Raw genomic sequence first — 115,343 nt, forward strand, 5'->3', positions numbered from 1 at the left:
GCGATGCCACGGATCGCTTTTACGATGACATCAGCGCTGAGTCACCAAATGGTGTATGGCGACTCGATGCCAAATCTCCTGACAATCTTATCGACGGATACCACCCATGGCAGGACGACTTCGTCTACACAATGCACCAGCGTGGACAGCAAGTCTGGACACGCAAACAAACCGAACAAGAGCCCGAGGAGTATTCACCGGCTAAGATCGTTGTTGCCGATGATGGTTGGGCTGCCATTCATACCGGTTGGGATCAACTAGTTTTCGTTGACGCCAGTGGACGCAACTGTGGTCGCATTGATGATCTTAAGGAGATTCTGTCAAAGAAGGACCGAAGCGAATTTACCACTTGGTCTACCGCAGGCGTAATTTGGACGCCGTATTCGCTATGGCATTTCGCAAATGTTGACGGGAAACGTATCTTTGTGATTCGGCTTTGGTGGGGGCACCAAATGATATTTGATCCCGCAAACGGTCAACGCCTAAAACCGAATCCGACCTTCGTAAAGGCGATTCGCGATTGGCAAGTTGAACACTGCCGCAACGTATTGGCCGGGGCCGTGGCTGATGGCATCAACGACGATTCGGCCGACAAACTGTTGACGCCTGCTCTGTTAGCTGGACAACTAGATATTCGCGATGCGATACCGCACCTGCGAGAATTAGAGAAATCAAATTTTGTAGGCCTTTACGGCGGTTCAATGGCTTCAGACGTTTCGCCGGGGGCCATCAGCCCATTTTTTATTCAGCAATTCACTCTTCGACAGGTCTCGCAGCTGTCGCTTCGCCGCCTTGGTGAATCGCCCGAACCGTTACCTGTTTTCGAGTTTCCAAAACATCGAGTGGATGGCAATTTGCGCCCCGAGCCTCGGGACGACCGCGAGAAACTCGTTGCGTCAATCAAGCGGGGGATGTCTGCACCGGAGGTGCTTAGAATACTCGGTTCGCCTGACTTCATCAGCTATCCCGAATGGTCGTACGACCTCGACTGTGGCGATCCGAAAACTGCTAAGATATTGTGGGACTCGCACCACGTGAAGGATGTGACCCTTACTAAACCATTGTGGAAGGATGGTCTAGTCCGCGACAAGCTGGTCGTCGCATACTGAAGAACGGGGAACCAGCGATTGCAGCGGTACTCGCATCGCGGTGTCACACGAAAATGGAACGTGTGCGAGCGCGAGTCCGCTGAATCGGGCCGTTCCCCGACTAAGTCATGCTCGAGATTGGCGACCTTTTTGTCGTGCTTATCATCGCATTCTGTGCGTGTGCGGGAATCCCTGTCGCTCGCATGAATCGCCGAGATCAACCACGCGGCGCCACCATCATGCTCATGGCTGCCATTGCACTTGCGTTCGGCTTTGCAATTACGAACTTCGGTTTTGGGGCCTATGTAATCATCGGTGCGTTTGCCGTATCATTCCTGATGACACTCGGCTACTTCAATGCGAGACGACGACTTTTGGACCAACCGGGCGACAGTGGCGACAAATAGTCTCTCGACGAATCCGCCCGTAGACGCGGACGCATCTTCGAATTCATGACCGTAGCGGAATACACAGCGGTATGTGCCCGATGCCAACGCCGCCTTGGGTGGCGGATGGCGGGTGCGATCGCCGTGATGTTCGTTGCGCTGGGCATCGCCAATCTTGTTCGCTTGGCCAATCCCAACTTGGCTGGCATTCTTGCTCCTGTCGTAATGTTCTTTGTTGGATTTCCTCTGATGCTCCTTGGCTTCTATCACGCAGATCGAACCTATCTCAAATACCCGCAGTTGATCTGCCCATACTGCCAAGGCAATCTTTCCCGTTCGAGATCTGTTATCATTGCGACTGGGAACTGCCCGTCGTGTGGACGTCGCGTGTTGGCTGACGATGCGATTGGAAACTGATTGCTCATTCAACCGCACTACGAAGATGCGGGGAACCAAACGATGCAACCGAGCGGCGAAATCGGGCGTTTTGAAGTGGTTGATCTTCCGTCGCCGCCGGCTGATCAGCACCGTTACCCGACTGACTGCACTCTCTTTCGTCGACGATGAATTCCGATTCAACAACGCAACCTCGCTCTCGCATCCGCCGTTACTCAGTTCTCGCCTGCGTTGCGATCGTGGTTCTTTGCATCACTTTCGGCCCCGCGGTCTATCGGCAGTTCACCCTAACACATGGCTTATCGCCAAACTTGATTTCTTCTATCACGCTCAAGCCAAACGGCGACCAACCTCCCGTAACGCTGGATGATCCGGATGACATTGCGGCCTTCGTTACTTGGCTCGCATCAACGCGCGACGCTAGCCGGTTACGGTCTGCTCCACCACCAACCATTTTCGATGGCTCGATTGTGTTCTCAGACGGAAACACGGAGCCCATCAACTCTTCGGCAATACTGCCTCTGCTCGAAGACTATGCCACTCTTGATGGTTCCGAACGCTGGGACCGTATGCTGCTCACTCCACGGTCTGATGTTCGGGTGTACTTCCGTGGTATCATGCGTTCCGGCGACCGACAGTCGCTTGCCCGCCTGATCTCGTCACGCCCAAATAACGGCGGGTAACAATCGCGTGCACCCGAGTACGCGAGTCGGGCGGTTTTGAAGTTGAGAATCATTCGCGCGTACCGGGTGACGCGTAACGTTCGTCGTGAATGTTTGATTCTGTTTGGCACGCATTCGTTCTCGGCGTCCAACTGATCGGCAACAAGTTCCCTACCGTCACTGACCCTAGCCACGAACGACATGGTGTGCGATGACCAATCCTTACGCCCCCTCGCGTGCGTCTACGGATGTTGAACGTGACGACCGCGTGCGTCAAATGCGCATACAAGGTTTGGTCTTGCTGTTGATTGGATCAATCGCGGGATTTGTGGCACTCTGGTTTATTTTCTCCGCGTTTGATCTTCGCCGCGCTTTTCCGGACCTTACGGACCGCGGCCCGTACGCTGACCCGGATTGGCCAAAAACTCAAATGCAATGGTTCGTGATTTGGATCGGCGGCGCGTCGGTTCTCGCAATCCTACTGTTGATTGCAGGCTATCGTCGGTTTGCCTATGCTAGAACCAAATACAGAGCGTTGACCAACACCTAGCCCAATATCGCGTCGAACCATGCGTTGCACCGAAGCGGCGGTGGTGCGGTTTAGTGAAATGGAAGAATCTCTCCCGCCGCTCGGTGAACGCGGCCGTTACCCGACTGAAAGTTCCGCACTACCTTGATGCTTGCCGACGACAAATCGCTACCCAACGAACTGCGATGGTTGATTGCGTTGCGTGTCTACAACCTCCAACCGTGGTTCATCTCTCGGCAGCGCAACGAATACGAATTCGCGTCCACAGCATTTGGCTACGAAGACATCAACAATCGGGCGGTGTTCACTTTTGCACGGCGGCAGGACTGCGACGACTTTGCCGGGCTCGAAATCGTCGACGGTGTTGTTCGTCCGAACGTTATTTACTTCCATCCCGTATTCGGCTCGGGGCCAACACCTGCTCCCCGCACGTGGGATATTGTGTGTGGCGAATACGCGGACGTTTTTGCATTCCTGGCTGATGTGATCGCTCCGGCTATGCGAGACTGGGCGTTGACCGAAGATGCGGCCGATATAGACTACGACTACCGTGAAGCGAAGCCACAGGACGGCGGGTAACCAAGCCATGCAACGGAGCACGGCTTGCGCGGTTGTTGGCAATGGACAGTTCAACTTCCGTGCCCGCTGATGGCCGCCGTTATCCGAATGAAATGACGAATGCGACGATAGACCATTCCGAACGTCTTGCGATTCGTCATCTTTTTTGGATCACGCTTGGCGTTGCTCTCGCATTTTGCGTGAGCCGTGGTCTTGTGTTGCTTCGCTTTCCCGTTGATGCGCACTACCGCAATTTGTCTTCGGTCGAACCGATTGACCCAGTTGGCATTCTCATTGCCGGAGCTTATGGCTGTGCAATATCGTTGTTTTCGATTGCTGCTCGAAGCAAACAGTTCTGGGCTAGCCCAGGAAAAACGCTCTCGCTGATCATCGCTTGCATGTGCCTGATCGACTGGATTCTCACACTAGTCGCAACGCTCGTAGTCCGGGCGCGGCTCTCTGTTGAGCTCGCGCCTGGAGTTTCGGATCTGCGCGGCGAATTGTTTGGGATCTGGTACGACGTCTTGGTTGAAGAGGTCGGCTTTGTTCTCTGTCTTCCAATTTTGACTTTCGTGATCTACAAAACACGACGGCAAAGAATCGCGTGGCGCGTCGCATACAATGGATTCCTGGTGTTTGCGATATGTGCTGCGACGTGGAATCACTTTGACCTTTCGCCATATATTCCCCGGTTCGTGCTCTATCATTGGTATCCGATTTGCATGGCAATTCCAGCATTCGCAATTCTGATCGCGATATGTGTCGATTGCGTGAATCAACATTCTGTAGACTGGTGGACCCTCTACGGAGCTGCAAGTGTCTTTTCCGTTTGGATAGCTCTGGTAGCACTATCGTTCTAATTGTTCTTGCGGATAACCATCGCATCCACCGAAGTCGGGCTTGCGAGTTATTACAAATGGACAATCAACTTTCCCGACTCGGTGATGCGGGTCGTTCGTCGACAAATCATCCACGCTTGGACAACGCTTCATGGCTGACCCCAAAGACCAAACGTCTCTCACGGACCATCTCGCGCCGCTGAAATGGCATGGGCCCATGGAGGCATCTGGGATGACGACGTGGTTCGCTAGCACGCAGTTCGGGCAATACATGGTCAAGCAACTCAAAGGACGCACGAATTGGTCCTATTCATATCAGAATGGTGGACGAGCGACTGAATGTGACTCAATTGAAGCTGGCAAGGCAGCTGCGTGGGAACACTGGTGCGAGAATATTCAGCGATGCTTTACTCCTCATCCAATGGATCACACGCTGATTGAATGGCCAGACGACAAGACCGATACCACCGGCTGATGTCCGGATAGTATATGTTCAATGGACGACTGAGAATGCCCTCGCGGTTCTTAGGTCCTGCGAAGGGCGGCGAACCAATAAGGATTTGACATCGCGAGCTTGCGAGCCGATGTTCAAGTCGTTTGTTCAAGAAGCCCGGAGGTTAGCGCCGGTGGTTACTTGGGTTTTGCTTCCGGTTGCGTCTGCGCGTCGAGTGCCCAGGTCGGCACTTGCGAGATTGCTGTGCCAGTTTCTGGTTCGTCGCCCACTGCTGTTGACGTTACTGACCGCAGCTCAGTGCTCCTGAGCGTCGTTGATGCTGGATTTTCTCGATCGTTGTTGACGTTGCCGCGCACCTTCAGCCCCCGCCCTCCCGGTGACGCTTCGAATGATTCATGACGCTGCTTTGAAGTTCTCATTTATCCACTGTCGAAATATGTCAGCGAATGTTCGGGGATGATCCGGGCCGATTGCAGCGACTCGTAGGTCACCTCCACCACCCGCAACTGGCCGCCACAGACGGCACACCGAAGCGGCGCCGTCAGTGGTTTCTCTTGCGGTGCGTGGCCGCTGCCCAGCCAGAAAGTCCAGCCCAAGAACAGCCACACCAACCACTTCACCTCCTCGATGGCCAGTTTGCTGTTCGAGCTCATCCAGCCGTAGTGCCGGATCTTGTGGAAGCCCGGTGGCAGAACGTGCTGTAAGAAGCTCGCGACGAACGTTTCGCCGGCGACACGCTTGGTTTCCATTCGCTTCGGCTTGCTGCGGCGAATCGTATAAATCACTTCCGCTTCATCGACCGACACGATGCGACTGTTGTTGATCGCCACGCGGTGCACGTACGGTGCCAAGTACTTCAGCGTCGGCACGCCGTGTCCGACCGGTTGGATGTCGACGACGAAGTTTTTGTCCCAAGCTTGCTTGGGAACACAGTCATAGAGGCCCGCCGTCCGGAGTTCGTCGGCGAGCTTGGCCTTGTAGACTCGTATCAACGTCGCATGATGGAACAGGAAGTTCTTCGGTGTGCTCTGCCACGAGACCGCATTGCCGCTCTCATCCAACTTCACTCCGCCGCCGGGAACGACATAGTGAATGTGCGGATGATAGACGGCAGGGTCACGCCCCCAAGTATGCAGCACACCGAAGAACCCCAGCACGCAACCGCGCAGGGCCTTGGTCGCCGCGCCGACGTCGCGGATGCTCTGGCTACTGGCATCGAATAGACAGCGGTATCCGTCTTGCTGATGAGCGCGCAGCACCAAGCCCAGTTCACGAGGGACCGTGAAAGTGACGAGGAAGTGATGCACTGGCATTAACTTGACGGACTGCGTTTCAATCCACAGCTGCGTTTTCTCGTGACCACAGTTCGGGCAGTGCCGATTGCCACACGAACGCCCGACCCAGTGTTCTCGCCCGCATCCGTCGCATTGATAGTGAACGCCACCAAGCGCGCCGGTACGGCAACGCGTGATCACGCCAAGAACTTTCTGCTGGATGACTGAGACGGAGCCGGGATTCTGTTTCAAGTAAGCCGGTGCGAACTGCCGTAAGGCATCGCTGACGCTGGGCATCTTGCTGATGCAGAGGCTACTTCAACTTAGCTTTCGCACCGGCATCGTTGCCGTCGTCTTCTCCGGGCGATTTGCCGAACATCATGTTAATGACCTCGCGCGAGTTGGCCTCGGCGGTGTCGGTCAAGTGCAGGTAGATCATGGTGGACTGTAGCGAAGAGTGCCCCATCAGTTTCTGGAGGGCCTTCAATCCGACGCCCGCTTCGAGTAGGTGCGTCGCGTAACAATGCCGGAGCGTGTGCAGCGTGACTTTCTTGCCCAGGTTCATCGTTCCGGTGATCTTGGCGATGGCTTCCTGAACGGTCTTTTCAGACATCGGGTTCTTGGCCGTGCTGATCCCGTGCTTGGCCAGTGAGTGCCCGCGTCGATTGCCGGGGAACAGCAACGACGGATGCTGGTGCGTGCACCAATAGCTTCGCAACAACTTCAGCGTTGAAGGTGGCAGCGGCAGTAAGCGATCTTTGGCTCCTTTCCCGCGATGGATGTGAGCGAACCCGCGAGCGGCATCGATGTCACCAACCTGCAAGCTCAAGGCTTCGTTGAGCCGCAGTCCCATGGTGTAAACGGTCCAAAAGAAGACAAGCAGGCGTTGAGTCTTGGTGATCTGCATGATGCGGTGGACCTGCTCGATGGTCAGTACGACTGGCAGCGTTTTGGCGTTCTGCAGCTTGAGCATCGCGAAGATCTCCCAGTCGCGTTTGCAGGTGAAGGTGAAGAAGAACTTCACGCCCGAGAGTGCGACCCGAAGCGACCCATTGGCGAACTCGCGATCATTCTTGAGGTGTAGAAAGAACTGGCGGAGTTGCGTTTCGGTGACCTTGTCGGGACTGCACTTCGCAAAGTCGGACAGTTGCCGGACGGCACGGATGTAGCCATCGTGAGTGCGTTTCGCCTTTCCGGTAAGATGCAGGTCCTCGGAAAGACGCTGGCGAAGTTCGGCAGGAAAGTAACGACCGCGTGGATTTGCAGGAGTCTGGGGGTTAGACTTGGGCATGGATGTGTTCCTGTAGCAGGAGGAGTTGATGGGCTGTTCACAGCGAACAGCTCCTCCTGCCAGGATGCTTCAGCGAAACCTCAACTCCCTCATCAATTCCACCTCACCAAAATCCCGCCGCGATAGCGGCTTACTTGAACCAAGCGATGAACGCGGAGTGGCCGACATCGCGTTTTCAAGTGGGAAATCAACCGCGGCCACCCGGTTATCGCGAACGTTATCCGACTGAATTAAACCCATGACTCGGTACTCAGCTGCTCTAACGCTGCTTGCGGTTACCATGTTGCTCGTGACGATTGGATGCGTCTACGCACAACTGCTTTCCGGCTACAGCGGAATAGGCGTTGACGGCGTCACTGTGCGCAATGATCCATCCCTGCGTTCAATGCTCAGCCTGGTTGCCATTGTCACGTGGGTGACATCGGTTCTGTCTTCGCTATTGGCGATTCGGATATCGACCGGCTTCGGTCGTGCTCTGCCGGCTGGACCGCTGCTCATCTCGCTCGGGCTGCTCACGTTCGCTATACTTGGCGCGATCTTTTGATACCCTCGAATGCCAATCGCCGTCCCAAACTTGCAAGTCTCCAACGGATGCACCGGAGCTTTCGACAACGCGTTTTGGCAATAGTTGATGCACACGCGACGGCCGGAAATTCTGGACGTTACCCGACTGAAATCACTTGTTGAACGACACACATCCTAACGAATCGTGAGCTCGAAGGAACCAGTGAAAATGCGATGCACATTGACCGTTGTCTGTCTCCTACTCCTTTCATCTTGCTGCCTTGGGCAAGGTGCGAACAACACACCGACCAACGAGACTCCTGATATTGCCGAATTGCAAACTCGGCTCGAGAAGCTTGAGCAGCGCGTAAAAGAACTTGAATCTGATGGAAACGTCGGTCCGCAATCCGAAGGTCAGGAAAACCTACAGAAGAATTCCGATGTTCATCCCGACTGGACGCATCCAGCCACGAGCCCTGTCGGAAGGCCTACACGTATGCGTTCGATTTACTGGTTTCCGCCCCAGGTATTATGGTCATCTGCTTCTCCCGGTCAAAAACCGCTCCCAGAACCACCGCCTCGTGGCGAAGTACCGGACAACTGGCAAGAAATCAACTATTTTGGTCAGTGGTATTACCTTGTTCCGATGAACAAACCGACAAGCTCTCCTGCCGCCGGAGAACAAGAATAGCGGATAACGATCGCATGCAACGGAGCCGGCGGTCGGGTCGGTTTTGAAATCAACGCGTATTGCGCCGGCCCGCTGATGCGTAGCGTTCCCTCTCAAAGCATGAATCCTTACGAACCCGCTACCCAAACTACCGCAGCACCGCAAGCGACTGGCAGGGATCGTAGCGGTATAGCCGTAGCCTTTATTGGAACCCTACTTTGTATCGTCGCTGGACTGTACTTCACGACAACTCCAGCGCCTGCCACTGGAACGCCACGTCGGTATGCGCGATATGTGGCAGAACCCGAGTTCCCATGGTCTTTACTGACACATGAGCGACTAGGTTGGATCGCAGCGTCTTTGAGTGTGGCGATGGCGATGATTTCCGTGTATCGCTGGATACGATTGCCTAGCAGACATTCTGGAGAATCGACAAACCAGAACGAGAAATAGGTTTGAACTGACATTGGGCTCGCTTGATCGAATTAGAGGGAACCCAGACATGCACCGGAGCCGCCGAGTCGGTCTAGCTTACTAACACATCAACCCCGGCGGCCGCGGTGATGTCAACTGTTCTGCAACACACGATGACTGATGACATTACGCTATGTTGGCACGCGGACCGGACAGCCGAAAGCTTTCCCGCTACGGGTGTCGTCATCGATCGTCTGCTTGAGATAGGCTTGGGCACAACACCTGATAACGGCCTTGCAGTCGTGATCGCTAAACCTAACGGACAGGAGATGGTTGTCGTCATCGCTGGCGACCGTTGGTGTCTCGATTGGCTTCCCGCAGACTATCATGAACAGGGATGTGTCGGCTCCTTCCACACCGTTGCTGCCAATCAAGATGCCTCTGACTACATCGTGACCTACTACCTCCAAGGTCACCATAGTGAATGCATTGCGAGTCAAACGATCGCAAAGGAAGATGCAATTCGAGCAATATGCCTGTTCCTCGCGTCGGTACAGCAGTTCCCGGCGGTTGGCTAAATCCCGTAAAATACGGTGTGGTGATTTGCTAGCGTGTCGCGATTGGATGAAGCCTTGATTGGAGCCGGGGGTTGACGCTCCAATGGACGGCTTTCGCTCTCGTCCAAGGCGATCGATCATGACCCGTCCGGCGCCCCCGTTCCCCAAGTTGCGGCGATTCCTTTGCGCTGATGCACTCATCGATACGTTACGCCGGAGATTTCAATCGGTCCCCGACGCGCGGGAACAATCCGGGACGGTTTATCCAATGGTGGATACTCTCTTGGCTGCGTTTGCGATGTTCTCACTCAAAGACCCATCACTGTTAGCTTTTGAAGAACGGTCCGGCGAACCTGCCATCAAACGACTCTTCGGGATCGACGCTATTCCCAGCGATACGTCCATGCGAGAGATCCTTGATGGTATCGATACAAGTCATCTCAACGAAGCCTTTGCAGACATCTTCCACGAACTTCAACGCGGGAACGTCCTGCGAGAGTTCGCGTTCCACAACAATCATTACCTGCTAGCGATCGATGGCACTGGATACTTCTGTTCCTCAAAGATCCATTGCCCCGAGTGCTTGGAACGTAAAACCAGTGGTGGCAAGATTCAGTATGTGCATCAAGCGGTTGCCGCGGTGCTCGTTCATCCCGACCAGAAAGTCGTCATCCCACTGGCAATCGAACCCATCGTCAAACAAGACGGAGAAACCAAAAACGATTGCGAACGCAATGCGACACGACGCCTATTGAGGCGAATTCGCTTGCTCTATCCGAAGATCAAGCTGATCGTGGTCGAAGACGGACTGGCCAGCAACGCTCCGCACATCGCCGACCTGAAAGATCTGAAGATGAGTTACTTGCTCGGTGCAAAACCGGGTGACCACGCTCACTTGTTCGATCAAGTGATTGCTGCGGGCGACGAAGACCGAATCGAAACACTCACACGGGTTGACCCGATCGGTAACCGCGTCATCCAAAGCGAGACCCAGTACGTCAGTGACCTGGCGCTCAATGCGTCGAATCAATCTCTGCGAGTGAATTTTCTGCAGCACTTTGAATACGACAACGATAGCGGCGAAGTGAGCAAGCGATTCAGTTGGGTGACGAACGTCACGTTAGATCGTTCGCTGCTATCGAAATTCACCGCGGGAGGTCGTAGTCGCTGGCGGATTGAGAATGAGACGTTTAATACGCTCAAGAATCAAGGCTATCACTTTGAACACAACTACGGTCATGGAAAGCAAAACCTATCAACGGTACTGATGCTGCTGATGTTTTTAGCGTTCATGGTTGACCAAGTACAGCAAGCATGCTGTCCGCTGTTTGCCTCGGTGCAGGAGAAGTTCAAGAGTCGCCGAGCGTTGTGGGAAAAGCTTCGCAGCCATGTGAATCACTTCGTGTTTGAATCGTTTGCCGAACTTTGGCAAGCGATGCTCAGTGGATCGGCGATGGGTGTTCCGCCGCCTCGTGGATAAGATCGGCCAGAAGTAGCGTAACCTCAGCGGTCTAAAACGTCGATTTTGGCCTCAGCACTGGTGACGCACGCGCCCAGCCGAGCACTCTCACTCCGATTTGTCGTTAGGGACGCCCCACGAGCGTGGGACGTCAGTTCCGAAGGCACGAAATCACCATCGCAGCAGGCCACGACAACTCGACCAGCCTTCAAATGCACCTCCACTCCACGCTCACCACCCAATAGCGAAGGGCGACCGGGAACTGCTGGCGTCGGTACAGAGGCCAGATTGTGTTCAATGGGAAATGGACTGAGTTGCAGAACAAAGCGTTGGACGCGGAGCCGCCGATCGCGTTTTTTGTGAAGTCAATGTCGATTGGCGGCGGCCCGGTCAACGCAATCGTTATTCGATTTGAGAAACGATGAAGACTGATCGCCACATCGACGACGGCAGCACCGTTTGGTCGTTCACGGACCACTTTCTTGTTGAATGCCCTCGTTGTGGTAAATGCGCCTCCACATCACCAGTGCAGGAAGATGCAAGCACAACCGCTCGCATGGTGTGTCCGTGGTGCGGCTACACAAAGAGCCGAGGGAAACTCTATGGCTCACGAAAATTGCAGGGCGGCGATTGGTATTTCGACTTTCCACTTTGGCTTCAAATTCCGTGCTGCGGTGATACTCTGTGGGCCCACAATCTGCAACACCTTGCTTACCTCGAGTCCTATGTTTCGGCATCACATCGAGATCGCAAGCCAGACTACGCACACGGCTGCCGAAATGGGACAATGGCCAGTCGGCTTCCACGGTGGATGACAAGTGCCAAAAATCGGACTTCCGTATTGCGGTGCATCGAACGACTGCGTGACAAAATCCGCGAATAACAATCCCGTGAACCGGAGTCGCGTGTCAAGCGTTTTGGCGATGGTAAACTTTTCGACGCGACCCGGTTACGGGTAGCGTTCATCGGATCAGATGATGATTCCAACGTCCAGCAAATGAACGTGCTGCCATTCGTGTGCTTCGCGTTTTTCGTGGTCAACCTCTTTCTCACTGCTGGCGAGCATGGACTGAAACGCGGCCCAACTGGTGGAGTGCGACATGGGTCGCCTGTGGTTCGCATTTGAAGTCATCGTTCTCTACTTGGCTGCTCGGACCGACTGTGATAGGGGATTCAACGCCCGTTGACATCAATGCTGACAACCAACACTTGGGGGTGGACTCCGCGCAACACAATGCTCGCAACCAACGCCTTGGTGCCGGCCGCCAAGGTAGGGATTTGCGATGGCTGGTTTGAATCGGATACACTGGCAGCGGGCGTTGGATGTGCTCACCGTCGCCCACCGTAAACGATGAACTATCGGATGCACGTGAGTCGCCGTGTTGAGCTGTTTGAAGTGGTACGTCACTCGCGGCGACCACGTGATCCGTAACGTTGAACTTAATCGAGTGGGCTCCGGTGCAGTGGGGAGTCGCGGCGTGTTTGTTGTTGGTGGTTGACGTGGTGGCACGCATCCATGCGTGAAGGTGAGTTGGCATCCATGCCAACTTGATTCAGCTGGGTGATCGTCGCGTTTTCTTGGCGCACGTGTGTCGTGCCTGCTGCCATCTGGTCTCGGTGGCGTCCTGCGGACGCTGTCGGTCGGCGACCGTTCCGGAAGGTTGCCTGCTGAGTCTCTTGTTGGTCGCGGGCGGTGTTTCTGGTCCGTCCGGAAGCCTTCGGGCACGGGTTCGGTTGTGGCGAACGTTACGGTTAAATGGGGCTTGCGCTTTTGGGATCTGCAAGCATTGTGGAACACTTCCGCACTCCGATTTCTCGGCGTGCAACGTTCCAATCCTGCTTTCACGCATACACCATGACTCCCCACCAAAAGCATCCCTGCGAACTCATCCGGCGAATGGCCGAGGACATGATCATTCGCAACTTGGCCCAGTCTACGATCGACGCCTACACCTATCACGCTCGACGCTTCGCTGCCTTCATCGCCAAGCCGCTGGGCCGAGCAACCGTCGAAGACGTTAGAACCTTCCAGCTTTACCTGATCCAACAAAAGAAGGTCGCCTACAGCACCTTCAACCAAGCGGTCTGCGCGCTACGGTTTCTCTACCAGGATCGTTGCCGCGAGCAACTGGAGGCAGTGGAGGGATGGCGACTTGGAGAACCATCAGCTGACTCGTCCAAGGAAGCGTTCGCCCAGTCGCCAGACCAAGTGTGCGAGCACTGCGGCAGCGACCGGATAGAACTGGTCCAAGATACGCCGAAGCCTTCATGGGCAGAGATCTTTTGGCGAGAGGACGATCGCTGCCCGGGGTGGTACGCCGACCGGCAGCGGGAGTCGCATCGTCGTCTCTGGACAGAAAGCAATGGTACCGATTTTTACGATTGGTACCTGGAAACCCAGGTAGAAAGTGCAGAGGGAATCGAGCGGAAGCCAATCGCCATGGTTCAGTTGCCGCTGGCAGGATTTACGGGCGATTTCGGCTACCCCCAGTCGTATCTGGTAGACTCAATTTGACAGGCCGGTCGTCTTGGCCTGCGTCCGCTGTGCTGCCCCCAGTGCGGCGACAAAGTTCAGCGCACGATCTATCCGTCAGCCATGCGGCAACCCCAACATGCAACACTGGGGTCTTTCACGCCTGGCCGAAGGATAGATCGCAATTCGTTATCCCACTAAGCTTTGCGTAGGGCAATGAAACGCATAGTACTGTTCCTGCTTGTAGCGGTTTTTGTTCTTGGATTCGCGTTTCCCATTGCCACCTCGGCGCGTCGTGGGTACCACCGTTTTAGGCTGCGGTCGGCGCAAGAAGAAATTCTAAATGGTAATCTCGATGGAACTTTGCTAAACTTGTTCGGCAATGGGCTCGAAGCTCAATCGCATCACCTCGCGAGGCTTGCCGCAATTGGCGACATAAGCCATGCAACCTATGTCTTGCCGCAGGTCCCTAACGATTCTGGCGAACGGCGAAAGCTCTGCTGCGAATTGGCTCGCAACAATTGCCCTGCATCACTATACTTCTCATCTGAAGAAACTTTCGATTCGCAACCCATGACGCTTGATGTGTGGTGTGAACTTGAGGATTTGAACGCTTGGCTCGTTTTCCTGAAAACTTGCGATGACCGGGTCCTTGAAAGCGGATCTCCAGGAACACCACCTGCTCACCCCGCATCAGACGGGTGATTGTTTGCGGGTTTTGAGCGCAGCCTCTTTGCTTGAGACGCATTTCGGAGACTCCGGTGCAGTGTCAAGCCGCGTTTCGAATCGATTTATAAGATCTGGCGCGTACCGGTAGCGCAGTGATCTGTGTTGGCTTGCCCTGAGGACTCTCTAAGCCGCCAGGTTCGGCTGCAGGTCGTAGCCTAATTCAATGGCTCGGCGACGCAGGCTTGCCACCAGCTTGTCCTGAAATCGACTGTTGTAAGCCTCTGCTCCGACGTCTTTGTACGGCCTGCCTGTCTGGATCATCGTGTAGACAATGATTGCCAATTTGCGAGCGATGGCCGTGATTGCACTGGCCGCACCGTCGCGCCCGCGCAGTCGCCGGCCGAAGGCGCCTAACGCGCACTTCGATTGAATCAAGGTCTGTGCACAAACGCGAAATGTTTGCGCGACTCGATTGCTACTGCGATGGGTCGGGCTTTTGCCTTTCTTCTGCTTCTTGCCACCTGACTTGTTGGCTTCTGGGCAAAGACTCAGCCAACTGACGAAATGCTTCTCCGTCGGGAACGCATTCACATCAGTCCCAATCTCCGAAACGATCTGAAGAGCCGAATGAGCGCCAATGCCATCGATGCTGGTCAGGTCGACACCCAGCATTTGGTAAAGGATCGTGCGAGTGTCAAACTTCGGTTCGTTCGTTGTCTTGCTACGCTGTTTGGCGCGAGGCGGTTTGGCCAATGGTTGCCCGTCCGAATGGTCATCGAATTGTCGCATGTACGCTTCGATTTCAAGATCGACTTCGACGATCTTCTTGTGATAGTAACGATACAAGTCCACGGCTTGGCGTAATGAGAAGAGGTGCTCGTCTCGCCAGTTGCCCTGCAGCGCTAAGGCAATCGTCGCTTCGTCGTTCTTGCACTTTTCGTTTCGCAGTTTGGCAAGCTGATGCGGATCACGCTCGCCTGCTAGAATGGCATCGATGATCGCTGTTCCCGTCGCACCGAGAATGTCGCTTATCACTTCGGTGAGCTTTAAGTTCATCTGTTCCATTGCTTTCTGCATATGCTGGATGTGCTGAGCGGAACTCTTGACGAGCATCTCACGTTGCCGCATGTAGCTGCGCAGGACGATGATACGATCTGCGGGCCGAAACGATCCAGTGAGCAGTCCGAACGTGTGCAACGTTTGAATCCATTGGCTATCCAGAACGTCGGTCTTACGTCGAAACTTCTTGACTTGACTCGGCTCGACCAAGATCACTTCAAAGCCGCGCCGCTCGAGGACTTCGAACAGCGGGATCCAGTAGACGCCGGTGGACTCCATCGCAACCGTTTCGATTCGGCACTCCGTAAGCCAATCGGCAATCGCATCGAGATCTGCGGTGAAAGCTCCAAAGCTTCGGACCTGATTCTCCGCGTCACGATCTTTGGGGACGGCAACGAAATGGACATTCGCTGCGATATCGATCCCCGCGGCATTCACGTTGACTTGCTTGAGCGATTCGATCGGCGGTGGCGCGTTGTCGACAGGCAGGCCAACACGTTGACTGGTTTGTGGCCTTGCTGTCGCTCTGCGAAGCTGGAGAGGCTTCTTGTTGCCGCTGACACCTTGCTTGTTTTTGCTTTTCTTGCGTGACATAATGGAATCTCCTGAGCGCCAAACGTAAAGGAACTTGGGAAAAGGCACGGACCGGGCGTACTCGACATATTGCTGTTTAGGTTCTCCAACGAGGTCGTGTTGAGATGCGCAAGCAAATCAAACTGCCATCAATGCCAACGTCAAGAGTCGAGCAGGGCCAAGATAACCAGCGGGCTAAACGCACCAATCCGCAGACGGCCTCCACGACCCGGTCCGTGCACTTTGATTTTCGCGAAACGAAACATCACTTGCAACTAAAACCCAAAGCATTGTTCCTCCAGAGCCACCCCGAAGCGCAGCGTTGTAAGTCTGATACCCATGACGTCCACCGGAGGACGGCATGTGGCGTTTGCAAATGGACAATCAAACCGCCGTCCCCGGTGACGTCGGGCGTTCCCCCACAGAAATCCTCAGATGAGACTTGCAGCAATCGCACTCCTTCTGACGTCAACGTGCACCGGATTTGGACAGGAGCCAAAGTCCACTGAAATTCCAAAGAGGTACTCGAAGTTCCAAGGCGATTGGGTGGTCGCTACGACGCAAACGCACACGGAGAGCACGGAGAAGCCAGCAGAGATCTTCGCTAACGTTAACGGCGAGAGGTTTACGCTGAGCGGTGCTGCCGTCGCTAAAGACCTCCGCCGACCGTTTGAGTTTAGAGTCCCCAAAGACGAAAAAGAAAATCCGTACCGTGAACTTCAAAGACGCGGTGCACAGAATCTTGACGACATTCTTGACGTCGACAATCAGATTATGGTCTTCTGGTTTGTCGGAATTTACAAATGGACCGACGAGGAGCTTCATCTTGCCCTGAAATACTGTGGGCAAGGCGTCGAGGGACAACATTTCCGCGACTTCCGCCCGCCTTCATCATTCGACGACAATCCAACCGACGGTGAGGTGCGGCTGGTTTTGAAGCGTAGGAAGAAGCAGGCGAACCATCCGATGCACCCGAACGGCGAAATCGGGCGTTTTCAAGTGGATGATCAATCGTCGCCGCCGGTTGATCGGTAACGTTATCGCACCGACACTTCTCAACTCAAACCACAAGCCTTAGTGATCCTTGGGGCTTCATGAGCGTTTAACGACAAATGAAATGCACGGAATGCGGGAGGGTAACCCTCCGTCAAGACGCGATGAATTGCAGGGACTGCGGGCACCCCTTCGTTAACGCACCTCGCGACGATCTTCTTACTGGCATTTCTAGTGCCCACCGCGCGCAACAGATCTCTTTTCGGGATGCGTCAAATACGGGTTCGCTTCGGCCACGAAAATTCATTGCTGCCTTAACCATGCTTCAGGGTATCATTGGCGTCTTCGGAGCAATTGCCGTCGCTGTACTTGCTTTCGCTTCGCCCCCGAGCCTGGTGACGATTTCTCTTTTAACGACAACGATTGTTTTTCGAGGTTTCCGTGGACTTGCCGGAGGCATTCTGCTGTGGCAAGGAACAAGGAAAGGCTACCAGTTCTCCGTGGGATGCTGGATGTACCTAACACTCGTTGGATTGCTCGCCCTGGTTCAAATGTTTTTCATTGACCTGTCTGCCCCGTACATGATGCGACACGTTGGCTCTACCATCGGCAAGCTACTTTTTGGCTCCGCATTCACTTACGTTCTCTTAGCAGACCTATTAAACTCAAGTTCGTCAGCTTTTCGTAAGCCGTAGCAAATGTAGAACATTCGGCGAGAGGGTTCTTGCGATAACCATCGCAATCGGGATAGGGCCCCGGATTGCTCCGGGGGCCCTCCCACATCACATAGCATGCGGTTCCGCACTAGGCGACTCGCCGATTGGATGCAAGCTTGCACCAACGTTCTTCAAGACTCAGTAAGCCCTCACTTTCTAGGTAACCGTTCGACAACGCGCGTTGGACGCCGGACGTGGTGGAGAGACGCCACGGGCCTTTGCTGCTCATGGCGAACGGTCGAGCATCCGCATACGACAAACCTAACGATATCAGTTTACGGAGCCGAGTGATCGACTTCCTCCACTGCTTCCAGTAACAAGCTCGGACACGTCGCCGAAGCCACTTGTCGAGCGTACTGAAAGTTGTATTGACTTGATCGTGTCACGGGGCGCCTCGATGGGACCAGCAATGGGCGCTTTTCGTGCCCCCACCAATTTGAGGTGTGTCCGCAAATTCGTTCTTCGGATTTAAAGCCCCGAGGACGGGGCAACGGGCTGTAAATCCAAAAAACGAATTGGCTTGCGTTATCCATTTGGGTGGGGGCGTTTTAGGCGCCCACAGGTGGTCCCTTTTCAAGCGCCCCGTGACAATCGAGTTGGAAATACCCAAGCCAACCGATCGCGTAAGAACGGAACTCTGTGAAACGCTTCATCATCGAGATGCCTCGGTTTCTACGAAAGATCTCCGAGGCACGCTGTTTGAATGCTTTGAGCTTCTTGCGACTCACGCGAAACTGACCGCCAAAGCCACGGAATTCGTAGCCGACGTACTCAAGCGATTGCGTCTTACAGACGCTGCTCTTGTCACGATTGACTTGCAGTTTCAACGTCAGCGTCAGAAATCGCTCAACGTTCGCGTACGCACGATGCGCAGCAGCATCAGACTTGGCGAAGATCACGAAGTTGTCCTCACCTCGTGTTGAATTCTTACGAGCTATTCATCTGGTAGGATGACTCCCTTCTCGAAATAACTGGAACTACACACGGGACTGATCCAATGATGGATGGCACCCGATAAGATCACGCCCATGCTGGGCGTACATTCAACGGAGTCGGGCATGCAAGATTTCACCAATGGCCAGTCAACTCTCCCGACCCGCTGATCACTGACGTTCGCCGACTGATGGCTCAAGCCTCCCTCGTCTATGAAACGCTTTTCGTTACGAACACTTTTGATCGCGACGGCTGTGATGGCAGTGCTCATGGCACTTCCGATCCGACGTGCAATTGAGCAGAAACGCGGACGCGAATGGGTAGCCTCTCAAAACGGCCACGTGATCTTCTCGTACAAATACGGTGCGCTGACCGATCAATGGAACCACAACGCTTCGCTTCCCGCCCCCGAATGGCTCATCAACGCCGTCGGCATCGACTTCTTTGATACAGTCGACACCGTGGTGCTCGACAACATGGAGGTGACCGACTTGTCTCCGATCACGGATTTGCACAGCCTTCGACAACGTGCCATCTGTATTGATATCGATCACAAACTTGACTTCGCACCGTTAGCTGAACTTCCAAAACAGCAGCTTGTATTCCTCGATTACACCGACATCAGTGCAGAAGGACTTGCTAAACTACGTCGCCTCCTCCCCAATGTCCGTGTGGATGCGACGAACCCTTCTCCGCCAGACTAAAGCGGCGTATCACCCGATGCACCCGAGTCGCCGAGCCGGACGTTTTGACAAAGGAAGATCTCTCGCGGCGACCGGGTGATCGAAACCATTCGCCGACCTAGCATGCATCATCACCGTTTCTTACCTACTTCGATACTCGTCGCTCTGTTCATGCTTGTGGGATGCGCACCTCCGCAGCAACTACCTCCCGCCGTAAACTCCGTAAAATTCCCATCAACTTCAGGAGACGCACTCTTGATGGCGAAGACAACTGCAGCCGAAGAAGGGTTTCGACTTGACGAATACAACACCCCAATCGCTGTCTACGAAGATTTTCGTGATCGGCAACGGTGGTGGGTGCACTTCGATGGTAAACGCAACGTATTTGGTGACCATTTTTCTGTATGCATCACGAAAGGGACCGAGGATGCGGAAGTGTATCTGGGGCGATGACTGATTCATCTGGCATTCACGCGAGTTGCATCCCGATTCCCCTCCAGTGTTTGCCGCACACCCGCCCGTGCACCGGATCCGGGCTTGCGAGCGATTTGACAATGGTTCACTTTTTACTCCCGTCCCGGTGACGGGCAACGTTCGCCGCCAGATTTGCTTGACGCCGATCGTTGATATTGCAACTTCCCGGTCCAGTTGATGATTGACGTGCCGTTCGTACTTGAGATCGTCATCCCCGTTTCACTAGGGCCGATTGATCGCGGCGAACGGTACGAACTGCCGCTCTGTGACATTTTCGATGAATTGGATGATGGTGATGTCGTCGGAGGCGGAACCTACGCCTCGCCGGGCGTGGTCGAGAGTTGCCATTTCGTGTTCGAGACTTCGGATGTTGATCGCTTCATGCCGCACATACTGAAGTTGCTCGAATCTTCAAACGCACCGGCAGGCACAATCATTCGACAACTTGAGCCCGACGAACTTGATTTGCGTGTCGTTAGCTGAGTCCCATTGCCGTGTCGGCACGCTCGGTTGCGACTCGATTTGCTGGCGGTAGATGCGATTGCTATGCTCTATACAATGTCTTTGGCACTGCGGTGCGTGTATCGGCTGCAATGCGGCGCACCCTACGCTGCACCCGAGCAGCGAAGTCGGGCGTTTTGAAGTGGTTGATCTTCCGTCGCCGCCGGCTGATTGTCAACGTTATCTGAATGATGTGAGCACTCCAATGACGATTGCCCGTGACCGTCTCAAGCTCAGAGACTTCACGCCTTTGCAACACGAGGCAGAAGCTGCTCAGCAGCTTGACGACCTTACAGGTCGCTTCGCAATCAACGATTCCGGAAACATCGTAAAACTCTACGTTGGGGACAAACTTACCGACCAGCACACCCACCTCGTTCTTGCTTTGGTGAACCTTAAGTTCTTCACGGCGCTTAACCACCCAGCGACTGAGGCGGGAATTTCGGATTGCGGCATGGCTGAGTTGCTTTCGCATCCGTCACTTGATTACATCACGTACCAGGGAAACGAGCAACTGACTGGCTCCTTTTTTCGATCGCTGCAGAATCCTTCATCCGTCAAGCGAATTGGTGTGCCGTACTGCCCAATTGACGACGACGGTTTAGCCCTAGCTCGCGACTGCTCACTATCTCACATATCTGTTCGGGGATCGCTAATATCCGACGATTCGGTTGATACACTTTGTTCTATGCGTTCTCTTTCGCAAATTCATGTTAAACAAACGCGAATTACGCGATTTGGGTTGGAACGACTGCGGGATGCGCTGCCAGACTGTTGGATCGACTTGCTGGACCGCCCCAACGACGGATAACCAGTGTGATCGGGATAGGGCCCGGATTGCACCGGGACCCTCCCACACCACCTAGCATGCGGATCGGCACTAGGCGGTTCGTCTTAGCGGAGCAAGCTCGCTCCATCTCTCTTCGAGGTATACAGTCCGTTGACTTTGAGCCATGCGTTGGACAACGCTCGCTGGACACCCGACGTCATTGGAAGACGCCAGACGGCTTCACAACCCTGATCCGTCATTGTCACGTACGAACGGGATCACCATCCCGATCAAATCCAACAATCCAAACTCGCCGCCCGTTGTTCCAACCCAACCGTCGGTCCGACCAACATCCGCGACTGTTGACATTCAGTACTTCGCTGGCACGGCCGAAAATGGACAAAGCGAGATACGAGTTGTCGTCGAATGGCCACCAAAGGGCAATTCTTCCATCAACGGCGAGTCCACCCTGACGGAGGCCAAATCGGCTTCGATTGATTTTGAATCCGTTCGAAACTTTTTGGAAGGTACAGGACGGTTTCGCGTCGATTCGGCTGAGCAATTCTATGGTCCGGCAACGGGCGACGGACAACCATCGGACGATCGATATACCGTTGATGTTAAACTGTTCATTGATGGCCCCAACCCTGACGCAAGACTTTCGACGACCTTTCCGTATCAAGAACGCAAATTACTTTTCGATCTCGCTCAACGCGTCTGGCCTGGGATCGCTTGACTTAAATCGTTCACAATCCGAACGGCGGAGAACTAAGAATTGCACCAGAGTCGGTATTCAGGGCGGATTGGCCATCCCAAGGACTTTTCTGCCGACTCGCCAAATTTCATCGTTCTTGCTGTCCGACGATACGCAATGGAACGTTAAACGGCTTGATTGTTGCTTGATCGATTTCCACGTTCCGTTACGGCCCTCTGATCGCTCGTTGCTAACGAAGATTTGTGTTCTGTCCGATTGGAACACTCGTCGCCGCGAATCAACACTCATTGATTCGCGGTCTTGCTAGAACCGGAAGACCATGGCGGTCGATGTGCCCGCTGATCGTTGCTGGCACCAGTGCACTGCTTCGCCGCGGTACTTCTGACGCGGACGCGTGTGCCCGATCAGATACGCTTCGGCTCTCTTGACACTGTCCGTCAAGACAACGAAAATGGGTACTTCGCTTCACATTCGTGGCAGTTGCCGACGGAGTGCTTTCGGCGAGACTTCCATCCATTCCTTGTTGCTGGAGAACTCTCTGATGCCGTTTTCACTTGGTGCGATTGAATTGTTGTTGCTAGCCGTGCTGGCAATTCCTGTTGCGTTGCTCTACGCCCGTAACCACCGACACCATCGTGTGGGTGTTGCGATCGTTGCGTGTGCCGCACTTGCGGCCTTGATTACACCGGCAGACATCGTCTCGATGTTGTTGCTGTTCGCGGCGTTCGCGGGTGTGTTTCTGTTTGGATCGCGATACCGCCTCGATCCACCTTCGACGATCGCGTAGCGCCAAAGTGGCGGGGATTCGTTTCACGCCCCGAGGACGCGAGTTGAGCAGATTTGCAATTGAGAATCTTGCGTGCAAGCAGGCGGAAGTTCTGGCGTTCTCTGGGCAACGCGGTGGAGCATTCATTCGTCCACGTTCTAGAGGGACTGCGGTCGCGTCTATGGCCAACGGCAATGGTGAGTCGCTGGCCATGAGGTCACGGTCATTGCGGAATTCCCGGCCGCTTACGCGTCGCGGCTCACTCCGTTTGGGCGGGTTGCTGTAGCGCCGCTCGCCATAGAATGGCCGTTGCTTGAGTTCTGTTTTGAATTTGAGCCGGTTGGGCGACGGGCCCGGTTCTTGGGCCCGGTTCTTGGGCACGTAGCTTAGGCTATTGCCTGAACGAATCATTTAGTCGGCAACGAGTCGAGTGGTTTGGACTAGGGCGTGGAATGACCGAAAGTCTTGGCGACTTGCGCTACGGGATGGGGGAATGACCGAAAGTCTTGGCGACTTGCGCTACGGGATGGGGTCCATGAAATCTCGCTCGCTTTGCAGGCGAAATCCGACGCCATAGAATGGGCCGCGCCCAACCGACAAGTCAGCGTCCCCATTTGGCTTCACCGTGAACGAACCGAAACAAGATTTCCTACCGATCCTATGTCTCCGCTTGGGAGCGCTGCTTTGTTTCGGCGGCTGGACTTGGGTGCACTATTACTGGGAGGCACCGTATGGCGTGTTGCTGTGGCAGGACTCGACCTTCCAGATGGCGACGCGGCTTGGCATCAGTTGGGACGAATTCGTAGGAACCGGCGCAGACGACGGGTTCGTGCAAAAGTGGATCGCCCGGATCTGGTGGCTGTACTTGGTCTGCGTTGTTCTGACGCTAACGGTCCGCCGAAAGTCACGCATTCAAATGTGCGGCTTGCTGTTGGGCAGTGGGTTGCTGATGTGGCTGTGTTATGCCAAGTACGTCGCGGCGCTTCGGCAACTGCCGATGTTTGTTGAACACGGCAGCCAGATGCTGATTCCGATCTTGCTTGTTTCGGCATTGGCGCTCGGAGCGCGGCATCGGGTAACAGTGTCAATCGCGATGGTGGCGGTGGTGATGACGTTTGCTGGTCATGGCAGCTATGCACTTGGGATTTGGCCGACACCGGCGAACTTCTATGCGATGACGTCGGTGATTTTGGGAGTCGAGTATTCGACGGCCCAGACACTCTTGCGAGTAGCCGGAGTGCTCGATTTTGTCGTTTGCGTCGGAATCTTTGTCCCCTACCTGCGACACGCATGTGTTTGGTATGCGGTCGTCTGGGGATTCCTAACCGCGGCTGCTAGGCCGGTGGCCGGGATGTCGTGGGGGCTGAACTACTGGGGGGCTGATCAGTATTTGCACGAAGCCGTTCTGCGAGCGCCCCATTTTCTGGTTCCGCTGTACCTGTGGATGATCTGGCGGCAACCGAAGCACGCGATCGATGCCGTGGTGGTTGCCGATTTGCAGACGGAATCCAGTCTTCAGGACGTGGATTCGAGCAAGCGGCTGCCAAAGGGCGGATCTGCGTCTACACTACTGGTTCGTCCAGGCTTGCTGTCACCCGATGGACAGCCGCTGCTGTAGGACGAAACGAAAAACTACGAATCAAAGGCGAACGATTGATGATACTGAACAAATGCAAACAATGGGCTGTCTGTGGCCTGTTGATGTTCTTCGCGGCGACACCGGTTTTGGCTCAGCAGAAAGCCCGAAAACGGCCCGGTCGTGCCGATCTGACGATCCCGGAAGTGAAACGCAGCGAGGTCATCTGTTTCGCGTTGTACACTGTCAGCGACAACACGCTAAAACTGACCGCCCAACTGTATCCCTTGGAATCCAGCGACGCCAAAACGGTCCGCTTGGAAGTCGAAAAGGACGGCAAATGGGTGGAAGTCGCACAGACCAGTGTGATCCCGCAGGGATGGACGGCACCGTTCCGAGTTGAAAACTGGGACGACACGCAAGCAGCGAAATATCGAGTGCTGCATGGGCCCGAAGCGAAGTTCGAAGGCACAATCCGCCGCAACCCGATCGACAAGGACGAGATTGTTGTCGCGGGGTTCACCGGCAACTCGATCCATCCCGCTCACGGCGGCGACATTTCGCGTCAGGACCTGATTGACAACGTCAAAGCGGTCGACGCCGACGTGCTGTTCTTTTCGGGCGACCAAGTCTATGACCACAACCGGCACTACGCCGCATGGTTGAAGTTCGGCCGTGATTTCCGCGACATCATCAAAGATCGTCCCACTGTTTGTCTGCCCGATGACCACGATGCCGGTCAACCGAACCTGTGGGGCGAAAGCGGCAAGATTTCGACGCTAAGCGGTGCGGCCGACGGTGGCTATTCGCAGCCCGGTGTGTACGTCCAGGAAGTCGAACGTGCGCAGACCAGCCATCTGCCCGACCCGGTCGATCCCCGCAAAGTGGGGCAAGGCATCGGTGTCTATTTCACGAATCTGAATTGGGGCAACGTCGACTTCGCCGTTCTAGAAGATCGGAAGTTCAAGACAGGGCCCGCCGGCCGAGTTCCTAAACAGGGACCCCGCCCGGACCATATCCGCAACCCGGACTACGATCCTGCGAGTGTCGATGTCGAAGGGGCGATTCTGCTTGGACAGCGACAGCTTGATTTTATCGATCGTTGGGCCCAAGACTGGGACGACGCAAAAATGAAGGTGGCGTTATCGGCCACGATCTTCTGTGGCGGTGCACACATTCACGGGACGGCCAACGGTCGCCTGCACGCCGATATGGATTCGAACGGCTGGCCGCAAACGGGCCGGAACAACGCGTTGAAAGCACTGCGAAAAGCGTTCGCGTTTCACTACGCTGGCGACCAACACTTGGCCACCATCTTTCATCACGGCGTCGACGAGTATCGCGATTCGATCTGGTCGTTTTGCGTGCCTTCGATCGCCAACCTTTATCTGCGTTGGTGGGAACCGCTACAGCCAGGAATGAATCGCGAGCCCAACAGTCCGGAATACACGGGCGACTCGTTGGATGGATTCGCCAACAAGGTGACCAACTATGCCGCGGCCAATCCCGAGAAGATGCCGGCGGGCAACCTGCTGAACACTCGCGCCGCGGGTTTCGGCATCGTTCGACTGAACACGAAGACGCGTGACATCACCATGGAATGCTGGCCGCGGAACGTGGACGTGACGGATCCGGCAGCCAAGCAGTATCCGGGTTGGCCACGCACGATTTCTCAATTCGACAACTACAATCCTCCGTCTTGGGGAAAGCTTGGCGAACTGACCTTTGACGTCGATTCGCCCGTGATCCAAGTGGTGGATTCCGCCGACGGCGAGGTTCTGTACACGGTGCGTGTGAACGGGAACAAGTTTGCTCCGGGAGCCCCCAGGGGCAGAACGTTTACGGTCAAAGCTGGTCAACATCAAGCCGATACCGTTGTCGTCAAAGACGCCCAGGTTGGCGGTGAATCGAAATCCGTCCAGCTACAGAAGTAGCGTCTGGCTGTACGGAACAGGTTTCACATGCGGCATGATCCATGTCGCGTCTGCGACCGACACAAGTGACGATGCCGTCACGCCAGGAGTCCAATGTCCGATTGGGCCCGCCTGGTCCGCACCTGGAATGGTGGGCACGGGTGATGGTGTGGTGAAGGTTCCGGCTTCCATGCTGGAACTGATCCGGTGGTCGTCAGGAACGTTTTGGCACCGCTCTTTTTTTGCTTTATCGATATCGTCTCGATCGGCACTTCCAAGGGCATTCCAACGAAACCCCATCGAGCCCTTGAAATGCCAGTCTGTCGAGAACGGATCCTGTCGCGTCGGTTGCAACGCGGATTCCGATGCATCATTGCGGTGGTGGTTGGCCTGGTGTGCGGATCGGCATCCTGCTTCGCCGATGCAGTGCCGGACCATCAAGCCGCGACCCAGGCAACATCGGATGGTCCAGCGAATTCGCCAACCATGTCCGTGGTCGCTGCGACGACGCCCCCTGCCGTTCGCACCGACATCCAGATCAGCGGCGTCTATCCGCACCTGACCACGTATGGAATCTACAGCCAGAACGGTGGCCATTACAAAGAAGGGCATCGCGAGTGCGGTATCGGAGCGATCGTGCCTTGGGCGGGCAAGTTGTGGATGGTGAACTACGCCCCTCATCAACCATCCGGAAGCGAGCACAAACTGTTCTCGGTCGATCCAGATCTGACCCGGCCGATGACGGTGCATCCCGAAAGCGTTGGTGGTACGCCAGCCGGGCGAATGATTCACGCTGAATCCAACCAACTACTGATCGCTCATCATTTGATCGATGCCCAGGGGAACGTTCGTACGATTCAGCCCAAGGACATGCCGATTCGAGTCACCGCGATCGCTCGGCACCTAAAAGATCCCACCAACATGGTTTACTACATCGACATGGAGGGATCGATTTGGGAAGCCAACGTGCACACGCTTGCGGTGAAGCGATTGTTCAAAAAACCGGTGCCTGGTTGGCACGGCAAAGGCGGCTATACATCCCAAGGTCGATTGATCATTTCCAACAACGGCGAACTGCACGTCGGTGACTACGGCGACGTGCTGGTGGGCGGAAAAGCCAAGACACCGGAGGAACGTGGCGTGTTGGCGGAGTTCGACGGCACGAACTGGAAGATCGTCGAAAGACGGCAGTTCACCGAAGTCACTGGCCCCCAAGGAATCACGGGCGGCAGTGATGGCGATGACCTCGTCTGGACGATGGGCTGGGATCGTCGCAGCGTTCGTTTAAAAGTGCTCGACCACGGAAAATGGCATACTTACCTGTTGCCCAAAGCGGCCTACTGCAATGACGCCAGCCATGGTTGGTATACCGAATGGCCGCGGATTCGAGAGATCACCGAAGGCCGTTGGATGATGGACATGCACGGGATGTTCTTCGATTTCCCCAAGACGTTCTGCAGCACCCATTCGGCCGGAATCAAGCCGATTGGCAGTCACCTGCGTTACGTTCCCGACTTCTGTGCTTGGAACGGCAAGTTGGTTTTGGCGACCGATGAGACCAGCATCCAAGGCAATCCCTTGGCGGGACAACCGCAAAGCAACCTCTGGTTTGGCAGCTACGAAGACTTGAAAAATTGGGGCCCCGCCAGTGGCTATGGTGGCCCTTGGGTCAACGACGATGTCACCGCCAATACGCCTTCCGATCCGTTCTTGGTAGCGGGCTTTGACCGACGCATCCTGCACCTTGCGATTGGGACCTTGCACCCGGACGAAAATACCGCGTTGCGATCAACCGATCAATTGCCGATCACAAGGCTGCCCGCACAGTTGGCGTCGCTGCCACGGGTCACGGTCAAACGCGGTGATTGGCACGAACCGGCCAAAGGTTTCGAGTTCGTGCTCCGCGAACCCGCCACGGTCTATCTGGCCGTCGATGGACGCGGCAGCGCGTCGCTTCCGCCGATGTGGAAACTGACTGACCTCTCTTTGACATGGACCAAAAACGCTGACGACCGGATCTATGCGTGTGATTTCCCCGCCGGGTCGGTAGTGACCGTGCCTAGCCATCGGGTGCCGCATCACGAAGGTGCGTTCGCGGTACCACACATGGCCTTTGTGAAGAACATCGATGGGACGTCCGATCAAATCGCAGATCCCAAGAACAAAACGCCAAAAATTACGGTTCGAGGCGACGCGACCTTGACCAGGCCAATGGCTGACACCGCATCTCATTCGGCCTCCGCAACGCCGACTCGTGTGACCTTGCAAATCGACCAAAACGGCAATGGTGTCTGGACGGATTTCGACACGATCGAAATGGTCGGCGACGGTGCCACCAACAAGATTCTTCCACCGGATTTGGATGCCGTGTGGTTACGTTTCCAAACCGATCGCGATTGCGTGGCGACGGCCATCCTGCACCAAACGACAAGCCGGATGATCGACGGCCGCGCGGCGGACAACCAAGCGTTGTTTGCGGGGATCGCAGGCGTAGGCGAAGAAACACTGGGCTGTGTTGTCTACCCCGCCAAACGCAATCGCAACTTGCGAGTGATCACGACCGATGATCGCCACTTTGACTTTACGAAGTCAGGTTTTGAATTCGAATCCGATCCAGCTGACAAAGAACTCGCCGATCTGTTGCGGATCGAACCCGAGTTCACCGTCGACGAAGCATCGGTGATTCTGCAATACAAGGGCAAACGATGGCGACTGCCCAAGGGCGATCCTGCCTATGACCAACCGTTCGCATCGGGCTGGCCACGTGCATCCAGGGAAGTCGAATCCGAACGGCACTTGGCCAATATCCACGGCACTTTTTACGAATTGCCACTGGTGACCAACGGCGCCCCGCCCGCTTGGAATCTGATGCGGCCTGTTTCCAGCCACACGAAACAGATCACGGACTTCTGTTCTTGGAACGGTTTGCTGGTTCTGTGCGGAGTCCGGCCAGATGCGAAAGCCGACGGGCACGTGTACCGCGACTCGGCACAAGGCACCGGTCTTTGGTTTGGCGGGATTGACGACCTTTGGAAACTCGGCAAACCGGTCGGACGGGGCGGCCCTTGGTGGGACACGACCGTCGAATCGGGCGTGCCTTCGGATCCCTATCTGATGAAGGGCTACGATCAAAAGACCGCGACCCTTTCGCACACCAGTGACCAGCCAGTGACCGTCAAGATCCAGGTCGACCTGGATGGGACCGGTTTGTGGGTGGATTATCACAGCATCGTCGTCGAACCAGGCGCCCAAGCGGTTCATCGTTTCGCACCCGAGTTTTCCGCCTGCTGGGTTCGCGCGGTCGCGGATCAAGCCGCCCAGATGACGCTTCAGTTCGACTACCAGTAGCCGATCAAGCCGTCCGGCGTGTTACCGCCAACGTAGTGGGATCCTGGATGGGGGGGACATGGGCCGTTGAAATGCGTCGCCAGGTGGGTTGCTTTCTACCGCCGCTGTGATGTTGGATTGCACGCCCTTACAGGCTACAATGGGCCCATGTCAAAACAAAAGAATCTTGGTCGTCGGCGTTTCGTCATTCAGTCCGTAGCCGGTTCGCTTGCGCTGCCGGGATTGTCATCGGTGATGGCTGACACGGTGCCTGGCAATACGCCCATCGAAACCACTCGTGGCGCGGGTGTCGGTGCCCGTCGTTTTGTTGCCGTCGGTAACCTGCTCGGGTTCCAACAGAAGCATTTCTTCCCGGAGACAACGGGACGAGAATTCGAAGAAACACCCCTGCTGAAACCGTTGGCCGCCAATCGCGATCAGATCACGGTCTATCGTGGACTCGACCACGGCCTGCGTGGCGGTCACTTTGCGGTGCACACATTCCTGTCGGGCGTGCTGCATCACGAGTCGAAGAACCGACGTGACGGAAACGTTACGATCGATCAATTCATTGCTGACGAAGTTGGCAAACAAACGCGGTTCGCGTCGTTGACGGTGGGTTCCGAAGGTGGGATCCACGGTGGCTGCCAAATGTCGTGGACGAAATCGGGTGTCCGTGTTCCACCGATCACAGGCCCGGCAGCCCTGTTTGACCAATTGTTCACGACCGATTCGAAGGAACGTCACGCGCGGCAAGTCAAAGCGAACTCGCTGCAAGCTTCGGTACTGGATTCGATCATGGACGAAGCTGGCTGGCTTTCCAAGCGAGTCAACCAAGAAGACAAGTCGAAGCTGGACGAGTATTTCAGCTCCATTCGCGACGTCGAAAAGCGGCTTCAGGCACGGCGAACATGGGCCGATCAGCCCAAGCCCGAGGCACCGTTCGATAAACCCGCGGACACGAATACCGTCGACGACCTGCCGATGTTGTATGAACTGATCGCATTGGCTTTGCAGACCGATTCGACACGTGTTGCGACGCTAGAAATTGGCGGTAGCTTCCTGCCGCAAAACCTTGGCATCGACAAGTCTTATCACAGTCTTTCGCACCACGGAAACGACGAAGATGCGATCGCCGATTTGGTCAAGCTGGAAACTTATCAGTTAGAGCATTACGGTAAATTCCTGACGCGGCTGGCCGGAATCCAAGATGGCCAGCAGTCGCTGTTGGATTCAACGGCGGTACTGTTCGGAAGTGGAATGGGCAACGGCAGCTCGCACACCAACAGTGATCTGCCGATCGTTCTGGCCGGCGGTGGTTACGGTCGCGGCGAATTCAAAAAGGTGGATTCGAAACACTCGGGAAGTGTTCCACTTTGCAATTTGTACGTCGACATCGCTCAGCGAATGGGTGTCCCAACCGAATCGTTCGGAACCAGCACTGGCAGCTTCGCTTGAACATGACCGCTATGAACTTCGTTCGGATCCTTCGATCCCAGACGTTGCCAGTCGTTTGCTTCTTCGCCGCTTGTCTACTGACCAACGGGACGACGTTTGCGATGGAGCCGGATTCCGATTCGAAGTTGTCCGAAACCGATTCGGACCGAGCAGTCCGAGTCACCCAGTTTTTGACTCGCTACTGCGTCGATTGCCACAGCGCCGATACCGCAGAGGGCGAGCGTGAATTTGATTCATTTGCATTGCCGATCCAGACGCAAGACCAGCTGATCACGGCCGACGAAGTGATCGACCAGGTGACATTGAAATTGATGCCACCCCAAGACGCCGAACAGCCCACGGACGAGGATCGTTTGGCTTTGGTCAGTGATCTCCGCAGCGGTATCGAACTGGCACGCGATCAATTCCGGTCCACGGGTGGTCGAACGGTGATGCGTCGGCTTTCCAATCGCGAATACGAAACGACGTTGGCAACACTGTTTGGTCGCCGCGTCGACACTCTGGGGCTAACCGCCGATTTCCCCAAAGATAATACCAGCCAACACATGGACACGGTTGGCGAATCGTTGGTGACATCGGGGTTTCTGCTAGACCAATATTTCCAAGCCGCTTCTCGCTTGGTCGATATTCGCTTGGGCAAACCAGAGATGGTGCCAAAGTCGTGGCATTTCACCGACAATTTCCGCCAGTACGAAGAACTGACCGGTTCGCACCAAGCCGTCTTCAAATTCAAATTCCTGTGTCTGTATGAACAGCCCAATACCGACACGCGGCAGGGTGGTTACGGTCACATCGAGGACTTTTTAGAGGGCGTGCCGGTATCTGGGATGTACGACATTGAAGTGCACGCACAAGCGATGCACCGCGATACCCACTATGACCCGAAAATCTTTCGCATCGACTTCTCGGAACCCTTCCAGCTAGCGGTTGTTCCGGGCGACGCAACCAAGGGTCATATCCATTACCCGCAAGCGATCGAGCCGATTCTGGGAACCGCGATTGTCCCCGACGATCAACCGGAATGGCTCAGTTTCCGAGTGTGGCTGGATGCCGGTCAAACGCCGCGTTTCATCTTCCCGAACGGGCCCTACGAATCGCGTGCTTCCGTCATTGCCGCCAACAAACGATACAAGGACGAATTCAAGAATCCGAAAGAGGGTGTCAGTCGTAGCACGCTGCTTCGCGAAGGAGCACTGCCGCATATCAAGATCGGTGAAATCAAAATCCAAGGCCCGGTGCAGGAACCTGCCGGCGGCAAGGAAGAACAAGCCGTGTTCGGAGACGAAGGATTTCAAGAAGACAAGGCGTTGCTGCAACTTTACGCGTTTGCGCAAAAAGCCTTCCGACGCCCGCTGATCGAATCGGATCGCGGCAGGATTGAATCCATCTATCAGAAACGGTTGTCCGAGGACGCATCGGCACGCCAGGCGGCCTTGGACACGGTGAAGTTCATTCTGTGTTCACCGTCGTTTCTGTACCTCAGCGAAGTCACGGCCCCAGGTGCGGACCAACTGGGACCATTCGATCTTGCTTCGCGACTGTCGTATGCATTGTGGGGATGCCCGCCCGACCAGGAACTGTTTGCCGCGGCCGAGTCGGGGCGGTTGAACGAGTTGGACGAACTGAAGTCGCAGGCTAGACGTATGCTGGCTGACAAGCGATCGGAAGAGTTCGTCAAAGGATTTCTGGACGGCTGGTTGAATCTTCGAGACATCGGAAATCTTCCGCCGCCTCGCAAGGACGCTTGGCAATATTACTCGGAAAACCTGCCCGATTCGATGAAGCAGGAAGCTCGCCAGTTCTTCCGAAACCTGTTGGATCACAACGGACCGATCAGCGACTTCCTGGACGCTGACTACACCTTCGTCGATAAGAAATTGGCCAAGCTGTATCAGTTGCCAGAACAGGACACGCTGCGACTAGCCGACGGTTTTCAGCGCGTCGAATTGGACCAGAACAAGCAACGCGGCGGGCTGCTAGGAATGGCTGGCGTCCTGACCGTCAGCGCCAACGGGGTCGATACATCGCCGGTGACACGCGGTGTTTGGGTGCTGGAGAACATTCTAGGCATACGGCCTCCGCCGCCCCCCGACGAAGTCCCCGCGCTGGATGCTGATACCAACGGAGCGACCACGATCCGCGAAAAGTTGGCGAAGCATAGCGAAGACAAAACGTGCATCGTGTGCCACCGCAGCATCGACCCGCTGGGTTTCGCGCTCGAAACGTTCGATCCCATTGGCCGATGGCGAACCAAATATCCCAAGCCCAATGGCAAGGGATCCGGCGCGAAGGTAGATCCGTCCGGTAAACTTTCCACAGGCGAAGAATTTGACGATTTCACGAGCTTCAAGAAGTCGTTGCTGGAAAGCCGTCGAGAGATGTTCGCACGAAACTTGGTCGAAAAGCTGCTGACCTACACCACCGGCCGACATATGGAACGAGTCGATCAGTACGCCATCGACGACATTCTGGACCGAGTGGCCGCTGATGATGACGGTTTGCAGACGATGGTGATCGAAGTGTTGGCGAGTCCGATTTTTCGATCGCCATGAATCGAGACGTGTCGACGATGTGTCGCTGGATCCCCGCTGTGACAATCCCCTTTTACGAGATTCAGGAATGATCCGTCTTACGATCTTGATGTTGGTCTGCGGAATGGTCTTTGTCGGTCCATTTGCCTTCGGCCAAACCGATTCGGTGATGTGGCAGTTGCAACTACAGTCTCGGTCGATTCCCGAATCGGGCGAATCGGCGCAGCCCTCGCTAGAGCGTCAATCGTGGTCGGCCGACCAGACGGCGCTGATCGTCTGCGACATGTGGGATCTTCACCACTGCTATCGTGCGGTGCAACGCGAAGAACAACTGCTGAAGCCGATGCAATCTCTCGTTACGCACATGCGTGATGCCGGTGCGACGATCATTCATTCCCCCAGCAGCTGCATGGATCACTACCAAGATCATCCGGCACGAAAGCGGGCGATGTCTTTGGTCGGGCATGAAGCGCCGCCGGAAATCGAATCATGGTGCTACAAAATCGACACGGAATCCGCGGTCACCTATCCCTTGGACCAGTCCGATGGCGGCGAGGACGATACACCCGAGGAACACGCTGCTTGGGCGAACAAGTTGACCGAGATGGGATTGGATCCCAAGCAACCCTGGTCGAAACAGCACGACGGGCTGACGATCGATCCTGCTAGCGACTACGTTACCGACCAAGGAAAAGAAGTCTGGTCCATTTTGAAGTCGCGAGGTATCCAGAACGTTGCCATCGTGGGCGTGCACACCAACATGTGCGTGCTTGGTCGGCCCTTCGGACTTCGTCAGCTGGCAAAGAACGGAGTCAATGTTGTTCTGGTTCGCGATCTGACCGATGCCATGTACAACCCAAAATCGTGGCCCTACGTTTCACACGCCGAGGGCACGCAGCGGATCATTCAGTACATCGAACAGACTGTGAGTCCGACGATTACCAGCGACCAAATCGTAGGGGGATCTCCCTTCGTGATCCAGCCGATCGCAGCTTCCGGCAAGTAGCTTGGCGGATGCCGGGGCTGTAAACGGAGCCAATGCGGCGCGTCACGACGGAGCACTCCCTGCAGACCCTGGGCCCCCGTCCGGCGTGTCCCGCCGTCCGGTCCGGCGATGCTGACTGGGTTCATCGCTGTGTCGCAGGTCGGGCTGCGGTTACGACGCCGATTCGATCTCGTCGGCCAGTTTGCGTAGCATTTCGGGGGTGACACCTTCGTTCATTCCTTGCCTGAGCTGTGCAACGATCGTTTGCAGCAAAACCAATCGCACTTCCCAAAGCAGCTTGCGGTACAGGTTGATCTCTTTCCAAAGATCACTCTTGGTCGCTCGGGATTCAGGCTTTGGCGGCAGCCCATCAATCATCAGCTTAGCGATATAGTCCGAATTCGCTTTCTCTCGCTTCGATGGCATGGGGCATGTTTCTTGGCGGAAGAGGGGAACCGGGATGCGTTCGTTGACAAATCACAAGGCAGCAAATCACCCATTTTGGATTCGCCATCCGTCCTGGACAACCATCGGGGATTTCCACGACGTCACCGCAGCCCGCGAGCGGCGATGGATCCGCAAGCCAGCTGAACCGTCATGCGGAGGACGCCCAGATATGGCGATGGGAAGTCAACGTATACAATTGGCGTTTTTGAAATACTGCGCGACGAATTCCGACAGGGTCCCAACATACCGTCATGAACGATCCCATTTTCTTATTGTTGCTGTTCGGAATTCCTGTGATCAGCAAAATCGTTTCATCCCAAATGCGGAAACGCTTCGTTCAGTTCTCGAAGGATCCAACTGCGTTGTCTGGGCGAGAAGCTGCCGAGCAGATGTTGGCAACGCGAGGAATCACCGACGTCGCAGTGATCTCGACACCTGGCCAATTGACCGATCATTACGATCCGCGAACCAAGACGGTCAACCTTAGTCAGGTCGTCTACGGCGAACGAAACGTTGCGGCGGTAGCGGTTGCGACACACGAATGCGGTCACGCTGTCCAAGATGCGACCGGTTACCCGATGCTGACCGCCAGATCGAAGATGGTGCCACTGATGAAGATCAGCAACGTAGCGCTACCGGTTCTGGCATTCGGCGGTGCAGGCGTGTCGGAAATCGCTGGACAACATGGAACCGCACTGTTGTGTCTGTTGGCACTGGGGATGCCGGCGTTGTTTAGCCTTGTCACGTTGCCGGTCGAATTCAACGCCAGTCGCCGGGCGCTTGCCTGGCAAGAGGAAGTCGGCATCGCGGCGGGCGATCAGCAGTCGGGAGCAAAGAAGGCTCTTTTCTGGGCCGCGATGACCTATGTTGTCGCAGCGTTGGGCGCGATCATCCAGGCTTTGTACTTTGCGAAGATCTTCCTGGGGCGTGGGCGACGCGGTTGATCTGTTCAATCGCCTTCCAAGTAGCGTTTCGCTCGCTGGGCCGCGGCATCCAACAGGGTATCGGAATGTTCGTCGAATTGCTCCGAAAGCCGCTCGACATCCATCGCTTTGATCCCGTCGATCGCCACACCAGCGGACGCGGACAGCACGGGCTGGACACTATCAGCAAATTCGTCGAAACGAGCTTCGGTTCGCTCGGATACTGCCACCGCCCGTTCGATCTTCGGTAGCAGACCAACTACCAATGCAATGGCAAGCACCGTCATCGCGACCAGATTGGCGGTCGCCAGCCAAACCAAACGAGTTAGATGGATCTCGGTTCGTGATGTCTCTGGCATTCTGTTTCTCGCAACAAGTGGTTCAGCCGAGCGTTTGGGGAATCGGCAGCTGTCGAAATTCTAGCGATTTTCGTTGCTTGAAGACATTGCACTGTCGTTGGGACGAGATGGCTTAGCAACGACCTTCTCGCACTGCAAGCGAGACGAATTTCACGCCATCGATATCCCTCGGTCGAATTGCCGTTGCAAGCAAGCATCGCGCCCATCGCAAAAGGAAACGGCTTCGAGCCAGATTCCGTTGACCTTTAGAGTTTGCGTTGGGGCCGCTAAGATGGTTGGGGAAGATGGCGAAAGCAAGCGTCATCGCAGACGGGACTCGAGTCCACAACGAATGTGCTCGGTTGCAATCACTGGTTTTATTAAGCGAGAGAGCGGGTACGATCATCGATGGCGGATTTAGACGAAGCACTGGTATTGGTGGCAACGCATTTCCGCGGAGTTCGCGACAAAGCCGGTTTGCCGTACGTGCTGCATTGCCTGCGAGTGATGATGAGCGTCGATTCGCTGGATGCCAAAATGGTTGCCGTGATGCATGATCTTGTCGAAGACACTGCAGTAACCATGGATGATTTGCGGCAACGCGGATTCTCGGAAACGGTTCTGACGGCTCTGGAATTAGTGACTCATCGCGATGCGGATTCTTACCAGGACTATGTGGTGCGAATCAAAGACGACGCGATCGCCTGCGAGGTCAAGCTGGCGGACCTTTGCGACAACACATCGCCATCTCGAATGCTGCTGCGTGAAGGACGCGAGGACCGGGACACCGCCCGAATCCAAAAGTACCTGCTTAGCTACAATTTCCTGTCCGATCAGATCGACCAGCCAACCTATCGCCGACGGATGACAGCAATCGCGAACGCATAGCCAGGGTTTCCTCGCTGAAAGCCTTGTCGACGATCAACCCTCGACACTCTGGTGGTCACGATAGATCCAGACCATCCGGTCGATGAACCACAGTTTGCCTAGCATTGTCACCGCTAGACCAAACAACGTGGCCGCAAGGTCCAGCCAGATCAGTCCGCCCAAGAAGATCGCGGTGCCCAACCCGGCGATCATCGTCAGCTTGCGAGCGACGCGGACATGATGCCCGGCCACCGTGCCGGGTTCGTTGGCTAACCAAATTCGCTCGCCCAGCACACCTTGCGACATCCAATTATCCACGGACTTTGGTCGTGGGAACACCCGCGGGTTGATCCAAATCCAAACGATCAAGACTGCGATCGGAACTAGCGACCAGAGACCGATCCAAACCCGGCTCCAGATCGCGATCGCCAGCAGCGGCAGGGTGACGACGCGAGTCCAGCCACTCCACGGATTCACGTGCCGCTGCCACACCGTGTCGTTCATTCCCATCGCCTGCTCAGTCAAACGACCCAACCTGTTCATCACTGTCTCCCGATGATGCCCTGCAAACACAATAACGAGCCACTTTCCTCACCCAACGCTTCCCCGCGACGCGAAGGCAATGCCCCGCGCATCCAAACCGATCCCGAAAGACAAACACGACCGCCATCAAAAAGTGGAAAACGCCGTTCCGACTAGCAACAAGTCTTGAACTTGAACTTGAACTTGAACTTGAACTTGAACTTGAACTTGAACTTGAACTTGAACTTGAACTCGAACTCGAACTTGAACTCGAACGCGAACTCGAACGCGAACGCGAACGCGAACGCGAACTCGAACTCGAACTCGAACCTAAAACGTCCCCAAACCGAACTCCCCGCTATCTCCGTCTCATCGCTTCAAGCCCGTCCAACACCAGTTCCAAACCAAAATCCAATTCGTGAATCCCATCGTGCCGCAGTGCAATCACCTGCTGCGAAAGAGAATGCAGATAGGGGTATTCATCCGCCGGGATCATGGGCAGATACTGCGTGGCAACCGTTGCGTATTGATCGGGCTGAAACGGAAAGTTCAATTTCTGTAACGTGAATCCATAGACGAAACTGTCGATCGCGTTCCATGCATAGTCCGCGGCCGGATACGAAAAGCCAGCTTCCACCAGACATCCGATCGTTGCGTCCGCGTACCGCAGCATCGCCGGGCCGGAATTCACGCGTGAAACGATCAACATGGTCGCCCAAGGATGTTGCATCAGCACTTGGTGAGCCGAAGTGGCCCGACGCTGCATCGCGACCCTCCAATCCCCACCCACCGCGGGCACGTCGATCTCACCCACCACGGCATCGACGATTCCATCCAGGATCTCGTCCTTGTTGGCGACGTGGTTGTACAACGACATCGCTTCAACGTTCAGCTTTTGGGCAATCTTTCGCATCGTTAGGGCATCGATGCCACCCTGGTCGGCAATGCGAACCGCTGCTTCCAAGACGCGTTCCTTTCGTAGCGAACCGCGACGCTGATCGGTCTTTTTCGTCTTCGCCATCCACCTGTCCAAATTCATGATGTCGCGCCCGAACGCTTGACGGACTTACAGTGTAAGTATACTTTGATACTTCGGCAACAAACAGCGGATGCTGTTCGGGCCCTTGGATCCAAATCTTTTGTTTCACTTTCCAGGATGGGTGACCGTGCGGGCAATCTATCAACAGGAATATGGGTCGCCGCAGACGCTAGCGCTGACCGAACTGGAACGGCCTAGCATCCGAAGAGATGAAGTTCGCATCTGTGTCCACGCCGCAGGCTTGCACATCGGGGACGCCTTCGCTGTGCGAGGAACCCCGTTTCTGATGCGGATGGAAACCGGGTGGCGCAGGCCTCGATACGGTGTGCCCGGATTTGATGTTGCTGGAGTCGTTGAATCGGTCGGAGCGAACGTCAAGCAATGGAAGCCTGGCGACGCAGTGTTTGGAGCCTGTAAAGGTTCGTGTGCCGAATTGGTGTCTGCCAAGCAAGACCACATCGCTGCCAAGCCGAACAATCTGACGTACGCCCAAGCCGCAGCGCTGCCAACCTCTGGGCTAGCTGCTTTGCACGCCCTTCGAAACGTGGCTCGCGTAACCGCCGGACAAAAAGTCCTGATCAACGGTGCATCCGGCGGTGTCGGAACTTATGCCGTGCAGATCGCCAAGGCGTTTGGCGCCGGAGTCACTGGCGTGTGCAGCGATCGCAATGCTGGCTTGGTCCGCTCGATCGGTGCCGATCACGTCATCGCCTACGACCATTCTGATTTTGCGGCCGGGCAGCAACGATACGATGTCATCTTGGACAACGTCGAAAATCGGTCGCTTCACGATTGCCGTCGTGTGCTGGCCCCATCCGGCATACTGATTCTGAACAGCGGGACTGGCGCCAGTGGACTTTCTTTGCTGTGGCGAATCGCCAAGCCGTTGCTGCTGTCACCATTTTCGCGTCAGCGTCTGCGGCGTTACCTTTCCATGCCGAACCGCAAAGATCTGGAAACGCTGACTTCGCTTATCGATGCCGGCAGTTTGTCACCCGTCATCGACCGCTGCTATACGCTAGACGAAACGGCATCGGCAGTACAACACCTGGAAGCGGGGCACGCCCGCGGGAAAGTGGTGGTGCTGGTCCAGTCGGATTCCGAAACCGCAGGCACGGAGCCATGACGAAGATGAACGATCTACGGACCATCGAATTTGCAGACCTGACCGCTGCCGTCGACGAAGCGCGTTCCCTGTTGGCCAGTGGATACAGCCGTCAGGGACAGTGGACGCTGGGCCAAATTTGCCGACACTTGGTGTTGGTTCAAGATCCCAGCGTTGATGGGTATCCCCGTTGGATGTCGTTGTTCGCGTTCTTGCGGCCAGTGATGCGACGATGGCTTTTGCCCAAGCTACTCAGCGGCGATTCGCCAACGGGCATTCGGACAACATCTTCGTTCACACCACCCGCTTCTACCGACGATGCGACGGAGGTGGATCGGTTCGCCGCTAGTGTCGATCGACTGTTGCATTACACGGGAGACTACGCAGCCCACCCAGCGTTCGGCCGCCTGCCCCGAGCACGGATCCTCGAGATTCACAGTGCCCACGCCGCACACCATCTGCGGTTCCTGATTCCCAGCAAATGATCCAACCAACGTAGGCCGGAACAGGGATCCAAGCGACGCAGATCCGGCAATCTGACACCGCAACGCACGCTACCTGCCGGTCCCCTTTCCGCCTACATTCCAATCGCAATCCACGAAACCGCTTCAGTGCAAATCAAATGCACCACCTAACTTGCCAGCATCACAATTCCCGGCCTAAGGATTCAGGACAACTTTGATGCAGCTGTCGCTGCGTTGTTCGAAAGTCTTGTAAAGCTCGGGAGCTTGATCCAGAGATCCGCGGTGCGTGATCACAAACGACGGGTCGATGGCTCCTTCGACGATCTTTTCCAGCAAGGGCTGCAAGTACCTTTGAACATGCGTTTGTCCCATCTTGAAGGTCAACGCCTTGTTCATCGCCGGCCCCATGGGAATTCCGTCCACCGTGCTCGTGTAGACACCGGGAATCGAAATTGTCCCGCCCTTGCGACAGCACTTGATCGCTTCGGCCAACACATACGGATGGTTCGCCGGTACGTGAGTCGCCTCTTTGACGTCGTCAATCGCTTCGCGGATCCCGCTAGCCGCATGAGCTTCGGCGCCCACCGCATCGATACATCGATCCGGCCCGCGTCCTTTCGTCATCTCCATTAGCCGCTCGTACACATCCTGTTGTTCAAAATGAATCGTCTCGGCCTTGCCATGTCTCCGTGCCATCTCCAACCGCTCGGGTTCACGGTCAATCGCGATCACTCGACCTGCACCGAACATCCATGCACTTTGAATGGCGAACTGAGCGACTGGGCCACAGCCCCATACGGCGACGGTGTCGCCGGGCTCGATGTCACAATTCTCGGCACCCATGTATCCAGTTGGAAAAATATCCGAAAGGAAAAGGACTTGGTCATCGGGTATGCCGTCGGGAATCTTGATCGGCCCGACATCGGCAAACGGAACTCGCAGGTACTCGGCCTGCCCGCCCGCGAAGCCACCTAGCATGTGCGAATACCCGAGCAGGCCGGCGGGCGACTGGCCCATCATTTTGGCCGCCATGTCCGCGTTGGGGTTGGATTCATCGCATAGCGAAAATTCAGTTCGGTTACAGAAGAAGCAGTGACCACACGAAAGAGTGAACGGTACCACGACACGATCACCCTTCTTCAATTTCGATACAGCATTCCCCACTTCGACGACCACGCCCATCGGTTCATGACCGATCACATCGCCCGCTTGCATCGACGGCATGTAACCGTTGTACAAGTGAAGGTCGCTGCCGCAAATTGCCGTCGACGTCACTTGAATGACAACATCGCCCGGATCCACAATTTTGGGATCATCGACATTGTCTACTCGCATGTCATGACGCCCGTGCCAACAAACCGCTTTCATCGTTACTTCCTATCTTGGACTGAATCGTAGGGAACGACGCTGATGAAAGCACTTCGCGTGCCAGCCGTTTGACCGAGGCGATTCCAGGCGATGACCAGATTTATGCCTGTGCCCTCAGCTTCGCCGCGCGTAGGCCGGTAATCGGATGGCATTGTCGTGCACCTCACCCGACGGGGAACGTTTGCAAGGTAGCGACGTTTAGGGTTCCGCTGGTACTTTGGAAGAACGTCGAGGTACGCGATGTGCTGTTACCGTTCACCGCAACGACCCCTGTTGCGAACCACGGAGCCAAGGCATCGTTCGGATAAAGATCTTGATTCCTGACGGACGCCGATTTGTGACAACAGATTCAAACTTTGCAGTTTGGCAGGAAGCGAACCGAACAGCCTGGTCGCTCAGAAACCGACCTCGGGTCGAAGCATCGCGGAAGCCAATGAAAGTGGAGCTAGACAGAATCTGCATCCTTGATTCACAAAGCGACCCGCAATAGCCAAGTCATAGCCGCGATTCAGCGAGCAGGCTTGATGGACTCTTCCAAAGCAATCACGGACCTCAATGGACTACCCGAAAACGCCCGATGGCCGGTACTTCGTCCACAACGAAAGACTTTGGCGGTGCAGCAATCCGAATCTCAGCGAAGAACTTCGCACTCGCTTGGTTGCAGAGCTGATGGACGCTCGCCGTGAAGTCCGGCGGGCGAAAAGAGCGATGGAGGCCACGTCCCTAGCGGACGCCAGACAACGGGTTCATACCGCGAAGGTTGCTTTGGGCGAACGCGGGAACACTTGGTGGGACGATGACACCGATTTCAATCGGTTCCTCGTCAAAAATACGCCCTACGCCCAGTGGTGGATGGACTTGGCGCATCAAAAATGATCCGCCAGGCAACAAGCGACCCAAAAGTGTCGCGATTGAAGTCATCTCGCCCCCGCCGCGCAGCGGTTTGCGGGGGAAGAGAGTTGGAGAGAGGGGGGAAGAAAGCAACGACACTGATGGATCGCTCGTTGCTTCGCCTTTTCGGGGATCCATCACGAATTCACGGTCCAAGGCAAGCCGCCTTGGTGGGTACGCACGGCGAAACCAGTCGTACAATCAATTTAGATCCCGCGCCCGCTCGTTGTTCTCTTCCAGACGCTTGGCGGTTTCCTCGCGATAAAGTTGCGTACTGACGGTGTGGTCGCTCTTCGATCGTTCGTCCGCACGACTTGCCGCGTCGTGGTCGATGCCGCGAACAATGGGAGACGATACGCCGTGAACGGTTTGAATCGGATAGCTGGCCATGGTTGATCCTGATCGGAATGCGGAAGTTGCCTTTGGGTTGATCTATTCACGTAAGCATTCGCCGTGCCGAAATGCTCGATCTTCTGACCGTGACCGAGTTTAGTTGTTCCAAGTGATCGTGAACTGCAACACGGTCGCAATGGAAACCCACACCAGGTATGGGATCTGTGCAAGAGCGATCCAGCGGTGGTGAGGCCAAATCGCCTTCATCGCCCATAGGATCGTGATCCAAACGATCGCGATGTCGACCGCCGCAAGCGGGAGATTTCGAAGACCAAACTGAATCGGCGTGAACGCGACGTTCGCGATCAGGTTGATCACCAGCGGGATCGCCACCGGAAACGGAATCTTCTTGCGAGCGACTCGATAGAAGATGTAGCCAAAGGTAACCAATATGATCGGATACAGAATCTGCCAGATCAGCCCGATCGTCGATGGTTCGGGAGTCCAGGTTGGTTTTTCGAGAGCATCGTACCAGTCACGCCAAGACATGTTTCAATCAAAATCAGTAGGGAGAGATCGAGTGCAAAAACGAGTCGCTTTCGCAGAGCAAAAAGGAGACCAGTACCCGGGGATTCTGCTCGTCGTCGATTCCGCCCGAGCGGTTACCTGACATCATTCATTCCATTTTCTGCGACCGACGACGATTCACATCAGTGTACCTGTTGGCGATTGACGCCGGTCGTCATGTTGTTGGTTTCGATCCTCCCGTTCGCGGTGAATCGCTGCAACGGAACCCAATCAGGCTTTGCCAAGGATGCGTCGATAGACGCTGATGTAGGCGTCCGCCATCCGATCGATCGAGAACCGTTCTGCCACGGAACGACGGACAGTGCTGCGATCGATGTCACCGATTCGCTCGATCGCCCGACTCGCCTCTTCGAGGCCGTCGACCAGAAAACCTGTGACGCCATGTTCAATCAATTCGGACATCGACCCGCGTCTCGTAGCGATCACCGGCGTCCCGCAGGCCATCGCCTCGACGACCGAAAGCCCAAACGGTTCATCGAAGTTGATCAGATGCAGCAAGGCGTGTGCATTCCCCAGTGCGTCTAACCGCTGCTGCCCACCAACCGCACCGTGATACGTCATGTGCACACCATCGTTGGCCGAGACTACTTCCGATTGATAGTATCCATCATCCTGCACGATACCGTACATATTCAGATGACGCCCGCATCGCCGTGCAACGGCGATCGCCTCGGCCGCCCCTTTATCGGGATGGATTCGGCCAAAGAATAGCAGGTCATCGCTAGTGTTTGCATGGAACGGAAAGTCATCCAACGGAATCCCATGATGGATGGTGGCCGCATACCGGAGACCGGGATGGCGATCGGCGTCACTGATGGCAACGTAATGCACCACGTCCTGGAATTCGCGATACATCGGCATGATCCGATCCGACGAAAATCCATGAATCGTTGTGACAATCGGCGTCTTCACCAATCGTGAAAACGCGTGGGCGGGAAAATCCGCTTGGTTGTGAATCAAATCAAACCGATCGGCCTGTTCAAACAGATACGCCAAATGTCGGAACTCCCAAACCTTTGCGTCGATCGATGCATCATCCCCGTACGGCGCCGGCACCACACCGTCAAGCGTTCCCGTGGTCTCGCTATCCAATGTCGCAAAGAGTGTCACGTCGATCCCCCGTCTGACCAATGCCTCGGTCAACATGCTGGTAACGAGTTCCCAAGGACCGTAGGCTCTAGGCGGCGTTCGCCACGCAATCGGAGCCAGCATCGCAATACGCATGTTAGTGTTGCCCGTAAATTTTCAAGATCAAACCTTCGTTCGGCTCCAGCGTCTCATCATGTGGCCGATCGCCACCTGTCACGGGCCGCAGCGTCGAAACCAGTACATCGGTGCCCGCCAACTTTTGATCCAGCGAAGACAGCGGCAGCGGCCGCATCTGGTCACTAAGGTTCATCGCAATCAGCAATCGCTGGTCGCCATGCTGGCGTTCGTACGCCAGCACATCGTCTGCGGAATCAATCAGCGTCAGATTCCCGCTGGTCAGCGCAGGGTGGCTCCGCCGAAACGATAGCAGGGTTTGGTAAAGCGAAAGAATCGAATCGCTATTTCGACTTTGCATAGCGACATTGCGATCACGCCAATCGTCGTTTAGCGGCAGCCATGGATCGACGGTGCTGAACCCCGCGAATTCGTGGTCGTCCCACGGTATCGGCGTTCGCGAGCGATCCCGCCCAATCCCGAGTTCAGGCTGACGCAGGTCCTGTGGATCTCGAACTCGATCGCGTGGGATACAGACTTCCCCGATGCCAATTTCATCACCTTGATAAAGTGTCGGCGTTCCGCGAAGCGTCAGTAGCAGCATCGCTGCGATTCGGGCTTGCGAGTCTCCCACGCGTGCAGCGATGCGAGGTGCGTCATGGCTGCCGATCACCCAATTGGGCCAGCCGAATGCGGGAAGGCAGGCTTCGTAGTCTGCGATCATCCGTCGCAGTGCCGATGCGTTCCATTGTGTTTCCATCAGACCGAAGTTGACGGGCAAGTGGACCTGTGGACGCTCCGCGGTTCCGTACCACTGAACTAAGCGGTCATTTGGCAAACAGATTTCGCCTATCAACACACGGTCGCCATAGTGATCGGCAAGTGCACGAAAGTCGCAAGCAATCTTGTGGGCGTCCGGTTGGTCAGTCGAATAGGTCTGGATCAATCGGTCTCGTTCGGTACGATCGGATGTCCAGTCCCGGTTGATGGGATTGTTTCGCAGTGACGCATCTTTCACGATATGCCACAGTACATCCATCCGAAATCCGTCAACGCCGCGGTCCAACCAAAACCGCAGCACCGACATCATCGCTAACCGCAGTTCGGGATTTCGCCAATTCAGGTCCGGCTGCTGTTTCAGGAACGCGTGAAGGTAGTATTGGCCAGTCGGTGCATCCCTCTGCCAAGACGATCCACCAAAGTCACTGATCCAGTTGTTCGGCGGACCTCCACCGGGTGCCGGATCACGCCAAATGTACCAATCGCGTTTCGGGTTATCGCGGGATGCCCGGCTTTCGACAAACCATGGATGTTGATCCGAAGAATGATTGGGAACGAAGTCGAGTACAAGCTTCAGCCCCCTCGCGTGAACCGCAGCCAGCAACCGATCAAATCCATCCAGATCTCCGAATATCGGATCGATGTCGCAATAGTCCGCGACGTCGTAGCCAAAGTCAGCCATCGGTGAAGGATAGATTGGCGAAAGCCAGATTGCATCGATGCCTAGACGGACAAGGTGGTCCAAACGTGATTCGATACCAGCAAGGTCACCCACCCCGTCCGAATCGCTATCCTGAAAAGAACGAGGATAAATCTGGTAGATCACCCCCGTTTCCCACCACGCAGGTTGCCTTTGGCTTGGACATTCCATATCGATCTAGCTCATCTGGAAAAGACGGGAATCACTGCCCGCGTGGTTCGGCGGACCAAACTGGATCGACTATGAGACGCGAGGTAGCCATTTTCGGTGCTTTGCCTAGCAACGATCGATTAGTAGGTGTCGCTTCTTTCTTCCCCCTCTCTCCAACTCACTCCCCCGCAAACCGCTGCGCGGCGGGGGCGAGATGACTTTCATCGCAACACATATTGATCGCTCGTTGCTTAGGAAGTCATTGACGACAGCAACTCGTTCAAATCGATCGTGGCAAAGGTTGTGGCGTAGTCCGACATCGCGTAGGGGATGATCAAAGTGTTCTCGAACACGATCGCACCGCAGGTGTAGACCACGTTGGGAACATACCCTTCTCGCTCCACTTCATTCGGAGTGATCAGTGGTTCAGCAAGCCGAGCCAGAATCTTGGACGGATCCTCCAAATCCAATAGCATCGCGCCGATGCAGTACTTACGCATTGGACCGACACCGTGGGTCAGGACAAGCCAACCGGCTTCCGTTTCGATCGGCGATCCGCAGTTGCCCATTTGCACATACTCCCATGGATAAGTGGGCTTGATGATCAATTCAGCGGTGTGCCAAAAGTACAGCATGTCCGAATACATCAGGTACAAATGCTCGCCGTCCTGTCGCCCCAGCATTGCGTAATGCCCATTGATCTTCCTGGGAAACAATGCCATTCCTTTGTTCGCCACCGCCGGACCATTCAGCGTATGCATCTTGAATCGCAGGAAGTCCTTGGTTTCCAGCAACTGTGGCAAGACCATTCGTCCATCGTAGGCGCTGTAGGTCGCGTAGTACCGACTGGTGCCATCATCATTTTGAAAGTGAACGAATCGGGCGTCTTCGATTCCGTTGGATTCCGTTGGACTGAACGGAAAGATCAGCCGTTCGGATAGATCATGGTCGGCCGTGTATTGGACTTCGTAGTTGGACTTCGCCAGTATCACCACTTGCTCGACGATCGGTGCAAGTTCGTCATGATGAGACCGGTGCTCGCGCAGGGATGCATTGAGTCGGGTTTCGAGCTGACCCAGCGTGAATTCGCTAGGCAGTTCTGACAGCACCTGATAGGTGAACGCTGTTCCCAAGCCTAGCTCGATCAATTTGCGACGGAACAAATCATTCTCGTAACTGGAATCGGGCACAAACGTCGGTGTCGTCACGAATCGAACCGGTTCATCGATTGCGATTTCAAGATCACGGCTAATCGTGCCGCTGCGAAACACGATGGACGAGATATGTCCTTCGCCCACCGCTCGCAGACTCATTGCAAACCGTTTCGACCCTGCCGGAACATTGCTCTGGTCTGGATGCCAAACCAACGAAGGGTTGAACAGAGCCGCAGATTCCAACGCGTATTCTTGAGTAAAGTAGGCACCCAAAAGCAATTGCCGGTGGTCGCTCAGAGGCGTGTCGGTCAGCAGGTAGTGCCTAAGATCGCAAAACCGTTGTTTGAAGAACGCTTTGGGGTCTTGATGACGCCCATGAAATTCATCCAACACATGGTCCAGTTGGCTATCGACTTCCGCCTCCGACAACGTACAAACGCGGGCGATCACGCGAAGGATACGATCGTCGCCGGGTGGCTGAAACGGTCGCAAGACCACGCGTTGTCGGTTGGGGGATAGAACGATGCCGGTGCGTTTGATTTGCATCAATGGATACTTCCAGGTTGGATGGGTTCTTTTTCATGCATTGCCTTTCGTCGAAAGACCATCGCATTGGTTTCGGAAAAATCCGACGGGTTTTCTGCGTAGCCAAACGATCTACCACGCCGACGACGTTCACGCATGCAGCACGCCAACGCATGATCAAAAGGCAATGCAGCAATTGCCTGTGACGGTTCGGCAGTTGTTTGGACATGGGGAGGCAACCGAGCCAGCGACCTCTCTCCTGTCGCGTCTAGCCAGCACCGCCCAAACGGCAAACGCCGCTCATGACGAAAGCTGCTTGGACGACGCGGATGTAAATCTTTCGGTGGCGCTAAGCCCACGCATTTCAACCAACGAAAGCAGGAACGCCAGCGTGGATTCGGCACCTTGATTCTGATTCACTTGCCCCTCCATCAACCCATCGAAGCACCCGCCCGTCGATGCGTCGTAAATCGGCTGGCCCAGGTCGTTGCGTCCTAAGAACCAATCGAAGGCCAAATGCGCTTGCTCGTTCCAAAACGGGTCCTTGGTAGCCGCATAGGCTTCGATCGATGCCGAAACCATCGCGTGAACCTCAATCGCTTGTTGGTCGAAGACCGCCGTCTTTCGGCCCTCGCGACTGAAACCGTTGGATCCAATCGGCCGGAAGCGGCCTTGTGGCGAAAGCTGTTGTTTACAAAGCCAACGAAGCGATTGCACCCCAATATCGATCGATCGCTGATCTGCCGTCCGACGCCCATGGACGATCAACGCATGCGATAGCTTGGGATTGTTGTACGTTGCAATGTCTTCGAACCAAGGCCATTCATCCGTCGCGACGCGGTCGTACATCTCTAGCAGACGATCGGCCAACTTCTGACTCATGGCTGCTGCCGAGCGATCACCGCCGGAACGTCGCAAGTATTCGTGAATCCCGATGATCCCCAAGGCCCAGGTTCTCGGCGAGCTGGTCGCTACGCAGGCAGGCAGCGCAAGCTGAAAAATCTCACTTGCCCAAGCCGCCATTCCTCCGCGGTGCGAACGGCCGACGCAAGTCCCCAACGCCCACAAGGCGCGACCCTGCGAATCGTCCGATCCATCGTCCTCTAACCAGCATCGGTCGAAACTCATGAAGTTGCGGAACCGGGCTGTGTCGCGGTTAAACGCCACATTCAAGAATGCGGCGTATCGCGATGCCAACGAATGCACCACTGGCGAATCCTTGCCCAATTCTTCCAGCAGCACGGTCAGAATCAGTGCGCGCGCATTGTCGTCGGTGCAGTAGCCATGGTCATGGTCGGGAATCGTGTAGATCGCGTGTTGAACGATACCGGTGGAATCACTCAGACGGTCCAAATGGCCAAGTTGCATCTGAGGCAGCGCCAACGGTTGCTCATCAAGCGTGCGAACGGCCAGTGGCTTTCGCTGACTTCGATGTTCTTCGCGTGCTTGGCGAAACGACGCAAGGTACGACTGCGAAACATGATCCCACGTCATACTTCGGCCCAACCGGTGAGCCTGCTTTCGCATTGCCAAGCGACGATCGTCATCGGCAAGCAATCCGATCACCTCACGAGCGATGGCAGGTGGATCCGCGAACGGTACCAAAACACCGCGTCCATCGGCCAACAATTCTTCGGCATGCCAGTAGGGTGTCGAGATCACCGCCTGACCACAACCAAACGCGTACGCGAGCGTTCCCGAAACGGCCTGCTGAACATTCAGATAGGGCGTGATGTAAAGATCTGCTGCACCGATGAACTCCGTTAGCTCTTCCAGTTCCACGAATCGGTTGTAGAAACTGACGTGCTTCGTAATGCCAAGCTCTTTCGCCATCCGTTCCAAACTGATCCGGTACCGTTCCCCTTGCTCGCGAATCAAACTGGGGTGCGTTGCACCCAGTACCAGATAGATAAAGTTTGGAAATCGGGAAACGATTTCCGGAATCGCTTGCAAGACGTGCTCGATCCCTTTTCCCGGTGACAACAACCCAAAGGTGAGCGCGACCGCCTTCTCTTCGACGTTGAACTGTTCCTTCAGAACTTTCTGGTCGGTGTCGGGAACCGTGGGAATTCCGTGGGCGATCAAGTCCACTTTATGGATGTCAACCGCGTAGGTTTCGACAAGAGTTTTCCGACTTCGCTCGGTCATCACAACCAATCGTGTCGACAGCTCGATCAACTGCATCATGACCGCACGCTGCGTTTGACTTGGCTCTGAAAGAACGGTGTGCAGCGTGGTCACCACAGGCATTCGCAAGTCCTGCAACAGCGCCAAGACGTGACTTCCGCAGGGCCCACCGTAGATTCCAAACTCGTGCTGCAAGCAAACCATATCGACGTTGCTGAAGTTCAAAAAATCGGCTGCAGCGTGATAGTCTTCCAGCTGCTGCTCGATGATTTCGAATTGCACTTCTTTGTCATACGCATACCCTGCAACGATGTCATTCACCGGAACAACCATGCACGGGGCACCGGATGCTTTGACGATCGCGGTTCGCAAATCGTGAGTGAACGTAGCGATACCGCATTTGCGCGGCAGGTAGTCGCCGACGAAAGCGATCTTTTGAAATTCGGGCTTAGTCATGGTTGATACCTATCTTGAAGGGGGCCGACGCTTTGGTTGAACGGAGAGCATCAGTCCGCTTTAGGGTTTGCCCAGCATTGGCAGTAGCGAGTCCGAGATTGACTGCTTCGAAAACCGGGTCGCCGCGACACAAGTGTCGGCAGCGCCATAGAACAACTGCCAATCGTCACCGAAATCCAACAAGGCCGTTGGAAAGACAACATTGGGCACAAAGCCGTTCGTTTCGTATTCGGTGGTCGGTGACATGATCGGTTCACGCGATCGAGCGACCACGCGGGTGGGGTCATCGCGATCAAACAAGCACGCTCCCGCCGAATAGCAACCGACGATGCCCGCCACTTCCGACGTTGCACTGCCGTGATACAGCATCAACCATCCCTCGTCGGTCAATACCGGTGGCGTACCACTACCGACGCGATCGCCTTCCCACGGTTGGACCCCACCAACAATCGGTTCATGCCGTCCCCAATGGATGAGGTCGGGTGACCGAGCGATCCAGATTTGCGGAGCGCAAAAATGCGAGTTTGGGTTTGGCCGGTGAAACGCTACATAGTCGCCGCCAATCCGATGGGGGAACAGCACGACGTCCTTGTTTTCGCTGGCGAAGATGATCCCGTGCCGCTTGAACCGCTGGAAGTCCTTGGTAGACATCAGCGCGGTCGCGGCGCCCGATTTGGAAACCGCGACATAAGTGATCCAGAAAGTATCATCAATTTTCGTGATCCGCGGATCTTCGATTCCGAAGCCTTCCCACGCGTGCTCGGGCAACAACCGACCAACGAATTCCCAAAGGTCAGGGGCGCTGCGCGACTGACGAAAGATTTGCAAATGGGACACCGACGTCAGCCGAAGATCGCCGCTCTGGTCCAATGCAACGACTCTCGCATCGGTAAGTCGCAGGTCCTCATCACGGACCCAATCGACCACCGGCTCTCCGCTGCTTTCCCAGCGTGGAAGCGAGGTCCATCCCGACCTTCGTTCGCTAGGCCGCTCGGCAACACGCGCCAGCATGACCATGCCATCGTCGACCGCAGCAACCGCAGGATTGAAGACGCCGATGACTTCCCAGTCCGGTTGGGAAGGCGTGATATCGCACGGTTCGAGTAAAAGTGAATCAGAGTTTCTGGTGATCAACGCTGGCCTCCCAACATCTGACGTGAGTCTGGACCTCTTTCCCATCGATCGCGAAGCGCAAGCAGTAGCTCGCCGCAAAGATGGCGTCGATTCGTTCGCCAGTCCGCTGTGGGAATGAGTGGACCGTCCGCCGCTATCGCCCGGAACGAATCGCGGTCATGCCACTGGTCCGGTACCGGGGACCAAGGAAGACTCCTCGATCCGATACCCGCTTGCCGACTCGTCAAAAACCAAGCGGTGGGAAATCGCGACGGTGTCCGAATTTAACTGAAATGATTCCAAAACCGATTCGAACGTCGCGGCATTTAGAATGGGTTGTCCAGCAGCGGTCGCATCGACCACGACTAGATTCAACGCTGCCGTATCCAGTTCGATTTGATTCTGCAAATACCCTTTGACCAGCGGATAGGGCGTCAGTGCGATCGAGCTAGCCGCTTGGAAAGCGTCGTATTCAGGCTTATCCGAAAATCCGAAAACAACGGTTGCCACCGAGTCCGAAGACGCCTGCAAAACAGACGGGCAAGTCGGACGCGAACCATCCTTCAAGACATAACGCGGTGCCTTGGCAAAACCGTCGACCATGATCGCCTCCTTGGGCCATCGACAGGCCTGCTGCCGTTTGTCTGTCGGAGAGAATCTCCGGCCAGAACGAACCGCGAATCGCGAAAAGACGACGTTCCAACCACCAAAGAGGTGGGGAACCGCTACCGGCATCTGGATGCTCGTTTCGCGCAGGCCAACAACTCAGGCTACCACGATTCCCAATTCACGCAATCGCAAAGCGATCGACGATTCCATTTCAAAACCGCTGCAGTGCACTGAACGCGAGTGGCAGTCGGGTAATTCCGACGAATCCCAATGGAGAGAATCCGCCGCGTGCTGTGGATCAAGCAACGAGCGATCAATCAGTGTCGCGACTAAAGTCATCTCAACCCAGCCGCGCAGCGGTTTGCGGGGGAGGAGAGTTAGAGAGAGGGGGGAAGAACGAAACGACACTGATTGATCGCTCGTTGCCAACACAGATTCCGCCTTACGCGGCAGCCGCCGCAATCCAGATCGCAAGCCGAGGCGAACCTGTCAAACGGAAGCCCCAGTCACGGTCCAGGTGGAGTTGGGGTGGATTTGCGTTCGATCCAGATCAGCAGTCCATCGGTAGGATTCATTTCAACCGTTGATGCACCACCCGGTAGCATCTTGCTCTTCCTGCCGCTAAATAGCATCCGCGGCATGTCGCTGTCGGAGGAAACCGTTTGGTTTTTGCCATACACACGGAATCCCCAGCCAACGCTCTCTTTCCTATCTAGCCAAGCGGGATGGTGATGGATGGGAAATCGAGGACCGCGCTGGCCATTGTCTGTTTGGAACTGCCAGACGCCGCTGGCGTCCTGAAAAATGCCAACATCCAACGTAAACGGAACTCCACCTTGAAGAGGTTTCGCGTAGGCATCCAGGAAGGCACCATCGATCGCTTGTGACTTCGCAGGAAAACCGGACTCAGGAATGTTGTCGAAAGCGTACCGCAATCGATAGGTGCCATCGCGGGGCAGTTGAATCTTCCATCGCCACTGCAGTGGTCCGTAGGTCGGTAATGCGATCGCATGAATCATCGAATCGTCATCCGCGTCCAGGATCGTCGAGTCATTCCGGAGTTGCGTCAATTCGGATTGCACGTGTGCCAGCTCAGTCGACGTACGCAGATGCGAGATTGCAATCGCGATCAACCCCGTCAACAGCAACATCGTAGCGATCGTGAATCGTGGCTTTCGTAAAGCGATCAAGTGAGCTCCCGTCTGGATGCGCGGTTTGGCAGGGCCTTCAGCGCCCGCCCTGCGATCAACACCTGTGAGCACCGAGCGATGAATTCGTTGCTTGGAAATCGATAGTCATTTGTCTTCGGATGGAAATTTTAATTTCGTGCCGGACAAAGGACGACGGCTATTCTAACCATCTCATCCACGATGTTTACGAATGTTCAAGAAGGGTAGGCCAAAGTGGACCGAGCAAAAAGGGGAAAAAGAATCTGGCCAACAGCGGGGAATAGAGAATCACCACATCGCCCCCAAAGTAGGGCGGCCTTTCCAGGCCGCCATCCACCCAAACTTAAGCACAAGACGGCCTTGAAAGGCCATCCTACAGACCAAATCCAACCGCCAACCGCCGCCTAGCCGCTTGCACCTCGTCTTTGCCCCACTGCCGAAAGCGTGAACTTGGTAAGCAAGATCAGGTTTGGAACAAGAAAGAACGCAACGATTGGCCACACCGAACCGGGAACGCTGACGAGTTCGTGCTGATAGGTGACCGGATCACCGTTGATGTTGTTCGGTTGCATCGCGAATTCGATTTTCAGCGATACGTACGTGAAGAGAGCGATTAAAACAGGGATCGCCATCAGCACGCCGTTGAGAATCAAGAAACCCCGAATCCAACGAGTCGAGCCAACCGTCTTGTTAGCACTGGCGATCGGTGGCTGGTATGGATTCATTGAACGGCGATCAAGGTGGAACGGACTTGTCACACAGCGAACGGTTGCGATCTCTATGATCGTGACGAGAGATCGCGGTCACTCAAAACGACCCACTCTGCGGCTCGGGTGCATTTGCCGGATCGCGACCATTGGCATTCGACGGTGAATTTCGCATTCCTCGACGCAGGTGTACAGCGAATGCGAGGTTGACGATTGCGATCAGTAGGAATCGAGCGCCAAAATCAAAAGCCCACATCAAGAAGAATGCGATCGCATGGAAGCCCAGCACGAATACCAGAATCCACGAGGAACGTCGACTCAGCCGACCCCGTTCTGGACTGTCCCGAAATTGTTGTTCGAATTCGGCCCATCCCGTCTGACGTTCATCCGGAATGGACTCACGCAGAAACGAGATCAGATCATTACGTTGGCATCGGACAAAGCTCCCAAGTTCGATCTTGATCGTTCCATCGGGTCCCGAAAGTCGCACGCTTCCGCCAGCGGGAAATCGACGCCATTGGACTTCGTCAAGATTCACGATCTTAACGGTGCGATCGCGCACGACGCCGCATTGTCGTATGGATTGCTCGGATACGTAAAGGCGGTATCGCCGATGAAGCGCAACCAGCCATACGCCCAAGAGGACAAAACAAGACCAGAACAAACCGAAGCCAGTCGCAGCATGCAGCGGCCTTGCAAACGAATGGTCGACGTTGAAGTATGCGACGAAAACAGATGCCAGCCCCATGATCGCAAACGCGACCGTGCAAACGAGACCGACGTTACGGAAGTAGGGTTTTAAGCGATAGCAGGAAGCCGAACTCGTAATGCTGTTCTCCTGTGCAAAAGCGATCGAGTTTCCGCCCTCTCACGCAAGCTTCCCAACATCAAAACTCGGCTCGGAACGGACTTGGGGGATGGTGTGTTGACGGAATCACCACCCATGCATGATACATCCCGATCCCAGGCGAGGGGCGATCACCAGCTTGGCTGGATGCCATTTGTGCCGCGCCGGTTGATCGCAGCCTCGACTGCCCGACGAGAGTTAAACGAAGGTGGCTCAGGACAATTACGAACCGCCGCATCTAGGCCAATTCGGCCGCGAAGATGTTCTAGTGACGGTCCAGCGGCCTGCTCAACAAGTGGCCCAAGCACGATCCCATCTCCATGGCCCCAAACCGGATGCCGCGATGGATGGCTGAAGGGGCAGGTTCCAGTCGGCAACACTCTAGCAACAGAAATTCCGGCGACTCATCACGAAAGAGGCATCCCAAGAAAAAAGCCAAACCCCGGCCATTCCGGGATTCGGCTCTAAGTGTCTCGGGTTGTCTGACCCATGAAATAGCGGCAGAGGGACTCGAACCCCCGACACGCGGATTATGATTCCGCTGCTCTAACCAGCTGAGCTATGCCGCCGTCTTCTGCGGTGGGATGACGGGTCGCCGATGTGGGATCGCCATTCCATGGGGCGGAGTTTAGCGTCTTGCTTTCGGTGGTCCAAGCCCACCCCGGACCAGATCGCGAACGTTTTTGGCTTGTTTGGACCGCCACATCACCAGAAAATGCAAACTGTGCCGGTTGGCGCGATCGGTGGACCACGCCCTTCGCGTGCGATCGCCCACGGAATTGCGACTCGAATGTGGCCGAATGCAGTCGAGTTTTCGGCAGTCTTAGAACAGTTCTCCCGAGTTTTTTGCAGATCCGTCCTGTTGGGAATCGGGCACGGAAGCCACCTTTGCCGGTGCCGCAGACTTCTTCTTTGCCGGTTTGGATTTCTTCTTTGGCGATGCCTTTGCCGCGACCTTTGCCGATGTTCCCGATGACGCCTGGGAAGTCTGCCGATACGGGCTCGCATCTTCGAGCGACTGGACGAACAACCGGTCCGCCGGCACGGATCCTCGCGCGACGTCGATCAAATGCTGATGGTGTGTGAACACGATCACCTGAGTTTTCACGGATAGCTCGGCTAGCACCTCCATCGCGGCCGCCGAACGGGCATCGTCAAACTTCACCAGAATGTCGTCCACGACAAATGGGACCGGCGGATGATGTTCGAAATACTGTTCCAAGGATGCGATTCGCAAGGCCAGGAACATTTGATCACAGGTCCCTTCGCTCATCCCGTCCACCGGCACCAGCGACGGACCACCGGTGAGTGCCGGCTGGCTTGAGTCGGCTTCCGAATTCGCCCCCCCGGTGCCTCGGACGCCGACGATGATCGGCTGGCCATCGTCACCGAAGTCACTGCGCAGGCCGTCGAATGCCCCCAGCGTCAGTTTTGCAAACAACTGGCTGGCTCGGTCGATCAGCGGCCCCTGGTTCTGTTCTCGATAGCGCTGGATCGCACGTTTCAACACGACCGAGGCCAGCTTCACGCGAGTGTAGGTTTCGGCATGCTGGCGGACCTGAGCCAACGCGATTTCAGCGTCTTCGTTGGCCTTCGCCGCATCCCCGCTGCCGTCCATCCGGTCCAGGTCTTTCTGTTGGCCGCCGATCGATTCCGAACGATCTTTCTGTTCCACTTTGACGCGTTGAATTTCTTCGTCCAACTGTGCCATTCGTGGCACCAACCGATCGGCGTCTTCCGCATCCGCAGCCGCGATGAAAGCGTCGATCTCCGTCCCCTGAGCCGATTGCCGAAGCTGTTTTTCCAGCGAATCGATCTGTTGTTCGATCCGACCACGCTCTGCCGATCGACGCTCGACCTCGGGGAGATCATCCACACTATCGCAGCCCGCTTCGCGTCGCATTTGGTCGAGCATCTCGGCAAGCTTGGATTGAGACTGGAGAGCATCCGACAGTTGCTGTTCGACTCGATCGCGTTGAACGACCAATCCGTCCCGAGTCGCCTTCTGTTCCCGGGCATGTCGAAGCTGGACGTGCAGATCGGCTACCGTTTGGTCCTTCGGGGTTTCACTTGGTGACACATCGAGTCGCTGCAACAGTTGGTCAACCGAGGCTTCGAATTCTTCGATCAAGCGACGTTGGTTCGACCACGTATTGGCCAGTTCGGCTGACTTATCAATATCGGCGGCAACCTGGTCGATCGCCTGCAGCATCGCCAGCGCCTGGGCGGCTGTCAGATCGGCGCTACCGTCCAGCGCGTCCACTGCGACCGACCATTCCTGTTGCCATCGAGCCTGTTTCGCATTGGCGTCGTCCCACCTAGCCTGCGATGCTGCCTGTTGCGATCGAATCTGATCGATGCGTGCGGACAGCTGTTCGTGTTTGGTGGAAATGGAATCCAGCAACTTGCAACGCGTCGCACATCGATCAATCACCTGCCGGAGCGGATCGTCCGATCCAACAGCCGAGTCGCCATTCGAACCGCTCGCCGGATCAACGTCGTTGATGTCGAGGTCGCGTGAATCGATTGGAAAGGTTTCCGAGTAGCGTTTCCACAACGTCGTGCGATGTTGCTGGATTCGTTCACAGGTTTGATCGCGTATCAGCGTCTGATTCCGGATCGCATCGGCCAGTTCGACCAATTGCCCGTGTGAGGCCAACCATTCGCGCATTTCCAGCGGTGATCGGGGATCGATGTTGGCCAGCATCCAAAGGCTTTTCCAATCGTCGACCAAGTTTTGGCGATTGCAACGGGCTGCATCCAGCCGCGCCCGACGCGTTTCCAGGGTCTGTGTCCAACCGTCTCGGTCGGAGATCAGTCGCGACTTTTGGGCAACCCGCTCGGCTTCCCGGCGCAAACGATCGCCAATGTCATCAGCACGTCGCAGCAGCGTTTCAAACTGATCGGCAGAATCACTTGCATCCACCGTGGCGGGCGGACGGGATAGGTTGGCAGCGATCGTTTGCCAGACGCGGTCGCGTTGGGCGCGTGCGTCGGTTAGTTCTTCTTCGGTTGGAACATCTTGGCTTAGTTGCAGCGCATTGAGCTGAGCCTCGGCGGCTGCGATGCTGTCTTCCAACGTCTGAATCTCGCCGGCCAATGCATCGATCGCCTGATCCGCGGAACTCCAATCGCTGGCAAAACGGGTGATGGAATCTAGCGATGGCAGCGGCAAGCTTTCCAGTTCGTCCAACGTCCCGTTCCACAACGGCAACTGTTTCAGCAACAGTCCGCTACGCTCGATCAATCCGCCGAGTCGTTGTTGATCCTCAGCAAGTTGTTGGTCACAGTCACCGAGTTTCTGCGCGTCGTCGATCGCACTTCGCAGTTGGGTGGTATCGACACTGGGCGGCAGAGCAGCGAGTCCCTGGGTTTCAATGTCCAGCTGTCTCGCCTTTTCTTCGACATCGGCCTTCGCCTCGACCGCCGACTGGATCAATCCCGATCGTTGCTCGGCCAATTCCACGATGCGTTGCCGCTGGGCGATCCCGATTCGAAGATTTCCCGGACCGTCGGCACCTGAACCGTCCGCAGTCGCACCATCGCTACCGACGTCACCGGTCTGTCGCCCTAGCTGAGTTAAAACGCGATCGATCCGGGTCTTCAGCAGTTGACGTTCCGATTCGAGTCCCGGGCAGGTTCGAAGCCACTCGCGGTATCGTTCCAGATTCTTGTACAGGTCCGCGATGGCAGCTTCTTGATCCAGGATCGCCTGCGGGACAAGCAGTCCGTCGATTCGTTCGGCAATCGACGTGCGTTCGGACTGCGCCGATTGGACCGCAGCCTTGGCCGCGGTCAGTGCCGCCACGGTTTCGGCACGTTGCGATGAAAAATCGGGGCGCAGCGCCGGCACATCGACAAGTTCGCTGTACGCTGCACGCGCATCTTTCAGGCTGCTGATCGTTGCAAGCGACTGGTGGATGCGGTCCAAGCGATCGCGTTGGCTTTCCAGTTCAACGATTTCGTCGTCCAGGCGTTTCCGTTTATCGATCGAATCGTGCAGCGAATCACGGATCGCTTGCCACTGTTTGCTGGGGACGCTGGCATCACTGAGCGCTTTCCGAGCTTTGTTCAGATCGATGATCGCGGCATTGACGGCCGCTCGGGTGCCGCTGGATTTCAGCAATTGTTCGCACTGGGCATCCAGCGACTTGACCAACTGATTGACACCTGCGGTCCCGCTGCCGGCGGCGAACAACGACTGGCCCAGATCACCGCCCGACTGCACGATGGACATGCCGCCATCGACCAGTTGTTCCAGATCGATGCCAAACTGAGTTGCGAATTGCTTTTCGTCGATCCCGTGCAACATCGCGTGCAAGTCGTCCAGATCGACGGCGGTCTTATCGTCACCGGCGCGGAGCGATTTTTGACCGCCCTTGCGACGAATGCACTCCAGAGTCTGTCCCGCTTCGCTTTCAATCACACCGCCGACGCGTAGCTCGTTATGCGAGTGCAGGAAGTGGTCGCGGCAACTCTTTTCGCCTTTGATTCCGAACAACCATTGGCTCAGGGCGCGCAGCGACGAACTCTTTCCGCCCTCATTCGGGCCGTAGATCAGGTGCAGTCCGAATTCACCTTGATCAAACGTCAAGGTTCGGCCGGCGAAGGGACCGATACGAATCAGATCGAGACGCAAAAACCTCATGATGACACCTCCTCGCTTAGCAATCGATGAACCACCATCGGCTGGATCTGCGACAGCAAGCTTCGGACACGTCCAAGGTCGCCTTTGGGAGCGATCGAATCGTCACCGGTCATCAGTTCGTCGGGTAGTTTGTTTCGCAGATCGTCCAGTTCGGCGTCCACAAGCATCGTCAGTTCGTCGTCACATTCCAATTCGTCAAACAGCCGCAACAGTTCGGCAATCGGGCCGCTTTCGACATCTTCGCTTGTCAGCCGGCGAGTCGGGCGAGTGTCGAAGCGTACTTTTTCGACCCACACATTTGCTCCGCCGATCGTGATCGCATCGGCGCGTATTTGGTCGGTCCAACGGTTGGTATCGGCAAGCCAGTCGTCATGGGCGACGCTGGTGCCGGTGACGATCACACGCACCGCCATCGGCAAGCCGTCGCTATTGGCCGCGACTTGACGCATCGCCGCGGCGAAACGTGTCAGCAGTTCGTCAGGCGATTCGGCGGAATCGACATCGACCGTGCACACCTCCCAACGGAACACATCCAAACGCACGAAGTCCAGGGTTACAGTGCCGTCGTCATCGACGGTCACCACCTCGCATCCCTTCGGTCCGGATTCGCGAATGTGCCGCCCTTGGATGTTGCCGGGAAAGACGATCGGCGACTGGCCGGGCTTGTGATGGTGTTTGCGTGTGTGGATATGCCCGAGCGCCCAATAGTCGTACCCGCGGCCAATCAGATCGCTGGGAACACAGGGAGCATAGCGATGGTGGACACCGCCGGCCGCACCGTCCAATGAAGTGTGCAACATGCCGATGTTGAACTTCCCCGGAACGGCCGCCGGGTACTGGCGAACCAGGTTCTCGGCCTCGGCTTGTTGAGCGAAACCGCGGCCGTGGATCGCGACATCCAAATCATCCAACAAGAACGTCTCGGCGGTCTGAGACGACATCATCACCGGGTGGCCGCTGGGGTTCGGCGGCAACTGGAATACGTTGACCATCTTGGACGCCGCGTCGTGATTGCCGCTGATGGCATAAACGCTGATGCCCGCTTTCTGTAGCCGATCCAACCACTTCAAAAAGTACAGACCGGTATCCGCTTTGTCCCAGGTGCCATCGTAGATGTCGCCCGCGATCAGGACGAAATCGACCTCTTCGCGAACCGCGAGTTCGGCAAGGTTGACCAGGGCTTCGCGAACCGCAATTCGGATCTGGTCAACTGGACCGTCGCTGGAGAGTCCCCGCAGCGGGCTGTCCAAGTGGATGTCTGCGGTGTGAATGAACTTCAAGATGGCTCCGCCCCTTTTCTGTTTCATCGCAAAAAGCGTGATTGCAAGATCATTGCCAATGCATTGCCAAGTCAGCGATTGGCCATTGAATTTTTGGCCGAGCGGTGCAAGCCGTCCGGTTGATTGAATCCAGTCTCAAATTTTAATGTCAGTCGTTTAGGCGCTAGCGCCCTGCAGATTTCTTAACCCGCTGCGTGAGCGAGGGATTGGATGTGATCTCTCGCTCACGCTTCGGATGATGGTTTGCACGCTAAGTTTTGGAAAATGACTAAGTCAACAGGTCGCTAGGCCGGGTTTATCGGTGACGAAACCGAGGCTAGCGTCTAAGCGGCTAACTGAATCAACAGGCTGGTAACCGGCGCGGAATTGCCCGTGGGCTCACGGCCAGCGGCTCACCGAAAGTCTTGACGACTTCCGCTACGAAAGCTAGCCCGGGTTTATCGGTGACGAAACCGAGGCTAGCGTCTAAGCGGCTAACTGAATCAACAAGCTGGTAACCGGCGCGGAATTGCCCGTGGGCTCACGGCCAGCGGCTCATCGAAAGTCTTGACGACTTCCGCTACGAAAGCTAGCCCGGGTTTATCGGTGACGAAACCGAGGCTAGCGTCTAAGCGGCTAACTGAATCAACAGGCTGGTAACCGGCGCGGAATTGCCCGTGGGCTTACGGCCAGCGGCTCATCGAAAGTCTTGACGACTTCCGCTACGAAAGCTAGCCCGGGTTTATCGGTGACGAAACCGAGGCTAGCGTCTAAGCGGCTAACTGAATCAACAGGCTGATAAGCGGCGCGGAATTGCCCGTGGGCTCACGGCCAGCGGCTCACCGAAAGTCTTGACGACTTCCGCTACGAAAGCTAGCCCGGGTTTGTCGGTGACGAAACCGAGGCTAGCGTCTAAGCAGCTAACTGAATCAACAGGCTGATAAGCGGCGCGGAATTGCCCGTGGGCTCACGGCCAGCGGCTCATCGAAAGTCTTGACGACTTCCGCTACGAAAGCAATCGCCGATTCGTGGGCGACGGCTAGGCGGTGTGGATCGCGCGGCCGTCGACGGCCAGGGCCGCCTCGTGAACGGCTTCGGATAGCGTTGGGTGGGCGTGGCAGGTCCGCGCGATGTCTTCGCTGGACGCACCAAACTCCATCGCGGCAGCCGCTTCGGCGATCAGGTCACCGGCGCGGTTCCCGATGATGTGAACTCCCAACACTCGGTCGGTCTTCGCATCGGCCAATATCTTCACTCGCCCGTCGACGTCGCCGAGGGTCTGTGCACGTCCATTGGCACCGAACGGACAAATGCCCTTCTTGTATTCGATGCCCTCGTCCTGCAGTTGTTGTTCAGTCTTGCCGACCATGGCGATCTCGGGATGGGTGTACACCACCGCTGGGATCACGTCGTAGTTCATGTGGCTCTTGATGCCCGCCATTCGCTCGACGCACACGACCGCTTCTTCCATCGCTTTGTGCGCCAACATGGCACCGCCGATGCAGTCACCGATTGCATAAACACCTTCGACTGATGTTTCGAAGTTCTTATTGACGGAGATGAATCCGCGATTGTCCGTTTCCAGGCCGATGGATTCCAGCCCAAGGTTATCGGTGGCCGGAGTCCGTCCGGTCGCCAAGAGCACACGATCGCATTCGATCGGTTCACCGCCTTGGATGGCGACGATGCATTTGTCGCCCTGAACCTTGGCGGATTGGACAAAGGTGCCGGTACGGAAATCGATGCCTTGTTTTTTAAACGTTCGGTAAGCCAGTTTGACCAGTTCGTCGTCCAAGCCCGGCAGGATGCGGTCCATGGCTTCCAACACGATCACTTCGCTGCCCAGCCGTTTCCACACGCTGCCCAGTTCCAACCCGATGTATCCGCCACCAATGACGACCAAACGTTTGGGAACGTCGGGAAAGGACAACGCGGTCGTGCTGTTGCCGATTCGATCCCCGTCCTCTTCGACCGGCGGAATGCTGGCGGGGCGGCTGCCGGCACACACCAACACTTGATCGGCCGTGATTTGGACCGCTTCGCCGCCATCGCTAAGCGAGACTTCGACCGTGTTCACATCGCGGAACTTGCCACGACCACAGTAGGGCGTGACCCCCTTCTTTTTAAACAGCATGTCGATCCCCCCCGTCAGACGATCGACGATCTTTTTCTTGCGTTCCATCATGGCCGACAAGTCGAACTTGACATCGCCCACGCTGATCCCGTGGTCGGCCAGATCATGCTGGGTGGATTCGTACACGTGGCTGGATTCCAACAAGGCTTTGCTGGGAATGCAACCGACTCGCACACAGGTACCACCGAACTGCGAGTTTTCATCGATGCAAGCGACATCGATCCCCAGTTGGGCAGCGCGGATTGCCGCGACATAGCCAGCGGGACCGCCGCCAAGGACCACGAGTTCGTGCTTCACCGTTTTCATATCACTGCCATCGAGAAAAAAGAGAAAGTGTCGTCGTAGGTCGGCCACCCAGCCCCGCTTCGATCCACCAATTGCTGATCGATGCGAATCGTTCGTGTCGATCCCAACTGGATTCCAGCGGCGGGACGTGTCCTGCACGATCCCTAGTTTGCCTGTCGAAACGGTTTGTTGCCAGGACGGGTGCAAATCGCTGCAACCACAATTCTCGGGTCAATCGGTCCAAAGTCGCATGGACACTGTTTTTTCCCGGGACACCACCGACAATCCGATGCGGATTTGCGACGGAACGTCCCGTCTTGCCAACAGGCAACTTCCCTCGAAAATGTGCCCTTTGGGACCTTGGCCGAATCGGCTATCGAATTGTCCTAGAATAACGGCGGCAACTCGAGACTCGAATTCGCTTTTCCCACGGCGGTCCCCTTGGCCAAGATCAATCTTCGTACGCTTGCGGGCCCCGCGCTGGCCCTGGTGCTGTTCACGCTGGCGGTACGGTTGCTGATTCACGAGGCATCGTCGATCACATGGGAACAGTTTCAAACCGGGCTGACCGGTGTCCCGCCGATCTACCTTGGATTCGCTGCGTTCCTGATCGCACTGAACTATGGGCTATTGATCAGCTACGACCTGCTGGCGCTACGGTACCTGTGCCGTTCGATTCCGCTGCGGCGAGTCGCGTTGGTATCGTTTTTGGGGTTCACGCTGGGCAATAACTTCGGAACGTTCTTGGCCGGTGCGCCGATCCGGTTTCGGTTCTACAGTCGATGGGGACTGTCGCCCAGCCAGATCGTGGTGCTGATCTCTGTTCTGGGGCTGACGTTTTGGAGCGGTCTGTGGTTTCTGGGCGGGACCGTATTGGTCTTGGTACCGATCCAGTTGCCGCCGCCCTACACGTTGCCGTTTGGGATGCGAACACTGGGCATCATCCTGTTGTCGCTGGCGATCGGTTACCTGTTGGTTTGCGTGTTTTGGCGCAAGCCTTGGCCGATCGGAAAGCTGCACCTGCGACCACCCGAACCGGGGCTGATGGCTGTCCAAGCGTCAGTGGCCGCGGTCGACCTTTTGATCTCTGCGACGGCGTTGTACTTGGTGCTGCCCAGCACATCGCCCGTCCCGTTCGCCTTGGTGCTGGCGGCCTACCTGGCCGCGATCGCAATTTCGCTGATCAGCCAAGTGCCGGGCGGGTTAGGGGTTCTAGAGGTGATTTTGTTGGCGCTGTTGAAGGAATCGGTCGGTGACTCTGTGTTGGCGTCGGTGCTGATCTTCCGGACCCTGTACTACATCATCCCGTTGATGTTTGGGATGGCGACATTGGTGATCCACGAGATCTATGGCGGTGCCGTGGAAGCCCGCCAGGCGAGGTGAACGCCGCAGGCGATGACTTGGTGCGGCCTAACGTACAGGTGCGGGGACGCGCGGCCCGGTGGGCACGCGGTTAAACGACAGGGTAGGCCGGATCGAGGAGCGGAGCGACGATGATCCGGCAATCACGCGTCCAAGATACAGCGATGCAAACTGGACCGTGGATTGAATCGGCGCGGCCTAGCGCTCCGGTGCGGGAACGCGCGGCCCGGTGGGCACGCGGTTAAACGACAGGGTAGGCCGGATCGAGGAGCGGAGCGACGATGATCCGGCAATCACGCGTCAAGGTATGCAACGCAAGCTGGACTGTGGATTGGATCGGTGCGGCCTAGAGCTCCGGTGCGGAAACGCGCGGCCCGGTGGGCACGCGGTTAAACGACAAAGTAGGCCGGATCTAGGAGCGGAGCGACGACGATCCGGCAATCACGCGTCCAAGGTACAGCGACGCAAGCTGGACCGTAGATTGGATCGGTGCGGCCTAGCGCTCCGGTGCGGGGACGCGCGGCCCGGTGGGCACGCGGTTAAACGACAAAGTAGGCCGGATCGAGGAGCGGAGCGACGATGATCCGGCAATCACGCGTCCAAGGTACAGCGACGCAAGCTAGACCGTGGACTGGATCGGTGCGGCCTAGCGCTCCGGTGCGGAAACGCGCGGCCCGATGGGCACGCGGTTAAACGACAAAGTAGGCCGGATCTAGGAGCGGAGCGACAACGATCCGGCAATCACGCGTCCAAGGTACAGCGACGCAAGCTAGACCGTGGATTGAATCGGCGCGGCCTAGCGCTCCGGTGCGGGGACGCGCGGCCCGGTGGGCACGCGGTTAAACGACAAAGTAGGCCGGATGGAGGAGCGGAGCGACGACGATCCGGCAATCACGCGTCCAAGGTACAGCGACCGAAAAACGGGGAAACTACATGCCCGAATTATCGAACTCTGCCAGACCGTCGAATTCGCTGTGTCGGTCGGGGGCCCGGTCACTGAACTTGGTGAACTCGGCTTCCCAGGTCAATTCGACGTCGCCGACTGGACCGTTCCGCTGTTTCGAAATGATGATTTCGGCTTGGCCAGCGAACTGTGCTTTGTCTTCGCCCCGGTGATAGTATTCTTCGCGGTGAACAAACATCACCACGTCGGCATCCTGCTCGATAGCACCCGATTCACGCAGGTGGCTCAGTTTCGGGCGGTGATCTTTGCCCTCTTCGGCCTGCCGGTTCAGCTGCGACAGACACAGCAGCGGCACTTCGAGTTCCCGCGCCATCCCTTTCAGACGACGCGCGATCTTGGCGACTTGTTCTTGCCGAGGGTCACGCGAGTTGTCGGGATCGATCAGTTGCAAATAGTCAATCACGATCAACCCCAAAGCATCCTGGCGACGCTTGATCCGTCGGGCCGTGGCGGCAATTTCGCTGACCGTTCGACTGGGTGAATCGTCGACGTACAGGGGCGCCTCACTGATCTCATTCGCTTTGCCAATCAAACGGTCTCGGTCGTCCGATGAAATCGACCCGTTACGAAGCCGGTGACCGTTCACACGAGCCAGCGAACACAGCATCCGGTCGGCCAATTCGATCCCGGACATTTCCAAGGAAACGAACAGCACCGGAGCGCGTTGCACAATCGCACAGTGTTCGGCAATGTTCATCGCCAACGCGGTTTTGCCCATCGATGGACGTGCGGCCAAAATGATCAGCTCGCCGTTGTGCAGCCCGCCGGTCATATCGTCGAAACCCTTCAGCCCCGTTTCGGCACCACCGTCGACGTATTCGTCTCGCAGGCGAGCTTCCATGCGGTCCATCGCCTGGTGCAACACATCACTGATGCTGTGCACGCTTTGCGACGAACGACCGTCCATGATCGCAAAGACCTTCTGTTCGGCCTGGGCACACAGTTCCTTGGCCGTGCCGGTCTGTTCGTACGCGTCGCGAAGAATCTCGGTGCTGGAATTGATCAAACGTCGGTAAACCGACTTTTCCGTCACGATGTCGGCGTAGTAGACCGCGTGTGCCGCGTTGGGAACCGCACCGGACAACTGGGCCAGGTACGCAGCCCCCCCGACCGAGTCGTAGTCCCCTTGGGTGCGCAGCCGGGAAACCAACAGCGTGATGTCGATCTTTTCGCCGGAATCGTACATTTCACGCATCGCGTGATAAATCTTGCGATTGGCGTCGCTGTAGAAGTCTTCCGCCTTTAGCGACGCGATTTCGTCGGAGATTTCCGGCAGCAGCAGGACGCTGCCCAAGACGCCCATTTCCGCATCCAGATCAAAAGGCGGTTCGCGGGCCAGCACTTCGGCTGCGCTCGGTTCCTTCTTCTTCTTCTTAAATCGAAATTGGCTCTCGTCAGAAATCATCGTTCCGGTCCGTGGAAAGGAAGGGTTGGCATTTCATCGTGTCGCCAGAGCCCAGAATATGCAAGCCGTTGAAAGGTCGAAGCAGGCTTATTTCGGAACCAGCCCCCTAAAGGTTGTGCGAGAAAAAAGTGTCGTTTCTTTCTTCCCCCTCTCTCGAACTCTCTCCCCCGCAAACCGCTGCGCGGCGGGGGCCAGATGACTTTGATCGCGACACCGATTGATCGCTGGTTGCTAGGCTCGCATCAGGCTTTCGATCCGTTCGATCGCTTCCTGAGCCGACATGGCGGTTTGGCCACGGCCGATCGATTTGCCCTTTTCGATCCAACCTTTGACGTTCTTTTCGGCTGCGATGGCCGTGCTGTGGGATTTGCCGCCGAAGTGACGTGCGATCTCGGTATAGGCGGCCGACGTCATCTGACGCGACAAATACATCGCCAACATCCGTGGCTCGGTCACCGCTCGCGTTTGCGTTCGGCTTCGCAGCACGTCCAGCGGCAACTGGAACGCATCGCAAACGGCGGTTTCGATCACCGACAAACTGGCAACCGGTTTGGCCGATCGCAGCACGTCTCCGCCAAAGCGGCGAACTTCGTCCATCGTCGGGTTCCGGCCATACATCCGCTGCAGCAAATTGATCGTGTTGACCACGCCACTGATCACGCGTCCGTCACCGGCCAACATCGACGTCAGTTGCTCGACCATGTCGTCGTCCAACGGAAACTGACAGGTATCGCCAAGCCAACGACGCAGGATGGTTTGGCGGGTGGTCAGGTCCAATGCCCCGACGGGACAAACCAGTCCGCTGGCCATCCGGCCGGCCAATTCCTGAGTCAGTCCCTGGATTTCGGTGGGAGCGTGCGAGCCGCTGAAGATCAAAGGTCGACCGGCATTGGCCAACGTTTCAACGGTGTACAACACTTCGCGTAGCGTCGCCTTCTTGGATCCCAAAAACTGGACGTCGTCGATCAACAGTGCATCGACTTCGCGGTATCGACGACGGAACGATGTGATGCCGCTGTTACCGACCGACGTGATGAAGTCGTTGGTGAACTGTTCGGCCGACAAGTGCATCACCCGACGCATCCGATGCCGACGACGGAACTGGTCCGCGATCGCTGACAACATATGCGTCTTGCCGGTTCCCGACGGACCGCACAAGAACAACGGACTGGCCAGCCCCGGTTGTTGGCAGACCATCGTCATCGCCGTGAACGCCAATTGGTTGCACGAACCCGAAACGAACGTCGACGCATTCATGGGCCGCTGAGGTGCAGCCGACTTTTTGCCATCGGCGGAACCAGCACCAGCGTTGCTTCCCGCGGCGTTGTTGGCGGCGGATTGGCCCGCGGCGTTTCGGCTGGATCGTTTGCCGGTCGCAGATGATTTGGATTTCGGTTGCGCGGTTGCCGACGTGAACTCCGAAGGCATGTCCAGCATGGCGGCCGAATCGACGACCGGTGGACGACGCCGTTCGCGAGCTGTGCCAGCACCGTGGGCGACCAGCTGTGACATCGACATGGTGCGTCCACGCGACGAAGAACCGGACGCCGCTTGACCGCGTTTGCTGCGGCCTCGAGTCAGTTCACCACGACGACGCGCCCCGCCGGCCGATGGCTGCTGTGTTTCCCCCGTACCGGTGTCACGCTTGCCGGTGTCAGCATCACCTGCAACAAGGTTGCCTGCAGCGGGATGCGACGAATCGTTTTCCGAAGACGGGGTCGCTCGGCTGGCCGAGGCATCCTCGCCTAGCAGAGGCAGATCGGCTTGAGCCGGTTCGGGCTGTGCCAGTTCAACGGCAACGTGAGTCGAGGATCCGCAAGCGTGCATCGCTGCGGCTCGAAGTTCGTTCAAGAAGTTCTTGCGAAGTCGATCGAGTGCAAACTGGCCGCGAACGCGGACCATCACGCAACCACGGACGATGCTGCTATCGGCAGTCGCTGCTGGTTCGGTGTCTGCTTGGTTCTCTACGCCTTGGTTTTCGTTGGCCCGAGTTTCGTCGGACTTGTTCGCTACCGCAAAAGAGACTCCGTGGGTAAACCACATTCGGAATCGATCTGCACCGATGCGTTGTTCAAGCGCTTCCTTGAAATGTGCGACAACGTCCCTGTCGTCGGTGCAGCCGTGCGGAGCAGACATACCGGTAGCGCAATCCTCCTTCATGGACGTTTCGCGGACCAACCAAAAACATCGACGGGTGTCTATTCGCCCACGCGAATGGCGTCGATGGTTTGCGAACAAGAAGCTTACCGAAGCGTTGGCACTGAAAAGGTCACCAACCTAGCTCCACTCATTGTTAACTGGGCAGCAACACTGCCTCTCGTTCGCTTCACGCCTTTGACGAGCTACTCTCCTGCCGGCGTGAGGCAAGATTCTATGGTTGCTAGCATTCAAGTCAAATGCTGTTGGATAGAGAAAGCTAAGTTTAGAAAATGTGAAGGCGATTGACGATGCAGTTGACCCAAAAACGCCGATTCTGATGCTTGGGAATTTGGTCCCGCCGGATCCCCTGAGACCGGTCCGGAAACTTTGCGTGGTTGTGGATAATGTGTCGGCTGAAACCGGCGAACCAGAATCCTGGATTTAGTTTGCGGCCGTAACATCTTACCCGTGCGGACTTTACCGATCACCGGTGGATGAAGATTGGAAGTGGGCGGCATGATTGGCCCGGGAAACACTTGACGCCAACGATTTGCACCAAACCGTTTCGGCCATCATCGGCTCCATCGCCGCGCGGCGGTACAGCTGCTTTGCGGCGTCGTTGCCGCGGTCGACCGCCAAGATCATCCGCTGGGCACCGATCGACCGACCGCAGGCCATCGCGTGAGCGATCAAATGGCCAGCCAATCGGCGCCCCCGCGCCTCGGGGACCAGCCCCATGTAGACCAGTTCAATTACGGGCGGCGGAGGGGGACTGCCGTCACCCGGTGCTGGATCGACTCGCTGGGTGCCACCGGCCTCGCTCTGCGTGGGGGTCGGGTCGGATTTGGATGGTGGTTCGTCGGTACCTGGAACCTGCTGGGTCCCATGCACACCCAGAATGATGCAGCCGATCGGTTGGGGGGCGGCGGAGGAACCCGATGTTTCGGTGACGGTGAACCAGAAACGGCGATCGAATGCCGCGGCGGCCCGGTATCCCTGAAAAGTCTGCTGGACGGTCCGAAACTCGTTCAGCCGTGGGCAGTCCGCCGTTTCCAGATAAGTCCGCTGAACCACATCGGCAAACGATGCAAGGGACTTGGATGCATCCGACCAGTCCAGCGGGCAAAACTGAAGCGTAGCCGAGGCCGGATCACCGGAAATCGGCTGGCGGGGCCGCTGGGCGTCTGGACTGACATCGGCGGACGCATCCGAGTCTGCGGCGGGCGATGGGCGGCCGGTGGATGCGGTGACGCCAAGCTGGGTTGCCTGGTCGATCGGCCCGCTCATGTATTCCAGTGTCGCAATCGGCTCCATCGAAAACGCCTGGCACCACCCCGCCATCGCGTCGGCTGGATCTGTGTCTTCGGGGGCACTTTCCGGGGATTCACCATTTTCGGGAGGCCGATCCCCGTCTAGCAGCGGGTCTGTCGCCCATTGGACAAAGCGGACCGTCCGCCTGGCCAGCTCTTGATCGACAGCCGCTGCCAACTGGCCCATGATGCGATCCACGTCGCCAGAGATCGCCGGCTCACGCAGCACCAACCCGGCATGCACGATCGTGACGGAGTCTTGGGGCACCGGATCGTCCGGCGATTCCCCCTTCGCGAGCCCGCCGTTGGGTTGAATCGCGATGGCGGCGGCGACCACCGCCCCCGGCACAGCATCCTGGACGGCTGGATCGGACGGTTTCCCACCTGCGGCCGAACTGGCGGCCGAACTGGCGGCCGAACTGGCGGCCGAACTGGCGGCCGAACTGGCGGCCGAACTGGGGTCCGATGCGGGCGATACGGGCGTCGGGGGGGGCGTCGATGCGGCAGTCCGAGCGGTCACCAAAATCAACCTTCCAGTGGTCGTGTCCTGGAACACGCTACGAATTTGGTCGATGGCAATCTGTGCGCGGCCTAGCGACAGATTCGCTAACAGCGGTGGCAGCAGCTGCTGCAACAACTCGGGTCGCGGCGATTCTGTCTGGTAGGTCAACGTTTCCGAACGCATCAATCGCCTCTTTCCAAAAGGATTCCCGTTTGTGGCGGTTTTTCATATCGCCAGGTTCCCCCTATCATACGGTTCGTCCTAGCGAGCGGACTGCGGAGCCGATTTCAGAGGCTGGCGGTCCGGCCTACCATGCTTCCCTCGACGGCTAGCGAGGAATGCAGCCGGGCGGGAGTCTACAAATCAGTGCCATTCACGGAAAGTCAGATCGATGTTTCGCCGAATCTTCTTCGCATGCTTCGCCGCACCTTTGGTCTTTGCACTGCTGATCGCCGATTCCCCGTCCAGCGACGCGCAGGGTCTGTTTCGGCGGATCCAGAGCCGAATCCAGGCTCGATCCCAGGCCGCGCCACAATACCGACCACCCGCCCCACCGAATACGGCGCCCCGATCGCCAAATACGGATCCAAGCCGAGCCCCATCGCTGAACCGCGTCAGTCCGGTCGACGAGGACGGTGACGCGGACCAGGACGCCGATCCAGAGAGCGACTCATCGCTAGGCAAATCGATCCTTCGCCGGCCAGGCGATGAAGACGATCGCGATGATCCCAAGGCCCCATCCCAAAGCCGGGCAACGATCGGCATCAATGTCGCCGAACCGCGAGGCGGAGTCCCCGGAGTCGAAGTCACTCGATTCAATCCGGAATCCAAAGCGGACGAAGCCGGATTGCGAGTAGGCGACGTGATCATTGCGGTCAACGGAAAGCCAGTACGAACCAGCCGCGACATTGCAGAGCAGTTGAGCCAGTTTTCGGGAGGTGAAGAAATCCAATTGCAGGTTTTCCGCGATCGGAAGCCTTTCGCAGTCACCATTCCCTTGATCGGGCGCAATGCGAAACCCGACCAACCCGACCAACCCGACCAACCCGACCAACCCGACCAACCCGACCAACCCGACCGCCGGGCAAACCCGGCGAAGCGTGCAGCGATGACGGGCACGTCCCATTTGTCCGGTCCGGTTGGCGATTCAACCCAGGTGCCATTCGGGGTGACCACCGATACGGTTCGCGGAGTACGCGGCGCGGTGGTGACAACCGTGTCGCCCCATTCGCCGGCCGCCCAAGCGGGATTGAAAAGCGGCGACCGGATCGTATCGATCGACGGTCGCATGGTGATCAACAGCGATTCGCTGCAACGTTCCATCGCTCGACGTCCCCTCGGTGACGAGGTCGCTCTGCAGTGGGTGCGTGATGCAAAACTGGTTGCTGCCGACGTCAGCTTTGTAAAGCTTGATCCGAATGCGTTGGCGTCAAAGGTGTCTGATAAGGATTCGGCCAAGGAACCCTCCGGCGACGCAGCGGAACAGGAACAGTCCGTGGGGTCGGCTTTCGGATCGATTCTGGGCGGTTTTTTCGGCAGCCAGACGGAACCGGCATCCAAGAACACTGACGAGATGGCGTTCGGCGATGACGAACCAATCCAACCCGTCGGATTTGAAAGTGACACCGACGACGCAAGCAGCGTCAAGGAAGCCGGCAAGGAGTGACAGACGGCAATCCTGAATCCACTGGTTTCGACCACGCAGCGGCCAAGGTCCGCACGTTCCCGCAGGTACCGGGCGTCTATCTGATGAAGGACGTGGCCGACCGTGTGATCTATGTCGGCAAAGCCAAGAACCTGCGCAGCCGCGCCGGCAGCTATTTCTTGAAGGCCGCCGCGGAAGATTCGCGGACAGCCAACTGGATCGGCGAGATCGCGGACATCGACTTTGTCCAGTGCGATAGTGAAGTCGATGCGTTGTTGATGGAAGCCAGGCTGGTCAAAGACATTCAGCCCAAGCACAACAAGGACTTGAAAGACGACAAGTCGTTCCCGTACCTGATGATCACCACGCGTGATGAGTTTCCTCGTGTCGAAGTCACACGGGAACCGAAAGAACGCGGCGTCAAATTGTACGGTCCCTTCCCCAGTGCCGGCGCTCTCCGCGGGGCGATCCAAGTCTTGCAACGGATCTTCAAGTTTCGCACTTGCACGCTGGACATTTCGGAATCGGACGAACGCTGGCAGTGGTTTCGTCCCTGTTTGCTGCACAGCATCCACCAATGCACGGCGCCCTGCAACTTTCGCATCAGCAAGGAAGAATACCGACGCGACATCAAACGGTTGCAGACGTTCATGGAAGGCGGCAAGAAGCGATTGCTGAGCGAAATGAACAAAGAGATGCTGGCGGCAAGCAAGTCGTTGGATTTCGAACGCGCAGCGGTACTTCGCGACGAAATCAAAATGCTGGATCGTTTGGAAGAACGCGGCGAACTGGAAACGCACGCCCAGCCCGAGGTCTTCTATGTGGATCCCAAGAAGGGGCTGACCGGACTCCGCAAGGTCTTGTCGCTGCCGGAAACGCCTCGCGTTATCGAGGGCATGGACATCGCCCACCTGGGCGGCGGCGAGACGGTCGCGTCGATGGTTCAGTTCATCGACGGGTTGCCGTTCAAACCCGGCTATCGCCGATTCCGCATCCAAGATGTGGATGGCATCGACGATTTTCGCAGCATGTACGAAGTCGTTTCGCGCAGGTTCCGTCGACTGTCGGACGAGGGAGAATCGTTTCCCGACATCCTGTTGATCGACGGCGGCAAGGGGCAACTCAATGCCGCCATGGCCGCATTCCGTGACCAAGAAATCTCGCCCCCGACCGTGATCTCGCTAGCCAAACGCGAAGAAGAAATCTTCCGTCCCGGTGTGTCGGAATCGATCAAGCTGAGCAAGAGTTCGTACGCGCTGCGGCTGTTGCAGTACGTCCGTGACGAGTCCCACCGTTTTGCACAGCACTACCACCACATCCTGCGGTCCAAGTCCACCTTCGATCGTTAGGTGAAGTGAATTTCGGAAGACTGGCGCGCTCGGGATTCGGGGGGACGGCGGCGTTGGATTCGGAGTGATGGCGTAGTGAGATTCGCCAATATTCCCTTTGATTGAATGTCGCGTAAGGGAATTCTGGCGAATTCCACGACGGAGCGTTTGGTGGCGACTTGCGTTAGCGTCTTCCGCCCAGTTCAGGGTTGCCTGGGTTGAAGCGTTCGAGGCCTTCGCCTTTGAACTCCATCGTTCCGGGGCGGACCGTCATTGATCGGACGGCTCCCTCTGGTCCGGGCTGACCGTCGGCCAGAGTTTGCCGGAAGATCGCTGGTCGATTCGGGGCTCCTTCGACGATGAACAGGTCCTTGAACGATGCATAGGACGCTCGGCTAGCGGTGCCTTCTAGCAGCCCCTTCTTGTTACGCGTGCGGAACACGACACCGCTGACGGCTTCCATTTCCCAGGACGTCCCGCTTCCCGACGCGGATGCGAATGTCGACGCACCTGGGTACGCCTGTACTCCGCTGCCCGGTGTGACCGAGAATCGCAGCCGGTCGCAATCCAGCGTCGACTGGCCTACCGAAATCGAATCCATTTGGGCGGCGTCAAACGCCTGGTCCCATCCCGAAACCGCTTGCACGCCTACACGCACGCCGCGTAGGAAGTCCAAGTTTCGCGACGCCAGATCCGCCTGCATCGAATCGTTGAACGTTAGATGGATCCCGGTCAGCGGCTGCGCGGCGCTGTCGACCATCGTCGCATTGGCGGATAGCCCGCTGGCGGCCGCGTAGTCATTCTCAGAATCGTCCGTGATGCTCTTCGCAATCGTCCATCCGCGATACCAACCCGGGCCGGCACCAACCAACTGGCCACCACCGCCGGGCGAGATCGTCAATGAACGCGCGTGAATCAAGTGCTTGGCTTCGCGCACCCCATCGGCTGCCGAATGCAACGCCTGGACGATGACCGGGCGCTCGTCGGTCTGCAGCATGGTGATCTTTTGGATCACAGCGTCACGCATCGACGCCATGTCTCGCATTTGCACGCCTTCTTGCAGGTCGACTTCCAAACGATCGCCGCTGAAGTGCAGATCCCAGGGTTCCCGATTACTGACGAGCGACGCTTTGATATCGACGCCGTCGGTGAGAACCGCTTTGCGTCCGTCGAACAGCATCTCACCTTGCCATCGGCAATGCGGAGCACTGGTCCAAATGAAACCGCCATCGTTGTTGCCGCTTGCGACGTCACCGGCCGGACCTGAACCGGCCAACCCGGTGGGAAGTGCTGCGGTGGGAATCTGGAACTCACCAGCCGCGTTGATCCACACCATGTTGTCGCTGGGACGAATTTGAATCTGTGGTCCGACAAAGAACCCGTCGCCCAGTTCGAACCTAGCCGGTTTGGCCGGGCTGCTGCTAAGTTGCAATACGTCCTGGCCACCGCCATCAATCAACGCCAAACTTTCGCCGGTCATTTTAGCCGGCAAGGACTGGCCGCCCATTTCCAACATGTGCGTGACCTCGACACCACCGACCACACTTAGTTTCTTGGCACTTAGGCCGGCCGAGTTTCGACGCAGTTGTGCATTGATCGATGCACCGCGGATCACTGGGCGTGTGCGAGCGACCGGGTCGACCATCGGCGAATCCGATGTCGGTTGAGCCACCCATTGACGCAGCGGCGATGCCGCCGCGGAATTCCCGGCCAGCGAACCATCCGATGCACCGGATCGCGGTGACGGTTCCTCTTCGCTGACAAAGTCCAACCACATTTCGTCCGTTTCGGCCGCAACAGCCATCGTCATGATGCGAACGTTGCCCTTGATGTTGAACCACTTGGGCACCAGGGTCGTTCTCGGTTCCGATTCGGGCGAACCGGGTTGCGGTGCCATGCTGTTCGGGTCGGGGGTCACCGGTTCGGGCGTAAACAGACCGAAAATCGAATCGGCTGCAAATTCACCACCGTCAACCAACCAAGCCCGTACATCGCCTTCGACGCGAAGCTCGACGTCCGTGTTCAAGTTTTTGGCGGTCGCAACGCCTTCGGGACGAACATAAAAACCGTCCCGCCATCTTGCTTCTCGCACCGGATTGGTGGGATCGTCCACCGTCACAATCCCGGCTCCGTCGGCATTGATGACGCCGATCGCTTCAGGGTTGGCCGGATCGAACTGGTAGATCAAGTTCGCAAGGCTGGCCTTGATGGCGCCCCGCCGGACCCGGATCCCACGTTGCCCGCTGGCTTCCAACAAACCAACGGTCGCGTTCAGAGTGATTTCATCCGCGCTGATCTCGCTGTCGATGCTGGGCAATTTGGCCGACGCTGGACTTCCGAACGCCACCATCTTCACCAGCCAATCCAGCGGCGTTCGCCGTACGATCGAATCATTGGTGGGATCATTCAGCGTCAATTCCAATTGCTGACAATCAAACCGATCGGCAAGCTGGCCAGCGGTCTGATAGATCAACGATACCGATTCACGCAGCAACAGTTGGTCGATCGCGAAATCGTATTCGACTCGGCCACCACAGGCCACGGAAATCATCCCTGGCTGATCCGAATCGGGTCCTGAATCATTTGCAGAATCAAACAAGCCGCCACCACGTAGCGGCATCATCAATTCGTCCAGGTAGATCAGTTCCATGCGGTCCAGCACGGCTGGTGATGATCCGCCTGGTGATGCGGCACCCGCCAAATGGATCGTCAAGTCGCGGCCAACCATGCGAGCCTCACCGACCGACATATTGATCGCTTCGGTGGTCCAAATTTTGTGACTATCGATACCAACGTTAGCGGTCCTCAGATCCAACGACCGTTTGCCCTCTTGATCCGGATCGGCGCGAAAAATATGAACGTCGCCTACCATGCGGCCCCAATCGATCGGCGGTGCGCCACCGCTCATCACATCCAGCGACTCAGTGAATTTCAGCTCCGCGCCTTCGGCGGCTTCGATGATCACCGGCTCGCTGGCCTTGGTCGCTGACAATCCGCGGCCGATGACGACCGTGATCGGCCACAATCGCCAATGCGCTTCGTCGGTTTGTTCCCAATTTTCAAACAGCAACACACCTTGGGAAGTTTGCAACTGCTTGCAAGTGCCACGCTGCCATGATCCGTCCGGGAACAGATCCGCCAATGAATCGTCACCTCGCCTGACCGCCGACTGTTTCAGCGCGATCGATTCCACTTCGGGTGGCTGCATGAACGGCGACAGCGCGTTCTGGTAGACAACCGAAGATGCCAACAGAAAGACGAATGCCGATAGATAGTGTGTCAGTGAATGAATCATGGTGACTCCGATTCAACGCGATAGCCGTTTCTAGGCTGTACGTCGAACGTGTTCCTCCCATCGTCCGCCAGCTCGCAACAATCGTTCGATCAATTCACGCAGAACGCCCTCGCCGCCAAGACCCTGCAGATTCCAATCAGCGGTTTCGCGAACGTCACGTGCTGCGTCCGCCGGTGCAACCGATAGTCCCACCTGTTGCATCACGGGGACGTCCGGCAGATCGTCGCCGATGTAACAAACTTGGTCGGCGGTGCAGCCCAACGAAGCCATCATTTCAATGGCGGCGGGCCACTTGTCTTCGTACCCTTGCTTGACCGCTGTGATCCCCAGTTCTTTGGCACGACGATCCACCATTGGACTGGTTCGTGCGGTCAGGATCCCAAAGGCAAATCCAGACTGCATCCACAACTTGATCCCCAACCCATCACGAACGTGAAAACGCTTTGTTTCTAGCCCAGCGGCGTCGTAGATGATTCGTCCGTCGGTCATCACACCGTCGACATCCGACAAGATGCAGCGGATGTTCGCAGCATGATCGGCGTCGCTGCGCTGATTCGAATTCATCGAGTGCTTATCGCGTGTGGAAGGGAATAGAGTGGGGATGGTCGGTGAATGCTGAATTGCAGACTAAAGTTTCAAAATCTTGGATGAATCGTCATCGGACAACGCCACGATGTCCGTGATGTCGATCATCCCGATCGGGCGATGGTCATGGTCGATGACGGGCAGTTCGCTGATCCGCCGATGGGACATGACCGCCATCGCTTCTTGCAACAGCGACTCGGTCGTGGTCGTCGTGGGCTGCTTGGTCATTCGAGTGGCGATTGGTTGATCCAGCGATGCGTCGTCGCGTCGCCCCAACAATCGAGCCAGATCGCTGTCGGTAAACAATCCCGAAAGCCTGCCATCGGCGTCGGTCAGCATGATCGCGCCGGTACGGCGTCCCTGTGGCTTGGATCCGTCTTCGTTTTTACCAATCATGGCGTCGCGAATGGTGGTCTGATCGCTGCATACTCGGCACGAATCGATGTCTCGCATCACCTGGTCAACGGTAGCCAGTTTGCGGCCTAACGATCCACCGGGATGGAATCGAGCGAAGTCTTGAGGCGTAAAGTTCCGCAGTGAACTCGCCAGCATCGCGACCGCATCACCGACGGCCATCATCACCGCCGTGCTGCTGGTGGGCGCCAATCCGTTGGGACAGGCTTCGTCGTGACGCCCGATCGCGACCACGCAATCGGCGGCCACCGCAAGTGGATTGTCGTCGCTAGCCGTGATGGCGATCAGACCGGCGCTATTTTCAGCCAAGTGTGCCGCGATTCGCACCACCTCTTCGCTGCGGCCCGAATTGCTAAGTGCCCACACGATGTCCCCCGGTCGAACCCGGCCCAGGTCACCGTGAATGGCTTCGGATGGGTGCAAAAAGTGAGCGGGAGTGCCTGTGCTGGCTAGGGTGGCAACCAGTTTCTGGCCCACCAGACCGGCCTTCCCCACCCCCGTGACCATGACACATCCTTCGCAGTTCGCCGTCATTTCAGCCGCTCGAACCGCTTCGATCGACAGCGACGAGGCGGCGGACAGAATCGCATGCCCTTCGGCCGACGCAACCTTCCGCAGCCAACCCAATCGTTCGAACAGCGACGTCCCTGGATGCGATTGCAGCGCAGGAGTGCGTGCCGATGATGAAGATCTAGCAGGAACAGACACGTTGGGACCTTCCTTGGTACACCTGCGAAACAGTATTTGCCGGCAAAATCCAGTTCCCGGCGCAGTAACCGCCGAGGTTACCTAAAAACCCCCGGTCAAGACAACGCTAAAGTCCGGCCATCCATCGCGTTGCGAAAGGCCTGCTGATTTCCTCCCGTTCCAAAGTTGAATGTTATCCGTTTGCGAGATCGTGGACTGCTGATTCGGTTGTCCGACACGCGCGCAGGGGACTCGCTTCCTCCCCTCGCATGCGATTAGGGCTGTGTTTGCAACGCTACTTTCTCAGCAACGACTATTTCAGCTTGCCGTGAGACCACCGGGCAAATAGCGGGATTCCCGGCCGCTCACGAGAGCGTCCAGCTTACGACAGCCTCGGAGAGGCGAAGGTCGCGCCCCCTCACCCCAACCCTCTCCCCCACGTTGAACGCGAGTGGAACTCGCGTTCAACGTGGGGGAGAGGGGGCAAAACGCGGGGGAGACGGTGCAGCGCGGGGGAGAGGGGGCAAAACGAGGTGGAAACGGGGCAACGCGGCGGAGACGGGGCAGCGCGAGGGAGAGATGGCAAAACGAGGTGGGAGACACTGCAGGTGGTTGGTTTTCCTTTGCCCCCTCTCCCCCTGGATAATCGAAGTGGAGCTTCGATTATCCAGGGGGAGAGGGATGGGGTGAGGGGGCGGTGGTAACGCTGAATCCGCGGTGCCCGCCCACTCGGCAGGATGTTCTTGCCTCTCCGAGGCTGCCGTAAGTCGGACGCTCTCTTACGCGTCGGGGCTCACTAATCAACAAACCGTTGACGAGTTCCGCTGCGTACACCGTCCCAAACGTGGGAATTGAACGTCGTTCGCCGTTGTGCCGACAGCTGACGAGCTTGGATTCGTCAATTTTGATGGCGACTGGAAGGGTGCACGCAATCACAGGTGCAACCGCCGATAATGCGAATCGCACAGTTGATGGCCTGCCCAACGCATGGTTCGCAACACAACCCCCTCCGCCGGGTGGACTCGGCAGTCCCATCCGGTACGATGGCCCCATGGACGATGTCACGCAAATTCTAGAACAGATCGAACGGGGCGACCCCACGGCGCCGGATCAGTTGATGCCGTTGGTTTATAGCGAGCTGCGTCGGTTGGCGGCCGCTAAGATTGCTCGCGAGTCTGCTGGCCACACGCTTCAAGCCACAGCATTGGTCCATGAAGCCTATGTCCGGCTGGTGGGCAGCGTCCCGGACCGTTCGTTCAGCGATCGTCGACATTTCTTTGCCGCCGCTGCAACCGCCATGAAACGCATTTTGGTGGATCGAGCCAGAGCCCAATACCGCTAAATTAGCAGCTTGACGGCGTCGGGGAATTTCTTCTCGAGCTTCGGCCGTTTTCGGTGTTCAGGCTGTGCTTTGGGCCATTTGCTTTGCGTTTTTTTGATTACTCGCGGATTGATTCGATTGCGACGTTCGGGCAAGACTTCTTCGCTGATTTCGGCGATCAAGTTTTCACGCCACTGCTTGATCCCTCGATCGATGCGAGGAGCCTCGGGGAGGCGAACGCGGAGAATTTTCAACGCACCAGTAAATGAGATTCGACGCGGCGCGCCTGTCGCCTGCGAAGCCGCTTCGAACATCGTTTTGCGAACGACGAAGTGTGCCGTTAGCAGGCCATAGACTTCTTGGATCACACCCGCTGGACTCTGGCTGCGAAGCGTCGCGGCAGTGCGTGCACGAATCTTGATCTCGTCAATCGCGATCTCCTCTTCCCAACGCTCGTGATACAGTTCGATCAACACCGTCGCGGGATGTTCCAATGGATCAAGCATGGAGGTGACCAAGCGATGAACTTCATTGTGTCCGACACGTTGCGGGTCATCCAAGGTGTACTCGATGACGCGAATGGTGGTTCCGTTTCGATCGTGAATTCGTTCGTAGTCGGTGTCGTAAATCTTTGCCAAGTAAGATCCATCACGCAGCGTCTCGATCGGCTTGAGAATGCGTGAGACTTTCGATCGACCGAGGAAGTGTGATTTCCGTTCCAAGACGATTTTTACCAGTTTTGTGGCGAAAAAACCGATGTCAAAAGTCAACAAAGAGTCCGCAGGAAGGCTGCGATAAACGTGCTTGGCCAGTGTGACTTCCCCATAGCGAATCGGCTTGGCAAGGAATTCGAAGAAGACATGCGAACCGACTTCGCAAAGCGCCACGATCCGGACCTGGGGAAAGGCTCCCAGTGAAGAACCGTTCTTGGGTTTTCCAAAGGCCCGGCAGTTTGCTTCGCTGTCGGGTAAGTCCAAGACGAAACCATCGACGGCGACCAATCGCAAGCCATGGTAAAAAGCACCGCGAGTCGTTTCGTCACAAAGGCACTTCACGACACTGCGGTACACTTCGGCGAGCACTGGAATTCCAAGCTTGGTTCTTGCCAGAGTCAAGGCACTCCGAGTCGGTGTCGCATTCTTGGCGAATCGGTGCAGTGACTTAAAGACTTGTCGGTACGAATCATCGCCAAAGATCCCCAGTGCGATGGTGAACCAGACCATCATGGGAGCCGGGCATTTTGAACACTTCCTCCGGCCAGGATTGCCCTTGCCAATGATCGCATTGACCTTGCGTTTTGAGATGATTTTCTTGAGGCATCGGATCCGCTCGCTAACGGGCTGACTCGTAAATTTGGCTTGCTCTGAACCACAAAAATCGCCAAGCTCTTTCATCGCAGCCTCCTTGCTGGGTGATGTATTTCAACACCACGATCCTGGCAGGGAGGCTCGATTTTTGGAGCGCTAATTTAGCGGTATTAGGCTTCAGCCGGTACTACGAACAATGACAATGCAGCCCGCACCAGCCGACCGCACCCACGAACCGGCCTCTCCCGTTGGGACCTTCCACTCACTCGTCCGCTCCGTTCGTAGTACCGGCTTCAGCCGGCTTTTCTGCACTCAGTCAGGTCCGATCCCCCAACCCGATTCCGGCTGAAGCCGGTACTTCGAACAGATGTTGCCCGTGGCCGCTACTGTGAATCGCTCTGTTTTCGATGGCTGTCGTCGAAGCCTACGATGGAGTTGTCCGACGTAGAATCTGGTGCGGGGAGACTTGTCCGTTGATCCAAGATCGCTTCTCGCAATCGACGGAACAACTCTGCTTGCGGCCAGTCAACATGGTTCGCGACCTCCTCGGCCGTTTCTAACCTTCGCAGTTCCGCTGACTTGCCACGCGGTTCCCAGGTTTGCGAGCGAGAGCGAAATGCAGAGTCCGCTACATCCCTGGACTGCGGGCGATCGCTCGGTTGCCACGATCGGTAGGCAGGACTGGTAAACCAGACCGAGATATCGGCCAAGCCGGCATCGATCACCGATGGAAAACTTGCATCGTCTTGATCGCGGACGCCATTCGACTGGGGAGAGTCAGGGGACGATTGCAAGCGAAGTGAGCGGAAACTCAATTCAAACAGCGACACACTGAATTCGTCGTCAAGCATCTTCAGGTCGTAGTGACGCCAGAAACGATCGCTGTCCTCGAGTTCCTCCGATCGGGTCTCTAAATCAAAATCAGATAAACCCGCAGCACCATCGTTTGCCCGCTTTCGCCCATCGTCATCAAGGACGCCAACGTCCTTCAGCGGTGCGTCTTCAGAGGATTCGTGTCGATCATCCTCGTCGGGATCCTCGTCCATCGATCGATGAATCAACGAAATCAAACGAGAAGAACTTGGTTCGAATCGTGCGAAAGGACCTGAATTAGCAATCGGCAGGTACGCTATCGGCACCAGATCGATTGGATCCTTGGACGTGATCCCAATCAGGTCGATCGCGGGTACATCCAAGCGGGACTGCCCAATGTTCAAAACCAATGGATCAAAACGGACACTGCTGGCCGGCACTGGAAAATCGCTTCCAAAGGCAAGGAATGACTCCGAATCTGGATCGACAACCGGCGTGATAGAGACATCGCCTGGTTGAATGACACGAAAGGGAACCGTTGCCAACAAGAACTCGCCCTGACCATTGGTCGCCGTTTCGTTGGACGCCGGATTTTCAAATTGCCAGACAAGTCCGCCCACATCACGCAACAAACCTGCCTGGTTGGCATCGAGACGCGCCGAGCCCCAAAAGCGATCATGGACCGAGATCTGTTCCACCAATGGCTCCACCATGTGGGGATCGTAAGAGAGATCAAGTTTAGCCTGAAACAAACCACTGACGCCGTTGGCGTACGGAACGATGCCGTCGACGGAAGCGGAACTGCGAACGAATACGTTGACATCGATCGTATCGCCAAGGTCCCATCGCGCATCGCCAGCATCTAGCCGCAGACGAATCACTTCGGCGTCTCGTTCAGCTCCCGATGTTTGCAGATCGGACCCTGATCGCTCAACGTCGACTTGCGTCGTTTCCCCCACGAGTTGCTGATCCGGATCGCTCAGATCGGCTAACAGATCAGCAAGATAGCTGAGGTCCAGATTCGATTCCGCCGTTAGTGGCAACCGGAGTTCAAGCCGTTCGAAGTTCATTCGCCTAAATCGCGTTGCCACGCCACATTTGGTCGACGGTCGGATTCTCATGGAGCGCCCCCGCATTGGCTTCAGTATCATCTCATCCGCTCCACTCTTTTCATGTCTGCAATCGTCTGCCTCAGTAGTTCATTTCGGGCCACATCGAACGGCGTCGTATGTTGCTCGGGACCATCATCGAACTGTTTTTGAATGGTCACCGAACGATCGAAATATGCCAAGGCCCCGGGTTTGTCATCCACGATCGCATAGGCTCGCCCCAGGTTATGAAGCACACCTGCCAATGCGATGCGGTAATGGCCCGCTTGTTGATCCCGGCGGCAAAGTTCTGTCAAAGTAGCTTCGGCGGCTAACAACCATTTCAATGCGTTTCGAGCATCCTTTAGGTTCAGCAGCAAGCGGCCCAGATCATTCTGTCTGGTCGCCAAATCGGACAAGAACAGACGATCGTTTTCGAAAGTTGGTCGGACCGTGTCCAGTAGTGCCAGCGATTCACGCAGATCGCTAGGGTCATGAGTAATCGCCGCTCGATTGGCCAAAGCTGTCGCTAGCATCCATGTTGATCGGTCATCCGCCAATCCATTGTCCGTTTGCCTGTTACCGCGCAGTAGGTCAATCGTTTGATTGCAACTTTCCAGTGACTCCGGCTGACCACGTGTCAAAAACGTCCATTGGCTGACTAGCATCGCACGAACAGCGACGGCATCTGAATCATCGTCGCCATCGTCCAGAACACGGAGGCCTCGCTGGATCAAATCCGCGGCCTGCCAGCGGTCCCCGGCTTGGATCATCGTCACCGCATAGTTTCCCAAGCTGCGTGCCAGCTCGGTACCGGACAGCCGAAGAATGGCTCGTTGGTACAGGTCGACAGCAATGTCCATCTCACCCGCCTCTGCCTTCAACACCGCTAGGTTGTTCCAGGTCAAGGCTTGTGTTTTCTGGCCAAGCGGCGATAGCGACTCTGCATCGTCGAAGAGCCTTGCAGATGCCTGGTATGCCGAGATCGCATCTGCGTTTGCACCGATCTCGTCGATGATCTGACCGGCTTTGAAATGGGTCACTGCGTTCTGTTCGATGAAGTGGCTGTCACCATCGATACGGTTGGCATAGTCCTGGTAGTACAGCAGCGTTTGTTTCAGCAGTTCGTGACGAACGGCTTCGGCACCGGCGACATCTCGCAGCCTTTCCGCCGCAAGCAATCCAAACCGATCAAGTACTTCCTCCGACCTACGTAGGTTAGACTGCGAATCTTCAAGAGCTTGTTTGGTCCGTTGGTTGGCGATGGTTAGGCTGGCCATCACCGCCCACGATGCTGTGGTGGCAAACACCATCACCGTCGCAATGAAGGCACAAAATCGTCGATGCCGCATCAACCATTTCGCCGACCGATCTGCAATGGATCGTGGCTTGGCCATGATTGGCGTCCCACATTGAAAACGACGCAGGTCTTCGGCAAACCCCATCGCTGACTGATACCGATCAGCTACGTCGCGTGAGGTCGCTTTGGCGATGATCGTGTCCAGGTCGCGTGGAATCCATGCGATACGATCGCGAACATGAAAACAATCGGTCTGGTCACGGACCGTTTGGACATCGCCAACCGTTTCTCCGCCGATCGCACGCGATCCGCAAAGCAGCTCGAATAACGTCAGCCCTAGCGAATACACGTCGGTGCGTCCGTCCACGGGCTCGCCCGCCGCCTGCTGCGGGCTCATGTATGCCATCGTCCCGACGCGATCCCCCGTCTGCGTCAACGATACGTCGCTCTGGCCGGTGGCCAAACGCGCGAGACCAAAATCAGTAACCCAAAGCCGATCGTCGCGGTCGACCATTAGATTGGATGGCTTTATGTCGCGATGAATGACGCCGCAGGAATGCGCATCTGCGATCGCTTCGGCCGCCTCAATGATCCAGCGAACACTGGATCCGATAAACGCAGCATGGTTCGTGTGATCGCATGAAGGCTGCGAGCACCAGCTCGTCCGTTCAGCGACCACTCGATCAAGCGACTCGCCGTCGATCAGCTTCATGCATAGAAAGGCAGGCGTCCCGGCACCGGGGTCTGCGCCGATACGATAGATCGGAACGATCCCCGGATGATCCAGTCGGGCAGCCGCCTGAGCCTCGATCAGGAACCGAGCATGCGCCTTGCTGGACGTATCCATGGCCGCGGGGAAAACCTTCAATGCAACGCGGCGATCCAAAGACTGTTCGATCGCTTCGTAGACCACGCCAACCCCACCGTGGCCGATTCGACGCAAAATTTGGTATCCAGGAATCTGCGGCGTGTGGACCGGTACCCCACCGGAAAGAAGGGTTAGCGCATCAATCTGGCTGATCCCATCGCGAATTGCATCCGCTAATTCCGGATTCGATTCGCAAGCCAGTCGGCCCCATCGAACTCGGTCAAACGCCAAGTCTGATTCAACGCGATCGAGGTACTCTTCTAAAAGGGCCAGCAAACTATGGGACGCGGGCTCGCCCGAAAGCTGTTCAAAAGCATGAGGTCCCTCAAATGTCGAGCGAAGACGCAACTGACTCATGAACGAATCTCCGTTAAGTTTCGCTTCATCCTTTGGATCGCACGCAGCCACAACATGCGAACGGCGCCACTGGACCGCCCCAATTCCTGGGCGATCTGGTCAAACGATCTCCCATCGAAGTGCCGCATGACGATGACTTGCTGGTAATCCGGAGGAAGATTGCCAATGGCATCCGCTACCAAGATGGCGTGTTCCTGCTGCGATGCGATCGTTCCCGGCGATTGCTGCAAATGATCATGCGCGATCGATGCAAGCCCGAAGCTAGAACGGCTGAGGCTCGCATTGATCGCTTCCATCGAAACTTCACGTCGAACGTCACGCCTCGCTGCGTGCAAATGTTTCTCGTGCGCGTCCGCGATACGGCTGGCCAAAATGGATCGGATCCAAGCCACAAACTCGTCGGTGGATGCCCCCCGAAACTGCTCGAACGATTCAATCGCATGCAGGAAGGTTTCCTGGATCACGTCGGAAACCGTTACGCGAGATTTCACTTTGGACGACAAGTTGCTGCGTGCAAGTAGACGCAAGTAGTGTTGGTAGCACGCAAACAAGTCCTGCATTGCTGAGGGGTTCCCAGCACGCGCCAACTGCAACAGGCCAGCCTGATGATCGATTCGAGAAGATGACATCGAAAGCAAAATGAGAGGTGGAAATGGCAGCTGCATTATAGACATGAGAGGCGATGGCGTGAGCCAGCGAACCAGGCCCACGAGACCTAGACCGGATTCGATTTTTTTTGTCACGCGTCCTTTCACGAATTGCACAGTTTTCTTACTTGCGATCAAAACCGCTTTTTGAAACGGCAGCCAACTGCATCGATTTCCCCGTGGACGCGGCGCCCCTACGGTAGCCAGGCAGAGCAGTTTCGATGTTTTCCCGTGACATTGCAAAGCCGAACCCGTCTGTCTAACTAGGCAGATCGTTTCCCATTCTCTTGCTCAGCTCAACACCATGCGACCATCCAAAAAACTTCGCAAGCCGCGATCCACACGGCGTCTCCATCTAGAACGTCTCTCGGACCGCGCACTCCTGGCCGTCCTGGGCGTGGCACCTGGTCCCGGCGATGATGCGGCGGCACTGTTTGCCGAAGCCGTTGCGACCGCCAATGCGACGCCCGAGGCGGATACGATTGAACTTGCTGCGGGGACCTATGATTTGGCGTCACTGGAAGTCGGAACGATTTCGATCGAGTCCGACGTTTCGATCATTGGCATGTCACCCACCCAGACTCAGATCATCCCCATGCCGGGCAGCACCGTGTTGTCAGTATCGCAATCAGGTAGGCTGGAACTGTCGAATTTGACGCTGTACGGATCGGGCGGAAGTTCCGGTGCAGCATTACGGGTCGACGGTGACGCGACGCTCAACAGTGTCGCGATCATCGGATTGGTGGACGGGGATCTGAAAGGCGAGTTGGATCTGATCCGATCGACACTCCTGTATGGTGGCGGAACTTTCGAAATCAACAACTCGGTTTTGGTCGATAGCGTGGGCGCAGCAATTCGTCTGCAGGGTGACCTTAGCGGTACCGACGACGCCAGTTCGGCCACGATTCGCAACACCGTGATCTCTGGCTCGGCAGCCCAAGCGGTCTTTGGAACGACCGATGCATTCACGATGATCGATTCGACGGTTTTTGATAACGGTCTCGGCGTTGCTTTGATTGGGCGGTCGCTTAATGTTGACCTGTCCGGATCGACCATCGCTGGCAACACCAACCGGCTAGGCCTGTCGCAATTTTGGTTCACGACGTCGTCTTCCGCGCCAGGTCTGGCGATCATGACGGCCATGGATGGCTCCACCGCAGACTCCAACAACAGCCAGTTGACGCTAAGCGATAGCAACGTGATCGTCGGCAATCAATCACCACCGGATGGCATCTCGGATGCTGAGCAACGCGAGATCTACGTCAGCGAACGGTTCGGAGGTCCAGCGAACGATCAATACCCCCGCCACCTTGGCAACCAACAAATCGCAGCCGAAAACATCGCCGCGGTCTCCGTCAATACTGAAGTGATCGACGGCATACGTTTCTTGAATAGCGACCTAGAACTCGAAGGCGTGAATGTTGACCTGATCGACACCGACCAATCGACACAGATCGAATCACGCGGGATGGGATCGTCACGTGTTTTCTGGAGTCCAACGCAGCACCGATTCTATTTGGATTCCGCCCCGCGTCCATTGACCGACATGATTGAAATCGCCGATTTGCTGGCGCCGCTGGATGCGGGCCAAGTCGTTTCCGCAGGATCGGCTGTCATGCTTGCTGCACCAACCATCGTATCCCAGAACGAACAACTATCGATCGCACAGCAGAACGCCTGGACATTCCTAAACCCGACCAGCGTATCCAGCCAGATCGGCGGTACCGTTTCACTGACCGGTGTTGGCACGAACTTCCCACAGCAAATCCGCTACGTTCCACCGACTCTCTTCGAAGGCGTCGACACTCTGACGGTTCGCGGCCTGGATCGAATGGGCAACGAGGTTGAGGGGACGATCACGATCGATGTCGTTCGTTCCACGGGTATCACCATCAATGTTGCTGCGTCCGAACTAGACGACCAGATCGAAGTTGCCATCTCTACCAGTGGCTTCCAGAACCTGTCATCCTTTGATTTCGACGTTAGCTTTGATTCCACGGTCGTCAAATTGGTTGATACCGATTTCGGTCGCGAGTTTCCTTTCCTAGCGGAAACACGATCACGCGGAAATGACCGCATCAACGTCAGTGCACTGGGCGGGTTTAGCCGTGGAAGCGACTTGATCACACTGCGATTCGAACGCATCGCACCGGGCTCGGCCAACATCGATCTGGTGGAAGCTGGATTCAGTGCAGGCTTCCAAGGCCAATCGATCCACTTGTCAGGATTCGACCAAGCGTATTACTACCTGAGCCAGGACGATGTCAACCGTGACGGAAAGGTCACCGCACGCGACTCATTGAACATCGTCAATCGTCTGGGAACCATCGATTCCGAAGGTGAAAGTGGTACCGAACGTGCCGAGTACCAACGCGACTACGATGCCAATGGCGACGGAGTGATCTCTGCCAGCGACTCACTCAGGATCATCAATCGCCTCGGCCGCCAGGGCGTCTACGAAGGTGAATCAGCCGACCAACATACCGTCTTCTCTGCCTCGGCTTCCCAACATCTCGATCCGGCCAAGGCGATCCCCAGTTTCGTTGGACGCCCCGGGCTGCCGATCGATGATGGACGTCCGCGTGATTCGGTGAACGTCACACCGCCAACGGCCGAACAACAGGCAAGTGCCCAACCGATTGAGTTCAATGCCGAGGGAGCTGCGACCCTGGACCAGTCACTAGCGGACGCCGGCGACCAAAATCTGTTCGTGCTGGATTCCGCCGGTGGCCAGATTGGATTTGGACTCGAATCGGTGATCCCTACCGGCCAACCCAACGATTTGGAACCGAAGCTGTCTCTGGTACTGTTCCGTGCTGACGGAACGCTAATCGAAGCCTATCCAACCGCCACCACGAAACGAGTGATCGGCGGCGCGATCAGTACCGTGCCGGGCGAGCGGATCTATCTTCGTGTTGCAACCACAGATGCCGACACGCTGAACTATCGACTGGAACTGCTAAAATTGACCTCGTCATCAAAGGGTACGACGACGATCTAGAACAGCGTTCCAATGGCGGTAATCATGGCTGCGGTTCCGCGAGTCCTCGCAGGCGTAGCCAGTCGGTGGCTCGTTCAGGCCAGGTGCCGATGTCCGAGTTCGGGACTTGGCGTGCACCGTACCCGTGGCCTCCGTTTTGGTACACGTGCAGCTCGGCGGGAACGCCATGCCTTTTCAACCCCGCGTACAGCAGGACGCTGCCGATGGACGTCGAGTTGTCGTCGTGCGTATGAACGATGAACGTTGGTCGACAATCTTTGTTTGGCTGGATCGGAACGATCAAACGGCCAAGCGATTCCCCCTGATCGCTGCCCTTTCGAACCAAGTTCCAGGGATAGATCAGCATCGAAAAGTCGGGCCGACAATCCTGTTCGTCGATGATGTCGATCGATGGATAGGCCGCATTGCCGCTGGCCGTCATCCAGACTGCCCCCACCTGACCACCCGCCGAAAACGACAATTGACCGACTCGATCCGGGTCAACTTGATATTGCTGGGCCCGGGAACGGATCATTCGGATCGTCCGCTGGGCATCCTGCAACGGACGCAGCCAAGCCGGTTCATCCTTCGGGGTCACTTCGTTCGTACGATAGCGAAGTACGAAGACCGATATTCCCAATCGATTCAGAAGCGGCGCGACTTCCGATCCCTCCTTATCGGGAACGACCTTCATGAATCCACCGCCCGGCAAGACAACCACGGCGGTTCCGTTTGGTTTGTCCGCAAGAAAAACGTCCACGGTTGGTCGGCGGACGTTGTGAAGGCGTGTGACGCCGTCGTCGATCCCGCTGGATGGCAGTCGCGGTACGCCGACGGAATCGGACGCTTCGCCGGAGATCTCACGGGGTGCCAATCCAGGCCACACCGGGACCGAGTCGGCCGCCACGATGACGCCGGAAAAGCAACTCAGCGCGACCCCACAAACCAAGACCCGCAAAATCGACCGATGCATACTTCTGTGTCTCATGAAAAAACGAGTTGCGGCTTCACGAATCGACGATCAGGCCAAGATATCTTTCAATACATGTGCCTTTTCGACTCCGGTCAATCGCACATCCAGCCCCTGGAACCGGACCGATAGCCGCTCGTGATCCAGCCCCAATTGGTGCAGGATTGTCGCGTGAATGTCGCGAACGTGGCAACCGTTTTCGATGGGTGAAAAACCGAACTCGTCCGTTTCCCCGTAGACCACTCCCGGTTTCATCCCGCCGCCAGCGAACCACATGGTGAAGGCATCGATGTGGTGGTTCCGGCCGGTCGATTGCCTGACTTCGCCCATCGGTGTTCGACCGAACTCGCCCCCCCACACGACCAGCGTTTCGTCCAGCAGATCGCGTTGTTTCAGATCTTTGATCAAACCGGCAGTCGACTTATCGATTTCTTCACAAATCTTGGGTAGGTGCGTTTCCAGGTTCTCGGTAGGTCCGCCGTGGTGGTCCCAGTTGGTATGATAAAGCTGGACGAAACGAACGCCGCGTTCGACCAGACGACGAGCCAACAAGCAGTTTCTCGCATAACTGGTCTCGTCCGGGTCTTTGATCCCATACAATTCCAAGGTGGCGGCGGTCTCGTCGCTGGTGTCCATCAGCTCCGGTGCACTCGACTGCATCTGATACGCCATCTCGTAGGCGTTGATGCGAGTGGTGATCTCCTGATCGCCGGTTTCCACCAATCGTTTCAGATTCAGTTCACGCAGGGTGTCGACCAGTTCCCGCTGTTGTTGGTTGGATATTCCTTGGGGCGTCGACAGATTCAGAATCGGGTCACCCTGGTTTCTTAGCGGCACGCCCTGGTACGACGTGGGCAGGACTCCGCTGCTCCAGTGCATTGCCCCACCGCGTGGCCCACGTGGTCCACTTTGCAGCACCACGAATCCCGGCAGGTTGTCACATTCGCTTCCCAACCCATAGGTTGTCCACGCGCCCAGACTGGGTCGACCAAACAAGCCCGTGCCGGTATTCATGAACAGTTTGGCGGGCGCGTGATTGAACAGGTCGGTGCTGCAGGTTTTGACAATCGTCAGGTCGTCCACGATCTTTGCCGTGTGCGGCAAGTAATCGCTGACCCAGGTGCCGTTGTCACCGTGTTGGTCAAACTTGGGCCGAAATCCAAGGAGGTCGGTCCGGTGGCTGCTGCCCATGAAAGCGAACCGTTTCCCTTCGACAAAGCTTTTGGGAATCGGTTGACCGCTCAGCTCGTTCAGCTTCGGTTTGTAATCGAAGGTTTCCAGTTGCGACGGGCCACCGGCCATGAACAGGAAGATCACGTTTTTTGCTTTCGCAGGAAAGTGAGCGATCCGCGGCTGCAGCGGGTTGGTCATCGGCCCGGGTTGCTGGGCCCCTAGTCGCTGATCCGCCAACAAACTAGCCAGCGCGATCGATCCAATCCCGGTACCGCACTGACTGAAGAAGTGGCGTCGTGTTTCCGCTCGCAGCGATTCAGATTTTCTATTTCGTTTCATCGTTCCGTCTCCGGTCACTCGCGGTTAATAGTTTCGTCAAGATTCAGCAAGGCCCTGGCCGCATTCAGCGTATCGAGTCGCTTCAACAGCGTCAGTTCGTCCGCCGTTGGACGGCGCGATGTACAGCGTTGGAATGCGACCTCCAGTCCCTGTTCGTCGATAATCTTCTGCAACGCTTCGGCAAGTTCAAAGAATCCGGCGTCGTTCAACAGCGTCAACGCCTGCAGGGGCGTGTTGCTGCGGATTCGGCGTGTGCAACTGTTCAACCCGTCGGGTGCGTCAAAAACGTTCAGTGCCGGCGGCGGCGTCACTCGGTAAACAAACGTGTACAGGCCACGTCGATACCGGTCTTCGCCGGTGCTGGCGTGCCAGGCACGATTTCGCTGGCCCAGATTCATCACGCCGTCTGGGATCGGTGGGTAGACGGGCGGACCTCCCATCTTTCCCGAAAACATCCCGCTGGCGACCAACGCCACATCGCGGACAATTTCCGCATCCAGGCGTAGCCGGTTTTGGCGGCCAAGCAATCGATTCAGCGGATCCATTTGATCCAAATCGGTTCGCGTATTCGAGCTTTGCCGATAGGTATGCGACGACACGATTTGTCGATGCAGATCCTTGATACTCCAACCGTTCTGCTGAAGTTCAAGCGCCAACCAGTCCAACAGTTCCGGATGCGTCGGCGATGTCCCCTGCAGTCCAAAATCGCTGTCGGTTTCGACCAATCCGATGCCGAAGTACTGTTGCCAAATTCGATTGGCGATCACTCGCGCCGTTAACGGGTTCTGGGGTGACACGATCCAACGAGCCAAGTCCAATCGACTGGGATATTCGGACTGTGGCTTGAATGAGTGCAGTACGTCCAGCGTCCCCGGAATGACCTCGTCACTAGGGCGAGTAAAGTCGCCCTTGATCATCAACGTCGTCTTGCGTGGTTTGGATCGCTCGGACATCACCAAGGTCCGCACACCGGTCGCAAGTGACTTCGCGATCTGGGACAACCGCTTGTCGATGGCAGCCGCTTGGGGCGATTCGATTTTCGACGGCAGCGACTTCAACAGTTGCCACTTCTGGTCCAAGGAACGCTTCTTCGCATCGGTGTCGATCGCCTTTTGGACGTTTTTGCCCAGTGCTTTCTTTTGCGACTCAGTCAGCGCCGTTTCCCAAGCCGACAACTCGTCGACCGATTCATCGACCATTGCCTGCTGTTGCTGTTGCAGTTTTTTGCGTTCTGCAACCAACGCGTCGGCGTCGACATCATCGGGATAGACCGTGATCGACGGTTCATCCTGATCGTTGAAAAACGCAAACAGCTCGTAGTATTCTTTCTGCGAGATCGGATCAAACTTGTGGTCATGGCACTGGGCGCATCCGGTCGTCAGCCCTAACCAAACCGTTCCCGTCGTTGCAACGCGATCAAAGATGCTGTCGATCCGGAACTGTTCAGCATCGATACCGCCCTCTTGGTTGATCTGTGTGTTGCGATGAAATCCCGTCGCAACTTTTTGCGATACCGTCGCGTCCGGCAACAGATCACCCGCCAATTGCTGGATCGTGAACTGGTCGAAAGGCATGTCAGCGTTCAGTGCGTCGACGACCCAGTCGCGGTACAGCCAGATTTGTCTTGGCCCATCGACGGAATAGCCGTTGCTGTCCGCATACCGAGCTTGATCCAACCACCAACGGCCCCAGCGTTCGCCGTAGTGTGGGCTAGCCAGAAGCCGTTCGACCAAGTCGTGATAGGCGACGTCGGGATCGCGACCGAACGCAACTTCAAATTCAGCAATTTCCTGTACCGAAGGCGGCAGACCGACCAGATCCAAACTGACACGCCGAATCAATGTTGCCGGTGGTGCCAGCGGAGATAGATCCAGGCCCGCTTCGCTCAACCGATCTTGAATCCGCCTGTCTATCGGGTGCACACGATCGGAATCACGGTCCGGTTCCACAGGATCGCGAGTGGGCGGGACGAACGCCCAATGGATTTCGTACTCGGCTCCTTGGTCGACCCATCGTCGCAGCGTTTCCTTCTGAGCGGCGGTTAGCACCCGCCCCGAATCAGGCGGGGGCATGATTTCATCCGCGTCATCCGTCAACACTCGGTCGATCAGCGCGCTGGCGGACGAATCGCCAGGAACCACCACCCCGCCTTCGTCCACCGCTCCCGAACGCGTGTCCAGTCGCAGATCGGCTTGACGTGCCCCGCTGTCAAACCCGTGACAGGCGTAACAGTTCTCCGACAAAATCGGCCGAATGTCCCGGTCAAAGCTGACCTTCACAGTCGCTTCGTCACCCGCGGCCGATGAGGCGATCGCCATCAAAAACAGCAGGGGGGTAAGGCAGAGGGTTGATTTCATAGCGTATGAGGGGCCGTTTCGACCCCCAAGATGATGACTGTGGTTGATGGTGAATGCCGTCTATCCTATTCGATCAGCTGACCGCAGGTGACGGGAACCCGACAATTGCGAACCAGGTCCTCGAGATCCCGCCGTTCGCTTTCATAACTGCAAGCGTAGCGAGTCTGAGGTCGGCGGACCGGACAGCGCTGTCCCAGCCCAAAGCGTCGCCGGACTGAAGAAGCGTGAAAGAAGCCCAGCTTGCGAATCACTTGCGTTGTTACGCCTCGCGATGAATCATGGCACGATCTGCATAACCAACCAAAATTCAGCATCGATCAGTCCGATGCTTGCCCCCAACCCAACCGCTGATCGCAATGAACTGGATCCCAATGAACCTACCGCCATCCGTCCGACGCACACTCTGCTGGCCCGCTGCGGTGATCGTCATGATCGTCGCTAACGATTTGCCCACCACCCAAGCCGACGATGCGGTGTTTGCGGGGCCGCCGAAGATGTTGCTGGAAAGTGGAGCCGGCGAAGGACCGGTGTGGAATCCTAAAATCGGGTTGCTAACCAGTTTCGACGGGAACATCCACCTCCGCGACGCCAACGGTAATTCGTCGATCTATCGCGAGAACTCGGGTTCCAATGGTCTGCTATTCGATCGCGAAGGCCGGCTGATTGTTTGCGAGGCAACTCGTCACCGCGTCACCCGTACCGAACGTGACGGAACGATCGTTGTGTTGGCGGATCAGTTCAACGGGATGAAGTTCAACCAACCCAATGACCTGACCATCGATACCCAAGGTCGTATCTATTTTTCCGATCCACAGTATGGCGACCGAAGCCAGATGGAAATGAAGGACGATGATGGCAAGTTGGTCGAAGGCGTCTACCGCATCGACGTCGACGGCACGGTGTCGCGAGTGATCGATCATCAAGTCGACCGGCCCAACGGCTTGATCATCACGCCGGACGATCAGTTCATGTACGTTGCCGACAACAATAATGCATTGGGCGGAGCACGGAAGCTATACCGATTCGAAATGCGTGCCGACGGATCGGTCGACACCGGATCACAAACGTTGATTCATGATTGGGGAACCACGCGAGGGCCGGATGGAATGAAGTTGGACCAACAAGGCAACCTGTACGTCGCGGCCGGCTTGAACCAACCCCATCTGCCCCAAGAGACCGCCGATCAGCCCACCGCAGGGATCTATGTCTTTTCAAAACTTGGCAAACAGGTCGCGTTCGTAAAGATCCCGCGTGATGAAACGACCAACTGTGCATTCGGTGGCGACGATGGCAAGACTCTGTTCGTTACCGCCGGTGGATCACTGTGGGCAATCCCAACGGTCAACGCGGGCTATCAGATTGATTGATCGCCAGCGGCAAACTCCGCCAGTCTATATCTCGGCAAGTCCCCCCTGCCCTGCCCTTCGCATCGTGCAAAGAAAGTAAGGGGTGCCCGACCAGTCCACCGCGCCCACGATCGGTTTCCTCGACCAGCCAAGAACGTTCGATGCGTATCGTTTCATTGTTACCCAGCGCGACCGAAATGATCTGCGGCCTGGGGTTGCGCGATCAATTGGTCGGCGTGTCACATGAGTGTGATTTCCCGGCGTCGGTCGCTGCTTTGCCCAAAGTGACCCGCAGCTTCTTTCCAGCCGACGCGACCAGTGCCGAGATCGATCAGATCGTTCGCCAAAAGGTTGACTCCAGCGCTGCCCTGTATTCTCTGGACACTCAGGCGCTGTTGGACCTGCGTCCCGATGTGATCGTCACCCAATCTTTGTGTGACGTGTGCGCCGTGTCCATGGACCAAGTCCAGGCTGTCGCGGACGCACTGCCCTGCCCTCCGACGATTGTTCCATTGGAACCGACTAGCATCGACGATGTGATGGATGCAGTACGCCAGATTAGTGCCGTCGTCGGCTGCGAAGATCGCGCCGGTCAGTATGTCGAATCACTTCGCAATCGAATGACAGCGGTCATCCAGCGAAGCGGTGGCACCACGAACGTTCCACGAGTGATGCTGTTGGAATGGATTGATCCACCATTCAGCGCCGGGCACTGGAACCCCGAACTGGTATCGATGGCTGGAGGGCGAGAGATGATTGGAAGAAGCGGTCATCGATCCACCGCGGTCCCGTGGGACAGCGTCATCCAAGCCGATCCCGAGGTGATGGTCATCGCCTGCTGCGGGTTCACAGTCAAGCGTGCCATGCAGGACATGCCGATCTTGTGTTCGCAGCCAGATTGGGGATCGCTTGCCTGTGTCCGCACGCGACGCGTGCACGTCGTCGATGGATCCGCGTACTTCAATCGTCCCGGCCCAAGATTGGTCGACAGTCTGGAAATACTGGCACACACAATCCATCCCGATGTGCATCCATTGCCGCCAGGCCTAAAGCCGGCGGTAGCCACCGAGCGATGACACGCGGACCAATCGTTGGACCGCATGGAAAAAACCCCATGCGTCTGTACGATGAAACGCGCGGCCCGATGGGCACGCGGCGAAGCGAACGGTGGATGAGCGCCCCTATCGTTTAACCGCGTGGGCAACGCCCCGTGCGTTTGCACGATGAAACGCGCGGCCCGATGGGCACGCGGTTAAACGAACGGTGAACACGCGGCCCTATCGTTTAACCGCGTGGGCATCGCCCCGTGCGTTTGCACGATGAAACGCGCGGCCCGATGGGCTCGCGGTGAAACGAACGGTGGATGAGCGACGCGGTCGTTTAACCGCGTGGGCACCGCCCCGTGCGTCTGCACGATAAAACGCGCGGCCCGTTGGGCACGCGGCGAAGCGAACGGTGGATGAGCGGCCCTATCGTTCAACCGCGTGGGCATCGCCCCGTGCGTCTGCAAGATGAAACGCGCGGCCCGATGGGCACGCGGTTTAACGAACGGTGGATGAGCGGCCCAATCGTTTAACCGCGTGGGCATCGCCCCGCGTGTCTGCACGATGAAACACGCGGCCCGATGGGCTCGCGGTGAAACGAACGGTGAACACGCGGCCCTATCGTTTAACCGCGTGGGCATCGCCCCGTGCGTCTGTACGACGAAACGCGCGGCCCAATGGGCACGCGGCGAAGCGAACGGTGGATGAGCGGCCCTATCGTTTAACCGCGTGGGCAACGCCCCGTGCGTTTGCACGACGAAACGCGCGGCCCGATGGGCACGCGGTTAAACGAATCATCGACGCGCGGACGCGGTTGTTTAACCGCGTGGGCATCGCCCCGCGCGTTTGCACGACGAAGCGCGCGGCCCGATGGGCACGCGGTGAAACGAATGATGAGCACGCGGCCCAATCGTTTAACCGCGTGGGCATCGCCCCGCGCGTCTGTACGATGAAACGCGTGCCCCGATGGGCACGCGGTTAAACGAATGATGAGCACGCGGCCCAATCGTTTAACCGCGTGGGCATCGCCCCGCGTGTCTGTACGATGAAACGCGCGGCCCGATGGGCACGCGGTGAAACGAACGGTGGATGAGCAGCCCTATCGTTTAACCGCGTGGGCATCGCCCCGTGCGTCTGTACGACGAAACGCGCGGCCCAATGAGGCTGTGAATATTTTGTTTTCCCCAGCTTTGAGTTTCATTTTTGAAGGTGTTTTTCAAAAATGCGGGACGTGTGAATCTATTTTTGGGGTCAAAGCGGCTGACAGGCCCCTGGGACTCTCGAGCGTCTGGCCGTTTCGAGGTCTTGAGGGCTTCGAGAAGCCGCTCGAACCTCCACTTTGGTTAACTTTTCGCTGCTACAACGCATGGGTCCCCTATCAGGTTAGGTAAAAACCCTAGGCATTTGAATCGGTTGTAGTTATTCACTAGCACATGCCAAAGGGTCTGACTCAAAGCCTTTTCCGACCCACGAACCCGGTACTGGTGGAGCCCGCGGTTGCGACATTCGGCGTTGGGGAATTCGGCCACCGAAGGGCGTTGCTTATAGATCTTTTGAGCCTCCGCTGTGCCCATCCGTTCTCGAAAGCGTTTCATCGCAGCGCTGTCTCCTGGCTTGGGGAGATGAGGATCTTTGCCTTCTTCAATTTGCTTTTGAACGCCCTTCAATACCCCGTAAACGGCTGTGCCCGAGGCGTCCATCGAGTCGATATCGGTCGCCTTGGTAAAGCCGCCATCGACCAGGTATTTCCCGGGCATAACGCCGAAAGTGCTGCAGACCGATTGATACATCGGAAGCATTTGCCCCTGATCGCTGCCCTGGTTATCGACGCTCACGCCGACGACGATTCGTGTCTCGCCATCGCTGGCGAATTGAACGTTGTAGGCCGGCCGAAAACCACCGTCGGCCATCTTCATGCGCACCGCTTCGGGGTCGGTCATCGACGCTCGTGGAGTGGATTTGCTTTTGCGTGACCTCTTCTCCTTGCGACGCCGCTCTAGCTCTTCCAAGTTTTCTTGGGCCGCCTTGATTCGCTCGATTCGTTCCTTGGCAGCGCGCTGTTGGGCGGCCTGTTTTGCCTTGGATATTTTGGCTGCTTCTTCCTCGGTACGCTCACTGAGTTCGTTCAAGTAGTCTTCGGCCGCTGCTTGCAACCTTTGGAGTGTCGGTGCCGATCGAAATGAGCCACTGCCAGACGACGCTCGCACTCGCATTCCATCTTGTCCGATAGTTTCGAGCGTGATTAGCTTCTGGTTCAACAAGGCGGCAATCGAGTCGGCCAGCAGTTTCTCAAGCAGTTCGCTGTTCTCGCTTCGGAAGTCACTGAGCGTGTGATAGTTGACCGAGACTTTGCCACAGATCCACATGTAGTGAAAATCACGGGTGGTCAATTCAGCGACCCGGCGAGCGCTGCTGATTCCCTCTAGCGTCGCGTAAAACCATAAGGCGAAGAGAATCCGCGGATCAATCGAGTTGCGTCCCGCTTTGCCCTGTCTGGATTGAATGCGAGTGTAGAGAGAGCTCAGGTCGAGTGATTCGCAGTACTGCCACACCAATCGGATGCGATGGTCGCTGGCAACTAGTTGATCGAGCGAAAAAAACTGCATCTCGACTTGGGTGCGTTCTGGGCGGTTGGTGCGGGCCTGACCACGCTGCTGAGCATTGCTTGGAGTTTTCATTGCAGTAATTTAGCGCCAGAAAAGAAACTAGCAACCAACAACTCATTTATTCACAGCCTCAATGGGCACGCGGCGAAGCGAACGGTGGATGAGCGGCCCTATCGTTTAACCGCGTGGGCAACGCCCCGTGCGTTTGCACGACGAAACGCGCGGCCCGATGGGCACGCGGTTAAACGAATCATCGACGCGCGGACGCGGTTGTTTAACCGCGTGGGCATCGCCCCGCGCGTTTGCACGACGAAGCGCGCGGCCCGATGGGCACGCGGTTAAACGAATGATGAGCACACGGCCCAATCGTTTAACCGCGTGGGCATCGCCCCGCGCGTCTGTACGATGAAACGCGCGCCCCGATGGGCACGCGGTGAAACGAACGGTGGACACGCGGACGCGGTCGTTTAACCGCGTGGGCATCGCCCCGTGCGTCTGCACGACGAAACGCGCGGCCCGATGGGCTCGCGGTGAAACGAACGGTGGATGAGCGACGCGGTCGTTTAACCGCGTGGGCATCGCCCCGTGCGTCTGCACGATAAAACGCGAGGCCCGATGGGCACGCGGTGTAACGAACGGTGGATGAGCGGCCCTATCGTTTAACCGCGTGGGCATCGCCCCGCGCGTCTGTACGACGAAACGCGCGGCCCGATGGGCACGCGGTTAAACGAATGATGAGCACGCGGCACTATCGTTTAACCGCGTGGCCAACGCCCCGTGCGTCTGTACGACGAAACGCGCGGCCCGATGGGCACGCGGTTAAACGAACGGTGGATGAGCGGCCCTATCGTTTAACCGCGTGGGCAACGCCCCGTGCGTTTGCACGACGAAACGCGCGGCCCGATGGGCACGCGGTTAAACGAATCATCGACGCGCGGACGCGGTTGTTTAACCGCGTGGGCATCGCCCCGCGCGTTTGCACGACGAAGCGCGCGGCCCGTTTGGGCACGCGGCGAAACGAATGGTGGGCGTACCTTAGACGGCTCCCCTGACAGCCTGCCCTACATTGCGTACTGATAGCCGAAGATTGCGTTGAATCCGGTTCCGTCCACTCCGCTTCCTAGCACTCGGTAGTACTTGTCGGTGATGTTCTCTAGCGACAGCGACACATGATGCTGGCGTTGATCACCAAAGGATCGTCCCGTTCGCACGTTGAGCGTGGCGTAGCCGGGAGTCCCGCCGGGCAGAAAACGTACGTCACCAAAGTTCGACGAATTGTACCGATCGGCTCGCGCTACCATCCAGGTGTACACGTCCAGGTAACCACCGATCGATGGCTCGTCGAACCGCAACCCCAAGGTTCCTTGGGTGGGCGGGATTCGTGAGATCGGATCGTCAGCCGACGTGATGGTGCCGTAGGTATAGTAGAAGTTGCCATACAGAGACAGGTTGCGACCCAACAAGTATTCGCCCGCCAGTTCGGTACCGTTCAGATAGGCCTGCTGGTTCGTCAAGAACCGGGCTCCGCCAATCGTCTCGCGATTGATGTAACTATCGAAGTCTGTCCAGTACTCCACCGCCTGCAGGCGAAGGCGATCGTAGTTGAACTTCAATCCGACTTCGTACGTTTTGCTCTGTTCGGCTTCGACGTTCAAATTCCCAACCAACGGAACCGATTGACTGTTTTGCAAGAACGTTTTGTTGGCCGTCAGGTCGTCGATCGTCGGCGCCCGGAATCCTTCGTAATAGCCACCGACGAGCTTCCACTGTTCGGTCAGCTTGTAGGTCAAGCCGACGCTGGCGATCCAATCTTGGTAGGAGCGTTGAAAGTAGGTAGGCCCAAGCGTGTCAAAATCCGGCGTTCCCGATACGTTGATGTTTTCGTAACGGACCGATGTTGTCGCGTCCAAGCGGTCGGTCAGCGAAACATGCCAAGATGTAAACACCCCCATTCGATCAGCTTCGGAATCGTCCGGATACTGTGGATCGGTGGGTGAAGCGGTCGCTCCCGGCGCGCTCGGGCTATCGATCCGCAAGCGATTGGCGTTGATCGATTCGGCGTAAAAGTCCGAACCGTAGGTCAGCTTCCCGAAGTCGTCCATGTCCTTGACGGCCGAGATCGTCGTGCCCCAACCGATGTCGTCAAACTCACCAATCTCGCGACGGGTCGGGTCTGCGTTCGGCAAATTACTGTCATACCGATCGACGGTGGTCGCCTCCTTTGTTCGTGAACCCGATAGCGTCACCGAATACAGATCCGCAAAGAAGAAGTCGTCCGGCAACAATCCCTCCAACCGCCCATAGATCAGGTCGCGTTGCTGTGGATCATAGTAGGTCGGTCGCTGCGTCGGCACACTGCCGTCGGATGCCGGCCCCTGCACGAACGGCAAGAAGCGATCGCTCCGCTTCAGGTCCTGCTGCTCGAAGTGCTGCATCGCGAAGGTCAACATGTGGTTTTCGGTCAGCATTCGCTGCAGCTTCAGATCGCCAGCGTACTGTTGGTAGTCGGTGCCCGATTGCCGGCCCAGATCGCCACCGCGATCGACGTTGCCCACATCCAGATACGAGATGCCGCCGGTGATGCCGGTTGCACCGTACCAGCCGCTGAATCCAGTACGCGTGTACGAGGATGCTTCGGCGCTGCTGTAGAACTGACTAAACATCGGGCTGAAATGGTTGCCTTGCAGCGGATCGGCCGATCGCGTGACGATGTTGATCGCGCCACCGATTGCATCGCTGCCCCAAAGAGCCGATTCGGCGCCACGGATCACTTCAATCCGCTCGATCGATCCCGGATCAATCGTCGCAGCATACTGGTTCGGCCCGGGACGCAGCACGCTCGTATTCATCCGGATGCCATCCACCATGATCAACACTTGTTGCCCGGTTAGTCCGCGTATGAAGGGGGACAGTTGACCGTTCCCGGTCTGCTGCAGCATCACGCCGACTTCGTTCTGCAGAGCCCGGTACATCGTGGTGGCTTGCCGCCGATCCAAATCTTCGCGATCGATGATCGTTCCCAACTGAGCCGAATCGAACAGACTGACCTCGCCACGAAACGCACTATTGAGACCGGTGACGTCACTGGATGTGCCACCGAACATTTGTTCGTCCAACGAAGGGAACGATGCACTCAGCGCCGCATCGGGCGAGTTCGTCGGTGGACTCTGCCCTGCCCCGCCGGGTGGCTGATTGTCAAACTGCGATGGCGGCATCGACAAGGCAGGATTCGGGGCCGATGGCGAGGTGGATCCGCCCGGTGACGAAGCGGCCGCATCGCTGAAAGGTGCGGGGACCAGTTCTGTGGAACCATCCGCAGCGGGGTCATTCGCGGGTTCAGTCAGCGCCGGGGGTCGAACTTCGATTTCGGGCAAAGTCGGTTGCGTATCTTGCTGGAGCAACGTTGCTAATTCAACACGCTTGCCGGCTGACTTTTCCGATAGGGCATCTTCGGCCGATAGGGTGGGAACTAGCGATGGCAACAGCGTGAGTGCCAAGAAGGTGATCCGCTTCACGGGTGTTTTCCTTGTCTGAAACGAGGCTTCCGCCGTTGCGACAAAGCTAGGCACCACCATCGTTCATTCCGGTCTATTGCGTCCAATCGGAACAATCCGCGGATCCGCATGAACGAGCACGACCCGAACCGGCAAACTTGACGCATTGGGAACGACCGACGGGCTGACCTGGGTCGAGTTGACGGAAATCCCGCCGCCGGTGGTGGCGGAACCGCCAACCGATGCGGATCACAGCGATCCAGAGTCACGAAACTGCGGTGGTTCAGCGTCCGCCGCCCGATGGCACGGTTTCTGCATTCTGAGCGTGCGATGAATGAACCCGAACCGCCCGACGGCATCCCCCATGACCAGCCAAGTTCCACGCCAGATGATCCGATCGATTCACGACCGAAAGTGTGGGAGTCTGTTGACCTGTTCCAGGGTCGCCGCGAAGTCTGGATCCGTCATGGCGAGATGGTTTACCGACTTCGACGAACGGGATCCGAAAAGCTATACTTAACCAAGTGATCCATTCCAGCCATTTTCGACGATCGACCGCCTTTTCGCTGGCGCTGCACGCCACGGCGTTGGTGGCGATGTGCTGTGTTTCGTTGTCGGCGCTGGAACGTTTTTCGTCAGGCGGCCCCCGACAGGTTGTGTCGATCGAAGTATCGCTTGCCCGGCCCGCAGCGACAGCCGTTTCCACACCGGTGTCGTTTGAAGCGATCGAACCGGTGACGCAATCCGATCATGACCTTTCGCGTCCACTGCCGGTTCAGCGTCGCACCCCTACCCGATCCGTGCTTTCGTCTGATCTGCCTGAACCCGACTGGACGCCTGCTACGATCAGCCAGCCTCTAGAACGTGTCGTCACTCGAACTCAGCAACCGATAGTCCGGCCAGCCGAAACGGACCGACCTCGACTCCCTCCTGTCGTCGCCGTATCGATCGCGCCCGCCGCCAGTGTGCCGCCAACCCAGCAGATGACTGGACTTCGCGACGACAGCCCGGTCGAGTTCACTGACACCCCGGCCCCCAAGTACCCCAACGATGCCATCGTGCGTCGGTTACAAGGAACCGTGATGTTGAAACTGTTCATCAGCACCGTTGGCGAAGTTGAGCGCGTCGAAATCTCGGATTCCAGCGGCCACGCAGTTTTGGATCAGGCAGCCGTATCAGCCGTCATGATGTGGCGTGGAAAACCGGCAACCCGATTCGGCCAACCCATCGCATCGGTCGAAGTGTTGCCGATACGATTTCGCTTGTAGACACCGATTCAGTTTGGAAGAATACAGCGCCCGATCGATGGGCGCCCGCACTATTTTGCGACGGGCGAACAGATTTCGACCAGATACCCGTTGTTGTCTCGCACGTAGCTGATCGTTTGCCCCCAAGGCTGCTGTGCGGGCGCCTTGACCGCGATCGCACCGGCAGCGATCGCGCGGTCGTACGCGGCTGACACGTCGTCGGTGACCAAGGCAACCTCGATACTGGGTGCCTCGCTTTGGACGTTCGTCTTGCGATATCCAAAGCCATGCGAATCAGCCAACGTTTCGGACACGAACGCAAGCGCCGTCTGCCCCGTTTCCATCTCCGCATAGTCCCCCTCGATGCCCCCATGCCGAAACCGGCACTCTAGCCCAAAAGCAGATTCATAGAAGTCGACCGCATCGGCGACGCTTGGGACATAAAGAATGACGTATCCGAGTTTCATGGTGAATCCATCTAGATTTGCGAACGGAACAAGAGGCCAATCAAAACGATAGGCATTTCCAGCGTTCGGGAATACAGGGCAAAGTTCGCAAGTCCGGAAGGGACATCCCCTCGATGCCGGTGGCCTCTGGCCATCGGTGTACTCGGCCGCCAACACGGACGACTCAGGTTCTGAATTGCCGGGTGCTGCGGTACCGGATATCCTTGCTGGATCGCTTGCCCCGTCCCATGCTCCTTGGTTGGTCCGACTGCTATGCAATTCCGAATGATCCTGCTGCTGATGTTTGCGGCGGCTACCTGCAGCGGCGCTATCGCACAACAGACCAAGGAACCAGCAAAGACAAAGGACAAGAAGAAGCCGGTGCCGGAGTTTCGTTGGGTCAATCCGATGCCTAAGAATCACCACCCCGCGCTGAGCCATCGAACGTTTCCTAGCGAATCGCTGGGGGTCGACGTCGGATACGTGATTCTGTTGCCGCCGGAATACGAAACATCGACCCGGCAAGCTTTCCCGGTTGTGTACTACCTCCATGGCGGACGCCCGGGGAGCGAAACCAAAAGTATCGGACTGGCCAAACCGATCTTCGACGCGATGAAGAATGCTGAGGTTTCGCCAGCAATCTATGTGTTCGTCAATGGCGGTCCGGTCAGCCACTATGACATGCCGGATGATCCGAAACGCAAAGGCGCCAGCGTGTTCACTGAAGAGCTGATCCCGCATATTGACGCAAACTATCGTACGATCGCCGACCGATCCGGACGTGGAATCGAAGGATTCTCCCAAGGCGGAAGAGCCACCATGCGATTGTCGCTTCGCCGGCCAGACCTGTTCTGCAGCGCGGCGGCCGGCGGCGGTGGCTACGCGTCCGAGAAACGGATCAGCGAAGAAGACGGATATGAGAACCCGAACCTTCGCTTCAGTCTCGGTGAAAACACCTGGGATCTTGCCCGCAGCTATGCAAAACGGAAATCGCCCGTCGTCCGCTGGATGATCTACGTGGGTGACCAAGGATTCAACTACCAGAACAACCTGCAGTACATGGAATTCCTAGACTCACTCGAAATCCCCCACCAGCGCATCGTTGTCCCGGGCGCTACCCATTCCGCCAAACAGATCTACGACGCCCAGGCACTCACGATCATGAAGTTCCATGCCGCAAATTTTGTCCAATCCGCAACAGTGGACAAACACGACGGAGTGCCTGCAAAGAACGTCGAACTGAAATAGAAGATTTCGCCGGCGAGCCAATGCGCCAATGCGCCAATTTCGTTCCCGGATAGGCAACGCTGCCGTGCCGCCGATGCAGGAAGGATTCGGTGTCAGCCGCTCGGGCCAATGCTGTGAAGTATTCATCCCATACGTTCGAAGGCATTTTTCGTAGCGGAACTCGTCAAGAGTTTCGGCCTAAGACGCGTGGATCAGCGAAAGTCTTGGCGACTTGTCGATCTAGTGAGCCGTGATCGCGTGAGCGGCCGGGCATTTTCCGTTGACAGTGGATCGCCGAAAGTCTTGGCGACTTTCGCTACGGAATGTGGCGGATCGCCGAAAGGGTTGACGGTTTGTCGATCTAGTGAGCCGTGATCGCGTGAGCGGCCGGGCATTTTCAGTTGCCAGTGGATCACCGAAAGTCTTGGCGACTTTCGCTACGGAATGTGGTTGACAGTGGATCGCCGAAAGGGTTGACGGTTTGTCGATCTAGTGAGCCGTGATCGCGTGAGCGGCCGGGCATTTTCAGTTGACAGTGGATCACTGAAAGTCTTGGCGACTTTCGCTACGAAATGTGGTTGACAGTGGATCACCGAAAGTCTTGACGGTTTGTCGATCTAGTGAGCCGTGATCGCGTGAGCGGCCGGGCATTTTCCGTTGACAGTTGCCAGTGGATCACCGAAAGTCTTGGCGACTTTCGCTACGAGACGTGTTGCTGCGTTGGGGCAAACGGCGTGTTCCCTAAAGACGAATGGCTACCTGCTTAATTGACTGCTAACAGGTCTTTGATCACGTGGCCGTGAACGTTCGTTAGCCTGCGTTCGATCCCGTTGTGATAATAGGTCAACCGTTCATGATTCAGTCCCATCAAGTGCAGGATGGTCGCGTTGAAATCGTAGACTGTCGCTTCGTTGACCGCGGCCTTGAAACCGAATTCGTCGCTCTCCCCATAGCTGTACGCCTTCTTGACTCCGGCACCGGCTAGGAAGCATGTGAACGCGCTGGGGTTGTGATCACGGCCGGTCCCATTGGCTTGCAGGAACGGCATCCGTCCGAACTCGGTGCACCACACGACCAGCGTGTGTTCCAACATGCCGCGTTGCTTCAGGTCCGCGATCAAGGCCGCAGTCGGCTGGTCCATGATTTCGGCCTGCATCGCATGCGTCTTGGCAATATCACTGTGCGAATCCCAATTGGTGATCCCGTTTCCGCCCGCCGGATCGCTTCCATTGAACAATTGAACCACACGCACTCCCTTTTCGAGCAGTCGCCGAGCGAGGATGCAGTTGTTGGCGTACGCCTTCTTCAGTTCGGTACCGGTGCCCGTGCCGTAGGCGTCGTGGATATGTTTCGGTTCGTTCGCGATGTCCATCACGTCCGGCACCGACGTCTGCATTCGTCCAGCCAGTTCGTAGCTGGCGATCCGTGCGGCAAGATCGGCATCGCCCGGGAAGTGCTGCATGTGTTTGGCGTTCAACTTCTGAAGCAGTGACACACTCGCAGCATCCGCCGAGCGACCAAATCCGTCAGGCCGATGCAGATTGGCTGGCGGACTATCAGCGGTAAAGTCCGTGCCTTGGAACGCGGCCGGCAAAAATCCGCTACCGAAGTTGTTCTTTCCACTGCGGGCTAACCCACGTGGGTCGTTGATGGCGACGAAGGCAGGCAGTTCCTGAGTCTCGCAGCCCAACGCGTAAGTCACCCAAGCACCGAACGATGGAAACCCTTCCATCGTGAATCCGGTGTTCATGAAGTTTTCGCCTTGGGGGTGAGCACTGGTCTGTGTGGTCAACGAATGCAGAAAGCAGAAGTCGTCCACCATCCCGGCAAGATTCGGCAACAGGTCAGATACCATCTTGCCGCTTTCGCCGCGTGGCTTGAAGTCCCAAAACGGTTTGGCGATATCACCCGTCGGTCCTTCGAACGTGACCTGCGGGATCCCAGGCGGCTTTTGCCCATGAAGCTTGTACAGGTCTGGCTTGTAATCGAAGGTGTCGACATGGCTGACCGCGCCCGGACAAAAGATCACCAGCACTTGTTTGGCGGGCGTCTCGAAGTGGGGCTTCCGCGACGCGTACGGATTCTTGTCATCGATTGCTGGACGGATCGGCGTTTTCGCATCGCTAGCTTCCGAAGCCAGCAGGTTATCACCGGCCAACAACTGCGACAGCGCAATCGCGCCCATCGACATTCCGGATTGACCTAGAAACGAACGACGGTCTAGCAGCGACCGCCCCAAGGGCGACAGTTTTTCAGGATTCATGATTCGATCGGTGGGTCAGATGAAAAATTCCAGGGGCGTTGGCTGATGCCGTGACAAGCAACCGGGCGACTTCGCCGCCCCGTGCCTGTGCGAACATCCGGTTACGGCAAAAACGCAAACTCGTTGGTGTTGATCAACGTGCGGCAGAGCAATTCAAGACTCTCGTTTTCCGCTAGCGCGATCGCCGCCTCACGTTCCTCGTCATCGGGTTGGCGGCAAAACAGTAACTCGAAACAGCGATCGACTTGGGCTGCCGTCTGGTCGCCCGCATCGTCCTTGGCACGACGTGCGAGCCAACCAGACTGCGACACCACAAAATCACTGTTCATCAAATTCAGCGCCTGCAGCGGCGTCGTTGAAACCGGCCGCTTCGCACGGATCTGTCCGCAATCCGGAAAATCGAACGCGGTGAAAATTCGATCGTCCACCCTTCGCATCCGTTCCTGGTACAGCATCCTGCGCCAAGTGTCTTCGCCGTAGTTGTCGACGACTTGCCATTGGGCATATCGCTTCTTGACATTGTGAATCCGATAGCTGGGACCACCGATCGATTCATCCAGTCGCCCGGATGCCAGCAGCACACTATCACGGATCACTTCGGCTTCCACACGCCGCGGCGGAAACCGCCACAGAAGCGTCGCCGATGCATCTTTCGACAAGCCGACCGAATCCGGTTGACTGGATTGCCGAAATGCTTTGGAAAGCACGATCATGCGGACCAAGTGCTTCACCGACCAAGGCCTCACCGAACCGTCTTCCGCGGCCCCCGGATTCACAAACTCACTGGCCAACCAATCCAACAATTCGGGGTGCGTCGGCGGAGCGCCGGCGAGTCCGAAGTCACTAGGCGTGGGCACAATTCCGGAACCGAAAATGTGGTGCCAGACCCGGTTTGCCATCACGCGAGCGGTCAGTGGGTTCTGTTCGTCCAACAACCAATCGGCGAACGCAAGGCGTCGGTCGGGGCCGGGACCATCGGGTTCAATGTCCAATTGACCGTTCAGACGAAGCGGAGCCGATGCAACGACTTTGTCGCGCGGGCTTTCGGGACTTCCTCTTGCCAAGACAAACGTTTCCACCGGACTGACGAATTGGCCCAGGAACGACGGCTGTGGCCCTTGGATCAGCAGTTCGGTGATTACATCCTGAACCTGTTGCTGCAACGCTTGACGTTGCTCGCTTTCCTTCGTCCGCTTCTTCATCGCCGCGGTGGAACTGAAAGCGGTCCATTGCCCATCGTCTCCGCGAAGCTCGATACGGAAATCACCATAGGAAACCTTGTTCATCCCATCCAAATAGTCCGTCTCATAAAAGTCTTCGCGATTGGTGCTGATCCGCAGCGCGGACACGTTGACCTTGTTTGGGAAATCGAATTCCAACCAGGGTTTGTCCTGGACTCCCTTCGGGCTGACGCCGCGCCACCCCTTGGTGCCAAAGACACCATCGTTCAGGCGGCTGATCGGTTGGCTGGTCAAATGAGTCGCCGGGTTGTCCGAGATCGCAGTGCCCGTTTCCTTGGACGCAACATTCTTTCCGTCAATGCCAGATTCCAGAATTTCCAACTCGTCAATCTGAACCCAGCGGCCATCGAACGAAATTCGAAGTTCGTCCACGGTCTTCGTTGGAAAGTGAAATTCTTTGTACCCTTCCCAATCCTCGACCCAACCCCACCCTTCACTTCGCATTTGGGTACGAAGCTGTGACAAGCGAAGATTCAATTCGTGTTCACGTTGCTTGCGAGGATGGTCAGGCGAAAGTTCCGGATACCGACTGCCGAATTCAACATCTTGAAAGACAGCCGTCATCGAGTAGTAGTCTTGGATCGAGATCGGATCGAATTTGTGGTTGTGACATCGGGCACAACCAATCGTCACGCCCATCACCGAAGCGCCAACCGTCTGCAAGACTTCGTCCATGCGGTCGGCACGCGCTTGCCGTATTGCTGATTCTTCCTGCCCCACGGTGGCGGCAGGAACATGCGGGCCGGCAACCAAGAATCCGGTCGCATCACCGCTGCCCAGGACATCACCGGCGATCTGCTCGCGAACAAACTGGTCGTAAGGCTTGTCTTCGTTGAATGCGCGAACCACATAGTCGCGGTACATCCACGAATTCTTGCGATACAGATTGCTTTCGCTGCCGTTGGTTTCGGCCCATCGGATGACGTCCAACCAATGCTGGGCCCAACGTTCGCCAAAGTGAGGGGACGCCAGTAGTTCATCGACCAATGCTTCGTAAGCGGCATCGGGCGAGGCCGCAAACTCGGCGACGAACTTGTTCGCCCGTTCCGGCGTCGGCGCCAGCCCGGTCAGAACGATCGATGCTCGTCGTATCAACGAACGAGCATCCGCAGGACTGGAAAAGTCCAATCCCGACTCGTTCAATTTCTGTTTCAGGAACGCGTTGATGACGGATTCGTTCGCCAAAGTCGACAACTTGTCGGATTCGGCGTAATCGGTCGTCGCATCATTGGATCCGGCATTTGGAACAACCGGACGACTGTAGGGCAGGAACGCCCAGTGCTCGATCTCATCGGTCACCACATCGTCCATCTGGCCGGGCCACTGGGCACCGTCCTTGATCCAACGACGCACCCATTCGATCGCCTCGTCCGAAAGCTTGTCGTCGTCCGGCGGCATCGCCATGTCCTCGTCGGCATGGGTGATCACGTCCATCAGGTAGCTTTTGTCGGGGTCCCCCGGCACGAGGGCCGCCAGCCCAGAATCACCGCCACGAAGCAGACTGACTCGCGAATCCAAACGCAGCCCCGATTCTTGTTCGTCTTCGCCATGGCAATGAAGACAATAGGATTCGAAGATCGGGTAGATATCCGATTCGAAATCGATCTCTTGCCCCACTGCTCGTCCGCCAGTCGACGCACTCAACACTAACGCGATAAGCGTCCCGCCGATCAGTGACATCCAGCGACGAACCGTCATGTGCGACAGCGATGTCAACCGTGGAAAACGATCTATCTGGCGATCCCATCTTTGGCGTGGTCGATCGGACGCATTGCCAGAGAGGTGAAACGATGGTGCGTTCAAAGCCCTTTTCAATTGTCCGTTCATAAAGCCGCCTCCCAACCCAAATTCAATTGTTGACTTAACGATTCGACCAGATCCGGAAAATCACCGGCAACGTTCTTCGTTTCTAGCGGATCGGTCTGGTGATCAAACAATTCGACGAACACCGGATCCACGTTTGGCTCCCGATGATCACGCCATAGAACCAAACGATAGCGATCGGTCCGCATGGTGTAGCCCATCAAATGTTGTTCGAAGAGCTCGCGATCCCAGCGATCACCTTGCTGTTGTTGGATGCGGGTTTCAACTTCTTGGATCAGCGGCCCAAACCAGGTTTCTCGCATCGCGGGCGACAACGGGTTTGCGGCCCATTCACGCAGTGCGGGGTTGGGATACTGACTGAAGGCAGCCTTTTTCCAGGGTTGATCGGGATCATCCATCAGCGGGACAAAGCTATGTCCTTCGACGTGGTCAGGGATCGGTACTCCGGCCAGTTCACAGAGAGTCGGATAGATGTCGACCAGTTCCACCAAGGCATCGGTCTTCGCACCATGCGACTTCATGGTGGGACTCCAAATCATCATTGGAACCCGCGTTGCGATTTCATAGTTGGTGGCTTTTCCCCACACGCCCATGTCACCAAGGTGCCAACCATGGTCGCCCCAAACCACAATGATCGTATTGTCACGTACGCCAGCTTCTTCCAAAGCGGCGACCATCTTTCCGAACTGAGCGTCGACATAGCTAACACAAGCCAGATAAGCGTGTTTCAGTGTTCGAGCCAATTCCGGGTCCAAGTCACCCGTTTTGGGGATCCCGGATCGAGTGCGAAGTTCGAACGAAGCGTGCAGGCCCATCGCGGCCCCGTTTAGCGGAGCCTCTGTCTCGGATGCCATCGGGATCTTGTCCCGATCGTACATGTCCCAGTACTTCTTCGGTGCCACCCAATTCAAGTGCGGCTTCTTGAAGCCCAAAGCCATGAAGAACGGCTTGTCACCTTCCTTCACCATTTGTTTCATCGTCTCGATCGCACGTAGCGTCTCGTAGCCGTCCACGTACGCATGATCCGGCACGTCGGCCGATTCATAGGCCGGGCCGCTGGCGAGCCCCCGTTTGGCCGCGTCACCGTACTTGGCGATCATCTCGGTGCGGTCTTCCGTCTGGATCTTTTGATTCTCGGGCAATGCGAAGCCCGACTTGGGCTTTTTGATTCCCTGCAACCATTTGACGGATTCACGGTTCCATGAAACCCCTTCGTCATTGTCGCCCAAATGGAAAATTTTTCCGCAGTAAGCGGCGTCGTAACCGTGGGCAATCAACTGCTGTGGAAGAGTGACGATGTTCGGTTGCAGTTCACGGAGCGAAACGTAGTTGTGGAACAACCCAGTGGTTTCCGGCCGCGCCCCGGTCATCAAACTAGCGCGTGAGGGACGACAGATCGCTTGTTGACAATAGGCCCGATTGAACAGCAAACCTTCTTTGGCCAACGCATCGAAATTGGGCGACACCGCGATCGGCGAACCATAGCAGCCCAATTCGGGCCTCAGGTCATCGACCGCAATGAACAGGATATTGGGCTTCTCGGCCGCGCCGCAGTGAACCGCAAACGCAAGACTGCAAATCGCAATCGAAAGGTATTTCATTGTTTCCAGTTTCAATCGTGATTCATTCATTCTTGTTCGCCTTTTGACTTCTTTTCGTACCAGTCACGTCGTTCGATCCCCGATGCCAATCCATCGCCGTTGCGATCGATTTGGTCGAAGTTCGATTTGACCTGCTCTGCATTCCATTGCCATCCATTCTGTTTCCAGTTGGCTTGTTCGTGTTCCACATACTGGTCCCAAGTCCAATCAGATCCATTGGACTTCGATGCCGACTGCGACTTGCTTTTCAACATCGCGATTCGCGATTCAAAGTCACCCGGTTGTTGCCAGACACGCACATAGTCCACCGACATGTGCGTCGGAAAGCCGTCGCCGGTGGTCGCATCCTGCACCGCAACACGGTCACCGTTTTGATACCCGACGAAGGGATATCGAAGTCCAAGCGAAAGTGTCACATGCATCGGCAAGTGCCAATACAGGTTGGGTTTCTTGGCCACTTCGACGCCGTCGATGTACCAAGTGATGGTTTCGCGAGTGTTGTGGACTCCGTAGACGTGATAGTCGGCTCGCGGATCCCAGGTTGAATCGACGTAGCTGCGGCAAAGGTCCGGCGCGCTGTGCGGGCGAAACCACTGTCGCTTGCCATCTTTGATCAGGACGGTGTGCAAATTGCAGTCGATCCGAGTGACCGGGTAGTGCGACTTCGTTTCCGAATCGAACTCGCTTTGCTGAAGCTCGACCACATCAATTTCCGAATACGCCACGGTCTCGCCATCACTGGCTTGGAATCGGTTCTGTGGACTGATGCTGTACAACCAAAACGAAGGGCATGCGCCGGGATAGCGCGAGCAGCCTTTGATTCGCGCCTCGAAGTAACCATACGTGATCGTCTGATCGTTGCGTGCCATGCCGGATGTGTAGTGAAGTTCTTGTTCACCGCGGCGATGGCCTGATTGCACCATGCGCAGATGAAGAGATCCGTCTTTTTCAGCGACGTTGGCGGGATCCCAGCTCCAGGGACCAAAATCTTTGGTGTCAATGTTCCACTTTTGACGGTCGACTTGATCGCCATCGAATTCGTCCGAATGACTCTGGACAAACTTCCAAGCGGCCGCATTTGCGTCTTCGGCATTCCGCAGCGGCACAGGATCCGCTGACGAAGCAATCGCAGCCTGCAGGATCACGACAAAAACGATGGAGATTCGATTCATGTAGTTTGTACGAAACAGTGAGGGGAGGATTTGAAGGGGAAGGACAGTGGGGAAAGAGAGATCTGCGGGTCATTCGACAGCGAAAGTCGACTGGTAAATTGGCATGCCGTTGGACTTCCAATTTTGTTCGGCCTTTAAGTTGTCAAACCATAGCGGCTGGGTATGGGATTCGCTCCACTTCCGCGCGTCGTCGACCATCGTGCGCACCAATTCCGGATGGCTTGCGCTGACATCGTTGGACTCGCTGATATCGCGATCAAGATCGAACAACTTCCATGGAGACGATGGCCCCTGTTTCGTGATCTTCCACTGGTTTCGGCGAACTCCCACGTTGTGGAATCCATTCCAGTGACGCAGTGCATAGATCGATTCATCTTGACGCGGGTTTTGGTTCGATCCGATCGAATCCCATATGTCTTTGCCGTCACACTGCGTTTCGCGTGGAATCGTGGCTCCGGCTAAACGAGCAAGAGTGGGATAGAAGTCGAGCGTCGTGACGGGATGATCAAACGTCTTGCCCGCTGAAATTTCGGTAGGCCAGTGAAAGAACATCGGGACTCGGAAGCCACCCTCACTGACACTCCCCTTCCCTTGGCTAAGCGGTGCATTGTTGGATCCAGCGCCAATCTTGCCACCGTTGTCACTTAGGAAGATGACCAACGTATTGTCCATCGCTCCGGCCTTCTTCAGTGACTGGACCACTCGACCAACGCCTCGGTCGACGGCATACACCATCGCCGCATAGGCGCGTCGCTTTTCGTCGTCGATGTCGGCGAATCGCTCCAAGTCGCTTTGTTTGGCTTCCAAGGGTGTATGAGGCGCGTTGTACGCTAGATACAGAAAGAACGGTTGCTCGCCGGCGGATGCTTGGTCAATGAATCGCACCGCCTCGCGCGACAATCCGTCAGTCAGGTACTCCGTCTCGTCGACGTCGGTCCCGTTGTGTTGCAAAGGAACGATGTATTCGTTGAAGTTCGCTTTACCGGCCTTCACCTGCCGCTCGTAGATCCCGCGGGAACGGTCGGTGAAATACATATGACCGCCGCCCAGAAAGCCATAGAAGTCATCGAATCCACGCTGGTTCGGATGGTAATCGGCGTCGATCCCCAAGTGCCACTTGCCAATCGCACCGGTAAAGTAGCCGCTGTCTTGCAGCACGCTACTGATCAACTTCTGGTCTATCGGTACACCTTGCCGGTTGTACTGTTCGATCCCCAGCCCGCTGTTGGGCAGGTTGAACGGTGCCCCAAATTTGTGCGGATACCGCCCCGACATCAGCCCCATCCGACTGGGGCCACAGAACGGGTGGGTGACGTATGCCGACGTGAACTTCATGCCGTTGCTGGCCAACCGATCCAAGTTCGGAGTCTGGATGTCCGTCGATCCGTTGAATCCGACGTCCGCGTATCCAAGATCATCGCACAAAATCAACACGATGTTCGGCCGCGAGCTTTGCTGTTCCGGCGTCGCGGAATGCGCCGCTTGGCTGACCACACATCCGATGGCAAGCGTAGCGAAGGTCAGCAAACAGCTCGGACGGCGCATCAACGCAATTCGCTTAGTAGCCAAGTGGCTTTCCCCATTCATAAAGGCGGTGGATTTCGTCGGCATTCAGCGGTTGGCTGTAGATAGCCATTTCGTCGATGACGCCGTTCAGGTTTCGGACCGCAAACCAGGGTGTGTCTCGAAACGGCTGTCCCCAATTCCCGATCTCGGCGGCTCCGATTTGCA

87 protein-coding genes, 1 tRNA gene and 1 pseudogene (2 of these 89 cut by a window edge) are annotated in these 115,343 nt (G+C 56.7%); 41 read left to right on the top strand and 48 right to left on the bottom strand.

Going from position 1 to position 115,343, the window contains the following annotated elements:
- The 6 genes from K227x_RS15035 to K227x_RS15050 all read left to right on the top strand — a co-directional run.
- Positions 1-1,109 carry the 3' portion of a hypothetical protein gene (locus tag K227x_RS15035; protein WP_145170680.1) on the top strand. 49 nt of this gene lie to the left of the window's left edge, so only the last 1,109 of its 1,158 coding nucleotides appear in the window; its start codon lies off the left edge, out of view; it ends in the stop codon at positions 1,107-1,109.
- A 224-nt stretch (positions 1,110-1,333) separates the two neighbouring features.
- On the top strand, positions 1,334-1,495 hold the full coding sequence (locus K227x_RS30595) for a hypothetical protein (RefSeq protein ID WP_218933264.1): 162 nt from the start codon (positions 1,334-1,336) through the stop codon (positions 1,493-1,495).
- 542 nt (positions 1,496-2,037) lie between these two features.
- Positions 2,038-2,553: a hypothetical protein gene (locus K227x_RS30600; RefSeq protein ID WP_218933265.1), complete on the top strand. Its 516-nt coding sequence runs from the start codon at positions 2,038-2,040 to the stop codon at positions 2,551-2,553.
- 190 nt (positions 2,554-2,743) lie between these two features.
- Positions 2,744-3,082 carry an Asp23/Gls24 family envelope stress response protein gene (locus tag K227x_RS15040; protein ID WP_011119201.1) on the top strand — a complete coding sequence of 113 codons (339 nt, stop codon included), beginning with the start codon at positions 2,744-2,746 and terminating at the stop codon, positions 3,080-3,082.
- A 126-nt stretch (positions 3,083-3,208) separates the two neighbouring features.
- Positions 3,209-3,640 carry a hypothetical protein gene (locus K227x_RS15045; protein WP_145170682.1) on the top strand — a complete coding sequence of 144 codons (432 nt, stop codon included), beginning with the start codon at positions 3,209-3,211 and terminating at the stop codon, positions 3,638-3,640.
- Between the two features lie 41 nt (positions 3,641-3,681).
- Positions 3,682-4,479 (top strand): hypothetical protein, encoded by a 798-nt coding sequence (locus tag K227x_RS15050; protein ID WP_145170684.1) that lies wholly within the window; start codon positions 3,682-3,684, stop codon positions 4,477-4,479.
- 852 nt (positions 4,480-5,331) lie between these two features.
- Here the strand turns inward: K227x_RS15050 and K227x_RS15055 are convergent.
- Together K227x_RS15055 and K227x_RS15060 are read right to left on the bottom strand one after the other, a co-directional pair.
- Entirely contained in the window at positions 5,332-6,483 is a 1,152-nt protein-coding gene (locus K227x_RS15055) for an IS91 family transposase (protein WP_145170686.1), read from the bottom strand.
- A gap of 16 nt (positions 6,484-6,499) precedes the next feature.
- On the bottom strand, positions 6,500-7,477 hold the full coding sequence (locus K227x_RS15060) for a site-specific integrase (RefSeq protein WP_145167563.1): 978 nt from the start codon (positions 7,475-7,477) through the stop codon (positions 6,500-6,502).
- Between the two features lie 733 nt (positions 7,478-8,210).
- Here K227x_RS15060 and K227x_RS15065 point away from each other — a divergent pair.
- The 3 genes from K227x_RS15065 to K227x_RS15075 all read left to right on the top strand — a co-directional run bounded on the left by K227x_RS15065 (position 8,211) and on the right by K227x_RS15075 (position 11,102).
- A complete protein-coding gene (locus K227x_RS15065) occupies positions 8,211-8,672 on the top strand; it encodes a hypothetical protein (RefSeq protein ID WP_218933266.1) in 462 nt (153 codons plus the stop codon).
- Positions 8,673-9,238: 566 nt separating this feature from the next.
- Positions 9,239-9,643, top strand: a complete 405-nt coding sequence (locus K227x_RS15070; protein WP_145170690.1) for a hypothetical protein — start codon at positions 9,239-9,241, stop codon at positions 9,641-9,643.
- Between the two features lie 247 nt (positions 9,644-9,890).
- Positions 9,891-11,102 (top strand): transposase, encoded by a 1,212-nt coding sequence (locus K227x_RS15075; protein ID WP_218933267.1) that lies wholly within the window; start codon positions 9,891-9,893, stop codon positions 11,100-11,102.
- 949 nt (positions 11,103-12,051) lie between these two features.
- Here the strand turns inward: K227x_RS15075 and K227x_RS31430 are convergent.
- The gene (locus K227x_RS31430) at positions 12,052-12,183 is read right to left on the bottom strand and encodes a hypothetical protein (protein ID WP_261343399.1); all 132 of its coding nucleotides are present in this window, start codon (positions 12,181-12,183) and stop codon (positions 12,052-12,054) included.
- A gap of 753 nt (positions 12,184-12,936) precedes the next feature.
- On the opposite strand from K227x_RS31430, the gene K227x_RS31180 reads away from it, so the two are divergent.
- Together K227x_RS31180 and K227x_RS15085 are read left to right on the top strand one after the other, a co-directional pair.
- Positions 12,937-13,596 (top strand): site-specific integrase, encoded by a 660-nt coding sequence (locus tag K227x_RS31180; RefSeq protein ID WP_246145820.1) that lies wholly within the window; start codon positions 12,937-12,939, stop codon positions 13,594-13,596.
- Positions 13,597-13,770: 174 nt separating this feature from the next.
- Positions 13,771-14,259, top strand: coding sequence for a hypothetical protein (locus K227x_RS15085; protein WP_145170692.1), 489 nt, complete (start codon positions 13,771-13,773; stop codon positions 14,257-14,259).
- Positions 14,260-14,406: 147 nt separating this feature from the next.
- On the opposite strand, the gene K227x_RS15090 is transcribed toward K227x_RS15085, so the two are convergent.
- Positions 14,407-15,876, bottom strand: a complete 1,470-nt coding sequence (locus tag K227x_RS15090; RefSeq protein ID WP_218933268.1) for an IS110 family RNA-guided transposase — start codon at positions 15,874-15,876, stop codon at positions 14,407-14,409.
- Between the two features lie 414 nt (positions 15,877-16,290).
- Here K227x_RS15090 and K227x_RS15095 point away from each other — a divergent pair, with 414 nt between their 5' ends.
- A complete protein-coding gene (locus K227x_RS15095; protein WP_145170694.1) occupies positions 16,291-16,890 on the top strand; it encodes a hypothetical protein in 600 nt (199 codons plus the stop codon).
- A gap of 278 nt (positions 16,891-17,168) precedes the next feature.
- A complete protein-coding gene (locus K227x_RS30605; protein ID WP_218933269.1) occupies positions 17,169-17,543 on the top strand; it encodes a hypothetical protein in 375 nt (124 codons plus the stop codon).
- A 109-nt stretch (positions 17,544-17,652) separates the two neighbouring features.
- Here K227x_RS30605 and K227x_RS31605 read toward each other — a convergent pair.
- A pseudogene (locus K227x_RS31605) lies at positions 17,653-17,925 on the bottom strand (RNA-directed DNA polymerase (Reverse transcriptase)); the annotation flags it as partial.
- 187 nt (positions 17,926-18,112) lie between these two features.
- Positions 18,113-18,463, bottom strand: a complete 351-nt coding sequence (locus K227x_RS15105) for a hypothetical protein (protein WP_145170696.1) — start codon at positions 18,461-18,463, stop codon at positions 18,113-18,115.
- 246 nt (positions 18,464-18,709) lie between these two features.
- On the opposite strand from K227x_RS15105, the gene K227x_RS15110 reads away from it, so the two are divergent.
- The 8 genes from K227x_RS15110 to K227x_RS15145 all read left to right on the top strand — a co-directional run bounded on the left by K227x_RS15110 (position 18,710) and on the right by K227x_RS15145 (position 25,915).
- Complete coding sequence (locus K227x_RS15110) at positions 18,710-19,201, top strand: hypothetical protein (protein ID WP_145170698.1); 492 nt, start codon at positions 18,710-18,712, stop codon at positions 19,199-19,201.
- A 237-nt stretch (positions 19,202-19,438) separates the two neighbouring features.
- Positions 19,439-19,633 (top strand): hypothetical protein, encoded by a 195-nt coding sequence (locus K227x_RS15115; protein ID WP_145170699.1) that lies wholly within the window; start codon positions 19,439-19,441, stop codon positions 19,631-19,633.
- A 198-nt stretch (positions 19,634-19,831) separates the two neighbouring features.
- Positions 19,832-20,137 carry a hypothetical protein gene (locus tag K227x_RS15120; RefSeq protein ID WP_218933270.1) on the top strand — a complete coding sequence of 102 codons (306 nt, stop codon included), beginning with the start codon at positions 19,832-19,834 and terminating at the stop codon, positions 20,135-20,137.
- A gap of 223 nt (positions 20,138-20,360) precedes the next feature.
- Positions 20,361-20,966: a hypothetical protein gene (locus K227x_RS15125; RefSeq protein ID WP_145170703.1), complete on the top strand. Its 606-nt coding sequence runs from the start codon at positions 20,361-20,363 to the stop codon at positions 20,964-20,966.
- 217 nt (positions 20,967-21,183) lie between these two features.
- Positions 21,184-21,660, top strand: a complete 477-nt coding sequence (locus K227x_RS15130; RefSeq protein WP_218933271.1) for a hypothetical protein — start codon at positions 21,184-21,186, stop codon at positions 21,658-21,660.
- Between the two features lie 520 nt (positions 21,661-22,180).
- Positions 22,181-22,426, top strand: coding sequence for a hypothetical protein (locus tag K227x_RS15135; RefSeq protein ID WP_145170707.1), 246 nt, complete (start codon positions 22,181-22,183; stop codon positions 22,424-22,426).
- A gap of 604 nt (positions 22,427-23,030) precedes the next feature.
- On the top strand, positions 23,031-24,023 hold the full coding sequence (locus K227x_RS15140; protein WP_246145821.1) for a hypothetical protein: 993 nt from the start codon (positions 23,031-23,033) through the stop codon (positions 24,021-24,023).
- Positions 24,024-24,061: 38 nt separating this feature from the next.
- On the top strand, positions 24,062-25,915 hold the full coding sequence (locus K227x_RS15145) for a hypothetical protein (protein WP_246145822.1): 1,854 nt from the start codon (positions 24,062-24,064) through the stop codon (positions 25,913-25,915).
- On the opposite strand, the gene K227x_RS15150 is transcribed toward K227x_RS15145, so the two are convergent.
- Positions 25,904-26,053 carry a hypothetical protein gene (locus K227x_RS15150; RefSeq protein ID WP_218933272.1) on the bottom strand — a complete coding sequence of 50 codons (150 nt, stop codon included), beginning with the start codon at positions 26,051-26,053 and terminating at the stop codon, positions 25,904-25,906. The two genes, K227x_RS15145 and K227x_RS15150, sit on opposite strands and share 12 nt — an antisense overlap.
- 153 nt (positions 26,054-26,206) lie before the next feature.
- Here K227x_RS15150 and K227x_RS15155 point away from each other — a divergent pair, with 153 nt between their 5' ends.
- The 4 genes from K227x_RS15155 (at position 26,207) to K227x_RS15170 (ending at position 34,216) form a co-directional block, all read left to right on the top strand.
- Positions 26,207-29,242 carry a hypothetical protein gene (locus tag K227x_RS15155; protein ID WP_246145823.1) on the top strand — a complete coding sequence of 1,012 codons (3,036 nt, stop codon included), beginning with the start codon at positions 26,207-26,209 and terminating at the stop codon, positions 29,240-29,242.
- Between the two features lie 147 nt (positions 29,243-29,389).
- Entirely contained in the window at positions 29,390-30,679 is a 1,290-nt protein-coding gene (locus K227x_RS15160; RefSeq protein WP_145170711.1) for a DUF1552 domain-containing protein, read from the top strand.
- A gap of 2 nt (positions 30,680-30,681) precedes the next feature.
- A complete protein-coding gene (locus K227x_RS15165; protein ID WP_246145824.1) occupies positions 30,682-33,231 on the top strand; it encodes a DUF1592 domain-containing protein in 2,550 nt (849 codons plus the stop codon).
- Between the two features lie 67 nt (positions 33,232-33,298).
- Entirely contained in the window at positions 33,299-34,216 is a 918-nt protein-coding gene (locus tag K227x_RS15170; RefSeq protein ID WP_145170713.1) for an isochorismatase family protein, read from the top strand.
- Positions 34,217-34,366: 150 nt separating this feature from the next.
- Here K227x_RS15170 and K227x_RS15175 read toward each other — a convergent pair whose 3' ends face one another.
- Positions 34,367-34,621 carry a hypothetical protein gene (locus tag K227x_RS15175; RefSeq protein WP_145170715.1) on the bottom strand — a complete coding sequence of 85 codons (255 nt, stop codon included), beginning with the start codon at positions 34,619-34,621 and terminating at the stop codon, positions 34,367-34,369.
- 272 nt (positions 34,622-34,893) lie between these two features.
- Between K227x_RS15175 and K227x_RS15180 the strand changes: the two genes are divergently transcribed.
- Positions 34,894-35,586: a zinc metallopeptidase gene (locus K227x_RS15180; RefSeq protein WP_145170717.1), complete on the top strand. Its 693-nt coding sequence runs from the start codon at positions 34,894-34,896 to the stop codon at positions 35,584-35,586.
- Between the two features lie 5 nt (positions 35,587-35,591).
- Here K227x_RS15180 and K227x_RS15185 read toward each other — a convergent pair whose 3' ends face one another.
- Positions 35,592-35,924, bottom strand: a complete 333-nt coding sequence (locus K227x_RS15185; protein WP_145170719.1) for a hypothetical protein — start codon at positions 35,922-35,924, stop codon at positions 35,592-35,594.
- 387 nt (positions 35,925-36,311) lie between these two features.
- On the opposite strand from K227x_RS15185, the gene K227x_RS15190 reads away from it, so the two are divergent.
- Positions 36,312-36,791 carry an HD domain-containing protein gene (locus K227x_RS15190; protein WP_145170721.1) on the top strand — a complete coding sequence of 160 codons (480 nt, stop codon included), beginning with the start codon at positions 36,312-36,314 and terminating at the stop codon, positions 36,789-36,791.
- Positions 36,792-36,824: 33 nt separating this feature from the next.
- Here K227x_RS15190 and K227x_RS15195 read toward each other — a convergent pair whose 3' ends face one another.
- On the bottom strand, positions 36,825-37,313 hold the full coding sequence (locus K227x_RS15195; RefSeq protein WP_145170723.1) for a DUF6653 family protein: 489 nt from the start codon (positions 37,311-37,313) through the stop codon (positions 36,825-36,827).
- A 337-nt stretch (positions 37,314-37,650) separates the two neighbouring features.
- Positions 37,651-38,313: a TetR/AcrR family transcriptional regulator C-terminal domain-containing protein gene (locus K227x_RS15200; RefSeq protein ID WP_145170725.1), complete on the bottom strand. Its 663-nt coding sequence runs from the start codon at positions 38,311-38,313 to the stop codon at positions 37,651-37,653.
- Between the two features lie 118 nt (positions 38,314-38,431).
- Here K227x_RS15200 and K227x_RS15205 point away from each other — a divergent pair, with 118 nt between their 5' ends.
- Together K227x_RS15205 and K227x_RS15210 are read left to right on the top strand one after the other, a co-directional pair.
- Positions 38,432-39,457 (top strand): NAD(P)-dependent alcohol dehydrogenase, encoded by a 1,026-nt coding sequence (locus K227x_RS15205; protein ID WP_246145825.1) that lies wholly within the window; start codon positions 38,432-38,434, stop codon positions 39,455-39,457.
- Between the two features lie 5 nt (positions 39,458-39,462).
- Complete coding sequence (locus tag K227x_RS15210; protein ID WP_145177934.1) at positions 39,463-39,921, top strand: DUF1569 domain-containing protein; 459 nt, start codon at positions 39,463-39,465, stop codon at positions 39,919-39,921.
- Between the two features lie 174 nt (positions 39,922-40,095).
- Here the strand turns inward: K227x_RS15210 and K227x_RS15215 are convergent, their stop codons facing one another.
- Positions 40,096-41,268, bottom strand: coding sequence for a zinc-dependent alcohol dehydrogenase (locus K227x_RS15215; RefSeq protein WP_145170727.1), 1,173 nt, complete (start codon positions 41,266-41,268; stop codon positions 40,096-40,098).
- Between the two features lie 555 nt (positions 41,269-41,823).
- Here K227x_RS15215 and K227x_RS15220 point away from each other — a divergent pair.
- Positions 41,824-42,144 carry a hypothetical protein gene (locus tag K227x_RS15220; protein WP_145170729.1) on the top strand — a complete coding sequence of 107 codons (321 nt, stop codon included), beginning with the start codon at positions 41,824-41,826 and terminating at the stop codon, positions 42,142-42,144.
- A 216-nt stretch (positions 42,145-42,360) separates the two neighbouring features.
- Here K227x_RS15220 and K227x_RS15225 read toward each other — a convergent pair whose 3' ends face one another.
- The 10 genes from K227x_RS15225 to K227x_RS15270 all read right to left on the bottom strand — a co-directional run bounded on the left by K227x_RS15225 (position 42,361) and on the right by K227x_RS15270 (position 53,791).
- A complete protein-coding gene (locus tag K227x_RS15225; protein WP_145170731.1) occupies positions 42,361-42,549 on the bottom strand; it encodes a hypothetical protein in 189 nt (62 codons plus the stop codon).
- Between the two features lie 99 nt (positions 42,550-42,648).
- Positions 42,649-43,041 (bottom strand): TspO/MBR family protein, encoded by a 393-nt coding sequence (locus K227x_RS15230; protein ID WP_145170733.1) that lies wholly within the window; start codon positions 43,039-43,041, stop codon positions 42,649-42,651.
- Positions 43,042-43,290: 249 nt separating this feature from the next.
- A complete protein-coding gene (locus K227x_RS15235) occupies positions 43,291-44,304 on the bottom strand; it encodes a glycosyltransferase family 4 protein (RefSeq protein ID WP_145170735.1) in 1,014 nt (337 codons plus the stop codon).
- Position 44,305: 1 nt separating this feature from the next.
- On the bottom strand, positions 44,306-45,934 hold the full coding sequence (locus K227x_RS15240; RefSeq protein ID WP_145170738.1) for an alpha-amylase family glycosyl hydrolase: 1,629 nt from the start codon (positions 45,932-45,934) through the stop codon (positions 44,306-44,308).
- Positions 45,935-46,164: 230 nt separating this feature from the next.
- Positions 46,165-47,613 (bottom strand): glycoside hydrolase family 130 protein, encoded by a 1,449-nt coding sequence (locus tag K227x_RS15245; RefSeq protein ID WP_145170740.1) that lies wholly within the window; start codon positions 47,611-47,613, stop codon positions 46,165-46,167.
- 279 nt (positions 47,614-47,892) lie between these two features.
- The gene (locus K227x_RS15250; protein ID WP_145170742.1) at positions 47,893-50,175 is read right to left on the bottom strand and encodes a glycosyltransferase family 4 protein; all 2,283 of its coding nucleotides are present in this window, start codon (positions 50,173-50,175) and stop codon (positions 47,893-47,895) included.
- A gap of 60 nt (positions 50,176-50,235) precedes the next feature.
- Positions 50,236-51,309: a glycoside hydrolase family 130 protein gene (locus tag K227x_RS15255; protein ID WP_145170744.1), complete on the bottom strand. Its 1,074-nt coding sequence runs from the start codon at positions 51,307-51,309 to the stop codon at positions 50,236-50,238.
- Between the two features lie 156 nt (positions 51,310-51,465).
- On the bottom strand, positions 51,466-51,891 hold the full coding sequence (locus tag K227x_RS15260) for a hypothetical protein (protein WP_246145826.1): 426 nt from the start codon (positions 51,889-51,891) through the stop codon (positions 51,466-51,468).
- 512 nt (positions 51,892-52,403) lie between these two features.
- Positions 52,404-53,087, bottom strand: coding sequence for a hypothetical protein (locus tag K227x_RS15265; protein ID WP_145170748.1), 684 nt, complete (start codon positions 53,085-53,087; stop codon positions 52,404-52,406).
- A 383-nt stretch (positions 53,088-53,470) separates the two neighbouring features.
- Positions 53,471-53,791, bottom strand: a complete 321-nt coding sequence (locus K227x_RS15270) for a hypothetical protein (protein WP_145170750.1) — start codon at positions 53,789-53,791, stop codon at positions 53,471-53,473.
- A gap of 256 nt (positions 53,792-54,047) precedes the next feature.
- Between K227x_RS15270 and K227x_RS30610 the strand changes: the two genes are divergently transcribed.
- Positions 54,048-54,575 carry a hypothetical protein gene (locus K227x_RS30610; RefSeq protein WP_218933274.1) on the top strand — a complete coding sequence of 176 codons (528 nt, stop codon included), beginning with the start codon at positions 54,048-54,050 and terminating at the stop codon, positions 54,573-54,575.
- A 540-nt stretch (positions 54,576-55,115) separates the two neighbouring features.
- On the opposite strand, the gene K227x_RS15275 is transcribed toward K227x_RS30610, so the two are convergent.
- From K227x_RS15275 to lpdA, 4 genes are all read right to left on the bottom strand, one after another.
- Positions 55,116-55,189: transfer RNA gene (locus K227x_RS15275), tRNA-Met, on the bottom strand.
- Positions 55,190-55,443: 254 nt separating this feature from the next.
- On the bottom strand, positions 55,444-59,268 hold the full coding sequence (locus tag K227x_RS15280; RefSeq protein WP_145170752.1) for a YhaN family protein: 3,825 nt from the start codon (positions 59,266-59,268) through the stop codon (positions 55,444-55,446).
- Complete coding sequence (locus tag K227x_RS15285) at positions 59,265-60,575, bottom strand: metallophosphoesterase family protein (RefSeq protein WP_145170753.1); 1,311 nt, start codon at positions 60,573-60,575, stop codon at positions 59,265-59,267. Before K227x_RS15285 ends, K227x_RS15280 begins: the two co-directional genes overlap by 4 nt.
- Before the next feature lie 991 nt (positions 60,576-61,566).
- Positions 61,567-62,967 carry a dihydrolipoyl dehydrogenase gene (gene lpdA / locus K227x_RS15290; RefSeq protein WP_145170754.1) on the bottom strand — a complete coding sequence of 467 codons (1,401 nt, stop codon included), beginning with the start codon at positions 62,965-62,967 and terminating at the stop codon, positions 61,567-61,569.
- A 420-nt stretch (positions 62,968-63,387) separates the two neighbouring features.
- On the opposite strand from lpdA, the gene K227x_RS15295 reads away from it, so the two are divergent.
- Entirely contained in the window at positions 63,388-64,329 is a 942-nt protein-coding gene (locus K227x_RS15295; protein WP_145170756.1) for a lysylphosphatidylglycerol synthase domain-containing protein, read from the top strand.
- A gap of 908 nt (positions 64,330-65,237) precedes the next feature.
- On the opposite strand, the gene dnaB is transcribed toward K227x_RS15295, so the two are convergent.
- The 3 genes from dnaB to K227x_RS15310 all read right to left on the bottom strand — a co-directional run bounded on the left by dnaB (position 65,238) and on the right by K227x_RS15310 (position 70,811).
- Positions 65,238-66,677: a replicative DNA helicase gene (gene dnaB, locus K227x_RS15300; protein ID WP_145170758.1), complete on the bottom strand. Its 1,440-nt coding sequence runs from the start codon at positions 66,675-66,677 to the stop codon at positions 65,238-65,240.
- A 231-nt stretch (positions 66,678-66,908) separates the two neighbouring features.
- Positions 66,909-68,720, bottom strand: a complete 1,812-nt coding sequence (locus K227x_RS15305; protein ID WP_218933275.1) for a DnaA/Hda family protein — start codon at positions 68,718-68,720, stop codon at positions 66,909-66,911.
- Positions 68,721-69,293: 573 nt separating this feature from the next.
- Positions 69,294-70,811 carry a GNAT family N-acetyltransferase gene (locus K227x_RS15310; protein ID WP_145170762.1) on the bottom strand — a complete coding sequence of 506 codons (1,518 nt, stop codon included), beginning with the start codon at positions 70,809-70,811 and terminating at the stop codon, positions 69,294-69,296.
- 208 nt (positions 70,812-71,019) lie between these two features.
- On the opposite strand from K227x_RS15310, the gene K227x_RS15315 reads away from it, so the two are divergent.
- Together K227x_RS15315 and K227x_RS15320 are read left to right on the top strand one after the other, a co-directional pair.
- Positions 71,020-72,294: a PDZ domain-containing protein gene (locus K227x_RS15315; protein WP_145170764.1), complete on the top strand. Its 1,275-nt coding sequence runs from the start codon at positions 71,020-71,022 to the stop codon at positions 72,292-72,294.
- Entirely contained in the window at positions 72,291-73,622 is a 1,332-nt protein-coding gene (locus K227x_RS15320; protein ID WP_246145827.1) for an excinuclease ABC subunit UvrC, read from the top strand. Before K227x_RS15315 ends, K227x_RS15320 begins: the two co-directional genes overlap by 4 nt.
- A gap of 163 nt (positions 73,623-73,785) precedes the next feature.
- Here K227x_RS15320 and K227x_RS15325 read toward each other — a convergent pair whose 3' ends face one another.
- From K227x_RS15325 to K227x_RS15335, 3 genes are all read right to left on the bottom strand, one after another.
- Positions 73,786-76,896 carry a hypothetical protein gene (locus K227x_RS15325; protein WP_145170766.1) on the bottom strand — a complete coding sequence of 1,037 codons (3,111 nt, stop codon included), beginning with the start codon at positions 76,894-76,896 and terminating at the stop codon, positions 73,786-73,788.
- 30 nt (positions 76,897-76,926) lie between these two features.
- On the bottom strand, positions 76,927-77,460 hold the full coding sequence (locus K227x_RS15330) for a KdsC family phosphatase (RefSeq protein ID WP_145170768.1): 534 nt from the start codon (positions 77,458-77,460) through the stop codon (positions 76,927-76,929).
- A 63-nt stretch (positions 77,461-77,523) separates the two neighbouring features.
- On the bottom strand, positions 77,524-78,603 hold the full coding sequence (locus tag K227x_RS15335; protein WP_246145828.1) for a KpsF/GutQ family sugar-phosphate isomerase: 1,080 nt from the start codon (positions 78,601-78,603) through the stop codon (positions 77,524-77,526).
- Between the two features lie 1,030 nt (positions 78,604-79,633).
- Here K227x_RS15335 and K227x_RS15340 point away from each other — a divergent pair.
- The gene (locus K227x_RS15340) at positions 79,634-79,924 is read left to right on the top strand and encodes an ECF-type sigma factor (RefSeq protein WP_145170770.1); all 291 of its coding nucleotides are present in this window, start codon (positions 79,634-79,636) and stop codon (positions 79,922-79,924) included.
- Here K227x_RS15340 and K227x_RS15345 read toward each other — a convergent pair.
- From K227x_RS15345 to K227x_RS15360, 4 genes are all read right to left on the bottom strand, one after another.
- Complete coding sequence (locus K227x_RS15345; RefSeq protein ID WP_145170772.1) at positions 79,921-81,297, bottom strand: IS4 family transposase; 1,377 nt, start codon at positions 81,295-81,297, stop codon at positions 79,921-79,923. The genes K227x_RS15340 and K227x_RS15345 overlap by 4 nt on opposite strands.
- 296 nt (positions 81,298-81,593) lie before the next feature.
- Complete coding sequence (locus tag K227x_RS15350) at positions 81,594-83,093, bottom strand: hypothetical protein (RefSeq protein WP_145170774.1); 1,500 nt, start codon at positions 83,091-83,093, stop codon at positions 81,594-81,596.
- 77 nt (positions 83,094-83,170) lie between these two features.
- Positions 83,171-85,636 carry a serine/threonine-protein kinase gene (locus K227x_RS15355; RefSeq protein WP_145170776.1) on the bottom strand — a complete coding sequence of 822 codons (2,466 nt, stop codon included), beginning with the start codon at positions 85,634-85,636 and terminating at the stop codon, positions 83,171-83,173.
- Positions 85,633-86,265 (bottom strand): sigma-70 family RNA polymerase sigma factor, encoded by a 633-nt coding sequence (locus K227x_RS15360; protein ID WP_218933276.1) that lies wholly within the window; start codon positions 86,263-86,265, stop codon positions 85,633-85,635. The genes K227x_RS15355 and K227x_RS15360 overlap by 4 nt, the downstream gene beginning before the upstream one ends.
- Positions 86,266-86,587: 322 nt before the next feature.
- On the opposite strand from K227x_RS15360, the gene K227x_RS15365 reads away from it, so the two are divergent.
- Positions 86,588-89,284: a dockerin type I domain-containing protein gene (locus K227x_RS15365; protein ID WP_145170779.1), complete on the top strand. Its 2,697-nt coding sequence runs from the start codon at positions 86,588-86,590 to the stop codon at positions 89,282-89,284.
- A 22-nt stretch (positions 89,285-89,306) separates the two neighbouring features.
- Here K227x_RS15365 and K227x_RS15370 read toward each other — a convergent pair whose 3' ends face one another.
- From K227x_RS15370 to K227x_RS15380, 3 genes are read right to left on the bottom strand one after another with little or no spacing between them, the layout of a single operon-like run.
- On the bottom strand, positions 89,307-90,236 hold the full coding sequence (locus K227x_RS15370) for an alpha/beta hydrolase (RefSeq protein ID WP_218933277.1): 930 nt from the start codon (positions 90,234-90,236) through the stop codon (positions 89,307-89,309).
- 48 nt (positions 90,237-90,284) lie between these two features.
- Positions 90,285-91,745 (bottom strand): DUF1501 domain-containing protein, encoded by a 1,461-nt coding sequence (locus K227x_RS15375; protein WP_145170783.1) that lies wholly within the window; start codon positions 91,743-91,745, stop codon positions 90,285-90,287.
- 14 nt (positions 91,746-91,759) lie between these two features.
- Positions 91,760-94,063, bottom strand: coding sequence for a PSD1 and planctomycete cytochrome C domain-containing protein (locus K227x_RS15380; protein ID WP_145177940.1), 2,304 nt, complete (start codon positions 94,061-94,063; stop codon positions 91,760-91,762).
- 467 nt (positions 94,064-94,530) lie between these two features.
- On the opposite strand from K227x_RS15380, the gene K227x_RS15385 reads away from it, so the two are divergent.
- On the top strand, positions 94,531-95,469 hold the full coding sequence (locus tag K227x_RS15385; protein ID WP_145177942.1) for an SMP-30/gluconolactonase/LRE family protein: 939 nt from the start codon (positions 94,531-94,533) through the stop codon (positions 95,467-95,469).
- 140 nt (positions 95,470-95,609) lie between these two features.
- On the top strand, positions 95,610-96,524 hold the full coding sequence (locus tag K227x_RS15390; RefSeq protein ID WP_145170785.1) for a cobalamin-binding protein: 915 nt from the start codon (positions 95,610-95,612) through the stop codon (positions 96,522-96,524).
- A gap of 1,310 nt (positions 96,525-97,834) precedes the next feature.
- On the opposite strand, the gene K227x_RS15395 is transcribed toward K227x_RS15390, so the two are convergent.
- Positions 97,835-99,169, bottom strand: a complete 1,335-nt coding sequence (locus tag K227x_RS15395; protein WP_145170786.1) for a transposase — start codon at positions 99,167-99,169, stop codon at positions 97,835-97,837.
- Between the two features lie 989 nt (positions 99,170-100,158).
- Entirely contained in the window at positions 100,159-102,612 is a 2,454-nt protein-coding gene (locus tag K227x_RS15400) for a TonB-dependent receptor (protein WP_218933279.1), read from the bottom strand.
- A 309-nt stretch (positions 102,613-102,921) separates the two neighbouring features.
- Between K227x_RS15400 and hemP the strand changes: the two genes are divergently transcribed.
- Positions 102,922-103,119 (top strand): hemin uptake protein HemP, encoded by a 198-nt coding sequence (gene hemP / locus K227x_RS15405; protein WP_145170788.1) that lies wholly within the window; start codon positions 102,922-102,924, stop codon positions 103,117-103,119.
- A complete protein-coding gene (locus K227x_RS15410; RefSeq protein WP_145170789.1) occupies positions 103,116-103,859 on the top strand; it encodes an energy transducer TonB in 744 nt (247 codons plus the stop codon). Before hemP ends, K227x_RS15410 begins: the two co-directional genes overlap by 4 nt.
- A gap of 50 nt (positions 103,860-103,909) precedes the next feature.
- Here K227x_RS15410 and K227x_RS15415 read toward each other — a convergent pair whose 3' ends face one another.
- Positions 103,910-104,305, bottom strand: coding sequence for a VOC family protein (locus K227x_RS15415; protein WP_145170790.1), 396 nt, complete (start codon positions 104,303-104,305; stop codon positions 103,910-103,912).
- Between the two features lie 252 nt (positions 104,306-104,557).
- Here K227x_RS15415 and K227x_RS15420 point away from each other — a divergent pair, with 252 nt between their 5' ends.
- Entirely contained in the window at positions 104,558-105,532 is a 975-nt protein-coding gene (locus K227x_RS15420; protein ID WP_145170791.1) for an alpha/beta hydrolase, read from the top strand.
- 742 nt (positions 105,533-106,274) lie between these two features.
- Here the strand turns inward: K227x_RS15420 and K227x_RS15425 are convergent.
- From K227x_RS15425 to K227x_RS15450, 6 genes are all read right to left on the bottom strand, one after another.
- Complete coding sequence (locus tag K227x_RS15425; RefSeq protein ID WP_145170793.1) at positions 106,275-107,774, bottom strand: DUF1501 domain-containing protein; 1,500 nt, start codon at positions 107,772-107,774, stop codon at positions 106,275-106,277.
- 101 nt (positions 107,775-107,875) lie between these two features.
- On the bottom strand, positions 107,876-110,713 hold the full coding sequence (locus K227x_RS15430) for a PSD1 and planctomycete cytochrome C domain-containing protein (RefSeq protein ID WP_145170795.1): 2,838 nt from the start codon (positions 110,711-110,713) through the stop codon (positions 107,876-107,878).
- Between the two features lie 125 nt (positions 110,714-110,838).
- On the bottom strand, positions 110,839-112,440 hold the full coding sequence (locus K227x_RS15435) for a sulfatase (RefSeq protein WP_145177944.1): 1,602 nt from the start codon (positions 112,438-112,440) through the stop codon (positions 110,839-110,841).
- A gap of 26 nt (positions 112,441-112,466) precedes the next feature.
- Positions 112,467-113,612 carry a kappa-carrageenase gene (locus K227x_RS15440; RefSeq protein WP_145170797.1) on the bottom strand — a complete coding sequence of 382 codons (1,146 nt, stop codon included), beginning with the start codon at positions 113,610-113,612 and terminating at the stop codon, positions 112,467-112,469.
- 69 nt (positions 113,613-113,681) lie between these two features.
- Positions 113,682-115,157: a sulfatase-like hydrolase/transferase gene (locus K227x_RS15445; RefSeq protein ID WP_145170799.1), complete on the bottom strand. Its 1,476-nt coding sequence runs from the start codon at positions 115,155-115,157 to the stop codon at positions 113,682-113,684.
- A 13-nt stretch (positions 115,158-115,170) separates the two neighbouring features.
- Positions 115,171-115,343: the final stretch of a LamG-like jellyroll fold domain-containing protein gene (locus K227x_RS15450; protein WP_145170801.1), read on the bottom strand. The gene runs 1,519 nt beyond the window's last position; 173 of the gene's 1,692 nt are visible here — the last part of the coding sequence; its start codon lies off the right edge, out of view — the gene reads right to left on this strand; the stop codon is at positions 115,171-115,173.

The organism is Rubripirellula lacrimiformis (assembly GCF_007741535.1).
In the GTDB taxonomy this organism is placed as follows: domain Bacteria; phylum Planctomycetota; class Planctomycetia; order Pirellulales; family Pirellulaceae; genus Rubripirellula; species Rubripirellula lacrimiformis.

What these genes read in the sequence shown, in the direction of transcription:
- K227x_RS15110 (WP_145170698.1), top strand. Translation starts at nt 18,710, where the DNA reads ATGAAACGCTTTTCGTTACGAACACTTTTGATCGCGACGGCTGTGATG.
- K227x_RS15310 (WP_145170762.1), bottom strand. Translation starts at nt 70,811, where the DNA reads ATGCGTTCGGAAACGTTGACCTACCAGACAGAATCGCCGCGACCCGAG.
- hemP (WP_145170788.1), top strand. Translation starts at nt 102,922, where the DNA reads ATGAATGAACCCGAACCGCCCGACGGCATCCCCCATGACCAGCCAAGT.
- K227x_RS15135 (WP_145170707.1), top strand. Translation starts at nt 22,181, where the DNA reads ATGCCGTTTTCACTTGGTGCGATTGAATTGTTGTTGCTAGCCGTGCTG.
- K227x_RS15040 (WP_011119201.1), top strand. Translation starts at nt 2,744, where the DNA reads ATGACCAATCCTTACGCCCCCTCGCGTGCGTCTACGGATGTTGAACGT.
- K227x_RS15390 (WP_145170785.1), top strand. Translation starts at nt 95,610, where the DNA reads ATGCGTATCGTTTCATTGTTACCCAGCGCGACCGAAATGATCTGCGGC.
- K227x_RS15195 (WP_145170723.1), bottom strand. Translation starts at nt 37,313, where the DNA reads ATGAACAGGTTGGGTCGTTTGACTGAGCAGGCGATGGGAATGAACGAC.
- K227x_RS15235 (WP_145170735.1), bottom strand. Translation starts at nt 44,304, where the DNA reads ATGCGTATTGCGATGCTGGCTCCGATTGCGTGGCGAACGCCGCCTAGA.
- K227x_RS15340 (WP_145170770.1), top strand. Translation starts at nt 79,634, where the DNA reads ATGGACGATGTCACGCAAATTCTAGAACAGATCGAACGGGGCGACCCC.
- K227x_RS15055 (WP_145170686.1), bottom strand. Translation starts at nt 6,483, where the DNA reads ATGCCCAGCGTCAGCGATGCCTTACGGCAGTTCGCACCGGCTTACTTG.
- lpdA (WP_145170754.1), bottom strand. Translation starts at nt 62,967, where the DNA reads ATGAAAACGGTGAAGCACGAACTCGTGGTCCTTGGCGGCGGTCCCGCT.
- K227x_RS15095 (WP_145170694.1), top strand. Translation starts at nt 16,291, where the DNA reads ATGAGACTTGCAGCAATCGCACTCCTTCTGACGTCAACGTGCACCGGA.
- K227x_RS15435 (WP_145177944.1), bottom strand. Translation starts at nt 112,440, where the DNA reads ATGAAATACCTTTCGATTGCGATTTGCAGTCTTGCGTTTGCGGTTCAC.
- K227x_RS15250 (WP_145170742.1), bottom strand. Translation starts at nt 50,175, where the DNA reads ATGACTAAGCCCGAATTTCAAAAGATCGCTTTCGTCGGCGACTACCTG.
- K227x_RS15180 (WP_145170717.1), top strand. Translation starts at nt 34,894, where the DNA reads ATGAACGATCCCATTTTCTTATTGTTGCTGTTCGGAATTCCTGTGATC.
- K227x_RS30610 (WP_218933274.1), top strand. Translation starts at nt 54,048, where the DNA reads ATGGAAGCCCAGCACGAATACCAGAATCCACGAGGAACGTCGACTCAG.
- K227x_RS30605 (WP_218933269.1), top strand. Translation starts at nt 17,169, where the DNA reads ATGCTTCAGGGTATCATTGGCGTCTTCGGAGCAATTGCCGTCGCTGTA.
- K227x_RS15170 (WP_145170713.1), top strand. Translation starts at nt 33,299, where the DNA reads ATGATCCGTCTTACGATCTTGATGTTGGTCTGCGGAATGGTCTTTGTC.
- K227x_RS15445 (WP_145170799.1), bottom strand. Translation starts at nt 115,157, where the DNA reads ATGCGCCGTCCGAGCTGTTTGCTGACCTTCGCTACGCTTGCCATCGGA.
- K227x_RS15415 (WP_145170790.1), bottom strand. Translation starts at nt 104,305, where the DNA reads ATGAAACTCGGATACGTCATTCTTTATGTCCCAAGCGTCGCCGATGCG.
- K227x_RS15420 (WP_145170791.1), top strand. Translation starts at nt 104,558, where the DNA reads ATGCAATTCCGAATGATCCTGCTGCTGATGTTTGCGGCGGCTACCTGC.
- K227x_RS15345 (WP_145170772.1), bottom strand. Translation starts at nt 81,297, where the DNA reads ATGAAAGAGCTTGGCGATTTTTGTGGTTCAGAGCAAGCCAAATTTACG.
- K227x_RS15085 (WP_145170692.1), top strand. Translation starts at nt 13,771, where the DNA reads ATGAAACGCATAGTACTGTTCCTGCTTGTAGCGGTTTTTGTTCTTGGA.
- K227x_RS15240 (WP_145170738.1), bottom strand. Translation starts at nt 45,934, where the DNA reads ATGGAATGTCCAAGCCAAAGGCAACCTGCGTGGTGGGAAACGGGGGTG.
- K227x_RS15315 (WP_145170764.1), top strand. Translation starts at nt 71,020, where the DNA reads ATGTTTCGCCGAATCTTCTTCGCATGCTTCGCCGCACCTTTGGTCTTT.
- K227x_RS15260 (WP_246145826.1), bottom strand. Translation starts at nt 51,891, where the DNA reads ATGGTCGACGGTTTTGCCAAGGCACCGCGTTATGTCTTGAAGGATGGT.
- K227x_RS15065 (WP_218933266.1), top strand. Translation starts at nt 8,211, where the DNA reads ATGCGATGCACATTGACCGTTGTCTGTCTCCTACTCCTTTCATCTTGC.
- K227x_RS31430 (WP_261343399.1), bottom strand. Translation starts at nt 12,183, where the DNA reads ATGTCGCACTCCACCAGTTGGGCCGCGTTTCAGTCCATGCTCGCCAGC.
- K227x_RS15200 (WP_145170725.1), bottom strand. Translation starts at nt 38,313, where the DNA reads ATGGCGAAGACGAAAAAGACCGATCAGCGTCGCGGTTCGCTACGAAAG.
- K227x_RS15380 (WP_145177940.1), bottom strand. Translation starts at nt 94,063, where the DNA reads ATGGCGATCGCCTCATCGGCCGCGGGTGACGAAGCGACTGTGAAGGTC.
- K227x_RS15145 (WP_246145822.1), top strand. Translation starts at nt 24,062, where the DNA reads ATGATACTGAACAAATGCAAACAATGGGCTGTCTGTGGCCTGTTGATG.
- K227x_RS15050 (WP_145170684.1), top strand. Translation starts at nt 3,682, where the DNA reads ATGGACAGTTCAACTTCCGTGCCCGCTGATGGCCGCCGTTATCCGAAT.
- K227x_RS15175 (WP_145170715.1), bottom strand. Translation starts at nt 34,621, where the DNA reads ATGCCATCGAAGCGAGAGAAAGCGAATTCGGACTATATCGCTAAGCTG.
- K227x_RS15370 (WP_218933277.1), bottom strand. Translation starts at nt 90,236, where the DNA reads ATGCATCGGTCGATTTTGCGGGTCTTGGTTTGTGGGGTCGCGCTGAGT.
- K227x_RS15090 (WP_218933268.1), bottom strand. Translation starts at nt 15,876, where the DNA reads ATGTCACGCAAGAAAAGCAAAAACAAGCAAGGTGTCAGCGGCAACAAG.
- K227x_RS15280 (WP_145170752.1), bottom strand. Translation starts at nt 59,268, where the DNA reads ATGAGGTTTTTGCGTCTCGATCTGATTCGTATCGGTCCCTTCGCCGGC.
- K227x_RS15225 (WP_145170731.1), bottom strand. Translation starts at nt 42,549, where the DNA reads ATGGCCAGCTATCCGATTCAAACCGTTCACGGCGTATCGTCTCCCATT.
- K227x_RS15360 (WP_218933276.1), bottom strand. Translation starts at nt 86,265, where the DNA reads ATGTCATCTTCTCGAATCGATCATCAGGCTGGCCTGTTGCAGTTGGCG.
- K227x_RS15230 (WP_145170733.1), bottom strand. Translation starts at nt 43,041, where the DNA reads ATGTCTTGGCGTGACTGGTACGATGCTCTCGAAAAACCAACCTGGACT.
- K227x_RS15120 (WP_218933270.1), top strand. Translation starts at nt 19,832, where the DNA reads ATGATTGACGTGCCGTTCGTACTTGAGATCGTCATCCCCGTTTCACTA.
- dnaB (WP_145170758.1), bottom strand. Translation starts at nt 66,677, where the DNA reads ATGATTTCTGACGAGAGCCAATTTCGATTTAAGAAGAAGAAGAAGGAA.
- K227x_RS15210 (WP_145177934.1), top strand. Translation starts at nt 39,463, where the DNA reads ATGAACGATCTACGGACCATCGAATTTGCAGACCTGACCGCTGCCGTC.
- K227x_RS15125 (WP_145170703.1), top strand. Translation starts at nt 20,361, where the DNA reads ATGACGATTGCCCGTGACCGTCTCAAGCTCAGAGACTTCACGCCTTTG.
- K227x_RS31180 (WP_246145820.1), top strand. Translation starts at nt 12,937, where the DNA reads ATGACTCCCCACCAAAAGCATCCCTGCGAACTCATCCGGCGAATGGCC.
- K227x_RS30600 (WP_218933265.1), top strand. Translation starts at nt 2,038, where the DNA reads ATGAATTCCGATTCAACAACGCAACCTCGCTCTCGCATCCGCCGTTAC.
- K227x_RS15430 (WP_145170795.1), bottom strand. Translation starts at nt 110,713, where the DNA reads ATGACGGTTCGTCGCTGGATGTCACTGATCGGCGGGACGCTTATCGCG.
- K227x_RS15395 (WP_145170786.1), bottom strand. Translation starts at nt 99,169, where the DNA reads ATGAAAACTCCAAGCAATGCTCAGCAGCGTGGTCAGGCCCGCACCAAC.
- K227x_RS15215 (WP_145170727.1), bottom strand. Translation starts at nt 41,268, where the DNA reads ATGAAAGCGGTTTGTTGGCACGGGCGTCATGACATGCGAGTAGACAAT.
- K227x_RS15165 (WP_246145824.1), top strand. Translation starts at nt 30,682, where the DNA reads ATGACCGCTATGAACTTCGTTCGGATCCTTCGATCCCAGACGTTGCCA.
- K227x_RS15160 (WP_145170711.1), top strand. Translation starts at nt 29,390, where the DNA reads ATGTCAAAACAAAAGAATCTTGGTCGTCGGCGTTTCGTCATTCAGTCC.
- K227x_RS15220 (WP_145170729.1), top strand. Translation starts at nt 41,824, where the DNA reads ATGGACTACCCGAAAACGCCCGATGGCCGGTACTTCGTCCACAACGAA.
- K227x_RS15330 (WP_145170768.1), bottom strand. Translation starts at nt 77,460, where the DNA reads ATGAATTCGAATCAGCGCAGCGACGCCGATCATGCTGCGAACATCCGC.
- K227x_RS15245 (WP_145170740.1), bottom strand. Translation starts at nt 47,613, where the DNA reads ATGCAAATCAAACGCACCGGCATCGTTCTATCCCCCAACCGACAACGC.
- K227x_RS15075 (WP_218933267.1), top strand. Translation starts at nt 9,891, where the DNA reads ATGGTGGATACTCTCTTGGCTGCGTTTGCGATGTTCTCACTCAAAGAC.
- K227x_RS15350 (WP_145170774.1), bottom strand. Translation starts at nt 83,093, where the DNA reads ATGAACTTCGAACGGCTTGAACTCCGGTTGCCACTAACGGCGGAATCG.
- K227x_RS15190 (WP_145170721.1), top strand. Translation starts at nt 36,312, where the DNA reads ATGGCGGATTTAGACGAAGCACTGGTATTGGTGGCAACGCATTTCCGC.
- K227x_RS15115 (WP_145170699.1), top strand. Translation starts at nt 19,439, where the DNA reads ATGGCGAAGACAACTGCAGCCGAAGAAGGGTTTCGACTTGACGAATAC.
- K227x_RS15070 (WP_145170690.1), top strand. Translation starts at nt 9,239, where the DNA reads ATGACTGATGACATTACGCTATGTTGGCACGCGGACCGGACAGCCGAA.
- K227x_RS15325 (WP_145170766.1), bottom strand. Translation starts at nt 76,896, where the DNA reads ATGATTCATTCACTGACACACTATCTATCGGCATTCGTCTTTCTGTTG.
- K227x_RS15155 (WP_246145823.1), top strand. Translation starts at nt 26,207, where the DNA reads ATGCCAGTCTGTCGAGAACGGATCCTGTCGCGTCGGTTGCAACGCGGA.
- K227x_RS15285 (WP_145170753.1), bottom strand. Translation starts at nt 60,575, where the DNA reads ATGAAACAGAAAAGGGGCGGAGCCATCTTGAAGTTCATTCACACCGCA.
- K227x_RS15365 (WP_145170779.1), top strand. Translation starts at nt 86,588, where the DNA reads ATGCGACCATCCAAAAAACTTCGCAAGCCGCGATCCACACGGCGTCTC.
- K227x_RS15060 (WP_145167563.1), bottom strand. Translation starts at nt 7,477, where the DNA reads ATGCCCAAGTCTAACCCCCAGACTCCTGCAAATCCACGCGGTCGTTAC.
- K227x_RS15185 (WP_145170719.1), bottom strand. Translation starts at nt 35,924, where the DNA reads ATGCCAGAGACATCACGAACCGAGATCCATCTAACTCGTTTGGTTTGG.
- K227x_RS15270 (WP_145170750.1), bottom strand. Translation starts at nt 53,791, where the DNA reads ATGAATCCATACCAGCCACCGATCGCCAGTGCTAACAAGACGGTTGGC.
- K227x_RS15440 (WP_145170797.1), bottom strand. Translation starts at nt 113,612, where the DNA reads ATGAATCGAATCTCCATCGTTTTTGTCGTGATCCTGCAGGCTGCGATT.
- K227x_RS15355 (WP_145170776.1), bottom strand. Translation starts at nt 85,636, where the DNA reads ATGAGTCAGTTGCGTCTTCGCTCGACATTTGAGGGACCTCATGCTTTT.
- K227x_RS15385 (WP_145177942.1), top strand. Translation starts at nt 94,531, where the DNA reads ATGATCGTCGCTAACGATTTGCCCACCACCCAAGCCGACGATGCGGTG.
- K227x_RS15305 (WP_218933275.1), bottom strand. Translation starts at nt 68,720, where the DNA reads ATGTGGTTTACCCACGGAGTCTCTTTTGCGGTAGCGAACAAGTCCGAC.
- K227x_RS15425 (WP_145170793.1), bottom strand. Translation starts at nt 107,774, where the DNA reads ATGAATCCTGAAAAACTGTCGCCCTTGGGGCGGTCGCTGCTAGACCGT.
- K227x_RS30595 (WP_218933264.1), top strand. Translation starts at nt 1,334, where the DNA reads ATGGCTGCCATTGCACTTGCGTTCGGCTTTGCAATTACGAACTTCGGT.
- K227x_RS15375 (WP_145170783.1), bottom strand. Translation starts at nt 91,745, where the DNA reads ATGAAACGAAATAGAAAATCTGAATCGCTGCGAGCGGAAACACGACGC.
- K227x_RS15045 (WP_145170682.1), top strand. Translation starts at nt 3,209, where the DNA reads ATGCTTGCCGACGACAAATCGCTACCCAACGAACTGCGATGGTTGATT.